The organism is Maricaulis sp. ABE4_448 (genome assembly GCF_056160825.1).
On sequence record NZ_JBSWXX010000001.1, the window covers coordinates 668,684 to 778,290 of the forward strand.

Below are 109,607 nucleotides of genomic sequence, written 5' to 3' on the forward strand. Positions count from 1 at the left end.
CAGCCGCATGGCGAAAAGGGCGCCCATGTCGAGCCGGGGCACTGGTGCGAATGGACGTGGCTGCTTGCCGAGTACGCCCGCCTTCTGGAGCGGGACGCGGACCCGGCCGGGCCGGTGCTCTACCGGCGTGCCATGGAACAGGGCCGCAGCGCCCCGACTGGCTTGCTGATGGCGGGCATGACGACAGAGGGCGTCGTCATCGACGCCCGTTCGCGCACCTGGATGCAGACCGAGTGGGTCCGGGCGGCCGCGGTCGCGGGCAGCCGCGCCGAACTCGACCAGGCTTGCAGTGCGCTCGTTCGCTGGCACCTTGAAGGTGTGGTTCCGGGCGGCTGGATCGACAAGCGGGGTGCAGACGGCGAGGATCTGGCATCGGGTATGCCGGCCTCGACACTCTATCACCTCGTGGGTGCTCTGGCGGAAGTTGAACGCCATCTCTGAGCGCGGTTCATATTATCTTGTGTGAGCGCTAACTCTACGGCCTCGAGCTGACCGAAAGACGGGATATTCATGGTGTTGACGTCCGACCTTGCCGCCCATGCCGAACGCCTCGGCAAAGTCCCTCTGCGCACACTTGCCGACAGTGGAGAGCCACGTTCGAGCCGACTGCTCGCCCGGGCCGCGGGCATCGAGTTCGACGCGTCGAAGCAGAGGCTGGACGAGGCGGCGTTCAACGCGCTTGTGAGGGCAGCGCGCGAAGCCGGGCTCGAAGCGAAGCGCGACAAGCTCTTGTCGGGCGGTGTGGTGAACCCGACCGAGGACCGGCCCGCCCTGCACATGGCCTACCGCCATGGCGCCAGGATATCCGGCACCCCCGAGGCGCAGCTTGTCGACCGGACCCAGGCCCAGACGCGCGCCTTTGCGGAGACAGTCCGGTCCGGAGATTATGCGCCTTCGGGCCGGCCGATCACCCGCGTCGTCAATATCGGTATCGGCGGATCGGATCTGGGCCCGCGGCTTGTGGCGGACGCCCTGTCGGACCTCGCCGGTGACGGGCCCGAGCTGCGCTTTGTGGCCTCGCTCGATCCGAGCGATCTGAAACAGGCTGTGTCGGGCGCCGAGCCGGAGGCGATCCTGTTCGTGGTGGCGTCGAAATCATTCTCGACCCAGGAAACGCTGATGTCGGCCGAGGCCGCCCGCGACTGGCTCGAAGGGCATGTCGGGCCCCAGCGCGCCGGTGCCCATTTCGTTGCCGCCTCGGCGGCCCCGGACAAGGCCCGGGCGTTTGGCATCGCACCGGAGCATGTGTTCGATTTTCCGGACTGGGTAGGTGGGCGCTATTCGGTCTGGAGTGCTGTCGGGCTCGCGCTGGAAATCGGGCTGGGTCCGGACCTGTTCGAGGACTTCCGGGCGGGGGCCCGCGACATGGATGCGCATTTTGCCGTCGCGCCGCTGGAAGAGAATATTCCGGTCCTAAAAGGACTGATTGATGCCTGGAACCGGGTGGCGCTGGGCTATCCCACCCGGTGTGTTGCGGCCTACTCGGCGCGCCTGGGCAAGCTGGCCGACTATTTCCAGCAGCTGGAAATGGAATCGCTCGGCAAGTCCGTGACGCTGGACAACCGCCCGGCCCCAACGCCCGGCGGGGCGCTCGTCTGGGGCGGAATTGGCACCGAAATCCAGCATTCCTTCTTCCAGTGGCTGCATCAGGGCAGGGATGTCGTGCCGGTCGACTTCATTGGCATTGCACGGCATTTCGCCAGTGATGATTCGCGCGAGCGGGCACTGGCGGCCAATATGGCGGCCCAGGGGGCGGCATTGCTGGATGGCCGGCAGGTCGATCCGAAGGATGAGCCCCTGCTGGCGGCGCACAAATCCATGCCGGGCGGGCGTCCATCGAACACGATTTTGCTCGACGACCTGTCCGCTCGCACGCTGGGGGCCCTTATCGCCTTGCAGGAGCACAAGGTTTTCGTCGAGAGCGTGATGTACGAGATCAATCCCTTTGACCAATGGGGCGTCGAGCTGGGAAAAGTTCTGACCAAGGGGATTTTGGACGGCGAGATATCCGAGTATGACGCCTCGACTCGTGCCCTTCTTGCCCGTACGGGTCTGATACAGGACTAATGCCGGCGGTCCCGCGCCGGTGTCCGACCGGCCGACCAGTGGAGATCGCCGCATGAAAGCACCGAACGGAACCTCGCTCACGGCGATGGCGAACGCCATCCGTGCCCTGTCCATGGATGCCGTCCAGGCTGCCAATTCGGGCCACCCCGGCATGCCGATGGGCATGGCTGACGTGGCGACTGTTCTTTGGTCGCGCCACATGAAGTTCGATCCGGCGGCGCCGGCCTGGGCTGATCGGGACCGTTTTGTGCTCTCCGCGGGCCACGGCTCGATGCTGATCTATTCGCTCCTCCACCTGACCGGGTTCGAGGACATGACGATGGATCAGATCAAACAGTTCCGGCAGCTCGACTCGCTGACGGCCGGCCACCCGGAATATGGCCACACGCCGGGTGTCGAGGCGACGACCGGGCCGCTGGGGCAGGGTATCTCCATGTCCGTCGGCATGGCTCTGGCCGAGCGTATGATGAATGCCCGCTATGGCGACGACCTCGTCGATCACCGCACCTGGGTGATCGCATCGGATGGCGATCTGCAGGAAGGCATCAGCCACGAGGCAATCTCGCTGGCCGGCCATCTCGGTCTGAATCGTCTTTGCGTCCTCTGGGACGACAACGAGATCTCGATCGACGGACCGACGCAGCTTTCGGAGTCGACCGATGTCCTCAAGCGCTTCGAGGCAGCCAACTGGGCCGTCTCGCGTATCGACGGGCACGATATGGAGGCGATTGACGCGGCGCTCGAGGCGGCGAAGACGAGCGACAAGCCGGTCCTGATCGCCTGTCGTACGACGATCGGCTATGGCGCGCCGACCAAGGCCGGCACCGCTGGCAGCCACGGTTCGCCGCTGGGTCCGGACGAGATCGCCGGCACGCGCAAGGCCCTGGGCTGGGATCACCCGGCTTTCGAAGTGCCGTCCGATATTGTCGATGCCTGGCGTTCGGCCGGATCGCCGGATGCGCATGCAGCCTGGCGTGATCGTCTGGCCGATCATGACAAGGCCGATGCTTTCGTGGCCCAGCTGTCCGGCGAGCCGGGCGAAGCAGAGTTGGCGGCGATGGCAGACTGGCGCCGCAAGATGGCCGAGGAGAAGCCGGCGCTGGCGACCCGGGCCTCGTCCGGTCAGGCTCTGGGCGCGATCATCGATACCTGGCCCGGTCTTGTCGGCGGTTCCGCCGACCTCACCGGATCCAACCTCACCAAGACGCCGGATGTCGGTGTGGTGAAAGCAGGCGATTATGCCGGCCAGTACATCCATTTCGGTGTGCGCGAACACGGCATGGCAGCGTGCGCGAACGGCATGTCACTGCATGGCGGCTTCCGTCCGCACGTGGCTACCTTCCTTGTGTTTTCCGATTATTGCCGCCCGTCGATCCGCATGTCGGCGCTGATGCAGCAACCGGTCATCTATGTGATGACCCACGATTCGATCGGTCTGGGTGAAGACGGGCCGACCCACCAGCCGGTGGAAACGCTGGCGGCTCTGCGCGCGATCCCCAATGTCGAGGTTTTCCGCCCCTGCGACGCGCTTGAGACCGCCGAAGCCTGGGAAGCCGCGCTGACGCGTCTCGATGGCCCGACCGTGCTTGCCCTGTCGCGCCAGAAACTGCCGCATCTGCGTTCTGACGATGGTGCCGAGAACCTGTCGGCGCGTGGCGCCTACACCCTGGTTGACAGCGATGGCGCACCTGACGTCCTGCTGATCGCGACGGGATCGGAAGTGTCGCTGGCCGTCGAGGCCGCTGGAACGCTCGCCGGCGAGGGTATCGCTGCACGTGTGGTGTCCGCGCCCTGTGTCGACCGTTTCCTCGCCCAGGATGCCGGCTATCAGGACGCAGTGCTGCCGCAGGGCGTTCCCTGCGTCGCCGCAGAAGCCGCGCTGCGCTATGGCTGGGATGCTGTCATCGGACGTGGCGGGGCGTTCGTCGGCATGAGCGGATTTGGTGCCAGTGCGCCGGCCGAGACGCTTTACGAGCACTTCGGTATCACCGCAGACGCGATTGCGGTGGCCGCGCGCGGTCTGGTGCGGGGCTAGATAACGGTTCTGCGACCCAATGGCGGTCAGTCGTCGAGCGATACCGGCGCGCCGGTATCGCCGGCGGCATCCGACTCGTCCGGAGAAAAGTGGATCAGGTGGCCGCGATCCGTCGTGCCGATCCAGAAGCTTCCATCTGGCGCCTGGGCCGTCTTGGACAGATAGCCAAGGCGCCCGTCGGGATCATGCCAGCTTTCCAGTGCCTCGCCGGTTTCCGGGTCGAGCGCAAGAATGAAGGCGCGTGGCGGGCCGCCTCCGGGCCGCAGCCATTCCGGCACTTTCATGAGCAGTTGCGTGATACGCGGATGGCGGTGCAGGAAGGAAAGCAATGGCACGCGCGGTGATGGCATTGTAACGATCACCCGGCCACGGCTGTCTGTTGCCAGCCCGTCCGGCATTCCGGGCAGATTATCGACGAATATCTCTTTGCTGCCCGCCTTGGGGCCGTCGATCCAGATTCTCACAATGCGGTATCGGAAAGTCTCGGTTACCAGCACGGACCGTCCGTCCGCAGCCAGTTCGATCCCGTTGGGGTAGTGAAGCCGGCTGCGGACGAGCCGGGTCTGGTGTGTGGCCGGATCCCAGACATAGAGCGCGCCGCTGGGCCGGTTTTCCAGCATGTCGTAGAAGTGGCCGTTGCGATTTCTGCTGTGGCCCCACCGGGTCGAGGAGTCGGTGAAGAAAATTTGGCCGCCCGGCGCAGCAGCAAGATCATTCACATAGCCGAACGGGTGTGCCGGCGCTCCGGAGCTGACGAGCGTGTTGTGGCCCGTCTCGATGTTGAGTGCGTGCAGGCCGGAGATTGCCGCGATACCCAAAACCTCCGGAGTGATCCATTCGAGGCCGAGTATCAGCGTCTCCGAGACATGTGCAACGTCCTCGATGACCGGTTCACGGCCGCCGTCCCGGGGCGAAAGCCGCATGATATGGCCGTCAGTGGTGCCGTAGTAGATTGTACCATTTGCCGATACAGCAACGCCCTCGGCGCTCCCCCGCGGGCCGGCATCAATGGTAATGGCGCTGGCCAAAGCGCCATTGGGTGCCAGAACGCCTGTCATCGCGGGCGCTTCAGGGGCGTCCCAGCGGGTCGGGCTTATCGGCGAGGGCCACATCCACCATAACAAGGTAAACGCGGCCAGGCAGCCGAGCAGGATGAGGGTCAGTCTAAGACGCATGCGCTCGCCGGTTCGTTACGGAAATTGCACGCCCCGACAGTCGCGGTCCGTGCGCTGGGCCCGCATGTAGAGTTAGAGCTGTATCCCCTGCAAGGCGAAAACAGGTACTGAATTATGACCTGAGGTGTCAGGTCGCGTCCGGGACGATCAGGCCGAAGGCGTGCAGCTTGCCCAGCGCATCGCGCGCCGCATCCGGATCAAGCCCGGTGAAGGTTTCCAGAGAAATCGTTCCGCCGTCCAGCAGGGTGTGCAGGCCCGGCTCGGCCGCCGCCGGGAAGCGTACCTCTCCGCCGGCGGTCACAATCACCACATCGTCACCATCGCTGGCCAGACGCCAGGGCACGAAAGCGCGAAGCCGGAAGTTGCGTCCCGGCTCGGACGGCGCGGCAAAGGCGGAAATCGTACCGCGAACATCCGGCATTCGGGACCGAATGAAGGTGTCGGCAAACAGGTCCATCGCATCGTCCAACCTGGCTTCGCTGGCGAGGGTTTCGGCCAGGCTGGCAAAGTGAGCCTGGGCATCGGTGCGATCAAAGTCCGGGCGCGCATAGCCGACGGGGAGGGAGCGACGGAAAGCGGGATGACGCAGCGCCACTTCGGACACCGCTTCCAGCATCAGGTCGGCCCAGGTTTTCACGATCAGTCCGAGCGTGATGTGCAGCGAGGGGGCGTCGCCATGGGTCGAGGCGTCGTGCATCAGGCCGCGCGGGACATAGGCGCATTCGCCGGCCTTCAGGACAAACTCCTCCACCGGTTCCCCGACCTTGTGGTCGTCCGGACGGAAGCCTTCGCCGCGATAGGGATTCTCGACGGGCGTGTCGTACAGGCGCCAATACTTCTCGCCGGATACCTGGAGGACGAAGACATCATGGTCGTCGTAATGCGTACGGAAGCCCTGATTGTGCGGCGGTGTGAGGTAGATATTGGTCTGCACCTGGCAGGAGAGCAGCGCCTCCATCGCCCGGCAGAACGTGCCGAGGACCGGATCGCTCATGTGGAGCTGCGGCAGAATGATCGTCGCGCCGCGGCGATACTGGTCGGCCACGCCGCCCGGATCGATAAAACCGGTCTCGAACGTGAAATCCTCCGGCCGCACCGGCGGCTCGGAACGCGCCATGTCCAGAGATCCGGCGCGCAGGTCGCGTGAGGCAATCAACGCATCGATACGCTCGATCGACAGCAGGCCTTCATAGCGCGCGGGCTCGTCGCGATGGACGATCAGCGCCTTGCGCTCATGATATTCACGAAAAAAGGTCTCGGCGTCGAACGGAGCAATGAGGCTGGCGATCGGGTCGTCCAGCCAGGCAGGTCGGGACATGGAGAAGGGCTCGCTGTCTGATGCGATCAAGGGCGCGGGTGTTTTCCGGGGCGGGTGTTTTCCGGGGACGTCGGGGTATCAGCAATACCGGCCATTGCCGACTGGGTCGGCATAGCTGCCTGTGTCGCTGTCGGTGCAGCCGGAATTGTAGCCGCCGCGGCCATTGCCCGGCGGATCGGCATACCGTCCCGAGTCGCTGTCCGTGATGCCCGAGCCATACCCGCCACGGCCCCGGCCGACCGGGTCGGCATAATTGCCGGTGTCACTGTCGGTCACGCCCGTGCTGCCGCGGCCGGCGCCCGGAGGGTCAGCATAGTTGCCGGTATCGCTGTCGGTAACGCCACCGCCACGGCCTCGCCCGACCGGGTCCGCATAGTTGCCGGTATCGCGGTCGGTAATGCCACCGCCGCGTCCCTGGCCAGCAGGGTCCGCGTATCGGCCTGTGTCACTGTCGGTGATGCCGCCGCCGCGATAGCCGCGGCCGCCACCAACGGGGTCATAGGGGTCGCTGTCGGTGTAACCGGTCGTCGCGCAGCCCGTGATCGTCCCGACAGCGCCGACGGAAACCGCAGCGCCGGCGACTCGGGTGAGGAAGGAGCGCCGGCTGAGTTTACCGCGCTTGGCCATGGTCTGCCTCCTTCCGGTCAGTAGCCGGGACGGCCACGGCCTACGGCGTCCGCGCAGGAGCCGGTGTCGCTGTCAGTCGTGCCGCCACGTACGGGGCCACGCCCGCGGCCGCCCGGGTCGGCGCAGGAACCGCTGTCGGAATCGGTGAAGCTGTTGCCGGACGAGCCGCGACCATTGCCGGCCGGGTCAGCGTAGCTGCCTGTATCGCTGTCGGTGACGCCTGATGTGCGCGAGCCGCCGCGGCCATAACCGGCGCGGTCGGCGTTGGAGCCGGTGTCGCTGTCTGTCATCCCAGTGCGGCCATAGCCGGCCCGGTCAGCATAACTGCCCGTGTCACTGTCGGTTCGACCCGTATAGTTCTGGGCTTGTGCGCCCCCCGTCACGATCGAGGCGGCGCCTGTCATTGCTGCAGCACCGGCAACGCGCGCCAGGAATGAACGGCGGCTCAGCTTTCCTTTTTTGGCCATATCGGCTCCCCTGCCTTTTGCGGTCCCTCCCCAGGGGCCGACTGTCCCTCTTCAATTCACGCCCCGGGCCGGAGCATGAAGGCCGACAGCAAGCTCCGGTGAAGTCACCAGTAGAGTTCTTGCCGTCTGCTCTCGGGTGTTGCAATCACCGTGCGGGGTGCCCTGCAAACGCCCTTAATTGTTGCAATCATCCCCCGCTGGCAGCGCAAGGTCAAACAAAAACAAGCAAATAATTTGCGTTTTAAATCAGTGTGATGCGGCCAATTTTGAGACGGGCTCGCAAAGTAAATGATAGTGATTTTCATTTGCCTCGGCGGATGCGTGTCAGTCGCAACGGGGCGGGCTTGCGTTCACGGCTTGTTCCGCTGGCCGGTAAGGTGCTAAGGCTGGAGCGAACAGGGGGCGGAATGTCTGCAGCGGTTACTATTCTCGGCATCGATCCCGGCCTGCGCCGGATGGGATGGGGCGTCATCCGTGCGGACGGTACGCGGTTGAGTGCGGTCGCGCACGGCGTCGTGACACCGCCGACCGAGGCGGCGCTTTCCGTTCGGCTCGACCACATCTTCCAGGCCGTGACAGATCTTGTCGCCGAGTACCGCCCGGACGAGTCGGCGATCGAGGAAGCCTTCATGGCGGCGAATGCGGCGTCAGCACTGAAGCTTGGTCATGCGCGGGCTGCGGCACTGCTCGCGCCGGCTCGCGCAGGTCTGCCGGTCAGCGAGTATGCGGCGCGCCTCGTCAAAAAGAGCGTCGTCGGTACTGGCGGGGCCGGCAAGGATCAGGTGGCGGCGATGGTAGGCGTGCTCCTGCCGGGCACGAAGGCGAAGGCCGATGCGGCCGACGCGCTGGCGATCGCCATCTGTCACGCCCATCATCGCAAGGCCGCCAGCATCGGGAGTGCAGCATGATCGGCATGCTCAAGGGTATCGTCGAGGCCGTCGGCGCCGACGAGGCGGTGATCGACGTCAACGGCGTGGGCTATCTCGTCGGCTGCGCCTCGCGCACGCTCGCCCGTCTGGAACCGGGCCAGTCCGTCACGCTGCATATCGAAACCCATGTTCGCGAGGACGCCTTTCGCCTGTTCGGCTTCCTCGAGGATATCGAGCGGGCCTGGTTCGTGCATCTGCAGAACATCCAGGGCGTGGGCGCCAAGGCGGCCTTCGCCATTCTCGACACCGTTCCGGTCTCCGAGATCGCCAATGCGGCTGCGCTGGGGGACACGTCGACCTTCGCCCGCGCCAAGGGTGTCGGGCCGAAACTGGCGACGCGTATCGCAACCGAGCTGAAGGACAAGGCACCGCCGCAGGGGCGCAGCTTCACGATCGGACTGGCGCCGCACGCACCGGAAACGGGGGCAACAGGCGGGTCCGCGCCGGACAAGCCGGTGAAGCCGGTCAATGGCGCCTCGCGCGAAGACGCGGTCTCGGCCCTGACCAATCTGGGCTATCATGAGAGCCTCGCCCGCCAGGCGGTTGCCACCGTTCTGCGGGACAAGGGAGAAGAGGCATCGTTGAATGACGTCATCCGCCTGTCGCTGAAGGAGCTGGCACCGTGATGCGGGCGGCTGCCTCCGGCGCGCGGATCGCTCTGGACCCGGTCTCATGAGCGAGATGTCCGGCAGCGATGATGACGCGCGCCTGGTCGACCAGGGCCCGCAGGCTGGCGATGGACGGGACCGTGCGCTGCGCCCGCTCAGCTTTTCCGACTTCGTGGGCCAGAAGGCGGCGATCGCCAATCTCAAGGTCTTCGTCGAAGCGGCCCGCCGCCGCGAGGAGGCGCTGGACCATGTCCTGCTGTCCGGACCGCCCGGTCTCGGCAAGACCACGCTGGCCCAGATCGTGGCGCGGGAAATGGGGGTCGGCTTCCGGGCGACTTCCGGGCCCGTCATCGCGAAGGCCGGCGATCTGGCCGCCATCCTGACCAATCTGGAACCGCGCGACGTTCTCTTCATCGACGAAATCCACCGGCTTGCCCCCGCCGTCGAGGAAATCCTCTATCCCGCGATGGAGGATTTCTGCCTTGATCTCGTGATCGGCGAGGGGCCCTCAGCCCGCACGGTCCGGATCGAGCTTCCCCCCTTCACCCTCGTCGGCGCGACCACACGGGCCGGCCTCCTGGCAACACCGCTGCGTGACCGGTTTGGCGTGCCCGTGAGGCTGGAATTCTATGACGAGGCCGAGCTCGGCTTCATCGTCTCCCGTGCGGCCAGCAAGTTCGGCATTGACGCGACGCCCGACGGGGCCCGCGAAATCGCGCGCCGGGCCCGCGGCACGCCGCGCGTGGCCGGCCGTCTCTTGCGGCGGGTCCGCGACTTTGCCGAAGCCGAGGGCGCGACCGAAATATCCGCACCCGTTGCCGATCGCGCCCTGGGACGTCTGGAAGTCGATGCGCTGGGGCTGGACAGTCTGGACCGCCGGTATCTCAGGGCGCTGACCGAGAGTTTTGGCGGCGGACCCGTCGGGGTCGAAACGCTCGCCGCGGCGCTCGCTGAAGCGCGCGACGCGCTCGAGGATGTGGTCGAACCTTTCCTCATCCAGCAGGGCTTTATCCAGCGCACGCCGCGCGGGCGTCTGGCAGCCGCGCGTGCATGGGAGCATCTGGGGCTGGCGCCGCCGCAGAGCGGCAGCGGTGGTCAAAGCGGCCTGTTCGGCAAATAGGCCTTCGCCCGTGTCAGGCGCTGTGCCTGAACTCAGCCGGCGAGCCGGCATCACGTGTATGCCGGCCAAGGGCTTCCAGCAGGGCTTCCCGCGAGACCGGTTTCGCGATGACGCCGGTCATTCCAGCGGCCACATACTCGTTGATATGAGTTTGCATTACATTGGCCGTCACCGCATAGACCGGCACGGCGGAGCGTCCTGCGGCCGCTTCCCGTTCGCGCAGCTGCCGGGTCGCGGTGATCCCGTCGAGAACGGGCATCTGGGAGTCCATCAGGACCAGATCGAAATCCCCGCTTGCGAGTGCGTCGAGCGCCTGCTGGCCGTCCTCCACCATGACGAGAGCCTCGGTGACATCGGCCAGCAAGGCCTTGAGCACCATGCGATTGGTCAGATTGTCGTCCGCTGCGAGCACGCGCAGACGCTGGCCGTGCAGGGCGGTGTCGCACAGGACCGACTGGCAGCCGCAATCCAGCATGGGCGCGGTGACATCGGCCGGATCCACACGCAGGCGGACGCGGAAAGTCGAACCGGTGCCCGGCGTGCTGTCGACGCCGATCTCGCCAGCCATCAGTTCGCACAGGCGCCGGCAGATCGCCAGTCCCAGCCCCGTGCCGCCAAAGGTGCGGGCCGTTCCGGGGCCGGCCTGGGTGAAGGGCTGGAAGAGGCGTCCGATTTCCGGCGCTGCGATGCCGATCCCGGTATCGCGGACGGTGATCAGGACGTCCCGTCCAGATGAGCTGGCGGCGTGCTGACAGTCGATTTCGACGCGAACTTCGCCCTCGGCGGTAAACTTGATGGCATTGGACACCAGATTGTTCAGGATCTGGCTGATCCGGACCGGGTCACCGATCAGGTCCTCCCGGGCCCCCTCGCTCAGCGCGATGGAGAAACAGACCCCTTTTTGCCGGGCCGCAGGGCCGTAGAGCGCGTCCACCGTTCCGGCGACGTCGGCGAGATTGAAGCGCGTGGCCTCGATCGCCAGCTTGCCGGCTTCGATCTTCGACAGATCCAGCACATCATTGACCAGGCGCAGCAACAGCCGGCCGGACCGGGCAAGTGTCTCGGCCTGCCGTTTGTGGGCTTCGGGAATGTCCGCCTGTTCCAGCGCCTGTGCCATGCCGAGCACGGCGTTCATGGGCGTACGGATTTCGTGGCTCATGCCGGCCAGAAAATCAGATTTGGCGCGGTTTGCGGCGTCGGCGTTCTGGCGGGCTCTGTCGAGCGCCCGGCCGGCGCCTTCCAGCTCATGCTGGATGACGGATGCAGCGATCCCCACGCCCAGCGTCAGGATAACCAGAACCACAGTTATCCATCCTACCTGATAGGCAGAAATGTCATTCTCGAAGGGATTCTCGATCAAGCTGCCCGTTCCCCCGGCTGCATAGAGGGCCAGAATTGTCAGGCTGCACAGCAGCGCGGCGGCAAAGCCGGATCTGTGTCCGATCAGAAAAGCGGCCGGTACGGGAAGTCCGACCAGATAGATAGCTGCGGGATGGGACATGCCGCCGACTGTGCTGATCAGGCCGGTCACGAGTAGGTACAGGGCAATGCACAGTGCGACGGCCGCCGGTTTTACAAGCCGGGGGAAGCGCGCAATGAAGGGGATCGACAATGCACTTACAGGAACGATCAATCCGGCGCAGGATTGAATGGGGTATGTGTCGATGTTCTCGGCGAAATTCAGGGCCCCGGCAAAGCCCCCAAATCCCGCCACGGTGATCGCCACTATATTGAGCATCCGCTCGCGCGCTGCGCGCAAGACATCACCGTCGCGAACCGGTGGCCAAACGAGTTCCCTCAGCATTCCCACGGCACCCGGCTCCCCCACCGACTTCCCTGTGTCCTCGTGTTGCGCATTATGGCGGCAGGACGCTGCAAATGGATTAACGATGACAGACTTGATGCCCGCTTCCGGCACCTTTGGGCCGGATCGAATTCACCGTTTGCCGGTACGTGTCTATTATGAGGACACCGACTTTTCCGGCATCGTCTACCATGCGCGCTACCTGCACTTCTTCGAGCGCGGGCGAACGGAAAGCCTGCGCGCCATCGGCATTCACCACTCCGAACTGGCCGCTGCCGATGAGCCGCTCGCCTTCGCGGTCCGCCGGATGAATGTCGAATTCGAGCGGGCGGCCCGGGTCGATGACATCCTGATTGTTGAAACGCTGTACCGGCCGCAAAAAGGCGCGCGTCTGATGATCGATCAGCGCATTCGCCGCGAAGCCGAAACAATCGCGTCTGCTGCAGTCCAGGCTGTGTGCATCGATCCGTCCGGGCGGGCGAAGCGGCCGCCGCGATCTATGGCCGAACTTTGGGCCGGCTATGTTCTGCCCGAGGCGGCTCCCTGGCCAGCACACTGAATTCCTAAATTCGGGCAGGGGCTTGCCGCATAGCAGCAATGACCGTTAAGGTTGCGCAAAAGGGAGCCCCGGTTGGACGAAGGACAAGACAAACAGACAGACAAGTCTGGTCGCCCGCCCAATTTCGGCTTTTCCGTCACCCGTGTTCTGCAGGACGGGCCGGATACTTTCGTGAAAGCCGTTCATGAGCCTGAAGGCGGTGCCGATGCGTGGCTGACGATGAGCCTGATCCGCACCGATGACAGCGGTCTGATGTCGGTGCGCCGGCAGATTTCCGTAAGTCTGGTCTGTGAGGAGCGGATTGTTTCGGCGATGGCAGCTTATGCCATTCCGAACGGGCCGCAGGAAAACACCGAGACCAGCCGGACCCAGGTGCGCGGGTTTATCGACGCCGTAATGGCCGGTGCGGACCGGGCAGCGCTCGAGCCCTTTATTGATCGCGTCGCCTTCGATCTCCCGCGGACCGGGCCGAGCGGCGATCGGGAAAGGCTGGACCAGCTCATTGCCCGGCGTGGGCCGCGCGGTGCGGTGCGTTATCACGGGATCGATGATTTGATCGCGGAAGGGGATTTCGTCGCAGTCTTCTCGTGTTTCGACGATGCGGGTCAGAATTTCAGGGCTTGCGACCTGTTCCGTCTGGCCGGCGGGATGATTGTGGAACACTGGGACGCGATCCAGCCTGTCGCCTCGCACACGGTGGCCCATAACGACGAGTCCTGATCGCTGTTCAGATGTGCTATTCCTCCCGAAATTCGCCTTAATCGCTGTGCATAGCGGGCCGGACCGCAGGACCGGGTAGCCGTCAGGCACTCAATATGCATGGTGTCATACCGGTTTAGTCTCGCCGCGTCGGAACGGAGCGGCCGATCCAGAGGGTAGGTTCATGGAATCGAGTGTCGTCGAGGTTGCGCATGCCGTCGAAGGGTTCAGCTTCTATGCGCTCTTCATGCGCGCCGACTGGGTAGTCAAAAGCGTGATGGGCATTCTCGCCTTCATGTCTGTCTGGTCCTGGGCCATTGCCATCGACAAAGCCTTTTACCTGCGCGGCCTGCACGCCAAGGCCCGCCATTTCGAGCGCGAATTCTGGGCTGGCCGCTCGCTCGACGCGCTGACCGACCAGTTTGCAAAGAACCCCAAGGAACCTTTCTCGCGTGTTTTCGCGGCTGGGCTGCGCGAATGGAATGGCGACAATGCCGGTGGCCGTGTCTCGAAGGCAGCCGGAGCCGAAGCCGGCCGGCAGATGACGAATACCGAGGGCGGGCTGGGCATTCTGGCGACGATCGCCTCGGCAGCGCCCTTCATCGGCCTGTTCGGTACGGTCTGGGGCATCATGAATGCTTTCCGCTCGATCGCCGCATCGCAGGACACCAATCTTGCCGTCGTCGCGCCCGGTATCGCCGAGGCCCTGTTCGCGACCGCGCTCGGCCTTCTGGCGGCTGTGCCCGCCGTGATCTTCTTCAACGCCCTGTCCGCCAATCTGGCCAAATATGGCGCCCGGCTGGACGGTTTCGTCGACGAGCTGTCGGCGCTGGCCGAGCGGGATGGGGACTAGTCGATGGCCGTCTCTCTCGACAGCGGCGGATCCGGTCGCGGCCGCGCCCGCTGGAAGCCCAAGGCGGAAATCAACGTCACGCCCTTCGTCGATGTGATGCTGGTGCTGCTGATCGTCTTCATGATCACGGCGCCTCTGCTGACCGTCGGTGTGCCGGTGGACCTGCCCGAAACCGAAGCGCGCAACCTCCCGTCCGGCGAGGAGCCGTTGACCATCACCATCACGGCCGAGGGCGGGATTTTCCTGCAGGAAACCGAAGTCGAGCTCGCAGAGCTGGCGCCGCGCCTGCGCGCCATTGCGGGCACCGGCTATGAAAGCCGCATCTTCATCCGGGCGGACAATGGTGCGGCCTATGGCGAAGTGGCGCGTGTGATGGCCAATATCAACGCCGCGGGCTTCACCAATCTGGGCCTGGTGACGGATCCGATCGAGCGGTAGCGGAGCCATCCGTGCGAGGTCTTGTTCTCTCCCTCTTCGTACATGCCGGCATTCTGGCGGCGGGGCTGGTCTATTTGCCCCGGGCCGCTCAGGTGTTCGAGAACACGCCGATCGTGCCGATCGAACTGGTTACGGTTTCCGACGTGACCAATGTGCGCGCGGCGGCTCCGGAGCCGGAACCGGTTGAGGAAGAGCCGGCGGAAGAAGAGACCGTCGAGGACGCGATCGAGACCCCGCCGCCTGCACCCGAGCCGGAACCGGAGCCCGAACCCGAGCCGGAACCCATCGCTCCGGAACCCGAAGCCGAACCAGAGCCCGAGCCGGAACCGGTTGAGGAAGAACCCGAGCCGGAGCCCGAGCCGCAGCCCGAGCCGCAGCCCGAGCCGCAGCCCGAGCCGGAACCCGTGCGCCGCGAACCGCCGCGCCCGGCTGAGCCGTCGCTGGAGGACATGCTGGGCAATATCGAGCGCCAGGTCGCCCAAAGCCGCGACCAGGGCACGCCCGACACCGGCGAGCGCCGCCGCTCCGCCGGCGACGGGGAGCAGATGACGGCGACGTTGCAGGACATGCTGCAGAGCCATCTGGCGCGCTGCTGGCGCAATTCGCTCGACGCGCCCGACCCGGACGAACTGGCCGTGCGCATCGTGTTCAGCCTGGACCGCAATGGCGAGCTGACGAGCCCGCCGCGCCTGGTCGATCAGGCGCGCGTGCTCAACTCGCCCAACCCCTATCTCCGCGTCGCGGGCGAACGGGCCTTGCGGGCCGCGAGCCAATGTGCGCCCTATCCCTTGCCTCCGGAGCATTATTCGCAATGGCGTCAAATTGAGGTCAATTTCGCGCCGTCCTTATACAGCCGCTGATCGATCAGACTGGAGTTTTGCCGCATGAGCCGACTAATCGCCGTCTTCACCGCCGCTCTGGCCAGCCTGGCGTTCGCGGGACTGGCCATGGCCCAGGAGCCGCTGCGCGTCGATGTGACCCGCGGCAATCTCGACCCCCTGCCGATCGCGCTGCCGGACTTTGTCGGCTCGAGCGATGAGGCGGCCGCGCGCGGCGCGGATATCACCCGGGTCGTCACCAATGACCTGGCCTCTTCAGGCCTGTTCGCGCCGGTCGATCAGGCGGCCTATATCGAGGATATCGAGAATATCGATCTGCGCCCGCGCTTTTCCGACTGGCGGGTGATCGACGCCTCGGCGCTTCTGGTCGGCAGTGTGACGATCCAGGAGGATGGCCGGCTCGTTGTCGCCTTCCGTCTCTGGGACACGCGTCTGGAAGAACAGCTTCTGGGCCTGCAATACCGCACGGCACCGGAAAACTGGCGCCGCGTCGCGCACCGTGTCGCCGACGAGGTCTATGAGCGCCTGACCGGTGAAGAAGGCTATTTCAACACGCGCATTGTCTATGTGTCCGAAGGCCGCGGGTCCGATGGTGAGCCGCTGCGTCAGCTCGCCTGGATGGACCAGGACGGCGCCAACCCGTCCTTCCTGACAGACCGCTCCTACATGGCGCTGCTGCCGAACTATTCCCCGAACTCGCAGGAAATCACCTATGTGTCCTTCCTGAACGGCCAGGCCACCACCTATCTCTACGATCTGGAGACCGGTCGCCAGGAAGCGCTCTTCTCCTCGGCCATGCGCCAGGCGGGTATCAATCCGGACGGCCAGAGCCTGTCGGCGCGTTTCTCGCCGGACGGCGAACGGCTCGCCGTGTCGATCCAGGGGCGGTCGGGCCATGATGTCCACCTGTTCGACCTGCGCACGCGCAATCTGACCCAGCTGACCCAGCACCCGGCCGACGATGTGGAACCCTCCTTTGCGCCGGATGGCGAGCGGATCGTGTTCTCCTCGTCGCGCGGCGGCGGGTCCCAGCTCTACACCATGAATGTCAACGGCACGGACGTGCAGCGCATCACTTTCGGTGACGGCATCTACACGACACCTGTCTGGTCGCCGCGGGGTGATCTGATCGCCTTCACCAAGCAGAGCGGCGGGACCTTCTCGCTGGGTGTTGTACGCGCCGACGGTTCGGGCATCGAGCGCATCCTGTTCGAGGGTTATTTCGTCGATACGCCGGCCTGGTCGCCGAACGGACGTGTCCTGCTGTTCACGCGCGGGGAACCGCGCTCGGACGGTACGCGTTACGAAATCTGGAGTATCGATCTGGCGGGATTCAATCTGCGGCGGCTGGCAACGGGCGGAATGGCCTCCGACCCAGCGTGGTCGCCCTTGATCGAGTAATCGGTTTCCGCTTAACGTCTTCGCCGAGCGGCGCCAGTTGGGGGAGCCGCAGGCGCAACCGTGTCACGCGTGTCGTGAACAGAGTAGGCCAGTGCTCATTTCGGGGCTGGTCGGATGAGGGTGTAACATCATGAAAATCAAACTGCTTGCCATTGCAGCGCTCGGCGCTTTCGCGACCGCTTGCGCATCGACCCCGCCGGCGGAAGATACCACGCCGGTCGAGCCGCCGCGCTCGGTCGAGCCGGCCGATACCGGTTCCAGCCAGCCTGCCGGCCCGATTCCGGGCACGACGGCGCATTTCGTCCAGACCGCGGGCGACCGCGTCTTCTTCGACCTGGACCGCAATGATCTCACGGCTGAAGGCCGCGAGACCCTGCGCCGCCAGGCCGCCTGGCTCGCCAGCTATCCGGATGCCCGCATCCTGATCGCCGGCAATTGTGACGAGCGCGGCACGCGCGAGTACAACCTGGCTCTTGGCGCCCGTCGCGCCAATGCCGCCCGGTCCTATCTGGTCAGCCAGGGCGTCGATCCGTCGCGGATCTCCACGACGTCCTACGGCAAGGAACGTCCGAGCTGCACGCAGTCGGGCGAACGCTGCTGGGCGATCAACCGCAATGCGACCACGTCGATCGTCGGCAGCGGCTACACCAACTAGGTGACGCGCTGACCGCAAGCATTCCGGCGCCCGCGGCAGGACCTGTCGCGGGCGTCTGCTTGTCCGGGGGCGCAGACCGTCCCGGACGCCGTAATTTTGCCGCGCTCGTCACTATGGTGCCTTCCATGATCAAGACACTCTGCCTGTCCGCCCTGTCTGCCGCCCTTCTGGTTGCGGCGCCCGCCCATTCCCAGTCCCGCCGCGAACTGGCCGAACGGCTCGATGCCGTGGAAGCCCGGATCGCCGATGTCGAGACCTCGTCGATGGCCGGCGACCCCGTCGCCGAAACCCTGCTGCGCCGGCTCGACGAGCTGGACTACCAGATGCGCGAGCTGACCAGCGAAACCGAGCGGCTGAACTTCGAGAACCGCCAGCTGCGCAGCCAGGTCGAAGCGCTGCAGGCCCAGCTCGACCGTCGCGGCCGCGCGCCCGGCGGGTATGACGGCATGGATGGCGGTCCTGACGCTGCGGGCGCCGAGGGCGTCGACCGCGGCGATCTCGACGAAGACGCTGTCGCCTGGATGAGCGAAGGCCTGGACGAGGCCGGTCAAAGCGGCCGCGACATTGCCGTGGTTGATCCCGATGATCCCTATGCCGAGGCGCGTGCTGAAGCGACGGGCGTGCTGGGGGCGCCGTCGGGCCGCCCGGCCGGCGCGCTGTCCGGCGATGCGCGCGCGCCTTCCGCGCCGGATCCGGAAACCCTCTATGGCGCTGCCCGCGACAAGTTGCTGGAAGGCGATTTCGGCGGCGCCCAGGTCGATTTCGAGCAGTTCGTGAACGCCTATCCCGATCACGCCCGCACCGGCGAGGCCTGGTACTGGCTGGGCGAGACCTTCTTCGTGCGCTCCGACTTCACCGGCGCGGCCGACGCCTATATCGCGGCGCTGCGGACCGAGCCGAATGGCGAAAAGGCGCCCGATGCCCTGGTGCGTCTGGCCGCCTCGCTGAACGGAATGGGCCGGCGGGCGGATGCCTGCGGCACGCTGCAGCGGTTCGACAGCCAATTCCCCGACGCATCTGCGGCCTCGCGCGCCCGGGCCTCCCGCGAGGCGGTTCGCGCCGGCTGCTGATCCCGCATGGCGGGCGATCCGGCGGCGGCTGTCGGCGACTGGCTCGACCGGCATGCGCCGCCCGGGCCGCTGGCGATCGCGTGTTCCGGCGGCAGTGACTCGCTGGCCCTCCTGCTGGCGGCGAGCCGCTGGGCGGGACGGGCCGGCCGCACGCTTCACGTCCTGACGGTCGATCATGGCCTGCGCCGCGAAAGCACCGGCGAGGCCGCCTTCGTCATCCGCCGCGCCGAAGCGCTGGGGCATGACGCGCAATGTCTCGTCTGGACCGGCCCCAAACCGGCCAGCGGTCTCCAGCAAGCTGCACGCCAGGCCCGCCATCATCTTCTGGTCCGGGCCGGCAGGGAGGCCGGGGCGAGGGGGCTCCTTCTCGCCCATACACGCGACGACCAGGCCGAAACCCTCGCCATGCGGCTCGCGGCCGGCGGCGGCTGGCGCGGGGCTGCCGCCATGCGCCCGGTCGTGCCGTCCCCGGTCTGGCCAGACGGTCGGAATATCATTCTGTGCCGCCCGCTGCTCACGATGCGCCGGCAGGCGCTGAGGGATTGGCTGACCGGGCAGGGCGAGCGCTGGGTCGAGGACCCCTCTAATGCCGACACCCATTACACGCGCGTACGCATCCGCCAGCATCTCGCGGCTCTGGAAGCGGCCGGTCTCGATATTTCCCGGCTGTCTCAGCTCGCGGGCGACCTTGCAGGCCTGCGCGACGCCGAACTGCGAACGGCGGCCCGTCTCGCGGCGCAAGCCTGCGCGCTTCTGCCCTGGGGCGGGATGAGGATCGATCCCGATCCTCTCAACGCGGCGGCACCGGTGATCCGCCGCGCCGTGCTGGAAGCCGCCGTGCTGGCCGTGTCCGGGCGGGAAAGCCTGCCGGGCCGGCGCGCGATCGACCGGCTTTCCGCGGCCGTGAGTACGGGAAGACGGGTGACAGCAGGCGGGGTCATGCTGGCGCCCTGGCAGGACCGCACCTGGCTGGTGCGCGATCCGGGTGCCGTTACCGGCCGGGTCGACCGGCCGGGCATTGGCAGTCTCGATACCGACGATGTCTGGGATGGCCGTTTCGCTGTCAAAGGCCTTAGCGCCGGCTTGAATGCCGGACCGCTGGGCCGGACATATGATGGCCTTGATCGGCGTGATATACTCGACCCAATTCCCGGCTTTGCCCGGCCGGGCCTTCTGGCCGTGCGCGAAGGCGGACGTGAAGAAGGTAACGTCGTCGCGCTGGCGGGCGTGCCGGGCAGCCAGGACAGCCGAGTGCAGATCGAACCGCTCCAGGCGCACAGATTTTGCACCCGGCTTCTATCGGCCGCTCCGGCGGTATGGTTTGATACAGATTGACGCAGCGGCGTGTTACCCGGCCCTCAGGCGCCGGACCGGTCGCGGCTTTATACCGCGGCACCGGCTGGAAAGATGGCTCCGCAATGCCCATATATCGGTCGTGTACGGCCGAAACTTGAACGGAACTGACGCATGCAAATGAGAAATCTCGCGATCTGGGCCCTGGTCTTCGTGCTGCTGCTGGCGCTGTTCCAGCTGCTGCAGAATTCCTCCGACCCCGCGACGCCTTCCAGCGAGGTCACCTATTCGCAATTCCTCAACCGAGTGGAGCGCGACGAGATTTCCCAGGCGACCATCCAGGGCGATACGATCCGGGCGCAGACCGCGACCGGCCAGACGATCATTGCCACCCTGCCGCCGCAGGATAATGACACCGTCCGCATCCTGCGCGAGAACGATGTCGATATCCGCGTGCAGGAAGCGAACCAGGACGGCAATTTCCTGGTGACGATGCTGATCAACTGGTTCCCCTTCCTGCTGCTGATCGGGGTGTGGATCTTCTTCATGCGCCAGATGCAGGGCGGCGGACGCGGCGGTGCCATGGGTTTCGGAAAGTCCAAGGCGCGTCTCCTGACCGAGCATCACGGCCGCAAGACCTTTGACGATGTCGCCGGTGTCGACGAGGCGAAGGACGAGCTGCAGGAAGTCGTCGAATACCTCAAGGATCCGTCGAAATTCCAGCGCCTGGGCGGCAAGATTCCCAAAGGCGCGCTGCTGGTCGGTCCTCCGGGTACCGGTAAGACGCTGCTCGCCCGTGCTGTCGCCGGCGAAGCGAATGTGCCCTTCTTCACCATTTCCGGTTCCGACTTCGTGGAAATGTTCGTCGGTGTCGGTGCGTCCCGCGTGCGCGACATGTTCGAGCAGGCCAAGAAGAACGCGCCCTGCATCATCTTCATCGACGAGATCGACGCCGTCGGCCGTTCGCGCGGCGCCGGCCTGGGCGGCGGCAATGACGAGCGCGAGCAGACGCTGAACCAGCTCCTGGTCGAGATGGACGGGTTTGAGTCGAATGAGGGCATCATCCTGATCGCCGCAACCAACCGTCCCGACGTGCTGGATCCGGCGCTGCTGCGACCGGGCCGTTTCGACCGCCAGGTCGTGGTGCCCAATCCGGACATCACCGGCCGCGAGAAGATCGTGAAAGTCCACATGCGCGACGTGCCGCTGGCCTCCGATGTGGATCCCAAGGTTATCGCGCGCGGTACGCCGGGCTTTTCCGGCGCCGACCTCGCCAATCTGGTGAACGAGGCTGCGCTGCTGGCTGCGCGCCGCAACAAGCGACTTGTCTCCATGCAGGAGTTCGAGGACGCCAAGGACAAGGTCATGATGGGGCCGGAACGCCGCTCCATGGTCATGTCCGAGAAGGAAAAGCAGCTCACCGCCTATCACGAGTCCGGTCACGCCATCGTGGCGCTGAACGTGCCGTCGGCCGATCCGGTCCACAAGGCGACGATCATCCCGCGCGGCCGCGCGCTGGGCATGGTCATGCAGCTGCCGGAAGGCGACAAGATGTCGATGACGCACGAGGAAATGACCTCGCGTCTGGCCATCATGATGGGCGGCCGCGTTGCCGAGGAAATGAAGTTCGGCAAGGAAAAGGTGACGTCCGGTGCGGCGTCCGACATCCAGCAGGCGACCCGTCTGGCCAAGGCGATGGTCACCCAGTGGGGCTTCTCCGACGAGCTGGGTCCGATCGACTATGCCGACAATCAGGGCGAGGTCTTCCTGGGTCAGCAATTGGTGCAGAGCAAGTCTGTCTCGGGCACCACGGCCCGCAAGATCGAGGAAGAGGTTCGCGGTCTTGTCCAGGCCGGCATGGATGAGGCGCGCCGCATCCTGACCGAGAAGCGCAAGGACTGGGAAACCCTGTCTGAAGGGCTGCTGGAATACGAGACCCTTTCCGGTGCCGAGATCAACGACCTGCTCAACGGCAAGCCGCCGAGCCGTCCGGAAGACGATCCCACCCCGCCGCCGAGCGCGCCGACCAGCGCCGTGCCGACGACGGATGAAGGTCCGGAAACCGGACCGGAACCGCAGGGCGCCTGATCGCGCCTCTGTGTGAACGAAAAACGGAAAGCCCGGACCCGCAAGGTTCCGGGCTTTTTCTTTCCGGCACTATCCGCGACTGTGTGCAAGCCAACGGCTCCGCACGCGCCGGGCGCCGGAGGTTCGGGCATTGCAGACGACCCGCCGGGGGTATCTGGTACTTAATATGGGCACGCGAAGTCCCGGAGGATCGTCTGCAACCCGGTGAAGCGGATTAAGCCGCGGGACGATCGCTTCCCGCGTCAGCGCCACCCGGTCCTGCGCGCCTGTGCACCGGCGTCACCGGACCGTGGAGGCAGTATAGGCGAGGCTGAGGGGGCGGGGATAAGTCGCCGGATATCCCCGGGGTGCCGGGTTCCGGCTTTTTGAGCGGTCGCATTTTCGAACCGCAGAACCGGTTCCCACTATTGCTGAAAATGGGGGTTCTTGGCGGGCGCATTTTCGAACCGCAAAACCGGTTCCCACTTTTGCTGAAAATGCTTCAGGCCAGGCGGTCGAGGATCGGACAATCCGGCCGGTCGTCGCCGCGGCAGGCCGTGACCAGATGCGCCAGCTCGTCACGCAGGGCGGCCAGCTGGCGCTGCTTTTCCTCGATCTCTTCAAGGTGCGCCGCCGCAATGGCGCGGACATCGGCGCTCGACCGGCTCTTGTCCTCGTAGAGGCTCAGCAATCCGCGGCATTCCTCGATGGAGAAGCCGAAATCACGGGCGCGGCGCACGAAGGCCAGCTTGCGGACCGCCGCTTCGTCATAGCGCCGATAGCCCGTTTCCGTCCGGTCCGGCGCTTCGACCAGGCCGATATCGGCATAATAGCGCACGGTTTTTACGGGCAGTCCGGCGGCCCTGGCAGCGCTTCCGATATTCATGCGGCGATGCCCTTGACTCTCCAGCTACAGGAAAGATTAGGTCGTGCGGCAGTTGATGTAAACCGGAGACCATCATCATGACTGCGACCTCCCTTGCCCGGCCGGGCTTCTGGCAGCGTGCCCCTCTGTGGGGCCGGGCCTCGAAGAATACCGCCTGGTGTCTGCTGGGCTGTTCCATCGGCGATTTCGGCACGATCGCCTTCTTCCAGGCTACGGGCATTCCCTGGCCGACCATGGCGATCATGAGCCTGGCCATCGTCAACGGTCTGCTCACCTCCATCGCGCTGGAGACTTTCATCCTGTCGCGTCAGATGGTCCTGAAGACCGCCTTCCGGACCGCCATCGGCATGTCCTTCATCTCCATGATCGCCATGGAGGCCGTGATGAATACGGTGGATGTGCTGCTGACGGGCGGTGCCAAGCTGACCTGGTGGGTGCTGCCCATCATGCTGCTGGCCGGCTTTCTGGCGCCCTTGCCCTATAATTACTGGCGCCTCGCCGCGCTGGGGAAGAGCTGCCACTAATCGCGGCTAGAGCGGTTCCTTCGCCAGACCGTGCCCGCCCGCGGGCGCGGTCTCGGCGATCCGCTCCATGCCCGCGATCAACGGCCGGCCGCGGGCGATCGCCTGCTGAACCGAGGGCAGGTCCAGCGAGGCGCGGTGGCTCTCCGCATTGTCCCACACCTCGGTGATCCAGATCGTGCTGGCCTCCTGCGGATCGCGTGCGACGACATAGCTGAAACAGCCCGGCATGCTGGCCATGCCCTCCAGCAGGATATCGACCAGCGCATCGCGCTGCCCCTCCGCCGCAATGAATTTACCGATCAGCCCGTACATGTGCGTGTCCCCTTTGCGCTGAAAGCACGCTAGCAAGGTTAAGGGGGACGGTCCAAACACCTTCTCCCTGGGGAGAAGGTGCCCGAAGGGCGGATGAGGGGGAAATCCCGGTCCTGGCGCTCGGAACGCCGGGGCTGGTGTCTTCCCCCTCTCCCTCGATCCCTCTCCCCAGGGAGAGGGAGGATGTTGTACCGCTGTCGGCGCGCGTCCTTAGATCGCCACCTCGCCGGCCGGATCGCGCATGTTGTAGCTGGACGCCATGACGCGGCCATAGGCGCCGCCATTGGCGATCAGCATGACATCGCCTTCCTGCGTTTCCGGCATCAGGCGCTGGGCGCCCAGACGGTCGGCGGTTTCGCAGATCGGACCGACAATATCGGCGATCCAGGCGGCGTCTTCGTCGAGCCGGGTGAGATTGACGATCTCGTGCCGCGCGCCGTAGAGCGCCGGCCGGATCAGCGAGTTCATACCGGTATTCAGGCCGATAAAGCGCGCATCCGGGGTCTGTTTGAGCTGGGTCACCCGGGCGAGCAGCACGCCGGCTTCCGCCGAGATATAGCGGCCCGGCTCGATCCACAGCTGGTATTGCGGATGGGCGGTCTTGAGATCACCCAGCACCGCGTCCAGCGCGGCCATGTCGATGCGGCGCACGCCCGAGGCTTCGTCGACCGACAGGCCGCCGCCCAGATCGAGGATTTCCACGTCCGGCATCGAGCGTGCCGTCTCCACCAGGAAGAGGCCGACCCGCCGCCAGTGATCCGGGTCGGAAATGCCCGAACCGGAATGCACGTGCAGGCCGTTGACGATCGCGCCAGCCTGGGCGGCGAGGGTGCGCGCCTCGTCCAGCTCGTCGGCATGCAGGCCGAACTTGGCTTCCGGCCCGGCGGTGCGGACATGCTTGTGATGGCCTTCCGGGCGCTGGGGATTGATCCGCAGCGTGATCTTGCGGCCCTTGAAGATCTCCGGCCAGGCGCGCAGCGGGTGCAGCCCGTCCAGCGTGACGTGCACGCCCAGTTCCAGCGCCTCGGCATATTCCGCTTTCGGCGCGAAGTTCGGCGTGAACAGGATGCGGTCGGCCTCTAGGCCCGGCACCGCCTCACGGGCCGCGCGGACCTCGTTGATCGAGACGCATTCCACGCCCAGGCCCGCGGCCACGGCCGTGCGGATCATGTCCGGATGGCCGTTCGCCTTCATCGCATACCAGCCGCGATCGAGATGCTTCAGCCCGGACACCGCTTCGGCGCGCGTGCGCACGGTTTCCAGGTCGTAGACATAGACCGCCCCGTCGGCCGGGCAGAGATCGAGCAGCGCCTGGCGCTTGGTGCGCCACCAGGTGCCGGCACCGGCCGGAGCCGCCCCGGTCAGGTTCTCGCCGATTTCCCGCCAGGACGGACCAAAAGTCTTGTCGCGCGGTTTCGGCTGGATCAGCTGGTCGTGCAGGCGGCGGCAGAGCGGCCGGCCCTGATCGCCATCCACCACGACAGTGAGGTTGAGATCATTGGCGGCCTGGGAGACCAGCCGCACCGGATAGTGGGCAAAGGCTTCCATCGCCGGGCCCATCTGGGCGAGCAGGGCGCGCACGCCGCGGCCGACCATCGAGACGGCAGCACAATCCTCGATCAGTTTGACGCTGGCGATCTGCGACAGCTCGTCCTCCAGTGCACCGAGCACGTCCGGCGTCAGGCCCGGATCATCGTCCAGCGACACCGTGACCGAGGTCTCCGAGGTGGAGACGAGGTCGATCGACACGCCATGGCGCGAGAAGGGCTCGAAGGCCCGCGCCAGGAAGCCGGAAGCGCGCCACATGCCGTCGGTCTCCAGCGTGATCAGACGCACACCGTGCTTCACCGACACCGCCTTCATGCGCGGCGTGTCTTCGGACGGGGTGGCCGAGATCGTCGTGCCGGTCATCTCCGGCCGGTGCGTGCACAGCACCTGCATCTCGATACCGGCGCGGCGCACCGGGCCGATGGCGCGCGGGTGCAGCACGCCGGCACCCATCGAGGCCAGTTCCTGCGCTTCCTCATAGGCGAGCGAGCGGATCTGGCGGGCGGCGCCCGTCAGACGCGGATCGGCCGAGAAGAAGCCGGGTACGTCGGTCCAGATCTCGATACGCTCGGCGCCCAGCTTGGCGGCGAAATAGCTCGCCGAGGTGTCCGAGCCGCCGCGGCCCAGAAGGGCCGTGTCGCCATCCTCGCGCCGGGCGATGAAGCCCTGGGTGATAATCACCGGCGGCAGGTCCGCCAGCGTGCGCTGCAGATGCGCGTCGGCATCGAAGGGACAATCGCAGGCCAGATAGCCGCGGGCCCCGGGGGCGTGGGCGGCGGTCAGATGGTCGCGCGCATCCAGCCAGGCCGAGGCCACGCCTTCACGCGCCAGCCAGGCCTGGCCCAGCGTCGTCGCCATCAGCTCGCCCTGGGCCATGATGCGCGCCTTCAGGCGCGGTGACACATCGCCGGTCAGCGACAGGCCGGCGCGCAGCCGGTCCAGCGCCTCGAAATACGGCGCAAGCAGAACCTCGCCCTCGACCCCCAGCTCGCTCGCCAGCGCCAGATGGCGCGCCTTGATCGCGTCGAGCTCGGCCTCGCCTTCACCGGCGACCGCACGGGTCACCAGCGTGTCGAGCAGGTCGGAGATCGTCGCGACGGCCGAATGGACGACGAAGACCCGTTTGCCTTCCGCCTGCACATCGGCGATCCGTTTGGAGATAACACGCCAGTCCGCCAGCGATTTGACGCTGGTGCCGCCGAATTTCAGTACGACCCAGTTCTGCGTGTTGCTCATAGTTGTCTCCATTGCACGTGCGGAGACGCGCGGCCTCCGCGACCGGCGTGCATACAGCTCCTGTTGCAGTGCAACAACAGATAATTGCGCAAAAACCCCATTCCGGCGGTGTGCAGCGCATGCTGCGTGCCGGCTACCCCCGGAAGTGTGGCGCGCGCTTGTCCAGATTGGCCATTACGGCCTCGACCTGGTTCGGCTGGCCGATGATCGCCTGCTGCAGGCGGGACTCGGCGGCCAGGATCTCGCCGGCATTGGCGTCGTCCAGTCCGTTGAGAAGCACTTTGCAGGCGCGGATGGCCGAGGGGCTGCGATTGGCGATCTGCTGCGCGATCTCCAGGGCGCGGGCCTGCGGATCGGGATGCACCTCGGTGACAAGACCGGCCTCGCTGGCCCGGGTGCCGTCGATGCGTTCGGCGGTGTAGGTCAGCTGGCGCAGGACATCGTCGCGCACCAGGCGGCGCACGCGGGCCATGCCCGACATGTCCGGCACCAGACCCCACTGGGTCTCGGCGATGGCAATCTTGGCGTCGGGCGTGGCGATGCGGATATCGCCGCCCAGCGCGATCTGCAGCCCGCCGCCCAGCGCGCCGCCCTGGATCGCCACGATCACGGGCACCGGCGCCTCATGCCAGGCCCAGGCGGCGTATTGCGGCGTGTTGCACAGGCCGTGCGTGCGCGGCTCCAGCGAGGCCGGCGCTGTCCCGTCCTCGCCCGCCATTGCGGCGAAACTGCCGAAATCCAGCCCGGCACAGAACATCCGGCCCCGGCCGGACAGGATCGCCACCCGCGCCTCGCGCTGCTCGCGCAGCCAGGCTGCCGCCTCGATCAGCGCGTCGAACATCGCCGGGTCGAGCGCGTTCAGCTTGTCCTCGCGGATCATCTCGATCCGGGCAATGTGATCGCCGAGCGAAACCGCAACGCGGTCGTGGAAGGTCCGGGGCTGCGTCATGACGCCATCCTTTTGTGTCAGGCGTCCGTGCTTAAAGCCATTGGCGGCGTCCGCCAACGCCCTGCGGTTCGGTTTAATCGCGGCGGCGCTGGGTGTGAACGACGACAGGCTGGCCTGAACTGGCGCCGACAATCACGGGCCAGCTGATCCCCGCCAGCACGCTGCGGCAGGGGGCATCGGCGTGACAGGCAGCGGCGAATTCGGCCGAGTTTTCCATGGTCTCCGGCGTCAGGTCCGCCATGCCGAGACGGTCGGCGATGCGGCCAGGCACATCGATGCCATAGCGGTTGTGCACCTCCCGCGCAGCCTCGGCCAGCGTGTCGGTATCGGCACCGCATTGCCGGTCGCCCTGCACGCATTCGGCGTGGAAGGCGAGCCAGTCGCCCTCGTCCTGCGCGGCCTCGATGTAGCGGTCGAACAGGTCGGCCGGGCTGATGCGGTAGTTCGTGATCTCGATGGAGTCCGCTGCGCGGCGCGCCCGCTCGCCGAAACGGTAGCTGGGGCGCTGGTCAAGACTGGCCTCGTCCGTCACGGCCCGGATCGCCGGCGGCAGGATGGGGCGGAAGGTGACGCACGCGTCGCGGCACACCGGATAGGGATAGATCGCGTCCAGGCTTTCCACCCACAGCACATTGCGCGGCGATCCGAATTCCACGGCATTGGTGCGCATGTTGTGGCCGATCACCATGACGCAAACGGCCATGGCCAGGCCCGCGATGCCCAGCAGTGTCGCCAGCATCATCTGCTTCTTCATCAACGCGAAAAAGAAGCCGGCCACGAGGAGGACCAGGCCGGCAACGAGATACCAGCCGCTCGATGTGGCCAGATAGATGAGCGTTTGCAGGAACCAGAACGGAAAGACGATGAAAATCATCGCGAGGATGAGCAGCTGTACCAGGGTCAGGACCGCATTGCTCAGATCCTTGAAGTTGAAAACCAGAAACATTGACGCCCCCGTGCTTGTTCCAGCCTCCACGATGAAACGCCAGAGCTGAACGCTTTGTGAATAACTTCGCCTGCAAGGCGAGCCGGCCCGATGCCCGGACCCGGCGCGCTGTCGCCGATATTTCGTGATCCGGGAGATTTACCCCCCGCAAGAATTGGGGCATGAGGTGCGCGATGACAGTCTTTACGGTTGCGAACAGCCCCGAGGAAGCGGTGGAGCAGCTCGATGCGCTCTACCAGGCTTCCGTTGAACGTCTCCAGACAGCCCTGAGAACCTTCCTGACCGGCGGAAAACCGCCATCGGACCAGGACCGCAAGTCCGGAGCCTTTGTTTATCCCGAGCTGCGGGTCACCTATCTGCCGGACGGCCCGCCGCCACCGGTCAGCCGCGCTTTCGGCAAATTCACCGATACCGGCGTCTACGCGTCGACGATCACGCATCCGATGCTCTACCGCGCCTATCTGATCGAACAGCTCACCCTGCTGGCCGACCAGTACGAGATCACGATCGAGACCGGCCCCTCGCAGGTGGAGATTCCTTTTTCCTACGTGCTCGACGGCGCCGACGATCTGGACATGAATGCGGTGACGCCGGCCGAGCTGGTGCGTCACTTCCCCTATGCCGACCTCTCGCGGATCGATGACGACCTGCCCAATGGCCACCGCCCCTCGGTGCCGGGCGAGGTGAAACCGCTCTCGCTGTTCGAGGCGCCACGGGTCGATTATTCCCTGCAGCGGCTGCGCCACTATACCGGCACGCCCTACGAGGACACCCAGCAGTTCATCCTGTTCACCAATTACCATCGCTATGTCGATGTCTTCACCGCCTGGGCCATCCGCCAGCTGAAGGAAGACAATCATTACGAGGCCTTCTCGGCGGCCGGTCATGTGCGTGTCGATGCCGGCACGCCCAATGCTCATGCCCTGGTGGAAGGCGCGCCCTGGCGCCGTTTCCAGATGCCGGCCTATCACCTGATCGCGCCGGGCGGCCGCGGCATCACCCTGGTGAATATCGGTGTCGGCCCTTCGAATGCGAAGAATATCACCGACCACCTGGCCGTGCTGCGCCCGCAATGCTGGCTGATGATCGGCCATTGCGCGGGCCTGCGTCATTCCCAGCGCCTGGGTGATTACGTCCTGGCGCACGCCTATCTGCGCTATGACGCCGTGCTGGACGAGGCGCTGCCGATCGAGATCCCCATCCCGCCGATCGCGGAAATCCAGATCGCCCTGGAAGAGGCCGTGGCCAATGTCAGCGGCGACAGCGGCGACGCCCTCAAGGCGCGCCTGCGCACCGGCACCGTGGCCACCTATGCCGACCGCAACTGGGAACTCACCTATGCCGCCCAGTCGCGCCGCATCAACCAGTCGCGCGCCATCGCGCTGGACATGGAATCCGCCACCATCGCCGCCAACGGTCTGCGCATGCGGGTGCCCTATGGCACGCTGCTCTGCGTCTCCGACAAGCCGTTGCATGGCGAGCTGAAACTGCCCGGCGCCGCCAATCTCTTCTACCAGCGCTCGGTCTCCGAACACCTCGCCGCCGGTCTCGAGACGATCGGGATCCTCAAGCGCGACGAGGGCGCGGCCCTGCATTCACGCAAGCTGCGCAGTTTCGACGAGCCGCCTTTCCGCTGAGGAGAGGGACATGTACCTGCGGTACGTGTCCCGGTAAAAGAGACGGCAGCGCGGACATGTATCCAAGGCACATGTCTGCAGGTTTGTGAGGGGGCGCTCCATGTCGAAGACTTCTTCCGCCCGGGCCTGGCTCGGCCGCGCCGTTGTCGAGGCCGCGCTCATCGTGTTCGCGGTGGTGCTCGGTTTTGTCGTCAATGAATGGCGCGAGGACGTCTCCGACCGGCGTGCGGCGGAGGCGGCGATGGGCCGCGTGGTCGCCGAGATCGAGACCAATATCGCCCAGCTCGAAGCGGTGGTAGACTACCATGAGGGCGTCGTCGAACGCATTGGTGAGCGCCTCGTTGAGATCGAGGCGTCCGGCGGGCCGGTTCGCGGTATCGCTTTTGACGAGTTTGACGCGCTCATGCCGCGCGGCGTCAACGCGCCGGGCCTGTCGAGTTTTGCCTGGCAACATGCCCAGCAGCATGGCCGGCTGGACGTGCTGCCCTATGCCGTCGTGGCCGGGACGGCGCGCGTCTACGGTATGCAGGCCAGCGGCGTGGAGGCCACCTGGCGGCAGATCGTTGAACTCCTGTTCGCCGGGCCGCAGATCATGCGTGAACAGGATCTCGAGGCCAGCCTGCGCTTCACCCAGATCGGTTTTAACGAGCTGGCTTCGCAGGAACGGTTCCTGATCGACCAGTACCGCCGCCTGCTCGAAGAGCTGCACGAGGCGGGGCTGGACTAGGTATCTGCAGCGGCGGGACAGGCCGGCGCGCTTCGCTTCGGGACGTTCGATATGCTGAGTGACTACGCGCCGCCGGAAATGTCCGCACTCTTTTTCCTGCAGATCGTGATCGGCGCGATGACGGCAGCCATTGCGGGTTTCGCGGCCCTGCTTTTGCTGTTCCGGGACCGTGAAGCCCGGATGAGGGCTCTGGGGCTGGCGATCTTCTTCCTCGCGACGGCCATTTCGGAGCTCGACGAGCTGTACATGCATGCGGGCGGCTATGACCTCTATCCCTGGAGCATTGCCCTGGCCTGGCCGCTTATCGTGATCATCGGACCGGCCATCCTGCTCTATGTCCGCGACATGACCGCCGCCGAGCGGCCGCCGATGACGCCGGCGCGTTTTACCCGCTACGCCTGGCCGGTTCCGGCCGGTTACCTGATCGCGCTGCCCTTCTTCCTGCGCCCGGGCGAGGAGAAGCTGGCCATCCTGGCCGGAGACGGCACACCGGCGATGGTCGCGTCGGCGGTTCCGGCCATTCTTGGCGTCCTCTTCCTGGTGATCGCGCTGGCCTCGCTGGTGCTCGCCTTCCGGGGCCTCCTGGCGCACATGCGCAGCCTGCGGAACCTGTTCGCCAATATTGAGGACAAGTCGCTGAACTGGGTGCGGGCGGTCCTGCTGGTCCTGTCGGCAGCCTGGATCTGGGGGGCGGCCAGCACGCTCTGGCGGCTCGACGACCAGGTGCCGCAATGGCAGGGGCCGCTGGCCAGTATTCTGGAAATGGGATGGGTGTTTGCCTTCGCCTTCTTCGGCATCCGCCAGGGCGAGATCTTTCCCGCTCGCACGGCGCCGGCTCCGGCAGAGCCCGCCAAATATACCCGCTCGGCACTGGACGCCGGGCGCATGGACCGGATTGCCGCCCGGATCGAAACGGCCATGCGCGAGCAGCATCTCTATCGCAATCCGGCGCTTTCGCTGCGGCAATTGTCCGACAGGATACGGGTGTCCCAGAACTATATCTCCCAGACGCTCAACGACCGGCTGGGGCGCAATTTCTTCGATTATGTAAATGCCTGGCGGATTGCCGATGCCTGCCGGCGTCTGGGCGAGGGCGCTCGTGTGCTGGACGTGGCGCACGAGACCGGGTTCAACTCCCGCTCCACCTTCAATGCCGCCTTCCGCAAGCACACCGGCACCACGCCCAGCGCCTGGCGCCGCCAGCCCGCCGCCGACTGGCCGGACGGGTTGCCGCGGATCGAGGCTTCACCGGCAGAATAGGTCTGCCGGCCATGTCCGGGCGTGAGCGTCCGGACATTTCCGCGTCCCGGCGTGACCGTCCGGACGACCCGGCCGCGACGGCGCGGCACAAGACGGGCGGCCCGCCGCACCGTCCAGCTCCCAATTCCCCAGCCTGGTGCAGCGGGCCACCCCCCGAACTGTATAAGGTGTATCCGATCATGAAATCCGCTTGCTTCCCGGCCATGGCCCTCGCGGCCGGACTGGCTGTCTCTTGCCTGACCGCTGCCGCCTCCGCCCAGGACGCCGAACCCCGCTGGACTGCCGGCCTGGGCGTTGTTGTTGAGTCCAATCCCTATCTGGGCGCCAGCAGCGACACCGAAGTCACGGCCTTTCCCTACATCGCGTACGAAAACGACTGGTTGTCCGTAAGTCCGGAGGGGGCCGCGGTAACGCTCTATCGGCGTGAGGGCATTCGTCTGGAGGCACTGGTCGCGCCGCGATGGGAATTTGCCGACCCGGGTAAGGTCGCCGGACTTGAAGGGGTGGAGCGCGACATCGCAGTTGACGGGGGGGCCCGGGTATCGGCCGTTCAGGGGCCGGTGACTATATCCCTAGCCTACCTTACAGACCTTTCCGGCAAGCATGAGGGGCAGGAGCTTGCCCTGTCGGTGGAAGCGGAGACAGCGCTCACCTCCCGCTTCGCGATCTCGACCGAGGCCGGCGCCTATTGGCGCGACAGCGATCTGGGCACCTATATGTACGGCATCTATGCCGATGAAGTCCGGCCCGGCCGTTCGGCCTACACCGCCGATGACAGTGTTGCGCCTTTCATGGCGGCCATGGGCCGCTATGCCCTGACCGAGCGCGTCGCGATTGTCGGCGCGATCGAGGTCGAGGCCATTCCTGATACCGGCCGCGACAGCCCGATCATCGATGCGGATGCCCGCTATGGCGCCTTTCTGGGACTGATGGTCCGCTTCTGATCCGCCGGGGCGGGGCCGGTCTGCGACCGCCCCGCGCCGCTGGAGCAGGATCGTTTCCTGCGGAAACGCCCTGCTCCAGAATCCTGACTGGTCGCGTGATCGAACCGGCGAACCGGTCCCCACTTCACCTGATCACGCTCAACTTGAGCGGTCGCGTGATCGAACCGGTGAACCGGTTCCCACTTCACCTGGTCACGCTCTGTTCACCGGAGAAACAAATGTCCGGACGTCCCCGCCGCTATGCGCTGATGCTCGTTTTTCTTTCGGCGCTGGCCGTGTGCGCCGTGTCGATGCGCTACTTCACGGTTTCGGCCGATGCCTACCCGTTCGAGGAGCAGAGCGCTGTCTTTGCCGCCAACCGGGTGGTGCTTCTGGTACATGTGGCGGGCGGCATGCTGGCGCTGCTGGCCGGTCCGGTCCAGTTCCTGCGCGGTCCGCGTGAAAGCCGGCCCGTCCTGCATCGCATCAATGGCTGGGTCTATGCGCTCGCCGTTGGCGGCGCGTCTGCGAGCGGATTGGCGCTGTCCGGTCATGCTTTCGGCCCCCCATCCAACAAGGCGGCTTTCGCGATGCTCGCAGTATTGTGGTTCGTTGCGACCGCTGCGGGAATCCGGGCCGTCATCGCCGGTGATCTCCTGCAGCACCGCCGCTGGATGATCCGCTCCTATGCGCTGACCTTCTCAGGCGTGACGCTTCGCGCAGAGACACTTTTGCTGGCTGTCGCGGCAGATATGGAATTTGCCGCGGCCTACGGCATTGCCGCCTGGCTGTGCTGGGTCGGCAATCTCCTGGTCGCGGAATGGCTGATCCTGCGCTGGCCGCCGGCCCGGCGCGCCCGGCCGGCCTGACGCTCCCCTTGCCGCGGCGGTGCGGATTGCGTACCTCCATGGCATGACACGGATTACATCGCTTGAAGGCGTCCATAACTTCCGCCACTTCCACGGCTATGATGCAGCCGATGGCGCGAAAGTGCGCGAGGGGCTTTACCGGTCCGGCCATCACAGCCGCGCCACCGCGGCCGATCTGGAAATCATGCGCAAGCTGGGTATCCGCGTCGTCGCTGACCTGCGCAAGGCACGCGAACGCACGAATGAGCCCTCCGCCTGGCCGGAAGACATGGCCGTCCGTGTGATCGCCTCGGATCTGGGCGATGCCGGCGAGCCGCCGCATCTCGCCTTCATGCGCAAGGGCGTCCACACGCCCGAGGCCGTGCGCGACTACATGCTGTCGGCCTATCGCCGTATTCCGATGGAGGCGTGCAATCAGGAAGTTTACCGCGAAGGCTATCGGGCGCTGGCGTCCGGCGAAGCGGATGGCGGTTTCCTGGTTCACTGCGCTGCCGGCAAGGACCGGACGGGGATATTCTGCGCCCTGATCCTGGAGGAACTCGGCGTGGACCGGGATACCGTGATGGCAGACTATCTGCTGACCAATGAGGCGGTGGATTTCGACAGCCTGATCCCGCTCATCCAGCAACGCGCGACGGCCCAGTACGGTCAGGCGATGCCGGCGGAGGTCATGCAGGTCTTTCTGGGCGTGGACGCCGATTATCTCGCCGAGGCTTTCCGCACCATGGGCGATACGGACAGTTATGTGACCGGCCAGCTCGGGATTACCGAAGCCGAGCGCCAGGCGCTGTGCGAGCGCTGGCTGACGTCCTGAGACCGGCCATGGCGCGCATGACATGACGGGCCAATCGATCGATCTGCCCTGGCGGGACCCGCTGGCGGCCTTTGCGCCGCTGACCGGCGAGCCGCATGCTTTGCTGCTGCACGACGGCCGCAATGGCCGCGCGCGGATCTTTGCGTTTCCGGACGACGTCTTCGATGGCGAGGGCCGGGCCGGGTTCGACGCGCTGGCCGACTCCGCGCGAAAGAGAGGCGGGCTTCACGCCGGCCTTCTCGGCTATGATCTCGCCGCCGCCTTCGAACGCCTGCCCCATCTCGATCCGCGCTGGCCGATGCTGGCCATGGCCCGCTATCCCGCCTGGGCCGAGTTTGACCGGGAAGCCGTGACCTGCCGGGTCCGGGGCGAAACCGCCGACGCGGTGGACCGCCTTGCGGGCGCGCTGGGGGAGGGCGAACCCGTCCCGGTTCTCCCCGCCACGGCCGCCCGGCTTGAACCGCGCTGGAGCCGTGAGCGCTATCTCGACGCCGCCCGCCGGGCCCGCGACTACGTCCATGCCGGCGATGTGTTCCAGGTCAATCTGTCCCAGGCTTTCGATATCGATCTGGCGGAAGAGGACACGCCCTGGGCGGTCTTTTGCCGGCTGTGCGCGGACAGCCCGGCACCGCATGCGGCGTTTCTGCGGGTCGATGCGGACCGGGTGGTTCTGACCAATTCGCCGGAGCGCTTCATGAAGGTCCGGGACCGCCGGGTCGAGGCGCGGCCGATCAAGGGCACCCGCCGCCGCGCGGCCGATCCGGACGCCGATGCGGCGCTCGCCGCCGAACTGTCCGCGAGTGCCAAGGACCGCGCCGAAAATCTGATGATTGTGGATCTGATGCGTAACGATATGTCACGCGTATGTCGGTCGGGCAGTGTACGTGTGCCGCACTTATGTGACCTGGAAAGCTACGCAAATGTGCACCATCTGGTCTCCGTCGTCGAAGGCGAGCTGGCCGCGGGTCACGATGTCTTCGATCTTCTCGCCGCGAGCTTTCCGCCGGGCTCGATCACGGGCGCACCCAAGGTCCGGGCGATGGAAATCATTTCCGAACTCGAGGGCGAACCGCGCGGTCCCTATTGCGGGGCACTCGGCTGGATCGACGGGGCTGCGGCGCTCGATCTGAATGTGATGATCCGCACCGCAGCGCTGCGATGTGTCGACGGACGCTGGCGGGCGAGCGTGCGCTCGGGCGGCGGCATTGTGGCCGACAGCGATCCGCAGGCAGAATACGAGGAAACCCTGACCAAGGCCTCGGCCCTGCGCCGGGCGTTCGGCGTGGAGGCGGAATGAGCGGTATCGCATTCAAGGATGGCGACTGGATCGAGGAGACCCGCAAGGCTTGGGCGCTCAACGACCGCGGCGTACTGCTGGGCGACGGGCTGATCGAGACCATGCGCGTTGTGCGCGGGCAAGTGCTGCGCTTTGACCGTCACATGGAAAGACTGTCGCGCAGCTGCGCCGATCTCGGCCTGCCCGGTCCGAAGGACCCGGAAGGCATTGCGGGCCTTATCGCCGAGCTCGTGGCTGAAAATGCGCTGAAGGATGCGGTGGTGCGCCTGACCTTGACCGCCGGGCCGGGGCCGCGTGGTCTCGACCGGCCAGACGGGATCATCCCGTCGCTGGCCTTGTCTGCGGCGCCTTTCACGCCTCCGCCTGCGCAATACCACCTGGCGCTGAGCGAGATCCGGCGGTCACCGGCGAGTATTGCGGCTCGCTACAAGACGCTCAGCTATATGGACAATCTGCAGGCGCGGCGGCAGGCCCGCGGCGCCGGCGCCGACATGGCGCTTCTGCTCGACACGCGGGGCAATCTTTCCGGCGGCGATTGTGCCAACCTGTTCTGGACGCGCGGGGAGGATGTCTTCACGCCGGATCTGCGGTGCGGCGTGCTGGCCGGAACCGTGCGGGCCGAGATTCTCGACTCCATTCCCGTCGAGGCGGGAAACTACGAGCCGGGAGAGCTGGTGCAGGCCGATGCCGTCTTCGTCACCAATGCCGCCATTGGCGCAGTGCCGGTGGTCTCGCTAGACGGGGTGCCGCTGGGCAGCGGTGAATTGCCGCCCCGGATCGCCGCGCTATTCGCGTGACACGACGAGCGAGCGGCGCGGCCGCAGATAGAAGGCTTCATTCAGGTTGAAGCGTGACATGCCGAGCTCGCTGAACAGCGTCTCGTGCTCGTAACTCACTTCGACCATGATGATGGAGCGGTTCGGCTGCAGGATGCCGCCGGGGACCGCCACACCGGCGCCTTCCGAATAGGGCGACATACCTCGCGCGTCCGACCATTGCACCTCGACGTCTCCGCCATTGTCCATCATCACGCTGGACACGCGGATCTGCATGGGGGTCGGGTCGAACGGCGCAAGAATGACGGTGCCTGCATTGAGAATTTCAATCATCTCGTCATCGGTGATGATGTCGTCCTGGGCGACGAGGTCGGCGAGGGCACTGGCCGCGCTCGTGACCTTCCGGTCAATCGACAGGACGAGGCTGAGATCGACGGCGCCGAGATAGAGCAGGATCATCACCGGTGCGATCAGCGCAAACTCGACGGCGGAGAGACCGCGGCAGTCACGCCAGAAGCGGTGCAGGCGGGTGATCGGCGAACTAGTCATCGAAAGGCTCGTTGCGGAAAACGGTGGCCGCCGTGATCAGGTGCTGGTTGCCGCTCATATTGGCCAGGGCCCCGGAAAAGCCCGGCGTCAGCAGCTGCCAGCGATAAAAGACGCGGACCAGCACGATGTCGCCGGCATCGCCGGGATCGAAACCGAAATCATCCGTATTGATGGCGCCGTCCTCAACCGGGCTGGACTGGTCGACATTGTCGAAGTCTTCGAAGACCCGAACATCAATCTCGACATTGTCGCAGGTGCCCAGCACCACAATGCGGTCGCATACGGCGGTACGGAACGCGGCCTGTGACATGCCGGAAGACTGGGCGCGGCCGGTGCGGATATCCCGGGCGGTTTCCAGTACCGCATTCTCAAGGACCGAGCCGAGAAAGAACACGACCGCAATCTCGATCATCGCGAACAGCAGAAAAAAGAATGGGGCGGCAATCAACGCGAACTCGACCGCTGCAACGCCGGAGCGATTTCGTGCAAACCGGCGCAGCAATGCGCGCGTGCGTCGTGCTGCAAAGCCAGAACACCTCATGCTTTGCCTCCGTTCCGAAGTGTCACTATTGCGACTGACCGCCGCTGTCGCTCAGCCCGGCCTCGGCCGTTCTGAGGCGGGCTTGCTGAGCACTGGTCAGCTGGCTGAAGCGTTCGTCAGCGTCACCGACGCGCGGGACGTCTTCACAAACATCGCCGCAGGAGAGCGTCTGGCGATCAGTGCCGCGGAAATACGCAACCTGCCCCTCGACAGGATTGCTTACCACGATCTCGCGCGAGTAAATGATGCGTCCGACGCGATCCAGGGCGATGACGTTCGTGCGGCCCTGCAGACGACCGGTCACGACCAGGGTCCGGCCATCGTGAACCAGGGCGTCCGCAATCGACGGGTTGCCGATCACAATGGCAGACGCTTCGCCGGGAAGGCGTACGACTTGTGCATGCTCGACGGCGACGGAGAGCTCGCTGGCGGCGGCCGGTATCGTGCAGGCGATGGCCAAGGTGAATGCGGCGGCGGTCCTGTAGAACATGATGGGCACTCCGTCCCGGTCAGCTGAACATGACACCCAGTCTCGCGCGCGCGTCTGAATCTTTTCTAAACGGCACTGCGCGTATTTGCTTTCTAGATCTGCCTGTATTGTTATTTGGATGTTAACTATAGCGAAGATTGGTGTTCGTACAGATTTTGTTAATCACGTATTTTTACTGAACTGAAAGCGTTCTCGTGTTTGATGGGTCTCGTTCAGGAGGGGTCGGGACGGATCGGCTCCTGATGGTGAGGTACCTACACGGGAGTAGAAAAATGAAACTCGTTTCTCGCTTTTTCAAAGACGAATCTGGCGCCACCGCGATCGAGTACGGCCTGATTGCCGCCCTTATCGCCGTCGTTATCATCGGCGCCGTGACCACGCTCGGTACGGGCATCAACACCGGCTTCACGACGGTGTCGGACGCGGTCAACTAAGCCGCACACCAAAAACTGCTTTGAGCAGTGGAAGGGCCGCCCCGAAAGGGCGGCCCTTTTCTTTTGTGCTTGTCTCCATCTGACTTGTGCAGATGTCTCAAGATGCCAACCCGATATTAAGGCCTTTGCGGCAGTATCGGCCTCGTCCAGGAGGGAAATCATGCTGACCGATATCCTGCTGCTTGCCTTTGCCGGCCTCATGGTGGCTGCCGCGTTTTCCGACGCGGTGCGCTTTACAATTCCCAATTGGCTATGCGGCCTCATCGCCGCCGGATTTCCGCTGGTTGCCGTGGCAGCCGGGCTGGGATGGGCCGATGCCGGCCTGCATGTCCTCGCTGGATTTGTCGCCCTTGTCTTCGGGTTCGCGCTTTTTGCGCCGGGCTGGATCGGCGGCGGCGATGCCAAGTTGATTGCCGCGGCCGCGCTCTGGATGGGTTGGGCGGATCTGGCGGCCTTTGCTTTCCACACCGCGCTTGCTGGCGGTGTCCTAGTCCTGTTGCTGATCGGCATTCGCCGGATGGTTCCCGTTTTCGACCTTCCGGCAGGATGGGTCGCACGGACCGCGATCGCGGAAGGTGCTCCGGTTCCCTATGGAATCGCAATCGCTGCAGGCGCGTTGTGGACATTGCCGGACAGCGCGCTGTTTGCGGCCGTCTGAGCGTTGTGGTCGGCGCCTGATAAAGGTCGCCGTGCAAGCGGGTGAGTCGGAATTATCGGCAAATGCTGAAAAATCCGGAGTTCAAACGGATTGTCCGGATAGCATTAACGCGACTTTGAGGAATTCGGCTTCTCCTGTGGGGCGTATTCGTGCGCCCAAGAGGTTCGAAGCGTCCCATGAACGCTGTCCGTATTGCCATTCTTGCCGCCGCCGCGATCGCAGCGATCGCCGTGGCCTTCTTTGTAAAGCAGGCCATGTCGGGGGGCGATGCTCCGCAGGTCGTGCAGGTCCAGGAAGAGCGTCCTGCGGTTCGCATCCTCGCAGCGCGCAACGACCTCGCGACGGGCGCCCGTGTGGGTGCTGCTGATTTCTACTGGCAGGCCTGGCCCGAGGAGGCCATTTCCAACGGTTACATCGTTGAAGGCCAAGGCCAGGGTATCGAGGATTTTGCCGGTTCCGTCGTTCGCGCACCCATTGCCCAGGGTGAACCCATATCCGGGCGCCGTCTGGTGCAGCCCGGCGATGCCGGTTTCATGGCTGCGGTCCTGTCGCCCGGAATGCGCGCCGTGGCGGTCCCGATCTCGGCCGAGCGTGGTGCCGGCGGTTTTATTCTGCCCAATGACCGCGTCGATGTCATCGTCTCCTTCGAGGATGACGGGGAGGGCGCCCGCGGCGGCCGCCGGGCCATTGTCGCCCGCACGATCGTGGAGAATGCGCGCGTTCTGGCCATCGATGAATTGTTCGGTGATGGCGAGGGCGAGGAGAATGTCGTCGGCGATACCGCCACCCTGGAGCTGACCCCGGACCAGGCCCGCGCCGTGGCTGTTGCGGTTGCCCGCGGTGAGGTGACCCTCGTTCTGCGCAGCCTGACAGACAATGAAGGCGGCCCTGTTCTTGTGACCGGCGGCGAAGTGGCTGACGCCGGGGGAATGACTGAAAGCCTGTCGCCGCGCACGAACCAGGTGACGCTGATCCGTTACGGCCATGCCCAGCAAGTCGCGCTGGCCGGAGACGAGTGAGGACTGACGCGATGATCCGCTCCCTGATCCTTCTCGCCGCGATGGCCATTGCCGCTCCGGTCCAGGCCCAGGCGCCCGGTACCGAACGTGGCAACACCATGCAGGTCTACATCCGAGAGCCTGGCAATGGTCCGGTATCGCAAAATCTGGATCTGCCGCTGTCCAAGGCTGCAGTCGTCCATCTGCCGGTCGATGTTGCCGATGTGCTCGTGACCAATCCTGATGTCGTCGACGCTGTCGTGCGTACGCCCCGCCGGGCCTATCTGATGGGCATGGGGATCGGCCAGACGAACGCCTTCTTCTTCGATGCTGACGGTCAGCTGATCCTTGATCTCGACTTGCGCGTCGAACGCGATCTTGCGCCGCTGCAGGACGCGCTGGAGCGCTTCCTGCCGAATGCGCGCGTCCAGGCCGAGGCGATGAATGATCACATCGTGTTGTCCGGCTCTGTGCCGAGCGCTTCGGACGCCGATGCCGCCCTGCGCATCGCCCAGCGCTGGGTCGACGATCCGGAAAACATCCTGTCCATGATCTCGGTCCAGGCGCGCGAGCAGGTGATGCTGAAAGTGCGCATTGTCGAGATGCGACGGACCATCGTGCGCCAGCTGGGCGTCAATCTGACTGCGGGCGGCAATACCGGTGAATTCGGTTTCCAGGTCGAGACGGAGCCGCAATTCTCGCAAGTCGGGTCGTTCCTGGGCGGAATGGGTGCCCTGCTGGAATGGACCAGCGGGAACCCCACCGGAGTAACCGATGTCTCGACCCTCCTGCAGGCGATGGAGCGGGTCGGTCTGGTCCGTACGCTGGCCGAACCCAATCTGACGGCGATCACGGGAGAATCGGCCAACTTCCTGGCGGGCGGTGAATTCCCGGTCCCGGTCGGCCGCGACCGCGATGGCAACGTCATTATCGAATTCAAACCGTTTGGCGTGGGACTGGGCTTTACGCCTGTGGTCCTTTCGGAAGGGCGCATCAGTCTGCGCATTTCGACGGAGGTCTCTGAACTGACGACCCAGGGCGCGCTGACGGCACAGGAAAGCGTGGTCTTGAACGATGCCGGTGAGGTGATCGGCACCGTGCCCGGTCTGACCATCCCCGCACTGAATGTGAACCGTGCCGAAACGACGGTGGAGCTTCCCTCCGGCGGCAGCCTGGTGCTGGCAGGCCTGATCCAGGAAGAGACCCGTCAGAATCTCGACGGTGTGCCGGGTGTTCGCAACCTGCCGGTTCTGGGCACGCTGTTCCGCTCGCGCGATTTCGAGAATCAGGAAACCGAGCTGGTCGTGCTGGTCACGCCCTATCTGGTCGATCCGGCCAATCCGAACCAGCTCAACACCCCGGCTGATGGCTATCGCACGCCGCACGAAGCGACAGCCTTCCTCTTCAACCGGATCAACCAGGTTTATTCCGTGCCCGGCTCGGATACCGGAGACCAGTCCTGGTCCGGTCCGGTCGGCTATCTGTTCGAGTAGGTGGAGTTGGTCATGACGGCGTTCCGTACAAGTTTCGCAGCCCTGGCTTCGCTTGCCGCTCTGACGGCCTGCGCTTCGACCCCGAGTGCCGATGTCGGCCTGCCGCGCGCAACCGCCGTTGCGGAGACATTCCGCAGCGAGATGATGATCGACCCGCGCGACAATGGCCTGACCTGGCAGCAGCGCAGCCAGCTGGCGGCGATCGCCACCGAGTACAAGGCGCGTGGCCACGGTCCGCTCGTGATCAGCTATCCGCAGGGCGGCCGCAGCCAGGACGCCGCGATCGGCGCCATCGCCGAGGCGCGGACCTTCCTGTACGAGCAGGGCATTGACTGGCGCCAGATCGCCGGCGGTGCGTATGAGGCCCGGGGCGGTATGGACGGACAGGTGATCTTTTCGTTCCGCCGCTATGCAGCGGTCGCGCCTGAATGCGGAACCAGCTGGGACAATCTCGCTGTCGAACGCGACAACCAGGGGCACAGCAATTTTGGTTGCGCCATGGCCGCCAATCTCGCCGCCATGATCGCCGATCCGCGGGATCTGGTGGCGCCGAGAACCATGGGGGTGGCTGATACGGGCCGGCGGCAGACCGTGCTTGATGCGTATCGGGCCGGGGAATCGACTGCGAGTGAGCGATCCGATTACGAGAGCGGCGCGGTCTCGGAAGTCAGCGAAAACTAGGGGGCGAAAGGCGCGAATGATGAACGACGCAAACAGAGCCCTGAAGGCTGATCCGATGCTGGATGACGGGGATGATCCGTTCCTGGAGGCCGAGGACGTTGAGCGCATGCTGCTGGGCGAAGCGGCTCCGGCGCGCCCGGCTCCGGCTATGAACGCGCCGCAGGGCGGGTTTGGTGCGGCCTATGAGGATGACAGCGACGAAGACCCGTTCCTGGAAGACGAGGGCGAGTTCGACGATGGTGGCTATCCGGCTGCCACGGCTGCGCCGCGCGCGCCGTTCGATCCGAGCACGGCCGAGTATGACGGCATGCACGATGTCTCGCCTGTCGCGGCGAGCGGCGCCTTCTATGGCGAGGTCGATGGCGAGGTCTCCGACCAGCCTGTGCCGCGCATCACCGTTGCCGCCTTCTGTGAGCGCCCGGAAACCGGCGCCCTGGTGCACAATGCCTCCAATGATCGCCGTCTCGCGAAAGCACATGTGACGGTCGAGCTTGGGGGGCTGCCTGCCGCGATCGAGCGCTATCACGACGAATCGACGCCGAACCTGCTGATTGTCGAAAGCGGTATGCGCGGGCGGGGCCTGTTCGATCAGCTCGAGGAGCTGGCTGGTGTCTGCGATGCGGACACCAAGGTTATCATCGTGGGGGCCGCCAACGATATCGGTCTCTATCGCGAACTGATGAAGCGGGGTGTGAGCGAGTATCTGGTGCCGCCGATGACGCCGCTGCACCTGATCCGCACGATCTCCGAGCTCTTTCTTGATCCCGAGCAGCCCTTCGCCGGAAAGTCGATCGCCTTTATCGGATCGAAGGGCGGTGTGGGCTCGTCGACCGTTGCGCATAATTGTGCCTGGGCCCTGACTGAAGGCATCCAGACCGATGCTGTTCTGGTCGACCTTGACCTGTCGTTCGGAACGGCAGGTCTCGACTTCAACCAGGATCCGGCTCAGACGCTGGGCGATGCCCTGGCCGAGCCTGACCGTCTGGACGACGCCCTGCTTGATCGTCTGCTGGTACGCTGTACGGAACGGCTCAGCCTGTTCTCGGCGCCGGCGACGCTGGACAAGGACTGGGAATTTTCGCCGGCCGAATACGAACTCGTGCTCGACAAGGTCCGCCGCCAGGCCCCCTTCATGGCGCTCGACCTGCCACACATCTGGATGCCCTGGGTCAAGCAGACATTGCTCAGCGCCGATCAGGTCGTGGTCACGGTGGCGCCGGACCTGGCATCCCTGCGCAATGCGAAGAACCTGTTTGATCTGATCACCAGTGCGCGTCCGAATGACGAACCGCCGAAAGTCGTGATCAACATGGCCGGCATGCCCAAGCGTCCGGAGATCCCGGTCAAGGACTTCGCTGAAGCGCTGGGCACCCAGCCGGCCCTCGTCCTGCCGTTCGAGCCGCAATTGTTCGGCAAGGCGGCGAATAACGGCCAGATGATCACCGAGCTCGATGCCAAGTCAAAGGCGGCGGAAGGCTTCACCCACCTGGCCGGTCTGGTCAGTGGCAGGGTCAGCGCGCCGCAGCGTTCGCGTTCCCTGTTCGGAAAGATGTTCGGAGGCTAGTCAGCCATGTTCGGCAAGCGCGCCGGAGGTCCCACCGCCCGACCGACAACACCGACCCCGCCGCCGGCGGAGGTCAAGGAGGCGCCTCGCAGCGATGCGGGCGCCGAACGTCGTCGTGCGCCTGCCCCCGCGTCCAAGCCCGCAGCCAAGGCAGCGCCGAAACCGTCTGTTCAGACCTTCCAGGCCCCCAAGCCCTCCAGGCCGGCGGCTGTGACCGCTGCAGCGGCCCGGGCGCGGCCACCCGCCGACAATGGCCGGTCGGAAGAGTATTATGCGATCAAGACGACAATCTTCAACGCGCTGATCGACACGATCGATCTGGGCCAGCTGGCCCGTCTCGACAATGAAACTGCCGCCGAAGAAATCCGCGACATCGTCACCGAGATCATCTCGATCAAGAATGTCGCCATGTCGATCGCGGAGCAGGAAAACCTGCTCCAGGACATCTGCAATGACGTGCTGGGCTTCGGTCCGCTGGAGCCCCTGCTGGCGCGCGACGATATTGCCGACATCATGGTCAATGGCGCCGATGACGTCTTTATCGAGGTGAACGGCAAGGTCGAGCGGACCAATATCCGCTTCCGTGACAATGCCCAGCTGATGAATATCTGTCAGCGGATCGTCAGCCAGGTCGGCCGCCGGGTCGATGAAAGCTCGCCGATCTGTGATGCGCGCCTGATGGATGGCTCGCGTGTCAACGTCATCGCACCGCCGCTGGCGCTGGATGGTCCCACGCTGACCATTCGTAAGTTCAAAAAAGACAAGCTGACGATGAAGAACCTGGTGGAGTTCGCCTCCATCACGCCGGAAGGCGCCAAGGTTCTTGAGATCATCGGCGCCAGCCGCTGCAACGTGCTGATCTCCGGCGGTACCGGTTCGGGCAAGACGACACTCCTGAACTGCATGACCGGCTTCATCGAAGAAGATGAGCGTGTGGTGACCTGCGAGGACGCCGCGGAACTGCAGTTGCAGCAGCCCCACGTCGTGCGCCTGGAAACGCGCCCGCCGAACCTGGAAGGCCAGGGACAGGTGACGATGCGCGATCTGGTGAAGAACTGTCTGCGTATGCGCCCGGAACGAATCATCGTCGGCGAGGTGCGTGGCCCGGAAGCCTTTGACCTCCTGCAGGCGATGAATACCGGCCATGACGGTTCCATGGGCACGCTGCACGCCAACTCGCCGCGCGAAGCGCTGTCGCGCATCGAGTCGATGATCACGATGGGCGGTTACAGCCTGCCGACGCGAACGATCCGCGAGATGATCGTTGGATCGATCGATGTCGTTGTGCAGGCGGCCCGTCTTCGCGACGGCTCGCGGAAGATCACCCACATCACCGAAGTGGTCGGCATGGAAGGCGATGTCATCGTCACCCAGGACCTCTTCCTGTACGAGATCCAGGGTGAGGACGAGCACGGCCAGATCATCGGCCAGCACGCCTCGACCGGTATCGCGCGACCGAAATTCTGGGATCGCGCCCGCTATTTCGGTCTGGAGCGCGAACTCGCCAACGCACTCGATGCAGCGGAGGCCTGACGCATGAATCCGGACATGGCCTTTTTGCTTGCAGCTGTTGCGGCCTTTGTCGCTGTCGGCGGTGTCGGCTGGGTGGCCGTCGGTTCGATGGGCGACGCCCAGTCGAAAAAGCGCATTACCCGGGCGGTGGGCGATGGCCAGCTCGTTCGGGGCAAGCGCCAGACCGCAGCGCTCGATCAGGCGGCCCAGCGTAAACGCCAGGTCCAGGAATCCCTGAAGGACATGGAGCAGCGTCAGCGCGACCAGCGCAAGAAATCGCTGACCATCAAGGCGCGTATCCGCCAGGCCGGCATGTCGTTCTCGCCGAGCGTCTTCTGGATGATCTCGGCCGGAGCCGCGCTCACGGGCGCGCTGGTTGCCTTCATCACGGGTCAGAATCTGCTGGTTCTCGCAGCTATCACGCTGATCAGCGGCTTCGGTCTTCCACGCTGGTGGCTGGGCTTCCTGTGTGGCCGGCGCCAGAAGAAATTCACGGCGGAGTTTGCCAACTCGCTCGACGTAATCACGCGTGGCGTGAAGTCGGGTCTGCCGCTGAACGAGTGTTTGAAGATCCTGGCGACCGAATCGCCGGAACCCGTCCGCACGGAGTTCGAGAAACTGGTCGAGGGGACCGCCGTCGGCGTGACACTGGCGGATGGGCTCGACCGGATGTGCGAACGCATGCCGCTGCCCGAAGTGAATTTCTTTCGCACAGTGCTGGTGATCCAGCAGAAGACCGGCGGCAATCTCGCCGAAACCCTGGGCAATCTCGCCACCGTGCTGCGGTCGCGCAAGATGATGCGCGAGAAGATCAGTGCGCTGTCGTCTGAAGCCAAGTCGTCGGCTTTTATTATCGGGTCGCTGCCGCCGGGCGTGCTGGGCATCGTCTATGCGACGACACCGTCCTATATGAGCCAGATGTTCCAGCATCCCACGGGCCAGCTGATGCTGCTGGGCGGTGCATTCTGGATGTTCCTCGGCATCATGGTCATGCGCGGCATGATCAATTTCAAGATCTGAGGGCGGCATGTTCGGGCTCGACTTCGCCGATATCCGTGACTTCCTGGTCTCGCCGGAAAATCTGCTGATGATGATCTCGGCTGCGCTCGTGTTTGCGACGATTGTCACGCTGGCCGCGCCGGCCATGAACACGAACTCCCTCGACAAGCGGATCAAGGGCGTGCGCAACCGCCGTGAGGAATTGCGCCGCAAGAGCCGTGAGGCGATGGAGCAGTCCGGCCGCAACAGTTCGATCCGGGGTGCCGAAGCCAAGGGCCTGATGCGCAAGGTCGTGGATGCGCTGAACCTGCAGAAGGCCTTCGAGGATCCCGACCTGCAGGACAAGCTGCAGCAGGCCGGTCTGCGCGGCAACAAGCCGGCCGTCGCCTTCTACTTCTTCCGCCTGGCCTCGCCGATCATCCTGTTCGCGGGCACGGCGACCTACGTCTTCATGATCAATGATTTCGGTCTTCCCACGATCACTCGCTGGTGTCTGGCCTTTGGTCTGGGCCTGCTGGGCTATTACGCGCCGAACGTCTATCTCAGGAACGCCGCCCAAAAGCGGCAGCAATCAATCATGGGTGCGTTCCCGGACGCGCTCGACCTGCTTCTGATCTGTGTAGAATCGGGGATGTCGATCGAGGCCGCCTTTCACAAGGTTTCGACCGAGGTTGGGTCCCAGTCCATCGAGCTCGCCGAGGAATTGTCTCTGACGACAGCCGAGTTGTCCTATCTCCAGGACCGGCGGTCCGCCTATGAGAACCTCGGCAAGCGCACCAATCACCCCGGTGTGCGCGCTGTGTGTACCTCCCTGATTCAGGCCGAACGATATGGTACACCGCTCGGACAGGCCCTGCGGGTCATGGCGAAGGAAAATCGCGATATGCGTCTGGCGACGGCCGAAAAGAAAGCCGCCTCGCTGCCGGCCAAGCTGACCGTGCCGATGATTGTGTTCTTCCTGCCGGTTCTGTTCGTTGTCATTCTCGGACCGGCAATTATCCGCTTTAACAGCCTGTAAAAGTTCGTTTTGGCGCGCTATCTGATAGACTCGCCGTACGCTGCACAGGTGGACACAGCCCATGTTTTCGGGCCGCAAGACGGAAGAAGCCATCCGCGAGGATATCCGCGCCGCCGACCGCGCCGTTGGCGAGGCCATGCAGGCCCTGTCGGCTGACGATGTCCCGTCTGCCCGCAAGGCGTTGTCAGCCGCGCCGAAGACCCACTATGCCGATATGGGCTGGAAGGTCGGTCTGGCGACCGCGATGATCGAGCTGAAAGCCGGCAAGCGCCGTGCGGGGCTGCAGCGCCTGGTCACGATATGCGGCCGTCTCGACGACACATCCCTGTCGCGAGACGACAAGAATTATCTCAAGCTCTATGCGCTCTATCGCGGGACCGAAGCGTCGAAGACCGGCCGGGCTCCGACAGAGCTGCGCGACATGGTGGAAGACTTCCGCTTCGATCACACCCTGGTGTCACCCATTCTGCGCAAGGACTTTCCTCTCAAACATGTCGAGGACAATGAGGACGGGCCGCCGCCACCCCCTCCACCGCCGCCTCTGGGCGTTGGCTGACTATCGCGGCAGAAGGCAAGAAAGGCTTTCATCATGGCGCTCGCCGGGGCCGGCACATGAGCCGGGAACACGCCTACACCGCCCGTATCGTCTGGACCGGTGACCGGGGTGAGGGAACGCGGACCTATAAGGGCTATGACCGGACCTGGAATGTGGAGACGCCCGGCAAGCCGGTCGTCCATTGTTCCAACGATCCGCTGCTGGGTGGCGACCCAGGCCTTCCCAACCCGGAAGACATGCTCCTCAGTGCGCTGTCGGCGTGCCACATGCTCTGGTATCTGCACCTCGCCAGTTCGGCGGGGATTGTGGTGACCGGGTATGAGGACAATCCGCACGGGGTGGGCGAAACCCAGCCCGACGGGGCGGGCCGTTTCCTGAGAGCAACGCTGCGGCCGCGAATTTCGGTTGAGCCTGGAACCGATACGGCAAAAGCCGACGCGCTGCACAAGGAGGTGCATCGGTTCTGCTTTATCGCCCGGTCAGTGAACTTCCCGATCGAGTATGACGCTGAATATGTCGAGGGCTGAGGCCTAGTCGGCGCGCACGGCGTCGTAGCGCCGGCGCGATGTCAGCATGGACCGGATATAGGCCATGTTGGCCTCGGCCATTTGCGGCGAGACATCCACGCGTGCCATCGTTTCGGCTTCCTCGAAACGGCCTTGCAGGGCCATGACGAGGGCGAGGTTCTGGCGGATCGTCGGATCGGCGCCCGGGCGGATCATGGCTTCACGCAGCATCCGCTCTGCGGTCTCGGTCTCGCCGGCCGCCATGTAGGACAGCGCGATATTCGACAGGATGGACGGGTTCCCCGGCTCCAGCTCAAGCGCGGCCTGGAAACTGGCCCGCGCGGGGCCGGCCTGGCCGGCCTGTTCCTGAGCAACGCCGAGCGCGTTGAGATATCGCCAATTGCCGGGGTCGATCTGCGTCGTCCGGCGCAGGACTTCCAGACCACCGGCACCGCGTCCGGCGGCAGCCATAGCGCTGCCATAGGCGAACAAGAGCGGTGCGTTATCGGGGTAGAGCGCGAGTGATTGCTGGGCCACTTCGGCTGCTCGGCGGTGATTTCCCAGCTGGCGCAGCGTGCTGGAAAGCTCGGTCGCGGCTTCCAGGTCAGACGGGTTCAGCTCGTGGGCTTCGGCCCAGAATGCGGCCTGGGTCAGGAGGTCCTGGCTGCGGATTGCTTCACGTTCGGTCTGTGAGGCCGGCACAATGGTGTTGGCGTTCATCGTGTCGATGACGGCCTGTTCCTGTTCGGTCGGTGCCGTGGTGGTGGCACAGGCCGAAACGGCAAGGAAGACGAGCGGGGCAAGGGCGTAAATCGGTCGCATGAGACGAATCGGTCAACTGTGGGCGTCTCTTGAATCTGCGCCTGCCCGGTCAAGAATGGGTTAATCGCAGTTCGGCTGCTTGGCGGCATACGGGAAAGGTTGATCATGGCTTCGATATTCGCGTCCGGCGGGACGGCGCTCACCCTGCGGCTCGTAACGGCGGAGGCCAGTGCAGACAGGGTCGCAGCCTTGCCGGAGACGCTGCGTCCCCTGGCGGCCGGTTTCGAAGGCAAGCCCGGCCAGGTCGTGCGCTTTCCTTCCGGCAGTGACAGCGACGCCTGGCTGGGTATCGGTCCCGGCAAGGATGTTTTCGCGATCGGCGCCGCTGCGAAAGCGCTGGCCGGTGGCGATTGGCAGATCGAGGCCTTGCCCGAGGGCTGGGATCCGACCCTGACAGCGACCGCCTGGGCGCTTGGCGGCTACAGTTTCACACTCTACAAGCCCGCAGATCGCGAACCCGCGCGGCTGGTACTGCCCGAGGGCGCCGACGCCGAGGAAGCCGAGGCCGTGGTGCGCGCGGTCACGCTGACACGCGACCTGGTCAACACACCGGCTGACCGGATGGGACCGGAAGGCCTGGAGAATGCATTCCGTTCTCTGGCCGAGCGCTTCGAAGCGACCGTGCGGGTTGTGCGCGGCGACGACCTTCTCGCCCAAAACTATCCGATGATCCATGCGGTCGGACGGGCCGCCGGCGAGGCGCCCCGCCTGCTTGAGCTGGAATGGGGGGAGGAGAGCCATCCGCGCGTTGCCATTGTCGGCAAGGGCGTTTGCTTCGACAGCGGCGGTCTGGATCTCAAGGCAGCCCGGTTCATGCGCCTGATGAAGAAGGATATGGGCGGCGCGGCCAATGCAATGGGACTGGCCAGCATGATCATGGCGGCCGGCCTGCCGGTCCGGCTGCACCTTCTGGTGCCGGCCGTCGAGAATGCTGTCAGTGCCGGCGCCTTCCGTCCGGGCGACATTCTCACATCGCGCAAGGGCATCACCGTCGAGGTGGACAATACCGATGCAGAAGGCCGGCTTGTGCTCGCCGATGCGCTGACGCGGGCGACCGAGGAGGAGGTGGATCTACTGCTCGACTTCGCGACGCTGACCGGTGCGGCGCGCGTTGCGCTGGGCCCGGAAGTGGCGCCCTTCTATACCGATCAGGACGATCTGGCCGCCGATCTCGCCGGGGCCGCGGTGAAAGTGTTCGACCCGGTCTGGCGCATGCCGCTGTGGGATGGCTATGAAGGCGATATCGAGGGCGAGATCTCCGACATCGTGAACTCGACCGTCATGCCGATGGCGGGATCGATCACGGCCGGTCTCTTTCTGCGCCGGTTCGTCGGCGATGCAGCCTGGATGCATTTTGACATCTTTGCCTGGAATCCCAAGGAGCGTCCGGGACGGCCCAAGGGCGGCGACATGCATGCCGCACGCGCCGTTTACCAAATGCTCAAGGAGCGCTTTCAGAGTTAGCCGCGGCCCCTTCGGGGCGATTCGCAGGCTGAACGGGAGCGTGCCAGATGGCATCCCAGGCGATGACATCGCTTGAAATGATGCGCCGTGTGTCGGCGGACGCGTTGCAAGGCGAAACGGCGGACCTCACGGCCCGCCAGTTTGCGCTGCTGCTGTCGATCTTCATGCAGCCGGGCCCCCATGCTGTGCGGGACCTGTCGCGCTCCCTCGGCCTGCCGAAACCGGCCGTGACACGGGCTCTGGACGTGCTCGAGCGCCAGGGTTTTGTGCGCCGCAAGCGCGACCGTGATGACAAGCGCGACGTCTCGGTGCATCGCACTGTCAAAGGCGCCGTCTTCCTGTACGATTATGGTGAACGTGTTGCCGTCCGTGCCGAGGAAACCCGCACATGTCCCACCTGGATCCCCGCCTCACGCCCGCCAGGCCCGATCTCGCGGCCGCCCATCTGAAGGGGCAGGTCGAAGCGGCGCGCTTCGTGGAGCCGACTGACCATCAAGCCGTGATCGCTGCCGCGCCGGTCCGCCGGGCGCCCGCGCCGGACGGCGCCATGGACGATCAGGTGCTGGCCGGCGAAGTTTTCGCGGTTCTGGATGCGCGCGATGGCTGGGGGTGGGGCTTCTCCCGCGCCGGTGGCTATGTCGGATGGGTCGACCTTGCCGGCTTTTCCACAACGGTTCATCAGCCAGACCGGCGTATCACCGCATTGCGCACCTATGCCTTTTCCAAGCCGGACATCAAATCGGCCCCGCGCCACCTGCTCAGCCTGAACGCGCTGGTTTCGACGGGCGCGCGTGAGGGCCGCTTCGTCGAGGCCGAGGGGCTGGGCTGGGTCGTCGAGGCCCATACCGGCGCTCCGGACGATCATGCCGGTGATTTCGTGGCGGTGGCCGAGAGCTTTCTTGCAGCACCCTATCTCTGGGGTGGCAAGGAGAGCCTGGGGTTGGACTGTTCCGGTCTCGTGCAGATGGCGCTCCGCGCTGCGGGCATCGATGTGCCGCGGGATGCGGATCAGCAGGAAGCCGCGCTGAAGGCCGCCTGGCCGGACGTCACCGGTGATGAGACACGCGCGCGCGGTGATATCGTCTTCTGGCCGGGCCATGTCGGGATCATGGTCGACTCGGAACACCTGTTGCACGCCAATGCCGGTTTCATGGATGTGACGCTGGAGCTTTTCTCGGAAGCCGAAGCGCGGATCCGGGAGAAGGAAAACCCGGTCCGCACGATCGTCCGTCCTGTCTGATACCTGGCGGGAGAGACAGCCGGCACAAAAAAAAGGCCCGGGTCAGATGACCCGGGCCTTCTTTGTTCGTGTCGGAGGTGGGCCTAGTGGCCGCCCTCCTGGGGTTCTTCACCGGCAGCAGCCTCATCGTCTCCGGCCGGTGCGGGGTCTTCACCTTCAGGTGCCATCTCTGCAGCCTGCTCGCCGGCCTCTTCAGCCATGTCGCCCATGGCTTCGCCGGCCTGTTCGGCCATATCGGAGACGTCTTCCGTCAGTTCGCTCTCTTCCGGCAGCGGGTCCGGGAAGGGCAGCGGGTTGTCCGACAGGCTGTGCAGATAGGCGATCAGGTCGAAGCGCTGGGCTTCGTCGCTGAGACCACGGAAGGACATCGCCGTACCCGGAGCATAGGAGGCCGGGCTCTCGATGAAGTGGTTCAACGCCTCATAGGTCCACTCACCTTCCAGGGCTTCAAGAGCGCCGGAGTAGGAGAAGCCGGCATGGGCCGCGATATCGGCGCCCACAACACCCCAGAGATTCGGGCCGACGCCGTTGGAGCCGCCTTGCTCGAAGGTGTGGCAAGCGGCACAGCGGCGCGCGACGCGTTCACCGTTGGAGATATCCGCATTGGCCAGCAGGAGGCCGTAATCGGTGGGGCCTTCCTCGACCGGTTCGGCTTCACCGCCGCCCGATTCGATTGCAGCCCAGTCAACCGGATACGAGGTGTTCTCGTCGGTCAGTTCGTGCGCGCCGTGCGAGGGAACCAGCAGGTGCCCAAGCTCGGTAATGGCCATCACAGCCAGCACTGCGCCGATCAGGACACCGGCCACCTTGTTCCAGAAGAGATCGCCCATGGACGCCCCCAAAATTAGTCAGGTCGAAAATCGTGGCCGTGTTTGGCATGCGCTGCGCGGACAGGCAACAGTCCAGCGCGTTCTTGTGCATGCGTTAACACGACGCATGACCGCAGGCTTGCAGGATTTTCATGTAACGGAAAGACCAAAAATCGCAGTTCGCGCGTTGGTACAGGGCGAGCCGGGTGCAGCCGGGAATGCCTGACAGGCGGATCATGACGGGGAGGGCATGGTGCCGGTCAGACGGTCTGCAGACGGACGGCTTGAAACCCCTGAAGCCCGTTCCCAGCTGTGGGACGGGCTGGGACCCCGCAACTGGCGCAACGACGCCATGTATAGAGTAAGGTTGATAAAAATGCTGCGTACCCTTTCCCTCGCCTCCCTTTCCATCCTTGCGCTCACGGCCGGTGCAACGGCCCAGCAGGGTGAGTTCCGCCTCGGCGGCGGTTATGAGCGCTTCGACTTCGACGATATCGATGTGGACACGGCCGTTGTTCGCGGTGGCTATGATTTCAATCGCTTCTTCGGCGTTGAGGGCCAAGCCAATATCGGCATCAACGATGAGTCGGTGACGGTGGCCGGCCTGACCGGCGATGTCGGTCTCGACTATTCGCTCGGCGCGTTCGGCGTCGTGCGCCCCTGGTCGAACGAGCAGGCCAGTGTCTTCCTGCGCGGCGGTTACACCACCACCGAGTTCGATGCCGATATTGCCGGTCTGAACTATGACGGCAGCGATGAGGCTTGGGCGTTCGGCGTCGGTGGCGAGTGGTTCTTCGCCGGCGACAACGGTGTGCGCCTCGACTACACGCGCTACGATTATGATGATGGCGGCGAGGCCGACACCTATGGTGTTTCCTACGTCCGTCGTTTCGGCGGCTAATTCACGCCGGGAACTGCATCGAAAGCAAAAAAGGCCGCGCCCGCCGGGTGCGGCCTTTTTCTTTCATTGCGGACACGTAATCGAGATGAACGCCGCGTTCAGCCCGGGCTCACGCACCCGGCGGCAATTTCCACGTGCGAGGGCATCAAATGCGAGGAAATACAAAATGTTCAGAGTGCTGAGTGCGTGCGTGCTGGCATGGGCGGGTCTGGCTGCGGCCGGTCACGCGCAATCCGCTGACAATGGCTTCAATCTGTCGGCGGGCTATAGCCGTATCGATCTCGAGAATTTCGATCTCGGCGCAGCAACGATTCGCGGCGGCTATGATTTCAACCGCTATCTCGGCGTCGAGGCCCAGCTCGATATCGGCATCAATGGCGATGATACCAATGCCTGCCCTGTGGATGCTGTGTGCATCGCCGCGATTTCGAAGCTGGACCTGGAATACTCCGTCGGTGCGTTTGCAGTCGGACGTTTTCCGGTCACCGACAGTTTCAGCGTTTTCGGCCGTCTGGGTTATGTGACGACCGAGTTCGACGCCAATTTTGCCTATGGCGGTTCCACGGATGACCAGGCCATCGCCTGGGGTGTCGGTGCCCAGTATGAGCTGTGGGAAAATGGCGCGGTCCGGTTCGATTATACCCGGACCGATTATGACGATTTCGGTGAGGCCGACAGTTTCGGCCTGTCCTATGTCCATCGTTTCGGCGGCTGATAGCCGGCTCCGGAACGCTGCGAAAATGAACGGGAGCTGCGATGCGGCTCCCGTTTTCTTTTGACCGGTCTTCGAGGGCGGAGACGGCGGTCCCGTTCGGGTGTGATGTGGTTGTGGTATTGCGCCATAAGGGCTGCATATGTGCCCCCTATATGCCGCAAGCATGTGACGCCGCGTCCCTTTTTGCCGGATGCCTCAGATCTTCCCGTCGACCCAGAGCTCGGCGAGGCGCCGGGCGATCGCGATCGAGGGCGGCATCGCGACCTCGGGATGTGTCCCGGCCAGCATGTCGCGGACATCGTCCCGCGAGAACCAGCGCGCGTCCTCCAGCTCGTGGGCATCGATGCTCAGCGTGGCGTCGAGCACAGGCGCGACCAGGCCCACCATCAGCGAAGAGGGAAAGGGCCAGGGCTGGGCCATGACATAGCGGGTGGCGGCGATGTCGGCGGTCACGCCGGATTCTTCCTTCAGTTCGCGCGCGCAGGCCTCTTCCAGCGTCTCGGCCGGTTCGACAAAACCGGCGAGGGCCGACCACATCCCCTCCGGCCAGCTGGCCTGCCGTCCCAGGAGGCAGCGCTCGCCGTCTGTGGCCAGCATGATCACGACGGGGTCGACACGCGGGAAGTGTTCCGCGCCGCAGCTGTCGCAACTGCGGCGATTGCCACCCGAGCGCATGCGGGTCGGCTGGCCGCAATTGGCGCAGAAACCGTGCCGGTCGTGCCAGGCCAGGATGGATTTGGCATAGCCGTAGATTGTGGCCTCGTCGGACGAGAGGCCCATGGCAGCGCGCCGGGCGTCCAGGCGCATCGTGCCCTCCGGCTCCGGGGCATCGGTCTCCAGCTGGGCGGCAAAACAGGGCGAGCCGCGATAATGGCCCAGGAAGACGCGCGGTCCCGTTGTCGCCAGGGCGGGCAGCTCGTCCGGCCGGAACCAGAAAATGGCGCCCTCCGGCGACAGCAGCGGATCGCCCGCCTGCAGCACCATCCACCAGCCCTCATCGCCCTCCATCAGCGCGTCCAGCCTTGCCTCGTCGCGTCTGAGAACTTCACCGCGGTCCAGCGGAGCGCCGGCGAAAACGAGCGGGGCAGTGTCGGCGAGCAGGGTTCTGTCATTCATCGGGAGATGTCCGGTCAGCGGCTTTGCAGGCTTAGCCGCATGCGGCGCAGGCATCAATCGGACAGTGCGGGCATCCGGACGGCTCACGGGGCCGTGCATTGCAGGGCACGGCCCATTTGTTGCTTGCATTTGCGAATGAGTCGCAATTATGGTCGGGGAGGAGGTGTCGAAATGGATCCAAAATCGCAACGATCGTCAGCCGTGTGTGCCCATCATGCCCAGATGGCTGTGCGCGACTGGCTGGAGACCCAGGCGCGGGTGACGGGATACTGGCGTGACGTCCTGCTGTCCTCGGGCGGCAGCGAGGAACTCATCGCCGTGCTCGATCATCATGCCGACGTGCTCGCGGCGGCGGCCCGGCTGGACAGTGCCGACCCCGTCTTCGCGCACTAGCCCGGGCTTGCCGGCACTGAGGGGAACCGCCGGGCCGCTGCAACGTTCCAACGGGAACAAGGCAGAGGCGCGCTGCTCAAGGCGGCGTTCGGTGGTGTGGGAACAGTCAGGCGGATACTTGTTTTTGCGGCAATCCTGACCGCCGCCCTCGCGGTGATGGTGGCGGGCGGATTGTGGTTCCTCTCGTCGCCGGATCGGGTCACCGGCCTTGTCGAGGCACGTCTGACAGCCCTGACGGGGCGCTCGGTGCGGCTGGAGCAAGCCTGGGTCAGTCCCGGTCTGAAGCCGGTGCTCCATCTGCGCCAGCTCGAGATCGAACAAGCGGGATCGGCGGAAACCCTTGATCTCCATCTCGACCCGGCCGGGATCTTTCCGGGACGGCAATTGCTAGCCTTTGTCAGTATTGACGAGGCCGCCTTCACCTATCGCATGCGGGGGCGTGACGGGTCTGGTGGTGGCCTGCCGGGCTATCTCTCCACTGTGCGCGATGTGGACATCACGCAATTGCGGCTGCGCATACAGCGGCCGGGGCGCGATCCGGCCCTGCTGATTGTCACCGAGGCGCGGGGCAATCTCGCCAGCGGCGACTTCCGGCTCACCGCGGCTGGCGGGCGGTCGGTGCTGCATCTCAACGGGTCGGCCGAAGGCCTGTCGCTGGACGGGTTTTCCGGCGAGATGGAGATGCACGGGCGCAACTTCGCCGAGCTGGCGGCGATTTTCGGCCTGTCGGCACCGGATACGCCGCCCTTCTCGCTGTATGGAGACGTCGCCCACGAAGAGGGTATCTGGACGTTCAGCCCCTTCAACGGTCTGGTCGGCGATTCCGATCTGGCCGGCACCATGTCGGCGGACTTCGGACGGCCGCGCCCGCGGCTGACGGCGGACCTCACTTCCGACAATCTCGATTTTGACGATCTGGGCGTGGTGATCGGCGCGCCCTCGGACATTGAGCGGACAACTGCCAATGACGAACAGGAAGCGGCGAACCGGGCCTATGCGTCCAGCGGACGCCTGATTCCGAATGCGCGTCTGGATACCACGCGCGTGCGCACTGCCGATGCCCGGGTGCACTTTACTGCCCGCAATGTGCAGGCCGGTGCCGTACCGCTGAGCGCGATGGAGATCGTTTTCGAACTGGACAATGGCGTGATGACCTTCGAGCCGCTGGCCTTCCGGACGGAAGACCGGGGGCGTTTGACCGCCTATGCAACGATCGACGCCCGCACAGACACGGTGCGCACAGAGGCCGAAGGCGAGCTGGACGGGTTCGATCTGGCCTCGATCGGCAATGGAGAACTGGCCCGGGGCCAGATGCATGTTGCCTTCGCGCTGGCCATGACGGGGGCGGACCTGCGAACTGCCTTTGCCTCGGCCGATGGCGAGATTACCGCGCAGGTGGCGCCGGGAGCCCGGATCCGTCATCTCGCGGTCGAGGGCGCCGGCCTCGATGTCGGCGAGATCCTGCTGCTGCGGCTGTCGGAAGACGAGGCCGATCCCGGCTTCATTCCCGTGAACTGCGCCGGCGGCGTGTTCCGCGCCCGCAACGGCCGGCTTCAGGCGGAAACCGTCCTCGTCGACACCGATGACAGTGTCGTCGCGCTCGATGGCGAGGTCTCGCTGGCGACTGAGCGGCTGGCGCTCGCTGTCGCCGCGGAGGCGAAGGATGTCTCCTGGGGCAATCTGCTGGGCGGTGTTGCCGTGAACGGAACCCTGCGCAATCCCGAAATCGATGTCGATGCGGCGCCCTCGGTGTTGCAGGGCGTGCTGGCGGGGCTTCTGGGCAGTGCGGCGGGTCCGCTGGCGGTGCTTCCCTTCACCGAACTCGGCCTGGGCGAGGCGGTATCCTGCGACAGCCTGCCGGGGCCGCCGGCCGGGTGAGGGCAAGGCGAAAAAGGCTGCAGGCCGCGGCTTGCATGACGCTGTCCGGCGGGCGATATAGGGGGCGGAAGGCCGGCGGTGGACGGGCACCTCGCCAACCCGGTCAGGTCCGGAAGGAAGCAGCCGTAACGAGTTTCGTCCGGGTCGCTGTCCGGTCTTCCACGCGCAATCGCGCCGCCCGGCTCGGGGGACGCCCCCGGGACAGGGTCTGTCAGCCGCAGCCAGAAGAGCCCTCATGGACGATACGCCGCTCCCAGCTGACGACACCGCAGCGGGCGAAGCGTTGATGCCGGGTCTCGACTTGCCGCAGACGGTGCCGGACCCGGGCTACCAGGTCCTCGCCCGCAAATACCGCCCGTCGAAATTCGAGGATCTGATTGGCCAGGACGCCATGGTGCGCACCCTGACCAATGCTTTCGCGGCCGGCCGGATCGCCCATGCCTACATGCTCACCGGCGTGCGCGGCATCGGCAAGACGACGACGGCACGCCTGATTGCCCGCGCGCTCAATTATGAAACCGATACGGCCGACGGACCGGCGATGACGCTGTCCGAACCGGGCCGCCATTGCGAGGCCATTGCGCGGTCCGCGCATGTCGACGTGATGGAGATGGACGCCGCCTCGCGCACCGGCGTCAATGATATCCGCGAGATCCTCGACGGTGTGCGCTATGCGCCGGTCTCCGCGCGCTACAAGGTCTACATCATCGACGAGGTCCACATGCTGTCGACCTCGGCCTTCAATGCGCTTTTGAAGACGCTCGAGGAACCGCCCGAGCACGCCAAATTCATTTTCGCGACGACCGAGATCCGCAAGGTGCCGGTGACGGTGCTGTCGCGCTGCCAGCGTTTCGATCTCAAGCGGATCGACCGCGAGGTTCTGACCGATCATCTGACACGCATTTGCGGCCTGGAAAACGCGTCCGTCGATCGCGAGGGTCTGTCCCTGATCGCGCGTGCCGCCGAGGGCTCTGTGCGCGATGCGCTGTCCCTGCTGGACCAGGCGATCGTGCAGGGCAGCGAGGAGACCGGCCCGGTCACCGCGCCTCAGGTGCGCGACATGCTGGGCCTGGCCGACCGGGCCCGCGTGCTCGACCTGCTCGAACAGGCCCTGTCGGGCAAGACGGCGGATGCGCTGGAAGAGATCGGCGCGCTCTACGATGCCGGCGGCGATCCGGTGGTGATCACGCGCGACCTGCTCGACTATGTCCATGCCCTTTCGCGGGTGAAGGCGGCCGGTCCCGGCGCCGATCTGGGCGAAGCGGCCGACACGGTCCAGCGCATTGCCGGACTGGCGGAAAAACAGTCCCTTGCCCAGCTGACCCGGCTCTGGAAAATCCTGCTGACGGGGCTCGATGATGTGCGCAATGCGCCGGACGCGCTGGCCGCGGCCGAGATGACGGTGCTGCGCCTGGCGGCCGCGGCCTCGCTGCCGCCGCCCGAAGAGGCCGCGCGCATCCTGGCCGGGCATCCGCCCGCCGCGCGCAGCGAAACGCCAGCCGCCCCGCCCGCTTCTCCGGCCGGGGAGGCGCCGGGAAAGCCTGAGCCGGCGTCACAAGCGCCGGCGCATGCTGCCCGCCCTGCCACGCCGGTCGCGCCTGCCGAGGCCGAAAGCGAACTGCCAGGCCCCCGGACGTTCGAGGCCCTGATCGCGCTGCTGCGCGAGAAGCGTGACATCGCCCTGCAGTCGGATGTCGAGCGCTATGTGCGGCCCGGTGCCTTCCGGCCGGGCTCCTTCACCTTCCAGCCGGTCGAGGATTATCCGCCGGATCTGGCCCAGCGGCTGGCCAAGCGGCTGCAGGAATGGACCGGCGCGCGCTGGGCGATCCTGGCCGATCATGAAGTGCGGGGCGGGGAAACCTGGGCGGAACGCCGCCGGCGCGAGGCCGAGGAAAAGCTGGAGCGCGCCCGCCAGGATCCCGCTGTGGCGGAGGCCTTGCGTCTCTTCCCGGGCGCAGAGATTGTCGCCGTGCGCGAGGCGCCGGCCGCCGACGGCGATGCAGACGAGAAGACAACGGAGAGACGGGCATGAAAGACCTGATGGGCCTGATGAAACAGGCGCAGGCCATGCAGCAGAAAATGGCCGAAGCCCAAGCCAGGCTCGACGAGGCCGAGGTGACCGGTGAGGCCGGTGCCGGTCTGATCGCGATGACGATGACCGCCAAGGGCGATCTCAAGCGCGTCTCCATCGACAAGAGCCTGATCGATCCGGACGAGCCGGAAATCCTGGAAGACCTGATCCTGGCGGCCCATGCCGATGCCCGGCGCAAGGCCGAGGTGCGCCAGCAGGAAGTCCTCAAGGAAGCGGCCGGCGGCCTGGACCTGCCGCCCGGCATGAATCTGCCGTTTTAGGCATGGGAGGCGGGACACGTGCCCCGGGTGCGCGTCCCTCAGACAGATCGAGACCTTCTGATGCGCACCGCTTCTGCCGGCCCGGAAATCGAGCGACTGATCACCCTGCTGGCCAAGCTGCCGGGGCTGGGGCCGCGTTCGGCCCGGCGCGCCGCACTGCACCTGCTGGGCAAGCGCGATGGCGTGATGCGCCCGCTGGCGGATGCGCTGGCCGATGCCGCCGACAAGATCCGCGCCTGCTCGACCTGCGGCAATCTCGATGTGACCGACCCGTGTGCGGTCTGCGCCGCGCCGAACCGCGCGGAGAAGGAAATCTGCGTCGTGGAGACGGTCGGCGATCTGTGGGCGCTGGAACGGGCCGGGGCCTTCAAGGGGCGCTATCATGTTCTCGGTGGTGTGCTGTCGGCCCTCGACGGCGTGCGCCCGGACGATCTCAATATTGCCAAGCTGATCGAGCGGGCGAGCGACGAGGCGGTGACGGAAATCGTTCTGGCGCTCAACGCCACGGTCGACGGGCAGACCACGGCCCACTATCTGGCCGACAAGCTGGAGCCCTGCGGTGTGTCGGTCACCTCGCTGGCGCGCGGTGTGCCGGTGGGTGGTGAGCTCGACTATCTCGACGACGGCACGCTGGCGGCGGCCTTCCGCAGCCGGTCTTCCGTCTGATTGCATTTTGCAACGGCGCAAATCGGCCTATCTCCGAAGTCGTGATCTTCGAGGAGGCGGTAGTTTGATCCAGGATGAGGCACGGCTGACGCGGAAGGGCTTCGTGCTCTTCTTTTGCTCTGGCCTGTTCATGATGTCGCTGGTCATCGCAGCGCTGACAGCGATCAAGGTACATGAAGTCGCTCTGGGCCCGTTCAGCGTACTGGTGCCCGCGGGGACGCTGGCCTTCTGTCTGACCTATCTGGCGACCGATGTGATCAGCGAGGTCTGGGGGCGTGGCTATGCCCTGGCCGTCGTGCTGAGCGGCGTTGTCCTGCGCGTGGTGATGACGCTGCTGATCCTCTACGCCATCTATCTGGAGGATATGGTCGGCTTTGTCAGTAATGCCGCCAGCTGGACCGCGGATCGCGAAGCGGCCTTTGTGGCGCTTTATTCCTCGGCGAACCGGATCAATCTGGCGGGGTTGGCGGCGTTTGGCGTGAGTGCCTTGGCCGATGTGCTGATCTTCCACCATTTCCGCCGGCGCGATGCCGGGCGCAACCGGCTCTGGTTGCGCAACAATTTGTCGACCATGGTCTCGCAAGTGCTCAATTCGACCATCTTCATCACGGCAGCCTTTGGCGGCTTGATGCCCTGGCCGGCCATCGCAAGCCTGATCCTGGGGCAGGTACTGGTGAAAATCGCCATGGCCGCGTTCGACACGCCGCTGGTCTATCTGTTGCGCAATATCGCGGAAGGCCGCTCGCTGACCGATATGCGGGGCTAGCCGCAGCGGCGGCCGCCCGGTCAGGGGATGACCGGATCCAACCGCAGCACGCTGCCTTCCAGATCATCCGTCAGCAGGTAAAGATGCCCGTCCGGACCGGACTGTACGTCGCGGATCCGGTCGCCGCGCTCTGTCAGAAGCTGCTCCTCGGAAATGATCCGGTCACCTTCGACCTCGTAGCGCACCAGCATCGAGCCGGCGAGGGCGCCGACAAACAGATCGCCCTGCCATTCGGGAAACTCCGTGCCCTCATAGAAGGCCATGCCCGAGGGGGCGATCGAGGGTACCCAGTACCACAGCGGCTGTTCCATGCCCTCGGCCGCCCGGGCGTCGGAGACCGGCGTGCCATTGTAGTTGATGCCGTAGGTGATGGCCGGCCAGCCATAATTCAGGCCGGGGCGGATATCATTGATCTCGTCGCCGCCGCGGGGCCCGTGCTCATGCGCCCAGATGGCGCCGGTCTGCGGGTTGCGGGCAATGCCCTGCACATTGCGGTGGCCATAGCTCCAGATTTCCGGCTGGGCGCCATTGGCGCTGACATAGGGATTGTCGAAGGGGACCGTGCCGTCATCATTCAGGCGCACGATCGTGCCCAGATGATTGTCCAGATTCTGGGCTTCCTCGAAATACTGGGCGCCTTCGCCCAGGGTGAGCAGCAGGGTGCCGTCGTCGAGGAACAGGATGCGGCCGCCGAAATGATAGCCGCGCTGCTTGTCGAAATTGACGCGGAACAGGGGTTCCACCTCGTCCAGCCTGCTTCCATCCTCGCTCAGCTGGCCGCGGGCGAGTGCGGTGTGATTGGCGCGGGATGTGCCTTCAGCATAAGCGAAATAGACCCAGCGGTTCTCCGCGAATTCCGGGTGCAGGGCCAGTCCGAGAAGCCCGCCCTGATTGTCGACCAGGATGTCCGGCAGACCCTCGACCGGCGCTTCGCGCAGCGTGCCGTCATCAATATAGCGCAGACCGCCCTCGCGTTCGGTGACCAGCATGTCGCCGTCCGGCAGGAAGGCCAGGGACCAGGGGAATTCCAGGCCGGTCGCGACGGTCTCGACGCGGAAATCGGCCTGTTCGGTCTCGTGGATCGTGTCTTGCGCCATTGCCGGTCCCGACAGGACGGCAAGGGCGAGCCCGGCGGCAGCAACGCGCATGCTCATCTCCCTTATTGCCGGACCAATCTAGGGCGATGCGGAGCATGAATGAAGAGGCGGGTGCGGCTAGAGCGAGATCGATCCGGCAAAGCTGGCCAGACGGGGGGCGAGGCGCGGCTGGAAGGCGCTGACCTGGGACCAGCGGCGGCGCAGGCGTGCCGGCATCTCGGCAAGGGCACCCGGCATCAGGCCGGCTGCCTTCTCGGCAATCTCCCAGCTGCGGATCGCGGTCGAGGCGAGGCCGGGCACCAGGACGCGGCCCTGATCCAGCGGCACTTCATAGCTGGCATAGTATTTCTTGTAGTGCAGGCCGCCGCGGCCCAGATCGAGGCGCTCGACGCCATGTTCCGCCGCCTGTTCGAACAGGCCGTGCAGCAGGAGGAGGCCCGGCGAATAGCGGGCCAGTTCCGGATCATAGGCCGGGAACCAGGAATGATAGACGCCGCCGGCGCTGAGGCCGAACTCGACGGCGGCCAGCCGGTCGCCGAACCAGAGCGAGGCGGTCAGCCCCGAGAAGTCCGCCGTATCGAGCGTGCGCAGATCGTTCAGGGTCTCGCGCACCCAGCCAATGCCGAACACATTCAGCTTGCCGGTCGTCTCGTACTGGGTCTGCTTCCAGGCATCCAGCTGGGCAAAGGCGCTGCCATCGGCATCGCCGATCACGACGCGCGCCGGGCCGATATCGCGCTCGGCCGCGCGCTGGCGCCGGGCGGTCTTGCGGAAATGGTCGCGGTATTCGGCGCGTCGGGCGGCAAAATAGGCATCGGAACCGCCGGCCAGATCGACCATCACCGATCCGTCGCGGCTACGGCGGGCGCGGTCGCAGCCGCCCCGGGCGCAATGCCAGTTGTCGAACACCATGGCAGAGCCGCCGCAGGCGCGCACGATCCGCTCGAGCGGGATCTGCACGTCCGGCCGGGCGATCACGCCCTGGTAATCGCTCATCGGTGCCCCGACCGGGCGGATGACGCCGTCATGGGCGACATGGTGCGGGAAGAAGCCGGCGATCTCGCCATCCTGTTCCACAATCGCAATGCGGACGTCGGAACGCGCGCGGGCAATCGCGGCGGTGAACTCGTAATGAAAATAGGGGCTGATCAGGCGCCCCTGCGGGGCCGCCCAGGCGTTCCATTTCGCGACCAGCTCGCCGGTCATGTCTCCGATTGAAACGATACGCACGCGCATGCACGCTCTCCCACATCCCTTGCCCGTCAGGATGCAGGATCGGGGCCGTTTTCCCCTCCTGCGCGAACAGGGCTGCCGTCTGGCGGGTGACAGCTTCTGTCGTGGCGGGCCGGCGTTGTGGCGGGACATGACCGACTCACGCAGAATGAGCTGCAAAGACAAGGCGACCCCATGATGCTGACCGAAATCGCTCCGGAAACCTGGCTCCTGCTTGGCGGGCTGGCGCTCGTCATCCTGCTGCTGGCCGTATTGCTCTTCCGGCGGCCGAAGGCGCAAGACGGGTTTGCCGCCGACCAGGCCGAAACCCTGCGGGCCGAGCGCGATCAATGGCGCGAAACCGCGGAGCAGCGCGCGACCGAAGCCGTCGAGGCACGCGAGAAGCTGGCGCGTCTGGAAAGCGTGCGCGAGGAGCGCGACCGCCTGCTCAAACAGTCCGAGGAATTGCGGGCCGAGCGGGACCGGCTGGCGTCCGACTTTGCCAGTCTGAAATCCGAGCACGACGCCACGCAGCGCCATCACGGCGAAAAGCTCGCCGAGCTCGACAAGGCGCGCGAGCGGCTGAGCGAACAATTCAAGCTTACCGCAAACGAGATCCTCAAGGCGTCGGGTGCCGAGCTGAACAAGCAGAGCACGGAAAACCTGCAGACCCTGCTCAACCCGCTGCGCGAGCAGTTGAAGGATTTCCGCGAGAAGGTCGAGAAAGACGCGACCGAGCGCTCCGGTCATGCCGGCGAGATCAAGCAATTGATGGAAACGGTGCGCAAGGACGCGCATCAGATGTCCGAGGACGCCAAGAACCTGGCCAATGCGCTGCGCTCTTCGTCCAAGGTGCAGGGCGATTGGGGCGAGATGGTGCTGGCCACCATCCTGGAACGCGCCGGGCTGCGGGAGAACGAGCACTATTTCACCCAGCAGACCGAGCGGAATGATGACGGCGCGCTGCTGCGGCCGGACGTAATCGTGGAAATGCCGGGCGAACACCGGCTGGTGATCGACTCCAAGGTCTCTCTGGTCGCCTTCGAACGCTGCGTCAATGAAGAGGACGAGACCGCGCGCAAGACGGCGCTGAAACAGCACATCGCCTCTGTGCGCGCCCATATCAAGGCGCTGGGCGAGAAGGATTACGCAAGTCTCTACCCGGGGGTGAACTTCACCCTCATGTTCGTGCCGCTCGAGGGCGCGGCCTCGCTGGCGCTGCAGAACGATCCGGAACTGTCCAGCTATGCCTGGGACCGCAATGTGATGATCGCCACGCCGACCACGCTGATGATGGCCATGCGCACGGTGGGCAATCTGTGGACGATCGACCGGCAGAACCGCCACGCCATCGATATCGCCGACCGCGCCGGCGCGCTTTACGACAAGTTCGAGGGCTTCGTGTCGGACCTGGAAACCGTCGGCAAGCGGATCGATGGTGCAAAGGATGCCTGGTCGGCCGCCAAGGGCAAGCTGGTCGAGGGGCGGGGCAATCTGGTACGCCAGGCCGAGATGCTCAAGACGCTGGGGGCGAATGCCCGCAAGGCCCTGCCGAGCGAGTATCTCGACGCCGCCGGGCTGGACGAGGATGACGCGTCCGGCGAGGCGCCTGCCTTGGCTGCGCCGGAAACGGCGTCAGAAGCGGCGAATTCTTGAACCGTTAAGCCGCTGCGACTATTTTAGGGGCATGGCTATACGTGACATTCTTACCGTCCCGGACCCGCGTCTGAAGGAAGTCTCCCAACCGGTCGACCGGGTGGATGACGAGCTCCGTGCGTTGATGGACGACATGCTGGACTCGATGTACGCGGCCGACGGCATCGGTCTCGCCGCGATCCAGATCGGTGTGCCCAAGCGCGTGATCGTGATGGATCTGGCCGGTTCCGACGAGGAGCCGCAGCCGCGCTATTTCGTCAATCCGGTCCTGTCCGACCCGTCCGACACGCTACGTCCCTATGAGGAAGGCTGCCTGTCGGTGCCGGCCGTGTTCGACGAGGTCGAGCGTCCCGACCGCATCCGCGTGCAATATCTCGACTATGACGGGAATGAGCGCGACGAGATCGCCGAGGGCATGTTCGCCGTGTGCATCCAGCACGAAATGGACCACCTGGAAGGCATTCTCTTCATCGACTACCTCTCGCGCCTGAAGCGGCAGCGGGCGGTGCAGAAGGTGAAGAAAGCCGAAAAAGACAAGTCCCGCGACGCGGCTTAGGGGCTGGTTCTTTTCCGCTCAGATCGGTGTTTTCCCCCGCTCCCCGGCCCTCTCCCCAAGGAGAGGGGGGGTGTTTTGCGTCGCCATCGGCAAACCCCTTCTCCCGAGGGGAGAAGGTGCCCGAAGGGCGGATGAGGGGGGAATCGCGCCGTCGGCGTTTATCCGGCGCGCTCCTATCCCCGCCCGTGCGGCCGTTCCAGATCCAGCGCCGGGCCCACCGGGACGATGCCGGTCGGGTTTACGCTTTCATGGCTGGCATAGTAGTGCGCCTTGGCATGGTCGAAATTGCAGGTGCCGGCGATGCCGGGCCATTGGTAGAGTTCGCGCATGTATCCGGACAGGTTGGGATAGTCCTCGATCCGCCGGATATTGCACTTGAAATGCCCGTGATAGACGAGGTCGAAGCGCAACAGGGTGGGCAATAGACGCCAGTCGGCCTCGGTCGGTGTGTCGCCGGTCAGGAAGCGTTTTTCCGCCAGAATGCCCTCGAGCCAGTCCAGGCTCTCAAAGAGCGGGCGCACGGCCTCTTCATAGGCGTCCTGCGAGGTCGCAAAACCGGATTTGTAGACGCCGTTATTCACCGTCTCGTAGATGCGGTCGTTCAGCGCGTCGATTTCGTCGTGCTTGTCTTGCGGATACCAGTCGCCCGGTTTCGCACCGGCTTCATCGAAAGCCGAGTTGAGCATACGGATGATCTCGGCGCTCTCGTTCGAGACAATGCGCCCCGTCTGCTTGTCCCACAGCACGGGCACGGTGACGCGGCCGGAATAGTCCGGCTCGCTTTCCAGATAGACTTGGTAGAGGAAGTCCTTGCCGAAGAGATCGTCGCCGACAATGCCGTCGCCGCGATCCTTGAAGGTCCAGCCATTCCCGCCCATGAACCAGTCGACGACCGAGACCGAGATCATGTCTTCCAGGCCCTTCAGCGCGCGGTAGATCAGCGTGCGGTGCGCCCAGGGGCAGGCATAGGAGACATAGAGGTGATAGCGCCCGGGCTCGGCCTTGAAACCGCCGCGGCCGGAGGGGCCGGGCTCGCCGTCGGGCGTCACCCAGTTGCGCAGTTTCGAGGCGGAGCGTTCGAAACGTCCGCCGGTCTTGTCCGTATCATACCAGCGGTCCTGCCACTGGCCGTCGACGAGGAGGCCCATCGGCTTCTCCTTTCCTGGTGTTTTGTGTGTGCCGGGGTGCCGGACCCGCCGCTGATGCGACGGGTCCGGCCGGTCTCGGTTCCGCCTAGAAGCGGCCTGCCTGGAAGTCGCGCACCGCCTGGTGCAGCTCGGCTTCGGTATTCATCACGAAGGGACCGTAGCGCGCGACGGGCTCATTGATCGGCTTTCCAGCCACCAGCAGCAGGCTGGCGCCTTCCGGCCCGGCGGTCAGCTCGATCGTGTCGCCGTCTTCCAGCACGCCCAGATCGGGATCGCTCACCCGGCCCTCGCCGGACGAAACCATGCCCTTGTAGACCGCGATGAAGGCGGTGTGGTCGGCATCGATGCTTTCACGCAGCGTGGCACCCGGCTGCAGCACGATGTCGATCAGGGTCGGCTGGATCGAGACCGATTTCGCCGGGCCTTCCACACCGCTGGCACTCTTGCCGGCGAGCACGCGCAGGGTCGCGCCGCCGCGGGTTTCCACCGGGATCTCGTCTCTGGCGAACTCCTGATAACCCGGATCGGTCATCTTCATGTGCGAGGGCAGGTTCACCCACAGCTGGAAGCCCCACAGGCGGCCATCCTCCTGCTCGGGAATCTCCGAGTGCACGATGCCGCGGCCGGCCGTCATCCACTGGATGCCGCCTCCCTCGATCACGCCGGAATGGCCCTTGTTGTCGCCATGGCGCATCTTGCCGTCCAGCATGATGGTCACGGTCTCGAAGCCGCGGTGGGGATGGTTCGGGAAGCCGGCCATATAGTCCGCGCTATCGTCGGAGCGGATCTGGTCGAGCATCAGGAAAGGGTCGAGATCCATCAGCCCGCGATGGCCCAGCATGCGGGTGAGTTTCACGCCGGCCCCGTCGGAGGTCGGCAGGCCGCGCGAGACCTTGGTGATCTTGCGCGGGCGGGTCACGGTATCGGTCGCAGTCATGGCGATGCGCTCCTTGTCTTTAAGGCCGCCGGGGTCTTGCAGTCCGCCCGGGCCTTGGCTTGATCCCAAGATAGGCATGACCGGCCGCGCGACCCACCGCAGCGGACGAAAAGGATTGTTTCCACTGCGGCAAGGATCGGGCAGGGTAATCCGCGATTGGGGAGAGAGATTGCCAATGAAACACCTGATGACCGGCCTTGTGCCGCTGGCCCTGGTGGCCTGTTCACAGCCTGCAGAACAGGCCGACCTGTTCGACCGTCTTGGCGCCTATTGCGGCCAGGCGTTCGAAGGGCATGTCGCCAGCGACGATCCGCGCGATGCCGACTGGGCGTCGCAGCGTCTCGTCATGCATGTGCGGGAGTGTTCGGACACGGAAATCCGCATTCCGCTGCATGTTGGGGAGGACCGGTCACGGACCTGGGTGATCACGCGCATGGGCGACGGGCATCTGCGTCTCAAGCACGATCACCGCCATGAGGATGGCAGCGAGGATGTGCTGACCCAGTATGGTGGCGACACGGTCGAACCGCCGTCGGACAGCCGGGCCGAGTTTCCCGCCGACGACTTCTCGCGCGAATTGTTCGAGCGCGAGGGTATTCCGGCCTCGATGGAGAATGTCTGGTCGATCACGCTGACGGAGGACAGCTTCACCTATGCGCTGGACCGTCCGGAGCGGCATTTCGCGGCCGCGTTCGATCTGACCCGGCCCGTCGACGCCCCGCCCCCGCCCTGGGGTTTCGAATAGGGCTCAAAAACAAGCCCGAAAACAAGACGGGCCGGTCGTTGGGAAACCGGCCCGTCAGGTTCTCGATGCGGAGAGACGCCCGGGGCAGGATCGTTTCCTGCCCCGGATTGCTGAGTGGTCGCGTGGTCGAACCGGTGAACCGGTTCCCACTTCACCTGACCACGCTCTAGTTCTGCGGCTCTTCGTCGGTGTGGCATTCGCCAGAGGCGGCCACGTCCACGCCGGCGAGGTCGGCTTCGCAGGCATTGCCGTAGGTTTCGCCGTCGGAACCGCACACCGGAGCATAGTCCTGGGTGCAGACCGCGTCGGCTTCCACCGCTTCGGCCGGGGTTTCAGCATCGACCGTTGCGTCGGTCGGCATGGGGTCCGTACCGGTGTCCTCGACGACCGTTTCGGCCGGGGTTTCGGTGACGGTTTCGCTCACGACAGACGTGTCTTCCTGAGCAGCGTCCTGGGCTGCGGAGACGTCCTCGGAAGCCGTGCAGGCCATCAGAAGCGCGCCGCCCAGAAGAGCAGCGGAAATTTGCATGCGCATGTATGGTGTCCTTGACCCTGGTGCCATGATTGGCACGCGGGTGCGATCTACCATTATGCCTGTTATTGGGGTAGCGGGACGTTGATCGCCGGCCATCACGAATTATTGCGTGGCTGAAGCAAATCCCGTCCCGCCGTGAACGCTATTCCGCGCGGCATTCGCCTTCGTGGACAATGCTGACACCGGCCGAGGCCGCGGTGCAGGCATTGCCATAGGTCTGGCCGTCACAGCCGCAGACCGGGCGGTATTCCCGGGTGCACATCTGCGGCCGCGGCTGGCAGGTGCCGGGCGCGTCGGCGGCACCGCACATGGCGGCCTGTTCATAGCGGCAGTAATTGGCCTCCGGCGCACCGCCGCAGATCCGCTGGGGACGCGTATTGCCGCCGCACATCTCGCCGATGCCGACGACAATCGGGTCCGGTCCGCCATGGCCGGGCGGCGGGGTGTCGGTGGCGGCGCAGGCGGCGAGCAGGGTCAGGGGCAGGACAAGCCAGGCGAGTTTCATGGGTGACGCTTCCTCTTGGCGTTTCATTGCCGGGGACGATATCACACCCCAAGCCCAACCTCAGATGAATGTTGATCGACAATGACACTGCGCCTCGCCTTCATGGGAACGCCCGACTTCGCCGCCCGCTCGCTGGCCGAGATCGCCGCCGCCGGCCACGAGGTCGCCCGGGTCTACACCCAGCCGCCCCGCCGGCGCGGCCGTGGCCAGGCCGAGCAGAAGACCCCGGTCCACCAGCTCGCCGAAGTGCTGGGCATTCCGGTCTCGACGCCGGAGAGTTTTCGCGACCCGCAGGTGATCGAGGAATTTGCATCGCTCGATCTCGATGTGGCCGCCGTGGTCGCTTATGGCCAGATCCTGCCGCAGGCGGCCCTGGACGCACCACGCCTGGGCTGTCTCAACCTGCATGCCTCCCTGTTGCCACGCTGGCGCGGGGCCGCACCGATCCAGCGCGCCATCATGGCGGGCGATGCGACGACCGGCGTGCAGATCCAGCAGATGGAGGCGGGGCTGGATACCGGCCCGATCCTGCTGTCGGAAACCGTCGCCATCGCCCCCACCGATACCGCGGCCAGCCTGCACGACAAGCTGATGGAGACCGGCGCGCTGATGTGGCCGCGCGCCCTGTCGGCGCTCGAACGCGACAGCCTGGAAGCGGTGCCGCAATCGGAAGAGGGCGTCACCTATGCCAGGAAGATCTCCTCCGAGGAAGCACGGATCGACTGGACACGCCCGGCCGGTGAACTGGCCAATCATGTGCGCGGTCTTGCGCCCTTTCCGGGCGCCTGGTTCGAACTGGATACCGGCAAGGAGGCTGTGCGGGTGAAGGTGCTGATGGCGAAGGCCGAGACGGGCTCCGGCGCGCCGGGCGAAGCGCTCGACGGCAATCTCCTGATCGCCTGCGGTGAGGGCGCGCTGCGCCTGGTCCGCCTGCAGCGGGCTGGCAAGGGCGCCATGGACGCCACCGATTTCCTGCGCGGCAACAGCGTCGAGCCCGGCACGGTGCTCGCCTGATGCCGCGCTACAAGATCACCATCGAGTATGACGGGACGCCCTTTGCAGGCTGGCAGCGTCAGGACAATGCCCCCTCAGTCCAGGCCGCGCTCGAACGGGCCGCGGAACGGCTGGATGGCGCGCCGGTCCTGGTCTATGGCGCGGGGCGGACCGATAGCGGCGTGCATGCGCTGGGACAGGTCGCGCATCTCGATCTTGTCAAGGATCTGGCCGCCGACAAGGTGCGCGATGCGCTGAATTATCACCTCAAGCCCGACCCGGTGGCGGTGCTGGAAGCCGAGCGTGTCGACGATGAATTCCATGCCCGCTTCTCGGCGACGACCCGGCATTATCTCTACCGCATGATCGACCGCCGCCCGCCGCTCACCCTCGATCGCGGCCAGGTCTGGCGGGTGCCGAAACGGCTCGACGCCGATGCGATGCACCACGCCGCCCAGGCGCTGCTCGGCCAGCATGATTTCACGACGTTTCGCGATGCCCAGTGCCAGGCGGAAAGCCCGGTGAAGACGCTCGATGCGGTGCAGGTCTCCCGCTATGGCGAGGAAGTGCAGCTGACCTGTTCGGCGCGCTCCTTCCTGCACCGCCAGGTGCGCTCCATGGTGGGCTCGCTGGTCGAGGTCGGCACGGGCAAGTGGAGCCCGAAGGACTTCAAGGCGGCGCTGGACGCTGCCGATCGCAGCCGCTGCGGGCCGGTTGCGCCGCCGGACGGTCTCTACCTCGTGGCGGTCGATTACCCGCCGGACGCCTGAGGGACGACCACGCTGGTGAAATAGACCCTCACCGCGATTTCCGTCGCCAGAATGGGAACGGCGGCTGCGAGCGCGGACGTAATGGTCGGCAGGCCCAGCGAGACATAGGCGATGCGCCAGTGCGCGAGCACGCGCAGATAGGGATAGATGAAAATCCCGATGCTCATCAGCTCGACCGGCAGGATGCCCGCGGTGAATAGCGTCCACAGCACGAAAAGATAGGCATAGAGCCAGAGCACCGCCCAGTTGTGGACGATGATCCAGCGGACGAAGCCGGCGCGGGCACCGGTCACCTGCGCCGCGATGGCGGCCGCGATCGGGAACAGCGTCCAGGACAGGCCCTGGATCAGGACCTCGTCCGTCCAGCTGAGCGTGCGGCCGACGGCCTCGCCCGAGATGTGGATCATCGCGATCATCGGCACGGCGAACAGGATGGCGCCGAAGGAGCGCCAGAACCCGCCCATCGATACATCGAAGCCGGACTGCCAGTCCGGCCGGAAGGTGAAGATACGCCAGCTGGCCCGGACCGCGACCCAGGCTTCGGCAATGAGGCGCATCATTCCGGCGTATCCCTGAAATAGCGATCCAGGATGCGCGTATAGATCCGCGTCAGGCTTTCGATATCGCTGACGGGCACACGCTCATTGACCTGGTGCATGGTCGCGCCGACCAGGCCGAACTCGGCCACGGGCGCATAGGCCTGGATGAAGCGGGCGTCAGAGGTTCCGCCGCCGGTGGTGAGGGCGGGGCGGCGCCCGGTTTCCGCTTCCACGCAATCCTGCAGCAGGCTGGTAAAACCGCCGGCCGGTGTCAGGAAAGCTTCGCCGGTGACATGGATATCGGTCTTCACCTGCCCGTCGAAATGAAGGTTCACACCGGCCGCCTCATCCTCGATCCAGCGGGTCAGGTCGGCGCCGGTATGGGCGATGTTGAAGCGGATGTTGAAGCGGGCCCGGGCGGTGGCGGGGATGACATTGGTGGTCGGATTGCCGACATCCACGGTGGTGATTTCCAGATTGGACGGCTGGAAATGCGGCACACCGCTGTCCAGCGTCCGCGCACGCAGTCGCGCCAGCAGGTCGAGCAAGGGCGGGATCGGGTTTTCCGCCCGTTCCGGATAGGCCACATGCCCCTGACGGCCGGTGATTGTGATCTCGCAATTCAGCGATCCGCGCCGGCCAGATTTGATCGTGTCGCCCAGCGCATTGGGATTGGTCGGCTCGCCGACCAGGCAGTGGTCGAAGGTTTCGCCTTCCGCTTCCAGCGCCTTGAGCACCGCCTTTGTGCCATTGATCGCCGGACCTTCCTCATCGCCCGTGATCAGGAAGGCGATCGAGCCGTCCGGCGTGCCGGCCGTGTCGAGATGGCGGCGCACGGCAGCGACCATGGCGGCAATCGCGCCCTTCATGTCGGCGGCGCCGCGTCCCCACAGAACGCCGTCGGCTTCCTCGGCCGCAAATGGTGCGCGCTGCCAGCCGGCCTCGTCGCCGGGCGGCACGACATCGGTATGTCCGGCAAACAGGAAGCAGGGCGAGGCCGTGCCGAGGCGGGCATAAAGATTGTCCACCTCGCCGAACGGATAACGCCGGCAGTCAAACCCCATCGCCTCCAGCATGCCCTGCAGCACGTCCAGCGCACCGGCATCGGCCGGGGTGATCGACGGCCGGCGGATCAGCGCCTGGGCGATCGGAACTGGGTTGGCGAGATCTGAAAGCGTATCCATATGGGAAACATAGCCCGTTCGTGCGGGCGCGCCAGATCGGGGGCACAGCCATGGTGAAATTTGCGATCGAGGATATCGAGGAGACGACGGGGACGGGCTACCCGGCCGAGTATGCCGGCGTCGTTAAGGGGCGCCACGCGCGGCGGCTCGGGATGACGGCGGGGCTGACGGGCTTCGGTGTCAATCTCGTGCGCCTGGAGCCGGGGGCCTGGTCGTCCCAGCGTCACTGGCACACGCATGAGGACGAGTTCGTCATGATGATGGAAGGCGAGGCGGTTCTGGTCACCGACGAGGGCGAGACCGTGTTGCGCGCCGGCGATTGTGCGGGCTTTCCGGCCGGCGTTGAGAACGGGCACTGCCTGCAAAACCGCTCCGGCGCAGACTGCGTCTTCCTGGTCGCGGGCGGCCGTTCGGACGCAGACGCGGCCTTCTATCCCGATATCGATCTGGAGGCGAAGCCGGGCCGCTATTCCGACCCGGATTGCTTTCGCCGCAAGGACGGGTCGCGCTTCTAGCCTTTGAGGGGCTTTCCCATCGCGAACCGGTCGAGCCGTTCCCCGCGCACCTCGACCGTCTCGGGCTGTGTGATCTCGAACCCCATTGCAGAGAAGGCCGGTTGCGCCATCAGGCTGGCATGGACGGTCAGGCGGGTCTGGCCTGTCTCGATCGCCAGTTCCTCGATGGCCGTGTAGAGCCGCCGGAACAGGCCCGAGCCCTGAAAGCCGGGCCGGATATAGGCGAAGTCGATATAGTCCGGCGGTGCCAGTGACATGAAGCCGGCGGCGTGACCGTCCTGTTCGGCGATGAAGATCACCTGTCCGGACAGGCGCGTATTCCAGTCGTCGCCGCGGCGCGGTTCCGGTACCCAGGCCTGGCGCTGTTGCGGCGTGTAGCGGCTGGGGGCGTTGTGGACGGCGTCGAACATGATCTCGCCCAATACCGCGAAGTCCGCCGGGGCGGCCCGGCGGATCGTGACAATGTCGCTCATGGCATTGACCTGCAGGCTAGTGCGAGCGCCCGTGCGTCTCGCGATAGCGTTCCATCGAGACCGAGATCTTGAAGGTTTCGCGGTATTTCGGCGAGCCGACCGGACGGGGCGGGTGTTGCGAGGTGAGGGCGAGGATGCGTTCCAGCGTGTCGTGTGCCGCGCCGGACTGGCCTGCGCCGATATAGGCGTGCAGCTCTACCAGCGCGTCGGACAGCGGGTCGCCGCCACGGATGATGAAATAGGGCTCGTCCTTGCCCAGCTTGTTCAGCACGTCAAATTCCGACGGATTATTGGCGGACCCGTAGGGTGCTGCCGGGTCGGCCACCGCCGGACGGTCTGTCTTGGTTTCGTCGCTCATGACGTGCCTCTTCCTGTTCGAACCGGTCCATCCCATCAGATTCGAGCCGCAACGGGTAGCGGCACGTCAGCGCAGGGGCTGATATAAACGGGGCAGCAGATCAGGGAGGCGCCGTCATGATCGGTGCGGCAAGGCTGGCAGGATTGGCAATGGCGATGGTGGTGACGACAGCGGCAGCAGGCGCCCAGACGCGCGGCGAGGATCAGGTCCGCGCCCGCGAGATCGGTATTGCGCCGGGCGTGCTGGCGCCCGGCCCGCTCAATGCGATCACCGATGTGGCGGGCGTGCGTGTCGGCCAGGTAACGCTGACCGACGCCGAAGCCGCGATCCGCACCGGCGTCACGGCGATCCTGCCGCATGGCGGTGATCTTTATGCCGACAAGGTTCCGGCGGCTCTCGCTGTCGGCAATGGCTATGGCAAGCTGATGGGGGCGACGCAGATCCGCGAGCTGGGCGAGATCGAAACGCCCATCGTGCTCACCAACACGCTGGCCGTGCCGCGGGCGGCGGACGGGATACTCGACTGGTCGCTGGCGCGGCCGGGGCATGAGGGCATCCGTTCGCTCAACATGGTGGTCGGCGAGACCAATGACAGCCGGCTTAACGATATCCGCGCCCGGATTGTCATGCCGGAGCATGCAGTTGAGGCGATCGAGAGCGCTTCGGACGGGCCCGTCGCTGAAGGCAGTGTCGGCGCCGGCAATGGCACGGTGACCTTTGGCTGGAAGGGCGGGATCGGTACGTCCTCGCGCCGCCTGCCCGAAGCTCTGGGCGGCTGGACGCTGGGCATTCTGGTGCAGACGAATTATGGCGGCATCCTGCAGATGGACGGCCTGCCCGTCGGCGAGGAACTGGGGCAATTCTATCTCTCGGACCACGTCGCAGATGATCGCGCTGATGGCTCCATCATGATCGTGCTTGCCACCGATGCGCCCCTGTCCGACCGTAATCTGGAACGTCTCGCCCGGCGCACCTTCGCCGGCCTGGCGCGTACCGGTGCGTCGATCACCAACGGTTCGGGCGATTACGCCCTTGCCTTCTCCACCCATCCCGATGTCCGCCGCACGCCGGAGCGCCGCTCGGATGTTGCGATGATGGCCGACCTGCCGAACGGCCAGATGTCGCCGCTCTTCCAGGCCGCGATCGAGGCGACCGAGGAAGCCATTTATAACGCCCTCCTGATGGCCGAGGACATCGAGTATCCGGTCGTCGGCTCGGACGCCGTGGTGCACGCCCTGCCGGTCGAACGGGTGCGGGCGATGGTCGCGGCGCGGGACGCGCGCTAGGACAGGCCATGACCACCGCGAAGCGTATTGCCATCATCGGAGCCGGGCCGGCCGGTCTGATCGCTGCGGAGTATCTGTCCGCGGCGGGGTTCGGCGTGGATATCTTCGAGAAAATGCCGACGCCGGGACGCAAATTCCTGATGGCGGGGCGCGGCGGTCTCAACCTTACCCATTCCGAACCCCTGCCGGCTTTTCTGGGCCGGTATCGCGAAGCGGCGGACTGGCTGGGGCCGGTCATTCTCAAGCATGATCCGGCGGCGCTGCGGGCCTGGTGCGAAGGGCTGGGCCAGGCGGTGTTTACCGGCTCGTCGGGCCGGGTATTTCCCGAGGCGATGAAGGCGTCGCCGCTGCTGAGAGCCTGGCGGAAACGGTTGGACGATCAGGGTGTTACCCTGCATGTGAGACATTGCTGGACCGGCTGGGACGAAGAGGGTGCGCTGGTGTTCGATACGCCGGACGGACCGGTCACGCACCGCGCCGACGCAACGCTTCTGGCGCTGGGCGGGGCGAGCTGGCCACGGCTGGGATCGGACGGATATTGGGCGGACATACTGTCACGCGAGGGCATCACAACGGCCCCGTTCATGCCCTCCAACTGCGGCATAGAGGTGACATTCAGTGACATTACCAGGGAGCGTTTCGCCGGCACGCCGCTGAAGACGATCGCGCTCACCCTGGGCGAGGAGCGGGTCGCCGGCGAGGCGGTGATCGCCCGCTACGGGCTGGAAGGCGGGGCGGTCTATGCGCTCGCCGCGCCGGTCCGTGACGCGCTGGCGCAAGGACCGGTGACGCTGTATCTCGACCTGCGTCCCAACCAGACCGCCGAGGCGCTTGCGGCGATCCTGGCGCGGGCGAAAAAGGGCCAATCCCTGTCCAACCGCCTGCGCAAGGCCGGCCTTACGCCGGCTGCCATCTCCCTCCTGCGCGATGCGGTGGCGGATCTGCCGTCAGATCCCGCCGCGCTCGCGGCGCTGATCAAGGCTGTGCCGCTGACCGTCACCGCCCAGCGCGGCCTCGAGCGCGCCATCTCCTCGGTCGGGGGTATAACACGCGCGGCAGTGGGTGAGGATTTCATGCTGACGGCAAAGCCCGGCGTTTTCGCCGCCGGCGAGATGCTGGACTGGGATGCCCCGACCGGCGGTTACCTCCTGCAGGCCAGCTTCGCAACGGGGATAGCCGCCGCGAAAGGCGTGGAGGCCTGGCTGGCGGGGTGAGCCATTTTCCTCCCCACGTCGTGGGGAGGGGGACCCGCGAAGCGGGGGAGGGCCCGCCGCGCGAGCGGCGGTATGGTCGGGCGAGGCCGAACAATGATCGCGGCTTGCAGCCGCGACCCCTTCGACCCGATGCTGCGCATCGGCCCACTTCCCCACGATGTGGGGAAGAAAGAAATGCCCCCTACCGCAACAGCTCGTTGATCGCGGTCTTCGCCCGCGTCTGGGCGTCGACGCGTTTGACGATGACGGCGCAGGCGAGGGAGGGGCCGCCCTTGGGGTCGGGCAGGGTGCCGGGCACGACGACGGCGTATTCGGGCACTTCGCCGCGGGTGATCTCGCCGGTCGCGCGGTCGACGATCTTGGTCGACTGGCCCAGGAAGACGCCCATGGAGATCACGGCGCCGGTGCGCACGATCACGCCCTCGGCCACTTCCGAGCGTGCGCCGATGAAGACATCATCCTCGATGATCACCGGGCCTGCCTGCAGCGGTTCCAGCACGCCGCCAATCCCGACACCGCCGGAAATGTGGACATTCTTGCCGATCTGGGCGCAGGAGCCGACCGTCGACCAGGTGTCGACCATCGTGCCCTCGTCCACATATGCCCCGATATTCACATAGGACGGCATCAGCACCGTGCCTGGTGCGATATAGGCGCCGCGGCGCACGGCACAGGGCGGCACGGCGCGGAAGCCGGCGGCCTTGAACGCCGCCTCGTCCCAGCCCTCGAACTTGGAGGGCACCTTGTCCCACCATTTCGAGCCGGCGACACCGCCCTCGACCAGACCCATCGGATTGAGCCGGAAGCCCAGCAGCACGGCCTTCTTGAGCCATTGGTTGACCTGCCAGTCCTTGTTTGAATTGGCGCCATTGCCCGCGCGTTCGGCCACCCGCGCCTTACCGGCATCGAGCAGGCCGATCGCCGTCTCCACCGCCTCGCGCACCTCGCCCTTCGTATCGGCGGACACGCTGTCGCGATTGTCCCAGGCGGTCTCGATGGCGGATTGCAGGGCGTCGGTCATGGCTCGCTCGTCAGGCTGATACGGAGAATGAGCGCGACTTAGCACCGGTGCGGGAGAGGGGGAAGGGCGCCGGTGCTTCCCCTCTTCCTTGTCATCCCGGCCGGATGGCCCGCGAAAGCGGGCCGCAGAGCCGGGATCTATACGCGCCAATGTCGGCCGAAAGCAGGTCCGATAGTGGAGACAGCGGGATGTGCACCGGGATTATGGGTCCCGGATCTACGCCCTCCCGGCCTTGAGCCGGGATCAAGGCCGGGCATGCGTCCGGGATGACAAGGAGCGGGTAGTCGCGGCGCTAGCTGCGCTTCACCCGCACATCCCCCAAAAACGTGCTCAGGCAATCCACCGCATAGTGCACATGTTCGGGATGTTCGCCCGGGGCCGCGCTTTCCTCGTCCCGCGGGCCGTCCTTCGCCCTCACCAGTACAGTGGTGAAGCCCATTTCGTGGGCGGTCTTGAGGTTGCGCACCGAGTCCTCGAAGAAGACGGATTGTGCGGCGGGGATGTCGAAGCGGGCGGTGAAGCGGTCGAAACCCGCGCGATGGGGTTTGGGCGTGAAGCCGGCGGCCTCGACATCGAAAATATCGTCGAACAGATGGGTGAGGCCGAGACGGCCGAGAATATTCTCGGCATGGCGGCGCGAGCCGTTCGTGTAGACGAGGCGGGTGCCGGGCAGGGCGGCGATGCGGCCGGCCAGGGTGTGGTCGGGATCGATCACGCTGGCATCGATATCGTGCACGAAGTCGAGAAAGGCGCTGCGGTCGATCTCGTGATTGGCCATCAGCCCGTTCAGCGTGGTGCCATAGGTGCGCCAGTAGTGCTTCTGGACCTGGTAGGCCTCGTCCTCGGGCAGGGCGAGGAGCTGGGCGACGAATTGCGTCATGCGGCGGTCGACCTGGCTCATCACCGGCGCGCTGGAAGGGTAGAGCGTATTGTCCAGGTCAAACACCCAGTGGGTGGCATGGGTGAGGTCAGCGCCCTGCGTTTCGCTCATTGCCGCAATCCCTGGAAATCGGCCTCGGTGAGGGTGATGCGCACGCCGCCGTCTTCCGGCTGCGGCACACGGCGGAAGCCGGCGGCGGTATAGCCGCGCTCGGCGCACTCGGTGCGGCCTTCCGAGACAAAGCGGGCCGGGGCGAGGCAGAAGCGCTCCTCGCCGCCGCTCATCGGCCGGCGGCCCTGGCCCGAAATGCGTTCGGCATAGACAAAGGCGTTATTACTCTCCAGCCGGCTGGCGAGCAGGCGGGCGCATTCGCCCGCATGGATGCGCCACCAACCGCGCGACTGCCAGATTTCGCCGGCCCGGTGGCCGATCGCCGTGGCAATATCGCCGTCGGCCTCGTTGCACACGATCAGGCCGGAACCGGCATTGCGCTCCAGCGCCCGCGCCTCGAGCGCGTCGATCAGGGCGGCATCGCCGGGACTGCCGGAAATACCGGCCTCGGACTGGAAACGGGTCAGGGCGCGGCGCGTGGAGCGGCCGTCGTAACCGTCGACACCGGTGACGGCATGGCCGGCCGATTGCAGCAGGCGCTGGATACCGGCGATCTGGGCGCGGCGGCCGAAATCCGACGGTTCGACCAGCACGGTGCGCTCGCGCTCATCGCCCTCGCGCATGAAGAAGTCGCGCGAGGCGAGGCCCAGTGCGGCGCAGCGCGTATTGGCGACAACCTGGAAATCCGTCTCGTCGACGCACAGCGGCACCGTGCCGCGCCATTCGCGCACGCCGCCGAGATAGGCCGCGGTGGATTTGGCGTAGAAGAAAAGGGGCTGGGTGTTGGCCTCCAGATCGACTTCCTGCGCCACCTCGGCGCATTCGCCCGGGCGCACGCGGGTCCAGCCCTCGATGGCGACCCCGCCCTCGACCGCCCAGGCGGCGGCGATATGCGTGATATAGCTGGTCTGATTGCAGATCTCGGCCGCCCCGGCGCGCGGTGCCGCAAACGCGGCAAGGCCGAGGAGGGCCAGGCAGGCGGCGATCCGGACCGGCAGGCGCATCATCGCATCAGAACTCCGGCAGGAGGGCGGCGATCTCCGCCCGCAGCACATCGATCCCGTCGCCCTTGGCGCTGGTGGTGGCGACGACACGCGGGAAGGCGGCCGGGCGTTTCATGATCGCCTGCAGCGTTTCCTCGGTGATACGCTTCACCGCCGGCGGCTTGATCTTGTCGGTCTTGGTCAGAACGATCTGATAGCTCACGGCGGCCTCGTCGAACACATCCATGATCTTCTCGTCGACGGTCTTGAGGCCGTGACGGCTGTCGATCAGGAGGTAGACGCGCTTGAGATTGACCCGGCCGCGCAGGAAGTTGCGCGTCAGCCTGGTCCACTTCTCCACCACGTCCTTGGGCGCCTTGGCATAGCCATAGCCCGGCAGGTCGACGATGCGCAGGTTCGTGTCATCGACATCGAAGAAGTTCAGCTCGCGCGTACGGCCGGGCTCGCCGGAAGCGCGCGCGAGATTGTTCTGCCGCGTCAGCGCATTGATCAGCGAGGACTTGCCGACATTGGAGCGTCCGGCAAAGGCGATCTCGGTGCGGTCGGGCTCGGGCAGCTGCTGCAGGCTGACCGCGCCCATGATGAAGGTGCAGGGCCGCGAGAAAAGCCGCCGCCCCGCTGCCAGATCGAGATCGTCATCGCCCGTCAGGACTGGTCTCCCGAAGCCTTGCCCTGCAGCCGCTTGATCAGCTTGTCCAGCTGGGTCTCATTCCCGTGGCGGCGCATGATGATGTATTGCTGGGCGACCGAGAGGAAGTTGTTCCAGGCCCAGTAGATCACCAGGCCGGCCGCGAACGGCGCCAGCACGAAGGTGAAGACGATCGGCAGCATGGCGAAAATGCGCGCCTGCATCGGGTCCGGCGGCGGCGGGTTGAGCGCCTGCTGGGCGGCCATGGTGATGCCCATGATGATCGGCCAGGCGCCGATGCCCAGAACCCCGCCGATCAGCCAGATATTGGACGGATCGTAGGGGATGAGGCCAAACAGGTTCCACACATTGGTCGGGTCCGGCGCGGAAAGGTCGCGGATCCAGCCGAAGAAGGGCGCGTGGCGCATCTCGATGGCGTTGAACAGGGTCTGGTAGAGCGCGAAGAAGATCGGGATTTGCGGCAGGATCGGCAGACAGCCGGCCAGCGGATTGATCTTCTCCTTCTTGTACAGCTCCATCAGCGCCTGTTGCTGCTTCTGGGTATCGGCAGCGTAGCGTTCCTTGAGTTCCTGCATTTTCGGCTGCACCGCTTTCATCTTCGCCATCGAGGCGTAGGCGCGGTTGGCCAGCGGGAACATCACCAGCTTGATGATCAGGGTGAGGGCGAGAATGGCGAGGCCGAAATGACCGGTCACGCCTTCCAGAAGATGCAGCAGCCAGACGAAGGGCCGGGTGAGGAACCACAGCCAGCCCCAGTTGATCGCCATGTCGAAGCGCTCAATGCCGTAATCATCCTCGACCGCGTCGAGCACGTCCAGCTCCTTGGCGCCGGCGAAGACATAGGCCGTCGAGGTCATCGAGGCGCCCGGCGCAAGCTCGCGCGTCGCTTCGATATAGGTCGCCTCATAGGCGTCGACGGCGCCGCGCTCGCGGATGCGGAAATTGGCGGTGAAGGCAACGTCCTGGTCGGGAATGGCGGCGGCCATCCAGTAGCGCTGGGTAATGCCGACCCAGCCGCCCGTGCCGGAGACTTCTTCCTCGCCCTCGCCCTTTTCGAGGCGCTGGAAGCTGGAGCGTGTCAGGGCGCCGTCGACAACCGCCAGCGGGCCTTCGAACACGGCGATATTCTTCACCAGGTCTTCGGGAATGCCTTCATGGCGCACCAGGCCGTAGCGGGCCAGGTCGACCGGCTGGCCGGAATTGTTCGTCACCGTGTCGGCGATCGTGAACATGTAGTTCTCGTCCAGCGAGACGGTGCGCTCGAAGCGCAGGCCCGAGGCGGTCTCGTGGACCAGCATGACGGGCGTTTCCGGCGTCAGGCGGCTGCCCGAGGCCAGCGTCCATTGCGCGGCATTGCCCGGCAGGTCGGAAAAGCCCGGCGTGGCCGACTGCCAGCCGTCGCGGGCGTAGAATGTGTGTTCCGTGCCGATCGGGTTGAGCAGGGCGATCGGGGCGTCATTGTCGACGGTGACCGTGTGACGGCGCAGGCGGATATCGTCAAAGCGCGACCCGGTCAGCGAGAGCGAACCCAGCACGGCCGGGCCTTCGATCTCCACGCGCTGCACATCGCCCAGCGCGTCGTCGCGCGTTTCATAGGCGGGCCCGGCGTCGGTATCGGGCAATTGCAGGTCGGGATCAGCCTCGGCCAGCTCGCCGGCCGCTTCCAGGGCTTCCTGGCGCTCCGCTTCGCGGGCTTCCTGGGCCGGGCGCAGGAAGAAGAACTCATAGCCCAGCATGATGGCCAGGATCAGACCCAGCGCGATAAACAGATTGCGTTGTTCTTCGCCCATGAAAACTCGGCCTTTCAGGCTGTTTGTCCCTTGCCACCCGGAGCCCCGTCTTCGGCGAGGCTCACCAGTGCGCTTTTGACATCCCCCATCAGACGCGGCCAGTCCCTTGCGGACGTGGACGCACGCGCGATGAATACATAGTCAAAGCCGGGCTGTCCGTGGAGGGGGAGTAGCAGCCTTGCGGCCTCGCGCAAACGGCGTTTGCAGCGATTGCGGACAACTGCGCCGCCGATCTTGCGCGTGGCGGTAAAACCCGCACCGACCGTCTGGTACAAACAAGAAGAGCCGCCCCGTCTTCGCGCCTGGATAACGACGCTGGACCGGACGGCTTTCTTGCCTTGGGCGACGAACAAGAATTCGCGCCGCTTTTTCAGCCGATTAACGGCTAGCGGCTGCGTGTCCATCGTATTTAGGCGGACAGGCGCTTGCGGCCCTTGGCACGGCGGCGAGCCAGGACCTGGCGGCCGTTTTTCGTCGCCATGCGCGCACGGAAGCCGTGCCGGCGCTTGCGGACGAGCTTGGACGGTTGAAATGTGCGTTTCACGGTCGCGCTCCATCGGCGTTCAATTCGAGAGCGGCGGCTAATACGCGGCCCATCCGGCCACGTCAAGGGCGGGTGCCGCAGATTGCGCAGGCAAAAGCGCTGTTCGCCCGATGGACCGGGCAAGCCCGCCGCTCATCGTCTCGTGCTTGCCGCACCCGGACGCCTAGGCTATTCGGCCTGCCAGCTCATGGTCAACGATCCGGACACCGATTCTTCCCGCGCGCACGAGGAAGGCCAGCCGCCGCCCCGCCGGGGTGCCGGTTCGTTGATCGACAGCCTGCCCGGACAATTGCTGATGGTCACGCTGGGCCTGATCGCGGCCGGCGTGGCGCTGATCTATTTTCCGGCTGCTGCCGGCTTCCGCATGCAATGGATGAGCGATCGCGCCGAAGCGGCGCACCTGGCCGCGCTGGCGGCCGATGTGGCACCGGGCGGCGCGCTGGGCGAGGACGAGGTGCGGGCGCTGCTGATGGGTGCTGACGCCGTCGCCGTGTCCCGGGTGCGCAATGGCATGAACGAGCTGGTGCTCTATTCCGGTCCGATCGGCGAGGGGCTGGTGGAGACCGATCTGCGCAAGGCCGGCTGGTTTACCCATCTTCGCGACACGGTCGATGTGCTGTTTGCCCCGCCGGGCCGGCTGCTGCGCATCCGCGCCGAGCCGATGGGGGCGCCGGGCGAGACGATCGACGTGATTGTGCGCGAAACGCCGCTGCGGGCGGAATTGCATACCTTCTCGCGCTGGCTGCTGGTGTGGGCGGGGATCGGTGCGGCGATCGCCGGGGCGGTGATCTATGCCGCGCTCTTCTATCTCTTTGTCCGCCCGATGCGGCGGCTGGCGGCGGCGATGACGCATTTCAGCGCCGACCCGTCCGATCCGGCGCGTGCGATCCGGCCTTCAGGCGCGCGCACCGAGATCGGCCAGGCCGAAGCGGAGCTGGCGCGCATGCAGGCGGATATCCGCCTGGCGCTGCACCAGCGCGAACGCTTGGCCGCGCTCGGCGGCGCTGTCGCCAAGATCAATCACGATCTGCGCAATGTGCTGGCCAGCGCCCAGCTGGTCTCCGACCGCCTGGCGACCGAGAGCGACGGGCGGGTCCGCAAGATGGGCGAGCGGCTGGTGCGCGCCGTCGATCGCGGTATCCGCCTGTGCGAGGCGACGCTGCAATACGGCCGGGCCGAGGAAACACCGCCGGTGCGGGCCGCCGTGCCGGCGCGGGCTCTGCTGGACGAGGTGGTTGCTGATGCTGGTCTCGCAGGCTCCGGCGTCAGCTGGGATAACCAGGTCGCGGACACGCTGCTGCTGGATGCCGATCCGGACCAGGCGCACCGCCTGTTTCTCAATCTGTGCCGCAATGCCATCCAGGCGATGCAGGAGCAGGCCGGTGAGCGCGCGCTTGCCGCCACGTCAAGCCTCGTTGAAGGCCAGGCCCTCGTCGAGATCCGCGATACCGGTCCCGGCCTGCCGCCCAAGGCGCGCGAGCGCCTGTTCGAGGCCTTCTCCGGATCGGTGCGCAAGGGCGGTACCGGCCTCGGCCTCTCCATCGCCCGCGAACTCGCCCGCGCCCATGGCGGCGATGTCGAGCTCGTCGGGAGCGACGAGGCGGGAACAGTCTTCGCGGTGCGGCTGCCGGTGGTTTAGGGGGGCGGTGCTCACCTTCTCCCTGGGGAGAAGGTGCCCGAAGGGCGGATGAGGGGGAAACCCCGCTCAGGGATTGAAGGGCGAAACACGGTGTCTTCCCCCTCTCCCTCGATCCCTCTCCCAAGGGAGAGGGAGGTCTACGGCGCCCTAAACCCGCTCGCTGACCTTGATCGCGATCCTGCACCCCGCCTGGATGGCGCGGGAAAGGAGGGCGTAGCCGGGGGCCTGCCTGGCGCCTTCCTCGACGGCGAGGTCGCGGTGCTCGATCTCTTCCAGGCGGAATTTTTCGAACAGCTCGGCCAGCTCGTCCTCGCCCATCGCCTTCAGCTCGGCGACCTGGCCGGCATAATGGCGTTCGATGACGGTCTCGACGGCTTCGGTGCAGGCATGGGCGGCTTTCTCGCCCATCAGCGCGGTAACGGCACCCAGCGCGTGACCGGCAACGTCCCAGACGGGTGCCAGCGCGGTGGGGCGGGCGTCATGTTCGAAGATCAGCCGGTCGAACGTGTCGAGATGGTGCTGTTCGTCAGCCTCCATCTCCTCCAGCTGGGCGGCGATGCGGGCCTTGTGCGGCAATTGTGCGAAGACGGCGCGCTGGCCCTGATAGATGGCCACGGCGCCATATTCGCCGGCATGGTCGACGCGGACCATCTGCTCGATCCGCGTCCGGTCGCGGCGGCGGCCGGGCAAAGGCGGGCGGGGTGCGCGTTGCGCCGTCATGATTTCAGCCCCCGGATACCCATGGCGATCGACAGTCCGGCCATCGCCGCGGAGATCAGCGCGTTATAGCCTGCCATGGAAATACCCAGCAGCGTCCAGGCCGCCTCGTCGCACATCACGACAGGCCGCTGGCCATCCAGCGCGGCCAGCACATCGGAGACCGACACGCTGCCGCTGCCTGAGGCGGTGCAGGTTTCCGGACCATCCCACCACTTGTACTCGATGCCGGCATGCCAGGCGGAGAAGCCGGCCGAGAACAGCAGCACGGCCGCGACGGCAAAGATCATGAAAGGGGCGAAACGGGCGAGGCCCGGCCGTGCGATCATCAGCCCGCCGAAAGCCAGGCCCAGCGCGATCACGGCCATGTGGATATGGCGCTGGTCGTAGCACAGGGCACAGGGGTCGTAATGGCCGATATACTGGAAGCCCCAGGCGCCCAGAAGCAGAAGAAGCGAGCCGCCCGCCATCAGCAAGGGCCAGCGCGAGAGCGGGAACTGGGTCAGAACAGGTGTCATGGCGTCCATTGTTGCAAGTACCGGGCAATCTAGCGGCCGGGCCCGAAACATGTACCGCGACCAATTCGCACAGACCTTCCGGTCCGCTAAACCAGGGACCGCAGGAAGTCCTTGGCTATATCAATCATGGCATAGCCGAAAACCAACAAAAGCGTGATCCACACCACACCCAGGATCAGGCCGGCGATAATCAGCAGCCCGTCGCGGGTGAGCAGGCCCAGCGCGGCGATTGCCAGCGCGATGCCCGGCGTGGTGTTGGTGGCCGGAAGCGGCACCAGGATCGAGGCGCAGAACACCATGAAGATGACGCCGATCGCGCGCTCGGCCGACGGGCCGGAGAGAAAGCGCAGACGCGGCCGGGCGAGCGCTTCCAGCCAGCCGAACCATTTGCGGCCGCTGCGCGCCATGCGGTCCAGTCCGGCCTTGGACAGGCGCCGCGCCTTGAAGCGTGCCGGCAGCCAGGGCTCGTCGCGGCCCATCGCCATCTGGGCGGCCAGCGCCATCATCGGCAGGGACATGACTTGCGGCACGCCATAGAGGAAGGGAATGGAGACAGGCAGGGCCATGGCAAACAGGATGATCCCGAAGGCGCGCTCGCCGAGGGCGTCGACAAATTCGCCCAGCGTACAACCCTCTTCGCCCGTGTCTGCGGCAATAGCCTCCAGGGCCGACAGGAGGCCCCGGTTTTCGGCTGCATCGGTCATGCGGATCCTGTCCTGACAAACAGTGTCGAGATGTGCGGACACTAGCCAGCGCAGCCCGTCACGTCGAGCGCAATGGCTTGTTGACTTGGCGGGGGTTCGCGGTCAGCTTGCGGCGCGCTCGGGCGGCGGCTTTCGCCCCGCCCCGAATGCCCCTGTGGCGGAATTGGTAGACGCGACGGATTCAAAATCCGTTTCCGCAAGGAGTGTCAGTTCGAGTCTGACCAGGGGCACCACCCTTCGCCCTTCGGGCTTCGGGTGGCGAGCCACCCGCAGCGCGAATGCGAGCGATGCGAGCGGGCGAAGGCGGACTGTTCCTCTCAAGCCATCCGCCACACCATCCCCGCCAACGGCAGCTCGCTCCGTCACGCCACCAGTTGCAACTTTTGATCGGCAGGCGCGTTCGCGGCCTCGTCAGATGCGGTCCGGAGTGCTAGCGTCGGCGCCGGCCAGCTGGACGGGGTGAGTTTGAGGAGGCGGGCCTTGCTGTCACCGGGTAGTGCGTTGATTTTCGCGCGTTTTGCGCTGGCGCTGACATTTTTGTGGTTCGGCGCCATGGATTTCACAAGTGTGGGCACGGCGATCACGGCTGGCTGGCTGGACGGCCATGCCATGCTCGCGGACGTGTCCGACCAGGCGTCCTCCGCGGCGCGGGCGATCGGTGTCTACCAGATCGTCATGGCGGTGCTGATCGGCCTGCCTATCCCCTCTGGCGGTTTCCGGCGCATCGGCTTTGCCATGCTGGGCCTGTTCTGCGCCGGCGCGCTGACGCTGATGGCGACGAATCCGGTTTGGATCGCGGCCGAGGGCGGTTTCCCGGCGATCGGCGCAGGTCAGGACATCATCAAGTATCTCGCCATTCTCGGTCTCGCCCTGTGGTGCGGCTCCTTCGACAATACGCGCATGTTTTCCAACCGCTATTCCCAGATGCGCGTGTGGGCACAGCTGGTGATGTGGGCCGGACTGGTGCTGGTGCTCGGCTGGATCGGCGCGATGAAATTCACCGCCACCGAGGCGGCCGGTATCGAACCGCTGGTGCGCTCGCACCTCTTCTTCTACTGGATGCCCGGCCAGATCGGTCTTCAGGGCACCTCCTATGTGATCGGCGCGATCGAGCTGTTCACGGTTGCCGCACTGGCCGGCTACTGGTTCTCGACGCGCGCCTACCAGATCGGTCTCGTCCTGGCTGCGGCGACCTTCTGTGTGACTTTGTCCTTCCTCATCACCTTCTCCGGATCCTGGGAGGGAGAGCTGGGCGGTTTCCCGGCGCTGGCTTCGGCGGGGCATTTCATCCTGAAGGACCTGCCTCTGCTGGCGGTTTGCCTTGCCCTGGCTGCGGAAACCGGCCGTGAGGGGACGCGGTACCGGCGGTGATCCGCCGGTTGACGCGGAAAATCCCGGACATGTTCTGAAACACGTTTCACACTTGCCGCCGCAGTCATCCTGTTGTGCTTGACCGGGTGGGGCCCCTACCTAGTCTGCTGGGCAAAACGGGAGGAAATCGATGGGCGTTTTCGGCGCGATCAAGCGCGAGTTCGACTATGTGTCGGGCATGCTTCGTGTGCTGCGCGAGATCCGCAAGGTGGGGCCGGGTTCGGGCCTGCGCGTGCCGGACAAGATCGAGGCGACCGTTGATCGCTTTCCCGACCGGCCCATGGCCCTGCTCGAGGATGGCGAGATCACCTACCGCCAGTTCGATGCCTATGCGAACCGGGTCGCCCACTGGGCGCTCGACCAGGGCCTGAAGCCCGGCGACACGGTCGCCCTGTTCATGAACAATCGCTGGGAATACATCGCGATCTGGTTCGGCCTGTCCAAGGCCGGTGTCGTGATCTCCCTGATCAACAATCAGCTCTCCGGACAGTCGCTCGCCCATTGCCTGAATATCGGCGAGACGAAACACGCCATCATCGAAGGCGAGCTGACAGCGGCCTATGAAAGCGCCCGTGCCTGCGGTGTCGGCGATATCGGCGCCTGGGTGTTTGACGGCACGATGGACGGTGCGCAGTCCTTCGATACGGCGCTGGCCGGACAGTCCTCGGAGCGGCCGGACCGCATCGTGCGCGATACGGTGAAGCCGGAAGATCCAGTGCTGAAAATGTTCACCAGCGGCACGACCGGCCTGCCCAAGGCTGCGCTGATGACGCATATCCGCGCGCTCTACTATCTCAATGTGTTCGCCATTGCCGCCAGGGCCAGCGAGACCGACCGGATGATGATGGTGCTGCCGCTCTATCACGCGACCGGTGGCTTGTGCGGGGTGGGCTGTGCCATCAGTTTCGGGGGCGCGCTGATCATCCGGCCGCGTTTTTCGGCAACGAATTTCTGGCCCGACGCCCGGCGGTTCCGCGCCACCATGTTCATGTATGTCGGAGAGCTTTGCCGCTTCCTTGTCAACTCGCCGGAGACGCCGGAGGAAAAGGACCACACACTGCGCATCGCCATCGGCAATGGCATGCGCCGCGAGGTGTGGGAGGAGTTCCAGGCGCGGTTCGATGTGCCGCAGATCATCGAGTTCTACGGGTCGACCGAGGGCAATGTCGGCCTTGTGAATACCGACAACACGCCTGGAGCCGTCGGCCGGGTGCCGGGCTATCTGAAATCCCGCTTCAATATCGACCTCGTCCGCTTCGACATGGAAGCGGAAAAGCCGATGCGCGGCGAGGACGGGTTCTGTATCCAGTGCGCGCCGGGTGAGGTCGGCGAGGCGATCGGCCGGATTGACCCGGAGGACTCGCGTTTCCGCTTTGACGGTTATGGCAGCAAGGAAGACACCGAGAAGAAGATCCTGCGCAATGTCTATGAAGAGGGCGATGCCTGGTTCCGCACCGGCGACCTGATGACGCGCGACAAGCTGGGTTATTACTATTTCGTCGACCGGGTCGGCGACACCTTCCGCTGGAAGTCGGAAAACGTGGCGACCGGCGAGGTGGCCGAGGCGCTGAGTGTCGACGGTATCGAGCAGGCCAATGTCTATGGCGTCGAGGTGGAGGGCCATTCCGGACGCGCCGGCATGGCTGCGCTGGTGCTGGCGGGCGACGGGGTCGATTTCGACGCGCTGCACGCCCATGTCGAGGATCAGCTGCCGGCCTATGCCCGGCCGCTCTTCCTGCGCCTGCAGCGGCAGACCGACACGACCGGCACATTCAAATTCCGCAAGGTCGATCTGGTGAAGGAAGGCTTTGATCCGGCCGCGATTTCGGACACGATCCTGTTCGATCATCCCGGCGAGGGGCGCTATGTCACCCTGACCCCGGAGCTGTACGAGCAGATCCAGTCCGGAGCCCTTCGCGTATGAGCCTTTCCGATCCGACGCCGCAGGACATGATCGATTTCTGGTTCGAAGAGGCCGGGCCGGCGAAATGGTATGCCGTCTCTGCCGCCTTCGACGCCGTGCTGCGCCGGCGCTTCGGCAAGACGATCGAGCGCGAGGCCGCGCGCTATCGCACCGGCGGCCATCCCTGGCTGGACGATGCCGAAGGCGCGCTGGCGCTGATCCTGCTGTTCGACCAGTTTCCGCGCAATGTCTGGCGTGGCTCGGGCAAGGCCTTCCAGTTCGATCCGTTCGCCCGCGAGATCGCCGACACCATGATCGACCGCGGGTTCGACTGGGCCATCGCCGAGGATCGCCGCGCCTTCGTCTATATGCCCTTCATGCATTCCGAAGCCCTGGCCGACCAGGATCGCTGCGTCGCGCTGGCGCAGGAGCGGTTGGAGGGTCCGGGCACGCTGGATCATGCCCGCAAGCATCGCGCGGTGATCGAGCGCTTCGGGCGCTTCCCCTATCGCAATGAGGCGCTGGGGCGGCGCTCGACCGCGGAAGAAATCGCCTATCTCGATGGCGGCGGTTATGCACCCGGTCGGAACGACTCGGCAAAATCGTCCGGAGGGCAGGGCTGACCCCCGCCCGGTCCCGGCGGTGATGGGCTAACTATCAGATATTATTATTGTTAATCGGGGTGCTGATGTGGCCCCGCCCTTGCTCCTGTGTCTGGCAGACCCGTCCACAGGAGCCCTTTGCATGACCCCGCGCGTCCACATCACCGTCGAAGATATCCGCCAGATCGCCTGGACCATGGTCGACCTGCACGGCCCCCAGGCGATCGGCTATGCCGACGAGGCGGTGACGGATCTGGACGAGCAGGGACAGCCCGAGGGCGCCGATGCCTGGCGTGCCCTGCGCTCGGTGATGGAAGACGCGCTGGCCGGACGGCTCGAGCGCGAAGGCGATATCACGGTCCACTAGGTATTTGCGGCAGCCCGTCACGCCGCAGTTGCGCTGTCGCGGGCCTGTGCTAACTGCTCAATTATGGACACGACCCAATGGCCCGAGGCCCTCGTCAAATTCGGTATTGAAGATCCGTTCGAGCCGGCACGGACGGCGCCGCGCATGCGTCAGGCGCTGCGCAATGCCACGCCGCACATGGATGTGAAGGCGCCGGATCTCGAAGCGGTCGAGGATTTCGCCATTCCCGGCCCGGCAGGCGATATTCCCGCGCGCCTCTACATTCCGTTCGGATCGGCGGGACCGGCACCGCTGACGCTCTACATGCATGGCGGCGGCTATGTGATTGGCGATCTGGATACGCATGACCGCGAATGCCGGCGGCTGGCCGCGCACAGCGGTGCCCGCCTGGTGGCGATCGATTATCGCCTGGCGCCGGAACATCCTTTCCCGGCCGCGATCGAGGACACGCTGGCGGCCTTTGACTGGCTGGTCTCGGATGAGGGTCAGGCCCGCGCCGGGGCCGATCCGCAGCGCATCGCCGTGGCCGGTGACAGTGCCGGCGGCGGACTGGCCGCCATGCTCACCCAGGCACGGCGCGAGCAGATCCGCTTCCAGCTGCTGATCTATCCGCTCCTGCAGCTCGTTGAACGGCGCAAGCCGCGGCTGAAGGCGCTGGAAGGCCACCTGCTGGCCGCTTTCACGCTGGAGAAGATCGCGCTGGCCTATCTGCCCGATCCGGAGCTGGCGAAGGATCCGCGGGTCTCGCCCCTGTTCGAGAGCGATCTGGCCGGCCTGCCCAAGACGCATATCTTCGCGGCAGAGCTCGATCCCTTGCTGGATGAGGGCAAGGCCTATCGCGACCGGCTGATCGCGCTGGGCCTGCCGGTCGACTACACGCTGGGCAAGGGATTGCCGCACGGCTATTTCAATCTCACCGCCGTTCTGCCGGGCGCCAAGGCACTGGTGGACGCGGCGGCCGTGGCGCTGGGTGACGGTCTGCGCGGCTGATCCGTTTGCATTCGGGCGGGCAAGCGCCTAGCTCGGTAGCATGACCGTTTCCGCGACCTACCGCCCCGATCCGCGCTTTGCGGCCCTGGGCGATGATTTCTCCGACCCGGTGCGCCCGGCCGATTTCCCCGAGGCGCATCTGCGCTTCTGGAATGACCGCTGGGCCGGACCCGTCGGCCTGGACACGCTGGATGCCGCCGAGCGCGCCGCGCATTTCCACCGTTTCCAGGCCCTGCCGGACAACCAGCCGCAACCGCGCGCCATGCGCTATCACGGCCATCAGTTCCGCACCTATAATCCCGATCTCGGCGACGGGCGCGGCTTCCTGTTTGCCCAATTGCGCGACGATCGGGACCGCCTGCTGGACCTGGCGACCAAGGGTTCGGGCACGACACCCTGGTCGCGCGCCGGCGACGGGCGGCTGACGCTGAAAGGCGCCATGCGCGAAGTGCTGGCGGCAGAGATGCTGGAAGCGCTGGGCGTCTACACCTCCAAGGCCTTTGCCGTGTTCGAGACCGGCGAGGCCCTGCAGCGCAATGACGAGCCCTCGCCGACGCGCTCGGCCGTGCTCACCCGGCTGGGGCATTCCCATGTCCGTCTCGGCACCTTCCAGCGCCATGCCTATGAAGGCGAGCCCGAGCGCATCGAGGCCCTGATCGGGCATGTGATCGAGACCTATTATCCCGGTTTCGCGGAGGCAGAAGACCGGCCCGCCGCGCTGCTGGAGGCGGTGATCGCGGCCAATGCCCGCATGGCCGCGGGATGGATGGCGGCCGGCTTCGTGCACGGCGTGCTCAATACCGACAATATCAATGTCACCGGCGAAAGCTTCGATTACGGCCCCTGGCGCTTCCTGCCGCACTATGAACCCGGCTTCACCGCCGCCTATTTCGACCATTCCGGGCTCTACTGTTTCGCGCGCCAGCCGGAGGCCGTGTACTGGGCGCTGCAGCAATTCGCCGGCGCGCTGTCGCTGGTGGGCGACCGGTCGAGCCTGGAGACCGCCCTGGCCGGCTTCCCCGCCGTCTACCGCACCGCCCTGCTCGACGCTTTCCTGGCCCGCTTCGGCCTGGCATCTGCGGGAGAGGCGGCCGACGAGGCACTGGTGCGGGCGTTTCTGGCCTTCATGGAGGGCGCGCAACTGCCCTGGGAGGGCGTGATCTTCGACTGGTTCTGCGGTGAAGCCTCGACAGAGCGGGCGATGTCGGGGCCGCGGGCACCGGCCTATACCGGCGAAAAGCTCGACGCCTGGCGCACGGCGATGGCGGCGCATGACCCGGTGCGTCCGGAACGCCTCGGCCATGCCGTGTTCGGGAAGAGCGAGCCTGTCGCCATGACGATCGAGGTGGTCGAGGAAACCTGGGCAGCGATCAACGCGGCCGATGACTGGTCGCGCTTCGAACAGCGCATCGTGGATATCCGGGCCGTTGGCGAGGGTTATGATCTGGGCCGGGGACGGCTAGGATTTCGTCCATGACGCTCGATCTGATTCGCATGCCGGTGCTCGACCGGCCCGGCATCGTCCACGCCTTCACCACGCGCACGGGCGGTGTCAGCGAGGGGCCTTATACCGCGCTCAACCTCACCCGGTCGCGCGGCGACGATCCCGCGCATATCGCGGAAAACCGTGACCGCGTGCGCGCGGCGCTGGGGCTGGATCATCTGGTCTTTGCCGTGCAGGTGCATGGCCGCGATGTCGTTACTGTCGAGGGTTGGCCGAAGGGCGATCAGCCGGCGGGCGAGGGCGATGCGCTGATCACCGACCGGCCGGGCCTGGGCCTGGTCTGCCAGACGGCCGATTGTACGCCCATCCTGCTGTTCGATCCCGTGCAGCGTGCGGTCGCGGCGATCCATTCCGGCTGGCGCGGCACCGTCGTCAATGTCGCCGCCGCGACGATCGAGGCCATGACTGCGCGCTATGGCACGCGCCCCGCCGATCTGCTGGCCGCCATCGGTCCGTCCATCTCGCCGGCGAATTATCGCGTCGGACCGGAAGTCGTCGCTGAATTCGAGGCGGCGTTCGAAAATACCGGCGGCATTGTCTCGCCGCGCGATCCGGAAGGCGGGGCGCAGCTCGATGTCGCCGAGGCCTGCCGCCGCCAGCTGGTGCTGGCGGGTGTGCCGGAGAGCGCGATCGAACGCTCCCCCCTGTGCACCTATGCCCAAGAGGCCCGCCTGTTTTCCGCCCGCCGCGCCCACCATCGCGGCGAGAGCGGGCAGTTCGGCGGCCAGGCGGGCATTATCGCCCTGACCGGGGCTTGAACCCTCAGGCGTTCTGGACGGCCCGCGGTTTCGGGAGCAGACGGCAGGCCAGATCGCCCGAGGCCGAGCTCCACACCCGCAGCGCCCATTCCAGCGGCCCCTGTTTCGACACGGACAGCCACAGCCGGGCGAAGACGATCAGCGCGACAGCCCCGATCAGGGCGGCAGCCGTGATGCCGTAACGGTCGAACGGACCCAGCGCCAGGCCGGCACCGGTGAAGGCGAAGAGCGCGATCGCCGTGCCGCCCAGATAGAGCGTCAGGGCCAGGCGGCCGACCGGCGCCAGCGTCGCCATCAGCGCGGGACGCAGGGCCGGGGCCCGCATCGCCAGCATGATCAGCGCGGCATGGCCGAGCACGACGAAGGGCTTGCCCAGCGTGGTCAGCGGATGGGTCTTCACCACGATCTCGAACCCGCCGGCTGCTGCCATGGCCGCCAGGCCGCCGCACAGGGCAAAGCCGATACCATAGCCCGCGGCCAGCAGGGCTGTCAGGCGTCCGGCCGGCCAACCGGTGAAGGCCCCCATGCGGAACAGGCCCAGGCCCAGCAGCATGTAGCTGCCCGCTTCCAGACACTTCCAGACAATGCCCGTCGACAGGCTCCAGGACTGGAATTGCACCAGGGAGAGGCGGACATGATCGAGATAGGAACCGGCATGATAGGCGGCCGCATCGGCCAGGCCGGCCTCAGTCACCGGTGTGGTGGTGAGTTCATTGGTAAATTCGTGCAGCGCGAGCAGGCCGAACCCGCCCAGACCGCCCAGTACCAGAAGGCGCGGATCCAACCGCGACAGGGCCAGGGCAATGACACCGGCCAGCGCATACACGTGCAGGATGTCGGAGGCCTCGGCGAGCAGGATCACGTGGAAGACCAGACCGAAGGCGAACAGGCCGGCCGTGCGGGCCAGGTAGCGGGTATAGGTCTCGGCCAGGGCTACGCCTTCGCGCGGCCGCGTCATCATCCACAGCGAGACACCGAAAAGCAGCGCGAACAGGCCGCGCATCGCATCGTCGACCAAGACCGAATTGAGGAACCAGATCACCTGTTCCCCGATGGACCAGCCGAGAATATCCGGGTGTTCGATTGCGAGAATCGAACCGCCCTTCGCCGGGAAGCGCGCAAACAGCAGACCGATCACGGCCAGACCGCGCAGGACATCGAGATGATCAAGCCGTTCGCGCTTGGCGATGTGTTCGGCAGCGATGGATTGGGTCATGGCGCGCTGTCTCCTCCCGGGATTTCCCCTGCGAGGCGAGCAAGAAGAGTGCCAGTGGGGAGTGCGCAGGCCCGCTGCATGAAGATGCAGTTCTGGGGGTGCAAATGAGAACGGTTTGCATTATCAGCACGCTCATCATTCCCGCGCCATACGGCACGACCGAACAGGGACAGACATGACACTTCGTATGCTCGCAAACGGCCTGCTGGCCGGTGCCGCCATCACCGCATTCACAAACGCACACGCTCAGGACGCTGTGCATGACAATGAGGGCGCGGAGCGCGATGTGGTTGTCGTGGTCGGATCGACCACCAATTTTGACATCTCCGCCGATGACCTCCAACGCTTCCAGGCCAATGATCTCGCCGACATTTTCCGGACGGTCCCGTCTGTTACCGTCGGCGGCTCGGTCGGCATCGCCCAGAAAATCTATCTTCGCGGTCTTGAAGACACGCTGCTCAATGTCACCGTCGATGGCGCGCCGCAGACCGGTACGCTCTTCCACCATATTGGCCGGGTGAGTATCGACCCGTCCCTGCTCGAAGAGGTCGAGGTTCAGGCCGGTGCCGGTGAAGCCACGGCCGGGTTCGGCGCGGTCGGCGGTGCGCTGCGCTTCCGCACCCGCGATGCCGACGACCTCCTCACACCCGACCAGCAGTTCGGCGGCATGGCCCGCGCCGGCTATTTCAGCAATGAAGGTTATTCGCTGTCGGCCACGGCCTATAGCCGGCTGGGCGAGAACTGGAATGCGCTTGCCTCCTTCACCCATGTCGACCGGGAAAACATGGAAGACGGGGACGGCGAGGAAATCTTCGGCAGCGGCGCCGAGCAGAACCTGGCTTTCTTCAAAGTGAGCGGTGACCTCACCGACCGCCAATCGGTCTCGGTGAGCTATGAGCGCCGCGACGAGGAGGGCGAGTTGGGGCAGCGGCCGAACTGGCGCGTGCTGGAAAGCGACATCCTTTATCCGATCGAGGCGCAGCGCGACACGGTGACGGCGAATTACCGCTATACGGACGGTGGTCTCGTCGATCTCGAACTGACGGCCTACGCCACGGCTTCGGAATTCCTGCAGGATGTCTACAATCGCTGGGGCGAGTATCGCGGCGAAGTGGAAAGCATCGGCTTCGACCTGCGCAATACCAGCGGTCTTGGCCGCCACACCGTGACCTATGGTGCGGAGTATCGCGCTGACGAGTCCTTCAGCGAGTACATCACCAACCCGCAATGGGGCAGCTATACCGAGACCGGCGACGTCTTCGGCCTCTATGTCCAGGACCATTTCCAGGCAACGGATGCGCTGCTGCTTTCCTTCGGGGGCCGCTTCGACAGCTATGAGCTGGACATGGAGCATAACGGCCAGTCGACCAGCAGTGACGGGTTTTCCGGCAATGCCGGTCTGCGCTACGAGCTCACGCCCGACCTGACCCTCTCGGCCGGCTGGGCCCAGGCCATGCGGGGCAAGGAAGTCGGGGACAGTTTCACCCTGGAAGCCTCCTCGATCGATCCCGATCTCGATCCGGAACGGGTCAATAATCACGAAATCGGCCTGGTCTATGACAATGGCACCTGGTCGGCCGGTGCCACCTACTACGCCATGACGATCGACGATGTGATCCAGGACCAGCTGGGCCAGGGCACGTATTACGAGAATATCGGCGAGTTCGAGTCCGACGGTATCGAGTTGCAGCTGGGATACCGGACGGACGCCTTTGGCGCCGACCTGTTCTTCACCAGCTATGATGCTGAGCTGAACGGCCATCCGGTGGAAGGCTATGAGCAGATCGGCCTCGCCAACAGTTCCGGCGGCCGGCTGAGCCTCAATCTCTACTACATGCCGGCGCCGTCCATCGAGCTGGGCTGGCACGTGCTGCATGTTGCGGATCTCGACGATATCGAGGTGTTGCAGCGTAGCGCCGCCATCGGCTGGATCGGCAGCACGCAGACGATCGACAAGCCCGGCTTCACCGTGCACGACGTCTACCTCGCCTGGACGCCGCCGGCGGCCGAGAATATCGAGGTGAATCTCGCCGTGACCAACCTGTTCGACGAAGTCTATCGTGAACACTCCACGGTCGGTGATTACAGCGGCATTCCCGGCTGGGAGATGGTTGTCGGCCCGAACGAAGCCGGCCGCGATATCCGGTTGTCCGTCTCCGCGCGTTTCTGATCGGGTAGACACACATGGCTGCAGGACCGAAACGACCGAAGAAGGGCGCGCTGTCCGTGCGATCGGTCCTGCAGTTCTGGCACCGCAGGTTCGGCCTTTTGGCTGCGGTGTGGATACTGGCGCTGTCGCTCACCGGCAGCGCCATCGTCTTTTATGACGAGCTGGAATCCTGGCTCAATCCGGAGATCTGGCATGCGGAAGGCAGCGGCGATCCCCTGCCGCCGGGCGTGCTGGTGGAGGCGGCCCAGGCCCACGCGCCGGGGGCTTATGTCCGGCTCATCAACCTGCCGGACGAGAAAAGCCGCATCTCCAGTGCTGTGGCGCTGATGGCCCCGCGCTCGGGCGAGCCTGCACCGCCGCCGGGCGGGCTGCAGGTGTATCTCAACCCCTATACGGCCGAGGTGCTCGGCACCCGGGAGCCGCACGTCGTCAGCCTGGACCGGCGGCACATCATGGGCTTCATCTACGAGCTCCACATCGATCTGATGGCCGGCGGGGCCATGGTCTGGTTCCTCGGCCTCGTCGCCGTGCTCTGGATCGTCGATCACTTCCTGTCGACGATCTACACCTTCCAGATCGTCCGCAACTGGGTGAATGCCTTCCGGGTGCGGTTTCGCGGCAGTGCCAACCGCCAGGTCTTCGACTGGCACCGAGCGCTGGGGGTGTGGCTGCTCCCCGTGACGCTGATGCTGGCGGTCTCGGGCGTGTATTTCAACTGGTATGGCGTGTTTACCGGGGTGGTGGACCGGTTCTCGCCGCTCACCGCGCCGCCGACAGCGCAGCTGGAGCGCCTGGATGCGCCGGCCTATCCCACGGCGGTCTCGGTCGCGACGGCCATCGAGGCGGCGCGCACGGTGACCCCGGCGCAAATCGATATCATCTCCACCTATCCCACACTCGGTGTGCATCGCCTGCGGGTCTTCGATCCGCGCGACATGGACCCGTATGGCCGCCGGTCGCTGACCATCGATATGCAGAGCGGCGAGATCATCGGCGATTACCATCCGGCCTCCGGCAGCGCCGGCGATGTTTTCGTCGCCTGGCAATACCCCCTCCACTCAGGCAGCGCGCTGGGCCTGCCCGGGCGGATCGTGATCTTCCTGGCCGGGATCGGTGCGAGCGTCGTGACGGGAACCGGCATCGCCCTGTGGATCAACCGCATCCTCGCCCGGCGGCGCGCCCGCAAGGCCAGGGCGTGACCCGCCGTCAGGGGTGCCGGCGACGCGGACTGCCGTGAGATCGCCGGGCCGGAGGTCCGCAAGCGCGACCGCGCGTCGGGCGGAATTCGGAAAGTGGCAGCCCGCCCCTTCGGAGGCGTCCGCGAAGCGGACTACCGTGAGATCAAAGAACTGGTGACCCCGACTGGATTCGAACCAGTGGCCTACGGATTAGGAATCCGTTGCTCTATCCTGCTGAGCTACGGGGCCGCCAGACAGGCGTCTTAGCGGGTTTTTCCCGATGGCTGAAGCCTGTGATGCGGGGCATGAGCTATGGGCACAAAAAAACGGCGAGCTGGGCCCGCCGCTTCTTTGCTCCCGGCCTGGCGAACGCCTAGCCGATGGTCTGGCGCAGCGTGTTGAGCTGCTGGGCGACTTCCTGGGTTGCCTGGGTCATCTGGTCGACGGCGACCTTGCCGCGGGCGACCGACTGGCCGGAACCGCGCACACCATCGAGGATTTCCTTCACTTCGGTGTCCAGGGCGGCGATGCGCGAGGCGATATCTTCGGTCGCCTTGGCGGTCTGGCCGGCCAGCGCCTTCACTTCACCGGCAACAACCGCAAAGCCGCGGCCGGCTTCACCGGCGCGGGCGGCCTCGATCGTGGCGTTGAGGGCGAGGAGGTTGGTCTGGCTGGCGATCGCCTCGATGGTCGACAGGATCGCATTGATGCGCTGGGACGCGTCGGTCAGCGCCTCGACACGGCGTTCGAGAACCTGGCTGGACTCTTCCACCTGGTTCATGGCGTCGCGGGCGATCTGGGCTGCCTCGGCGCCCTGGGAGGCGCGGGCGGCCGTCTCGCCGACCGCTTCGGCGACCGCGCGGGAATTGCTTTCGGACGCGCCGGCCGGATGGGTCATCGCGTCGTCGGAATAGGCATAAGCGTTCATCGTGGGGGCGTCCCTGATTGTTGTCTGCCCGGATCATTACGCGCAGATGGTAAACGGATTGGTAAACGACCGGCGGAAAAGTCGCGCTTGCAGCACAATTACAAGTGGTATAGGCATGGGGTGAACGGAAAGCCGGAAAGCGATGCGCGCGACCATGTCCCTCCTGTTTCTGATGGCCCTGGCGGCCTGCTCTTTCGGTGCCGACCCGTTCACGCCGGGCGAGACCGGACAAGTCACGGAAGTTTCGGGCGCATTGACGCTCACCTTGGATACTGGCGGGGGCGAGCTGGAGGTGCGTCTGGCCGAGCTGGATGCGCCGGACGAGGCCCTGAGCCGGGCTTTGCTGGAGGCCGAGGCGGCGGGCCATGCGGTGCGTCTTGCCTATGCCGGTCAGGAGCGTGATCGCTATGGCCGCGCGCTGGCGCAGGTGCATGTGCAGGATGAGCCGGGCGGAGAAACCTGGCTGCAGGCGCGGCTCGTCGAATCCGGCGCCGCCCGGGTGCTCAGCCATGCGGACAACCGGGCGGCCGCGCGAGACCTGCTGGTTCTGGAAGGTTTTGCCCGGGCCGGGGGGCGGGGGCTGTGGTCGGATCCGGCCTATGCCGTGCGCGACACCCATCCCGATGCGCTGGCCCAGGACATAGGATCAGTGCAGCTGGTCGAGGGCCGGGTGCTGGAGGCGACGCAATTGCGCTCCGGCCGCATCTATCTGAATTTCGGAGCCGACTACCGGACCGACTTCACCATCATGATCGAAGCGGAGGACGCGCCGGCCTTTCTCGAAGCCGGTCTGGGCCCGGATGCGCTGGAAACGCGCCGCATCCGGGTGCGGGGCTGGATCGAGGACGAGAACGGTCCGATGATCCGCATCGATCACCCCGAACGGATCGAGCTTCTGGTTGATTGAGCCGGGCGGCCGTAAGCGGCCTACGAAAGACCAGCTAGCCGCCTGCCGTCTCCGGCAGGCGCTACCGGGATCAAATTCCGGATCAGTTCGGGATCAGGCCGCAGGCGGCCGGATCGCCATGACGCTCGGTCAGGGCGTGGCGGATCTTGTCCAGTGCCACAGTCTCGATCTGGCGGACGCGTTCCTTGGAAATGCCCAGGCGGTCGCCGAGCATTTCCAGGGTCGAGCCTTCTTCACTGAGACGGCGTTCGCGGATGATCAGCTGTTCGCGCGGGTTCAACGTGTCGATGGCCTGGCCCAGCCACGCCTTGCGGCGTTCGCTGTCGGTCCGGTCCATCACCTCGTCCTCCGGCGCACACGTCTCGTCCACCAGCAGGTCCTGCCACTGCATCTGGTCCTCTTCGCCGACCGGCGCGTTGAGCGAGCGGTCGACGGCGCTGAGGCGCGAGGCCATCATGTCCACATCCTCCTCGCGCACCTTCAGCTCCTCGGCAATCAGGCGGCGGTTCTCCGGCGTCAACCCGCCGCCATCGACATCGCCCGTGCGGGCGCGGATGCGGCGCAGGTTGAAGAAGAGGGATTTCTGGGCCGAGGTCGTGCCGGTGCGCACGATCGACCAGTTGCGCAGCACATAGTCCTGGATGCAGGAGCGCACCCACCAGGTCACATAGGTGGAGAAACGGACGTCGCGGGAGGGATCGAACCGCTCCGCCGCTTTCATCAGGCCGATATTGCCTTCCTGGATCAGGTCGGAAAAGGGCAGGCCATAGCGCCGGAAGCGCGCCGCCGTGGCGACGACGAGGCGCATATGAGCCTCGGTCAGGCGGTGCAGCGCGGCCTCGTCACGGTGTTCGGACCAGCGGCGGGCGAGGTCCTGTTCCTCCTCGCGCGACAAGAGCGGAACCGCCATGGCGGTTTTGACAAAGCGCTGTTCGCCGGCATCGCGCTGGCGCGGCGCGGCGGTTGTCTCGGGGGCAGTCCGGGTTGCAGGCATCCTTACATCCTCCTTGCTGCCTCTTACGGCGGGCAGGGCGGAGCGGATCACCGGGCCGGCAGGTGTCGGGCGGCTCTGCAGCCGCGGAGGCACAAACAAATGCCGGTGCACAAAGAAAAACGCCCGGCCGGAGCCGGGCGTCTGTCTGGGCGTTGCAATGCGTGACGGATCAGGCGGCTTTCTTGGCCAGCGAGACCGACAGCATTTCACGGGCCTTGTCGTGCTCGATATTCTCGACGGCAGCCAGTTCGCGGACCATGCGGTCCAGCGCGGATTCATAGAGCTGACGTTCCGAATAGGACTGCTCGGGCTGGTCTTCTGCACGGTGCAGGTCGCGAACGACTTCGGCGATCATGATCAGGTCGCCCGAATTGATCTTCGCTTCGTATTCCTGTGCCCGGCGGCTCCACATGGTGCGCTTCACCTTGGCCTTGCCCTTCAGCGTCTTCATCGCATCCTTCACGATACGATCGCTGGACAGCGGGCGCATGCCCGACGCGTCGGCCTTGGCGGTCGGCACGCGCAGCGTCATTTTATCCTGTTCGAACGTGACGACGTAGACTTCGATGTCGAAACCCGCGACCGTATCCTTCTCAACGCCCGTGACCTGGCCGACACCGTGGGCCGGGTACACGATAAAGTCGCCTTGCTTGAAAGACTTGTTGTCGTTGGCGGTTTTTTTTGTCATGGATGCTCTCTGGTTGGGCCTTCCTTGCCGGTGGGACCCAATAGCGCGCAGATCGCTCCCGAAGTTGTTCCGGCACCCACCCGGCTCCGAGATCGACTAATCCTGCGTGCAAGCCACCGCACAGAAAAGCGGGCAGCGCCACATGCACTGCCCATCAATCCGCGGAACATATCACAAACTACGGAAATTTCCAAACGGTAGCGTTTGGTTAACCCGGCGCGGCTAGTCGCCCGATCCGGGTTTTTCGGAGAAATACTTCTCGTACTTGCCCTCTTCCTCGGCCATGGCATCGGCGTCGGCGGGCGGGTCCTTGCGCACCGTGATGTTCGGCCAGACCTCGGCGAATTTCGAGTTCACGGCCAGCCACTTGCCATCCGGATCGTCCTCGGTGTCCGGCTTGATCGCCTCGACCGGGCATTCCGGTTCGCAGACGCCGCAATCGATGCACTCATCCGGATGGATGACGAGGAAATTCTCGCCCTCGTAGAAGCAGTCGACGGGGCAGACTTCGACACAATCGGTGTATTTGCAGCGCACGCAGGCGTCAGTGACGATATAGGTCATGGCAGCAGGATTTCTTGGACGGGGCAGGTATGCCGGCGGGACATGGGCCGCAGGCGCGGGTTTGTCAACGGGGCCGCATGTGCGCTTCTGCACGCGAGCGGGCGAAGACGCGCTCCCGGTCGCCGACGGCGAGCAGGGGCGTGATGCGCCGGATGAAGGCGTCCTCGAAGGGCGATTTCTCGCCATCGGCCAGTGCGACGCGCCACAACTGTTCCACCAGCGCGACGCGTTCCTGCTTGTCCAGACAGGCCTTCACCACCTTGGTGAAGCTGTGATGATCGACCGCGGTTTCGGCCAGGCTCTCGGCCTGTTCGAGCACCCGCGCGGCCTTGTCGTCCGGCATTGAGAAGGCGGCGGACAGAATGGCCAGGATCTGGTCCTGTTCGCAGTCGGCATAGATGCCGTCAGCCAGGGCCGCCTCGACGAGCAAAGCCGTCGCCGCAACGTGCGGATCGAGTTCGGGATGGGATTCGCCCGTTTCGGTGGTGAAGAGACGCTTGATGGATTCGAACATGGCCGGGTCCTCTAAGGTCCGGGTTTATCGGCATATTTACGCGGCGGTCTCGGCCGGCTCCCCGGCTTCGTCGAGCCGGCGATAGAGCAGGCGGGCTTCCGCCGCCGGGCCGCGCCGTTCGCCCAGGCCCAGAACTTCGAGCCGAACAATCTGATTATTCAGGGGGAGCGTCAATGTGTCGCCCTCACGAACCAGGGCCGAAGCCTTGGTGATCCGGCGCGTTGTGCCGGCGGTCTCGACGCGGATCTGCCCCTTCGTCACGATACGGGTGGCCAGAGTGCGGGTCTTGAACAGGCGGGCATGCCACAGCCAGACATCCACCCGCTGTCCGCTACCCGCCTCGCTCACGGCTTGGAGGCCTTGCGGCTGCGCTTGCGGCCCGGCTTGCGGGTGTTCGCGGCACCCGTGCCGGCGACATTCAGCGCGGCCAGAGCGGCAAACGGGCTGTCGGCGGGCGGCGGGGTCGCGGCAGCCGGCTTGGGCCGCGGGCGAGCCTGGGGACGCCGCTTGCGACGATCCCAGCGTTCGCCTTCGGCCTTTTCCGGATCGGGGCCCTTCTGGATGCGCTTGTAGCCGAGCGTGGTCAGCGTTCCGCGAAGATCCTCGACCGAGCAGCCCAGCAGTGCCGTCATGTCGGCGGTCAGCGGAAAGCCCGCTTCCTGATCCACCGCACGGGCATCGCGCAGCGTATCGGCCAGGCGTTCGAGCATGTCGAAGCGCACGGCGCGCGGGCCGCAGGGATAGAAGCCGACGGTCGCATAATCGGCGCGCGAGCGGTCGCGGTCATTGGCGATCGAGGTCAGGCCGGGGGCCGGCAGCCAGCTGATATCGGTCGATCCGGCGGCGATCGCCTGCAGCAGGGCGTTCAGCCGCGCCGGGGCGGGTTTCACAAGCTCGGGCACATAGACCATGTGCTCGCCGATCCGCACGCCGACGGCGCGCAGGGCGCGGCGCTCGTCCTGGGTCAGGGCGCGCACTTCCTCGGAGATGGTCAGGCGGGCGAGGGCGCCGCCGGCCTCGTGCAGGCGCCAGGCGACACCGCGGGCCGGGCCGGGCAGATCGTCGGACTGGCCGGCTTCGCGCAGCTTGAACAGAGGCGCCAGAACCGTCTCGATATGTTCGCGCACGCGCGCTTCCAGCGTCGACTGGGCTGCCGCCTGGGCTTCCATCGTTCCCAGATCGCCGCCGATCAGCTTGATGGCCGGTTTCAGCGGGCCGGGGCCGGGGATCAGCTGGGCCACGGTCTCGCCGTTCCAGATGATCTGGCCATCATCGGTGAAGGTCAGGTCTGTCATGTCTGTCCTAGCCAGGGCGCCGAGGCGCCGGTTGATTTCAGGTCGCAACGCTCTCAGCGCCGCGGACTTCAGGGTGCGGGCGGCCAGCTCGCGGCCTTCTGCATCGGGCCTGAACGTCAGTCCGTCAAGACGTCCGACGAAATGACCCTCTACCGTCACCTCGCCGGTGTGCGATACGCCGGCCAGCAGGTCGCGCTCGTCGCGCAGGCCTTTTACCAGCGCACTGGTGCGGCGATCGACGAAGCGTTGCATCAGCCGTTCATGCAGGGCGTCGGACAGCGCGTCCTCGATCTGCCGTGTGCGGCCGCGCCAGTGATCGGGGTCCTGCGTCCAGTCGGCGCGGTGCGCGGCATACGCCCAGGTGCGCACATAGGCCAGCCGTGAAGCCAGCGCGTCGACATCACCGGAGGTCTTGTTCAGCCGTTCCAGATGACCGGCCAGCCAGTCGTCGGGCAGGCGATTGCCGGGGCCGGTCAGGTGCAGGTAGATCGATTTGACCAGCCGGGCATGGGCGTCCAGCGTTGCCTTGCGGAAATCGGGCAGGCGGCAGGCATCCCACAGCCGGCTCACCCCGTCGCGGCCGGTCGCGCGGTCGCGCACTTCGCGATCGGCAGCCAGCACGCCCAGGGCGCGCTCGTCCATCGCTTCGCCGACCCGTTCCAGCGCCGGGTGGCGCGAGGGTTTGCCGAGCGAGAATTGCAGCGCGTCCAGAGAGCTTTCGTCGAGATCGGGATTGCGCCAGCGCAGGCGTTCCACGGGCGCAAAGCTGTGCGCCTCCACGGCTTCGACGACATCCGGTTCGAAAGGCCGGCAATCGGCCGTCTCGCCGAACGTACCGTCGGACCGGAAGCGGCCGGCCCGGCCGGCAATCTGGCCCAGCTCGGCCGGGGTCAGCCGGCGCCGGCGGCGGCCGTCGAACTTGCGGCTCTCGGCAAAGGCGACATGGTCGATATCCATGTTCAGCCCCATGCCGATGGCATCGGTGGCAACAAGGAAGTCCACTTCGCCGGATTGATAGAGCTCGACCTGGGCGTTGCGGGTGCGCGGTGAAAGCCCACCCATCACAACCGCCGCCCCGCCCCGCCGCCGGCGCAGGAGTTCCGCGATGGCGTAGACCGCCTCGGCCGAGAAGGCGACGACGGCCGAACGGCGCGGCAGACGGGTCAGCTTGGCAGGGCCGGAATAGCTCAGCTGGGAAAAGCGCTCGCGATGCTCGGTATCGGCGCGCGGCACGAGTTCGCGGATCAGCCGGGTCATCGTGCCCGAGCCGAGGATCATGGTCTCTTCGGTACCACGGGCGCGCAGGAGGCGGTCGGTGAAGACGTGACCGCGTTCCGGATCCGCGGCCAGTTGCACCTCGTCGATGGCAACGAAGGCGACGCGCTTTTCCACCGGCATGGCTTCGGCGGTACAGATGAAATAGCGCGCCGAGGCCGGCACGATCTTTTCCTCGCCGGTAATCAGCGCGACGGCGGCCGCACCCTTGGTTTTCACCACCCGGTCATAGACTTCGCGCGCGAGCAGGCGCAGGGGCAGACCGATCATCCCGGAGGACCGGCCCAGCATCCGCTCGACGGCGAGGTGTGTCTTTCCGGTATTGGTCGGTCCGAGCGCGGCCGTTATCTGGCCGGGACCGTCATTGCGCGCCAACATGACGCCCCCTCCTTAGGCCGGAGGCCGGGGGCAGCGCAAGGCTGCTCACCGGCACCCGGCATGCAGGATCAGTTTTCCTGGATCGAGCGGGCGGTGATTGTCACCCCGCCAAAGCCGGCATTTGTCCGGATGCGCACGGGGACATAGAGATCGCCGTCATGCACCGGCGCCATCCAGAAGGTGATCGGATGGGAGATGGTGTCATCGTCGGGAAACTCATCGGCCTCATAGCCCGAGATGGGCTCGTAATAGGCGTGGCAGATCTGGGCATTGCCCGACCAGGCCCGGGTGCGGACCCGTTCGGTGCCGCCATCCTCGAAACGCAGATTATAGCGCGCCCGGCCGTCGAATACGGGCAGCTGGCCGTCACACAGCGAATCGCTGCTGGAGGCGGCGCCCAGCCCGATGGCCAAAAGGGTGGAAAGCGGGTCGGAGGCCCCGGCTCGTTCTTCCGGTGTTGCCGGCGGTTCACCCATATTGCCGAAGGGTGGTTCGATATTCGGCGTTGCGATCCCGTCGGGGAAGTCGATGCCGACCGTGCGATTCTTCGAGCTGGCATGATTATAGTGGCTGTAGCGCCAGGGCTGCAGCCGGGGGCCGTAGCGATAGCCGGACACGCCGGCCTCGATGTCCGCATCGGAGAACAATGCCGCCAGGCCGGCCGTAGTCAGCCGCGCCGAGGCGCTGTAGTCGTCGTTGGCGAACTGGCCGTTCACGACGATATCGGCGACCTGGAAGATCATGACCGAGCCGGAATATTGCACCGTGACGCCTCGCACGCCGGCGCCTGCCGCACTGTCTGCTGCATCGTCAGCCGCCAGGACTGGCACGCCGCCGGTCAGGCCCAGCGCCATGGCTCCGATAACCCACGCGTTTTTCACTCGAAACTCTCCTCGGCTATGCACCGCCGCCAGCTTGACCCCGGTATATCAACTGCAATAACCGAACAAAACCGGCTGCAAGATGAACGGTGCAAGCTTGACGCCGTCGCGCCGCTCCGTTATCTCGCCCGCTCTCGCGCCGCTCGCAAGATCGGTGCGCACGGATTATTCTATGTGAAAGGTGCGACTATGGCGCGTCGCTGCGAACTGACCGGTACGGGCGTGATGACGGGGAACAATGTGTCCCACGCTCAGAACAAGTCCCGCCGCCGTTTCCTGCCGAACCTGTGCGATGTCACACTGGCTTCGGAAAAGCTGGGTCGTAACTTCAAGCTGCGCATCGCTGCGAAGGCGCTGCGGTCTGTCGACCATGTCGGCGGCCTGGATGCTTTCCTCCTCAAGGCTCGCGACGAGAAACTCTCGGACCGCGCCCTGAAGATCAAGCGCGACCTGAAGAAGGCTCTGGCAGCCTAAGCGCTTCCGGACCTGACCGAATTCGATCAACGCCTGCTGCGCCTGCAGCGGGCGTTGTCGTATGCGCGGCATGCCGCTAGCTTCCTCGCGGGTTTCGGACGTGAAGATCCGGGGGAGGCCGTCATGACAAACAGGATTTCCGCAATCGCCGCCGCGTTCGGCGCGCTGGCACTGGCCGCCTGCGGCAGTGGCGAGCCCGCCGCCGAGGCGCCGGCCACACCGCGCCCGGCCGAACCGGCACCGGATGATGGCGGCATTCCTGCTGCCGACATGGTCTTCTTCGGCGGTCCCATCTACACCGCCGATGATACCCGTCCCATGGTCGAGGCTGTTGCCGTGCAGGACGGGCGTATCGTCTTCGCCGGACCCCGGGCAGGCGCGAATATCTGGGTCGGACAGGCCACGCGCCTCGTCGATCTGGAGGGCGCGGCGATGTATCCGGGTTTCACCGACAGTCATATCCACGTGCTCGGCGTCGGTCAGCGCGAACGCCTGCTTAATCTGGATGATGTGGTCTCGGTCGCCGAACTGGTCGAACGCGTCTCCGGCGCCGTCGAAGCGGCCCGGCCGGGCGATGTGGTCTTCGGACGCGGCTGGATCGAGACCCACTGGCCGGAAGGCCGTTTCCCCACGCGGGACGATCTGGATGCCGTGTCGCCGGACAATCCGGTCGTGCTGGTCCGGGCCGACGGTCACGCGCTGGTCGTCAACTCCGTTGCGCTGGAAGCCGCCGGGATTGATCGCGACTCGGTGGCGCCGGAGGGCGGGGAGATCCTGTTCGACGAGGCCGGTGAGCCGACCGGCATGCTGATCGATACCGCCATGGGGCCGGCTCACGCGCTCGTCGCCCAGCCGTCCGGAGCCGAGCGCGCCGACACCTATGCGGAGGGCGCAGACCGTCTTGCCAGCCTGGGCTGGACGGGCGCCCACGACATGTCCGTGCCCTGGTCGGATGTGGCGATGATCGAGGGCCTGGCCGAAGCCGACCGCCTGCCGATCCGTGTCTATGTCTCGATCAATCCGGGCGGCTATGCCGATCTGGCGGCCGGCGAGGTGCCGCGCATGGCCGATGATGGCCGGGTCATCACCCGGGCCGTGAAACTCTATATGGACGGCGCCCTGGGCTCGCGCGGTGCGGCACTGCTGGAGCCCTATTCCGATCGGCCCGACACGTCCGGTCTGCGGATCGCCGAAGCCGACGAGACGACGGGCATGATGACCCAGGCCCTGCGTGACGGCATCCAGATGAATGTCCACGCCATCGGCGACCGCGGCAATCGCTCGCTGCTCGACTGGGTGGGCGAGGCGCTGGACCAGGTGCCCGCAGAGGACCGCGCCCTGGCCGAACATCGCTGGCGCGATGAGCACAGCCAGATCGTCCATCCAGACGACATCCCCCGCTTTGCCGAACTGGGTGTGATCGCGTCCATGCAGCCCTCCCACGCCATCGGCGACCTGCACTTCGCACCCGACCGGCTGGGCGATGCCCGGCTGGAGGGCG

The 109,607-nt window shown here is 65.6% G+C and carries 113 protein-coding genes, 2 tRNA genes, 1 other RNA gene and 1 pseudogene (2 of these 117 running past the window's edge); 71 read left to right on the forward strand and 46 right to left on the reverse strand.

Translation table 11 applies throughout. The annotated features are described in order from the left end of the window. The 3 genes from ACXAJV_RS03180 to tkt all read left to right on the forward strand — a co-directional run. Positions 1–441: the 3' end of an AGE family epimerase/isomerase gene (locus tag ACXAJV_RS03180; protein WP_475081845.1), read on the forward strand. It extends 663 nt beyond the left edge of the window; the window shows 441 of its 1,104 coding nt (coding positions 664–1,104); its start codon lies off the left edge, out of view; its stop codon occupies positions 439–441. Between the two features lie 69 nt (positions 442–510). After that, positions 511–2,067 carry a glucose-6-phosphate isomerase gene (gene pgi, locus ACXAJV_RS03185; protein WP_475081846.1) on the forward strand — a complete coding sequence of 519 codons (1,557 nt, stop codon included), beginning with the start codon at positions 511–513 and terminating at the stop codon, positions 2,065–2,067. A 52-nt stretch (positions 2,068–2,119) separates the two neighbouring features. After that, on the forward strand, positions 2,120–4,102 hold the full coding sequence (tkt, locus tag ACXAJV_RS03190; protein WP_475081848.1) for a transketolase: 1,983 nt from the start codon (positions 2,120–2,122) through the stop codon (positions 4,100–4,102). Positions 4,103–4,128: 26 nt separating this feature from the next. Here the strand turns inward: tkt and ACXAJV_RS03195 are convergent, their stop codons facing one another. The 4 genes from ACXAJV_RS03195 to ACXAJV_RS03210 all read right to left on the reverse strand — a co-directional run bounded on the left by ACXAJV_RS03195 (position 4,129) and on the right by ACXAJV_RS03210 (position 7,689). Beyond that, a complete protein-coding gene (locus tag ACXAJV_RS03195) occupies positions 4,129–5,277 on the reverse strand; it encodes an SMP-30/gluconolactonase/LRE family protein (protein WP_475081851.1) in 1,149 nt (382 codons plus the stop codon). Between the two features lie 127 nt (positions 5,278–5,404). After that, positions 5,405–6,595 carry a cupin domain-containing protein gene (locus tag ACXAJV_RS03200; RefSeq protein WP_475081853.1) on the reverse strand — a complete coding sequence of 397 codons (1,191 nt, stop codon included), beginning with the start codon at positions 6,593–6,595 and terminating at the stop codon, positions 5,405–5,407. A 78-nt stretch (positions 6,596–6,673) separates the two neighbouring features. Continuing rightward, positions 6,674–7,222 (reverse strand): hypothetical protein, encoded by a 549-nt coding sequence (locus ACXAJV_RS03205; protein WP_475081855.1) that lies wholly within the window; start codon positions 7,220–7,222, stop codon positions 6,674–6,676. A gap of 17 nt (positions 7,223–7,239) precedes the next feature. Beyond that, complete coding sequence (locus ACXAJV_RS03210) at positions 7,240–7,689, reverse strand: hypothetical protein (protein ID WP_475081857.1); 450 nt, start codon at positions 7,687–7,689, stop codon at positions 7,240–7,242. 407 nt (positions 7,690–8,096) lie between these two features. Between ACXAJV_RS03210 and ruvC the strand changes: the two genes are divergently transcribed. The 3 genes from ruvC to ruvB are packed head-to-tail and all read left to right on the forward strand — an operon-like array spanning position 8,097 to position 10,346. Further along, on the forward strand, positions 8,097–8,597 hold the full coding sequence (gene ruvC / locus ACXAJV_RS03215) for a crossover junction endodeoxyribonuclease RuvC (RefSeq protein ID WP_475081859.1): 501 nt from the start codon (positions 8,097–8,099) through the stop codon (positions 8,595–8,597). After that, complete coding sequence (gene ruvA, locus ACXAJV_RS03220; RefSeq protein ID WP_475081861.1) at positions 8,594–9,244, forward strand: Holliday junction branch migration protein RuvA; 651 nt, start codon at positions 8,594–8,596, stop codon at positions 9,242–9,244. The genes ruvC and ruvA overlap by 4 nt, the downstream gene beginning before the upstream one ends. A gap of 46 nt (positions 9,245–9,290) precedes the next feature. Next, on the forward strand, positions 9,291–10,346 hold the full coding sequence (gene ruvB, locus ACXAJV_RS03225) for a Holliday junction branch migration DNA helicase RuvB (RefSeq protein ID WP_475081864.1): 1,056 nt from the start codon (positions 9,291–9,293) through the stop codon (positions 10,344–10,346). 13 nt (positions 10,347–10,359) lie between these two features. Here ruvB and ACXAJV_RS03230 read toward each other — a convergent pair whose 3' ends face one another. Next, entirely contained in the window at positions 10,360–12,105 is a 1,746-nt protein-coding gene (locus tag ACXAJV_RS03230) for an ATP-binding protein (protein WP_475081866.1), read from the reverse strand. Positions 12,106–12,289: 184 nt separating this feature from the next. On the opposite strand from ACXAJV_RS03230, the gene ybgC reads away from it, so the two are divergent. The 10 genes from ybgC to ftsH all read left to right on the forward strand — a co-directional run bounded on the left by ybgC (position 12,290) and on the right by ftsH (position 22,045). Beyond that, positions 12,290–12,709, forward strand: coding sequence for a tol-pal system-associated acyl-CoA thioesterase (gene ybgC, locus ACXAJV_RS03235; protein ID WP_475081868.1), 420 nt, complete (start codon positions 12,290–12,292; stop codon positions 12,707–12,709). A gap of 171 nt (positions 12,710–12,880) precedes the next feature. After that, on the forward strand, positions 12,881–13,429 hold the full coding sequence (locus tag ACXAJV_RS03240) for a nuclear transport factor 2 family protein (RefSeq protein ID WP_475081870.1): 549 nt from the start codon (positions 12,881–12,883) through the stop codon (positions 13,427–13,429). 163 nt (positions 13,430–13,592) lie between these two features. After that, positions 13,593–14,261 (forward strand): protein TolQ, encoded by a 669-nt coding sequence (gene tolQ / locus ACXAJV_RS03245; protein WP_475081872.1) that lies wholly within the window; start codon positions 13,593–13,595, stop codon positions 14,259–14,261. Positions 14,262–14,264: 3 nt separating this feature from the next. After that, positions 14,265–14,699 carry an ExbD/TolR family protein gene (locus ACXAJV_RS03250; protein ID WP_475081874.1) on the forward strand — a complete coding sequence of 145 codons (435 nt, stop codon included), beginning with the start codon at positions 14,265–14,267 and terminating at the stop codon, positions 14,697–14,699. A gap of 11 nt (positions 14,700–14,710) precedes the next feature. Continuing rightward, on the forward strand, positions 14,711–15,559 hold the full coding sequence (locus tag ACXAJV_RS03255; protein WP_475081876.1) for a hypothetical protein: 849 nt from the start codon (positions 14,711–14,713) through the stop codon (positions 15,557–15,559). Positions 15,560–15,583: 24 nt separating this feature from the next. After that, positions 15,584–16,939, forward strand: a complete 1,356-nt coding sequence (gene tolB / locus ACXAJV_RS03260) for a Tol-Pal system beta propeller repeat protein TolB (RefSeq protein WP_475081877.1) — start codon at positions 15,584–15,586, stop codon at positions 16,937–16,939. A gap of 130 nt (positions 16,940–17,069) precedes the next feature. Further along, positions 17,070–17,594 carry a peptidoglycan-associated lipoprotein Pal gene (gene pal, locus ACXAJV_RS03265; RefSeq protein WP_475081880.1) on the forward strand — a complete coding sequence of 175 codons (525 nt, stop codon included), beginning with the start codon at positions 17,070–17,072 and terminating at the stop codon, positions 17,592–17,594. Positions 17,595–17,719: 125 nt separating this feature from the next. After that, complete coding sequence (gene ybgF / locus ACXAJV_RS03270; protein WP_475081882.1) at positions 17,720–18,664, forward strand: tol-pal system protein YbgF; 945 nt, start codon at positions 17,720–17,722, stop codon at positions 18,662–18,664. A 6-nt stretch (positions 18,665–18,670) separates the two neighbouring features. Next, on the forward strand, positions 18,671–19,999 hold the full coding sequence (tilS, locus tag ACXAJV_RS03275; protein WP_475081885.1) for a tRNA lysidine(34) synthetase TilS: 1,329 nt from the start codon (positions 18,671–18,673) through the stop codon (positions 19,997–19,999). 132 nt (positions 20,000–20,131) lie between these two features. Beyond that, a complete protein-coding gene (gene ftsH, locus ACXAJV_RS03280; protein WP_475081888.1) occupies positions 20,132–22,045 on the forward strand; it encodes an ATP-dependent zinc metalloprotease FtsH in 1,914 nt (637 codons plus the stop codon). A 481-nt stretch (positions 22,046–22,526) separates the two neighbouring features. Here ftsH and cueR read toward each other — a convergent pair whose 3' ends face one another. Then, a complete protein-coding gene (gene cueR / locus ACXAJV_RS03285; protein WP_475081891.1) occupies positions 22,527–22,910 on the reverse strand; it encodes a Cu(I)-responsive transcriptional regulator in 384 nt (127 codons plus the stop codon). A gap of 77 nt (positions 22,911–22,987) precedes the next feature. Between cueR and ACXAJV_RS03290 the strand changes: the two genes are divergently transcribed. Next, positions 22,988–23,434: a DUF4396 domain-containing protein gene (locus ACXAJV_RS03290; protein WP_475081893.1), complete on the forward strand. Its 447-nt coding sequence runs from the start codon at positions 22,988–22,990 to the stop codon at positions 23,432–23,434. Between the two features lie 6 nt (positions 23,435–23,440). On the opposite strand, the gene ACXAJV_RS03295 is transcribed toward ACXAJV_RS03290, so the two are convergent. The 4 genes from ACXAJV_RS03295 to ACXAJV_RS03310 form a co-directional block, all read right to left on the reverse strand. Further along, positions 23,441–23,746: a putative quinol monooxygenase gene (locus tag ACXAJV_RS03295; RefSeq protein ID WP_475081894.1), complete on the reverse strand. Its 306-nt coding sequence runs from the start codon at positions 23,744–23,746 to the stop codon at positions 23,441–23,443. A 210-nt stretch (positions 23,747–23,956) separates the two neighbouring features. Then, positions 23,957–26,530 carry a bifunctional aspartate kinase/diaminopimelate decarboxylase gene (locus ACXAJV_RS03300; protein ID WP_475081897.1) on the reverse strand — a complete coding sequence of 858 codons (2,574 nt, stop codon included), beginning with the start codon at positions 26,528–26,530 and terminating at the stop codon, positions 23,957–23,959. 133 nt (positions 26,531–26,663) lie between these two features. Continuing rightward, positions 26,664–27,479 carry a crotonase/enoyl-CoA hydratase family protein gene (locus tag ACXAJV_RS03305; protein WP_475081899.1) on the reverse strand — a complete coding sequence of 272 codons (816 nt, stop codon included), beginning with the start codon at positions 27,477–27,479 and terminating at the stop codon, positions 26,664–26,666. Between the two features lie 73 nt (positions 27,480–27,552). Continuing rightward, the gene (locus ACXAJV_RS03310) at positions 27,553–28,425 is read right to left on the reverse strand and encodes a DUF308 domain-containing protein (protein ID WP_475081900.1); all 873 of its coding nucleotides are present in this window, start codon (positions 28,423–28,425) and stop codon (positions 27,553–27,555) included. A gap of 173 nt (positions 28,426–28,598) precedes the next feature. Between ACXAJV_RS03310 and ACXAJV_RS03315 the strand changes: the two genes are divergently transcribed. From ACXAJV_RS03315 to ACXAJV_RS03350, 8 genes are all read left to right on the forward strand, one after another. Then, entirely contained in the window at positions 28,599–30,062 is a 1,464-nt protein-coding gene (locus ACXAJV_RS03315) for an AMP nucleosidase (protein WP_475081902.1), read from the forward strand. 100 nt (positions 30,063–30,162) lie between these two features. Further along, complete coding sequence (locus tag ACXAJV_RS03320; protein WP_475081903.1) at positions 30,163–30,789, forward strand: hypothetical protein; 627 nt, start codon at positions 30,163–30,165, stop codon at positions 30,787–30,789. Between the two features lie 51 nt (positions 30,790–30,840). Further along, a complete protein-coding gene (locus ACXAJV_RS03325; protein ID WP_475081905.1) occupies positions 30,841–32,049 on the forward strand; it encodes a helix-turn-helix domain-containing protein in 1,209 nt (402 codons plus the stop codon). Positions 32,050–32,228: 179 nt separating this feature from the next. Continuing rightward, positions 32,229–32,993 carry a MipA/OmpV family protein gene (locus tag ACXAJV_RS03330; protein WP_475081906.1) on the forward strand — a complete coding sequence of 255 codons (765 nt, stop codon included), beginning with the start codon at positions 32,229–32,231 and terminating at the stop codon, positions 32,991–32,993. Positions 32,994–33,211: 218 nt separating this feature from the next. Continuing rightward, a complete protein-coding gene (locus ACXAJV_RS03335) occupies positions 33,212–33,841 on the forward strand; it encodes a DUF2306 domain-containing protein (RefSeq protein ID WP_475081908.1) in 630 nt (209 codons plus the stop codon). A gap of 43 nt (positions 33,842–33,884) precedes the next feature. After that, entirely contained in the window at positions 33,885–34,655 is a 771-nt protein-coding gene (locus ACXAJV_RS03340; protein ID WP_475081910.1) for a tyrosine-protein phosphatase, read from the forward strand. A 22-nt stretch (positions 34,656–34,677) separates the two neighbouring features. Then, a complete protein-coding gene (gene pabB, locus ACXAJV_RS03345) occupies positions 34,678–35,952 on the forward strand; it encodes an aminodeoxychorismate synthase component I (RefSeq protein WP_475081912.1) in 1,275 nt (424 codons plus the stop codon). Next, on the forward strand, positions 35,949–36,749 hold the full coding sequence (locus tag ACXAJV_RS03350) for an aminotransferase class IV (protein WP_475081914.1): 801 nt from the start codon (positions 35,949–35,951) through the stop codon (positions 36,747–36,749). The genes pabB and ACXAJV_RS03350 overlap by 4 nt, the downstream gene beginning before the upstream one ends. Here the strand turns inward: ACXAJV_RS03350 and ACXAJV_RS03355 are convergent. From ACXAJV_RS03355 to ACXAJV_RS03365, 3 genes are read right to left on the reverse strand one after another with little or no spacing between them, the layout of a single operon-like run. Beyond that, positions 36,738–37,277: a TadE/TadG family type IV pilus assembly protein gene (locus tag ACXAJV_RS03355; RefSeq protein WP_475081916.1), complete on the reverse strand. Its 540-nt coding sequence runs from the start codon at positions 37,275–37,277 to the stop codon at positions 36,738–36,740. The two genes, ACXAJV_RS03350 and ACXAJV_RS03355, sit on opposite strands and share 12 nt — an antisense overlap. Then, positions 37,270–37,818 (reverse strand): TadE/TadG family type IV pilus assembly protein, encoded by a 549-nt coding sequence (locus ACXAJV_RS03360; RefSeq protein ID WP_475081918.1) that lies wholly within the window; start codon positions 37,816–37,818, stop codon positions 37,270–37,272. Before ACXAJV_RS03360 ends, ACXAJV_RS03355 begins: the two co-directional genes overlap by 8 nt. 25 nt (positions 37,819–37,843) lie before the next feature. Continuing rightward, a complete protein-coding gene (locus ACXAJV_RS03365) occupies positions 37,844–38,308 on the reverse strand; it encodes a pilus assembly protein N-terminal domain-containing protein (protein WP_475081920.1) in 465 nt (154 codons plus the stop codon). 272 nt (positions 38,309–38,580) lie between these two features. Here ACXAJV_RS03365 and ACXAJV_RS03370 point away from each other — a divergent pair, with 272 nt between their 5' ends. The 11 genes and pseudogenes from ACXAJV_RS03370 to ACXAJV_RS03420 all read left to right on the forward strand — a co-directional run bounded on the left by ACXAJV_RS03370 (position 38,581) and on the right by ACXAJV_RS03420 (position 48,748). Beyond that, positions 38,581–38,742 carry a Flp family type IVb pilin gene (locus tag ACXAJV_RS03370; RefSeq protein WP_271186343.1) on the forward strand — a complete coding sequence of 54 codons (162 nt, stop codon included), beginning with the start codon at positions 38,581–38,583 and terminating at the stop codon, positions 38,740–38,742. Between the two features lie 160 nt (positions 38,743–38,902). Beyond that, complete coding sequence (locus tag ACXAJV_RS03375; RefSeq protein WP_475081922.1) at positions 38,903–39,400, forward strand: A24 family peptidase; 498 nt, start codon at positions 38,903–38,905, stop codon at positions 39,398–39,400. A 176-nt stretch (positions 39,401–39,576) separates the two neighbouring features. Continuing rightward, complete coding sequence (gene cpaB, locus ACXAJV_RS03380; protein WP_475081924.1) at positions 39,577–40,419, forward strand: Flp pilus assembly protein CpaB; 843 nt, start codon at positions 39,577–39,579, stop codon at positions 40,417–40,419. An 11-nt stretch (positions 40,420–40,430) separates the two neighbouring features. Continuing rightward, entirely contained in the window at positions 40,431–41,891 is a 1,461-nt protein-coding gene (locus tag ACXAJV_RS03385) for a type II and III secretion system protein family protein (protein ID WP_475081925.1), read from the forward strand. 12 nt (positions 41,892–41,903) lie between these two features. Next, a complete protein-coding gene (locus ACXAJV_RS03390) occupies positions 41,904–42,572 on the forward strand; it encodes a CpaD family pilus assembly protein (protein WP_475081927.1) in 669 nt (222 codons plus the stop codon). Positions 42,573–43,287: 715 nt separating this feature from the next. Beyond that, positions 43,288–43,791 (forward strand): annotated as a pseudogene (locus ACXAJV_RS03395) (CpaE/TadZ family protein); the annotation flags it as partial. Positions 43,792–44,142: 351 nt separating this feature from the next. Further along, positions 44,143–45,669 carry a CpaF family protein gene (locus tag ACXAJV_RS03400; RefSeq protein ID WP_475081929.1) on the forward strand — a complete coding sequence of 509 codons (1,527 nt, stop codon included), beginning with the start codon at positions 44,143–44,145 and terminating at the stop codon, positions 45,667–45,669. Positions 45,670–45,672: 3 nt separating this feature from the next. Continuing rightward, entirely contained in the window at positions 45,673–46,668 is a 996-nt protein-coding gene (locus ACXAJV_RS03405) for a type II secretion system F family protein (protein WP_475081932.1), read from the forward strand. Between the two features lie 7 nt (positions 46,669–46,675). Then, entirely contained in the window at positions 46,676–47,665 is a 990-nt protein-coding gene (locus tag ACXAJV_RS03410) for a type II secretion system F family protein (RefSeq protein WP_475081934.1), read from the forward strand. A 61-nt stretch (positions 47,666–47,726) separates the two neighbouring features. After that, positions 47,727–48,221 (forward strand): hypothetical protein, encoded by a 495-nt coding sequence (locus tag ACXAJV_RS03415; RefSeq protein ID WP_475081936.1) that lies wholly within the window; start codon positions 47,727–47,729, stop codon positions 48,219–48,221. A 56-nt stretch (positions 48,222–48,277) separates the two neighbouring features. Then, the gene (locus tag ACXAJV_RS03420; protein ID WP_475081938.1) at positions 48,278–48,748 is read left to right on the forward strand and encodes an OsmC family protein; all 471 of its coding nucleotides are present in this window, start codon (positions 48,278–48,280) and stop codon (positions 48,746–48,748) included. Between the two features lie 3 nt (positions 48,749–48,751). On the opposite strand, the gene ACXAJV_RS03425 is transcribed toward ACXAJV_RS03420, so the two are convergent. Beyond that, positions 48,752–49,549: a tetratricopeptide repeat protein gene (locus ACXAJV_RS03425; RefSeq protein ID WP_475081940.1), complete on the reverse strand. Its 798-nt coding sequence runs from the start codon at positions 49,547–49,549 to the stop codon at positions 48,752–48,754. Positions 49,550–49,654: 105 nt separating this feature from the next. On the opposite strand from ACXAJV_RS03425, the gene ACXAJV_RS03430 reads away from it, so the two are divergent. Genes ACXAJV_RS03430 through ACXAJV_RS03440 form a run of 3 tightly spaced genes read left to right on the forward strand, consistent with a single transcriptional unit; the run spans position 49,655 to position 52,253 of the window. Next, complete coding sequence (locus ACXAJV_RS03430; protein ID WP_475081942.1) at positions 49,655–51,013, forward strand: leucyl aminopeptidase family protein; 1,359 nt, start codon at positions 49,655–49,657, stop codon at positions 51,011–51,013. A gap of 47 nt (positions 51,014–51,060) precedes the next feature. Continuing rightward, positions 51,061–51,462 (forward strand): MarR family transcriptional regulator, encoded by a 402-nt coding sequence (locus tag ACXAJV_RS03435; protein WP_475081944.1) that lies wholly within the window; start codon positions 51,061–51,063, stop codon positions 51,460–51,462. Continuing rightward, positions 51,402–52,253, forward strand: a complete 852-nt coding sequence (locus ACXAJV_RS03440) for a C40 family peptidase (protein WP_475081946.1) — start codon at positions 51,402–51,404, stop codon at positions 52,251–52,253. Before ACXAJV_RS03435 ends, ACXAJV_RS03440 begins: the two co-directional genes overlap by 61 nt. Before the next feature lie 83 nt (positions 52,254–52,336). On the opposite strand, the gene ACXAJV_RS03445 is transcribed toward ACXAJV_RS03440, so the two are convergent. After that, positions 52,337–53,083, reverse strand: coding sequence for a c-type cytochrome (locus tag ACXAJV_RS03445; protein WP_475081949.1), 747 nt, complete (start codon positions 53,081–53,083; stop codon positions 52,337–52,339). On the opposite strand from ACXAJV_RS03445, the gene ACXAJV_RS03450 reads away from it, so the two are divergent. The 3 genes from ACXAJV_RS03450 to ACXAJV_RS03460 all read left to right on the forward strand — a co-directional run bounded on the left by ACXAJV_RS03450 (position 53,082) and on the right by ACXAJV_RS03460 (position 54,678). Next, the gene (locus tag ACXAJV_RS03450) at positions 53,082–53,288 is read left to right on the forward strand and encodes a hypothetical protein (protein WP_475081951.1); all 207 of its coding nucleotides are present in this window, start codon (positions 53,082–53,084) and stop codon (positions 53,286–53,288) included. The two genes, ACXAJV_RS03445 and ACXAJV_RS03450, sit on opposite strands and share 2 nt — an antisense overlap. Before the next feature lie 150 nt (positions 53,289–53,438). Then, positions 53,439–53,963, forward strand: a complete 525-nt coding sequence (locus tag ACXAJV_RS03455; RefSeq protein WP_475081953.1) for a porin family protein — start codon at positions 53,439–53,441, stop codon at positions 53,961–53,963. Between the two features lie 166 nt (positions 53,964–54,129). Next, complete coding sequence (locus tag ACXAJV_RS03460; protein WP_475081955.1) at positions 54,130–54,678, forward strand: porin family protein; 549 nt, start codon at positions 54,130–54,132, stop codon at positions 54,676–54,678. A gap of 195 nt (positions 54,679–54,873) precedes the next feature. Here ACXAJV_RS03460 and nudC read toward each other — a convergent pair whose 3' ends face one another. After that, a complete protein-coding gene (nudC, locus tag ACXAJV_RS03465) occupies positions 54,874–55,794 on the reverse strand; it encodes an NAD(+) diphosphatase (protein ID WP_475081957.1) in 921 nt (306 codons plus the stop codon). 171 nt (positions 55,795–55,965) lie between these two features. Between nudC and ACXAJV_RS03470 the strand changes: the two genes are divergently transcribed. The 7 genes from ACXAJV_RS03470 to ACXAJV_RS03500 all read left to right on the forward strand — a co-directional run bounded on the left by ACXAJV_RS03470 (position 55,966) and on the right by ACXAJV_RS03500 (position 61,849). Then, the gene (locus ACXAJV_RS03470) at positions 55,966–56,187 is read left to right on the forward strand and encodes a hypothetical protein (RefSeq protein ID WP_475081959.1); all 222 of its coding nucleotides are present in this window, start codon (positions 55,966–55,968) and stop codon (positions 56,185–56,187) included. 96 nt (positions 56,188–56,283) lie between these two features. Further along, positions 56,284–58,065, forward strand: a complete 1,782-nt coding sequence (locus ACXAJV_RS03475; protein WP_475081962.1) for an AsmA family protein — start codon at positions 56,284–56,286, stop codon at positions 58,063–58,065. A gap of 67 nt (positions 58,066–58,132) precedes the next feature. Continuing rightward, positions 58,133–58,228: signal recognition particle sRNA small type (gene ffs / locus ACXAJV_RS03480), an RNA gene on the forward strand. 72 nt (positions 58,229–58,300) lie between these two features. Then, the gene (locus ACXAJV_RS03485) at positions 58,301–60,097 is read left to right on the forward strand and encodes a DNA polymerase III subunit gamma/tau (RefSeq protein ID WP_475081964.1); all 1,797 of its coding nucleotides are present in this window, start codon (positions 58,301–58,303) and stop codon (positions 60,095–60,097) included. Continuing rightward, the gene (locus ACXAJV_RS03490) at positions 60,094–60,417 is read left to right on the forward strand and encodes a YbaB/EbfC family nucleoid-associated protein (RefSeq protein ID WP_291884709.1); all 324 of its coding nucleotides are present in this window, start codon (positions 60,094–60,096) and stop codon (positions 60,415–60,417) included. Before ACXAJV_RS03485 ends, ACXAJV_RS03490 begins: the two co-directional genes overlap by 4 nt. 60 nt (positions 60,418–60,477) lie before the next feature. Continuing rightward, positions 60,478–61,083, forward strand: coding sequence for a recombination mediator RecR (recR, locus tag ACXAJV_RS03495; RefSeq protein ID WP_475081968.1), 606 nt, complete (start codon positions 60,478–60,480; stop codon positions 61,081–61,083). A 64-nt stretch (positions 61,084–61,147) separates the two neighbouring features. Continuing rightward, positions 61,148–61,849 (forward strand): queuosine precursor transporter, encoded by a 702-nt coding sequence (locus ACXAJV_RS03500; protein ID WP_475081970.1) that lies wholly within the window; start codon positions 61,148–61,150, stop codon positions 61,847–61,849. Positions 61,850–61,869: 20 nt separating this feature from the next. Here the strand turns inward: ACXAJV_RS03500 and ACXAJV_RS03505 are convergent, their stop codons facing one another. Together ACXAJV_RS03505 and ACXAJV_RS03510 are read right to left on the reverse strand one after the other, a co-directional pair. After that, positions 61,870–62,997, reverse strand: a complete 1,128-nt coding sequence (locus ACXAJV_RS03505) for a PQQ-dependent sugar dehydrogenase (RefSeq protein ID WP_475081972.1) — start codon at positions 62,995–62,997, stop codon at positions 61,870–61,872. A gap of 66 nt (positions 62,998–63,063) precedes the next feature. Beyond that, positions 63,064–64,182 carry a GNAT family N-acetyltransferase gene (locus ACXAJV_RS03510; protein ID WP_475081974.1) on the reverse strand — a complete coding sequence of 373 codons (1,119 nt, stop codon included), beginning with the start codon at positions 64,180–64,182 and terminating at the stop codon, positions 63,064–63,066. 171 nt (positions 64,183–64,353) lie between these two features. Here ACXAJV_RS03510 and ACXAJV_RS03515 point away from each other — a divergent pair, with 171 nt between their 5' ends. Together ACXAJV_RS03515 and def are read left to right on the forward strand one after the other, a co-directional pair. After that, the gene (locus ACXAJV_RS03515) at positions 64,354–65,814 is read left to right on the forward strand and encodes a DNA recombination protein RmuC (protein ID WP_475081976.1); all 1,461 of its coding nucleotides are present in this window, start codon (positions 64,354–64,356) and stop codon (positions 65,812–65,814) included. Positions 65,815–65,845: 31 nt separating this feature from the next. Next, a complete protein-coding gene (def, locus tag ACXAJV_RS03520; RefSeq protein WP_348509316.1) occupies positions 65,846–66,370 on the forward strand; it encodes a peptide deformylase in 525 nt (174 codons plus the stop codon). Positions 66,371–66,543: 173 nt separating this feature from the next. Here def and ACXAJV_RS03525 read toward each other — a convergent pair whose 3' ends face one another. Next, complete coding sequence (locus ACXAJV_RS03525) at positions 66,544–67,518, reverse strand: glutathione S-transferase family protein (protein ID WP_475081980.1); 975 nt, start codon at positions 67,516–67,518, stop codon at positions 66,544–66,546. A gap of 85 nt (positions 67,519–67,603) precedes the next feature. Then, a complete protein-coding gene (locus ACXAJV_RS03530) occupies positions 67,604–68,455 on the reverse strand; it encodes a pirin family protein (RefSeq protein ID WP_475081983.1) in 852 nt (283 codons plus the stop codon). A 175-nt stretch (positions 68,456–68,630) separates the two neighbouring features. Here ACXAJV_RS03530 and ACXAJV_RS03535 point away from each other — a divergent pair, with 175 nt between their 5' ends. Beyond that, the gene (locus tag ACXAJV_RS03535) at positions 68,631–69,200 is read left to right on the forward strand and encodes a hypothetical protein (RefSeq protein WP_475081984.1); all 570 of its coding nucleotides are present in this window, start codon (positions 68,631–68,633) and stop codon (positions 69,198–69,200) included. A gap of 166 nt (positions 69,201–69,366) precedes the next feature. Here ACXAJV_RS03535 and ACXAJV_RS03540 read toward each other — a convergent pair whose 3' ends face one another. Together ACXAJV_RS03540 and ACXAJV_RS03545 are read right to left on the reverse strand one after the other, a co-directional pair. Next, positions 69,367–69,735 carry a Kazal-type serine protease inhibitor family protein gene (locus ACXAJV_RS03540; protein ID WP_475081986.1) on the reverse strand — a complete coding sequence of 123 codons (369 nt, stop codon included), beginning with the start codon at positions 69,733–69,735 and terminating at the stop codon, positions 69,367–69,369. A gap of 142 nt (positions 69,736–69,877) precedes the next feature. After that, a complete protein-coding gene (locus ACXAJV_RS03545; protein ID WP_475081988.1) occupies positions 69,878–70,240 on the reverse strand; it encodes a Kazal-type serine protease inhibitor family protein in 363 nt (120 codons plus the stop codon). A gap of 81 nt (positions 70,241–70,321) precedes the next feature. Here ACXAJV_RS03545 and fmt point away from each other — a divergent pair, with 81 nt between their 5' ends. Together fmt and truA are read left to right on the forward strand one after the other, a co-directional pair. Continuing rightward, positions 70,322–71,254, forward strand: a complete 933-nt coding sequence (gene fmt / locus ACXAJV_RS03550) for a methionyl-tRNA formyltransferase (RefSeq protein WP_475081991.1) — start codon at positions 70,322–70,324, stop codon at positions 71,252–71,254. Beyond that, positions 71,254–72,003 (forward strand): tRNA pseudouridine(38-40) synthase TruA, encoded by a 750-nt coding sequence (truA, locus tag ACXAJV_RS03555; RefSeq protein WP_475081993.1) that lies wholly within the window; start codon positions 71,254–71,256, stop codon positions 72,001–72,003. The genes fmt and truA overlap by 1 nt, the downstream gene beginning before the upstream one ends. Here the strand turns inward: truA and ACXAJV_RS03560 are convergent. Both ACXAJV_RS03560 and dapE read right to left on the reverse strand, forming a co-directional pair. Then, entirely contained in the window at positions 71,985–72,563 is a 579-nt protein-coding gene (locus ACXAJV_RS03560; RefSeq protein WP_475081996.1) for a hypothetical protein, read from the reverse strand. The two genes, truA and ACXAJV_RS03560, sit on opposite strands and share 19 nt — an antisense overlap. Beyond that, positions 72,560–73,726 (reverse strand): succinyl-diaminopimelate desuccinylase, encoded by a 1,167-nt coding sequence (dapE, locus tag ACXAJV_RS03565; RefSeq protein WP_475081998.1) that lies wholly within the window; start codon positions 73,724–73,726, stop codon positions 72,560–72,562. The genes ACXAJV_RS03560 and dapE overlap by 4 nt, the downstream gene beginning before the upstream one ends. Positions 73,727–73,776: 50 nt before the next feature. Between dapE and ACXAJV_RS03570 the strand changes: the two genes are divergently transcribed. Then, positions 73,777–74,241, forward strand: a complete 465-nt coding sequence (locus tag ACXAJV_RS03570; protein WP_475082001.1) for a cupin domain-containing protein — start codon at positions 73,777–73,779, stop codon at positions 74,239–74,241. Here ACXAJV_RS03570 and ACXAJV_RS03575 read toward each other — a convergent pair. Together ACXAJV_RS03575 and ACXAJV_RS03580 are read right to left on the reverse strand one after the other, a co-directional pair. Then, positions 74,238–74,714 carry an N-acetyltransferase family protein gene (locus ACXAJV_RS03575; protein ID WP_475082004.1) on the reverse strand — a complete coding sequence of 159 codons (477 nt, stop codon included), beginning with the start codon at positions 74,712–74,714 and terminating at the stop codon, positions 74,238–74,240. The two genes, ACXAJV_RS03570 and ACXAJV_RS03575, sit on opposite strands and share 4 nt — an antisense overlap. Before the next feature lie 16 nt (positions 74,715–74,730). Beyond that, a complete protein-coding gene (locus ACXAJV_RS03580; protein WP_271186389.1) occupies positions 74,731–75,072 on the reverse strand; it encodes an aspartate decarboxylase in 342 nt (113 codons plus the stop codon). A gap of 116 nt (positions 75,073–75,188) precedes the next feature. Between ACXAJV_RS03580 and ACXAJV_RS03585 the strand changes: the two genes are divergently transcribed. Then, entirely contained in the window at positions 75,189–76,358 is a 1,170-nt protein-coding gene (locus ACXAJV_RS03585) for a DmpA family aminopeptidase (RefSeq protein ID WP_475082007.1), read from the forward strand. 8 nt (positions 76,359–76,366) lie between these two features. Then, positions 76,367–77,572, forward strand: coding sequence for a TIGR03862 family flavoprotein (locus tag ACXAJV_RS03590; protein WP_475082010.1), 1,206 nt, complete (start codon positions 76,367–76,369; stop codon positions 77,570–77,572). Between the two features lie 181 nt (positions 77,573–77,753). Here ACXAJV_RS03590 and dapD read toward each other — a convergent pair whose 3' ends face one another. The 7 genes from dapD to rpmH form a co-directional block, all read right to left on the reverse strand. Further along, on the reverse strand, positions 77,754–78,593 hold the full coding sequence (gene dapD, locus ACXAJV_RS03595; RefSeq protein WP_475082013.1) for a 2,3,4,5-tetrahydropyridine-2,6-dicarboxylate N-succinyltransferase: 840 nt from the start codon (positions 78,591–78,593) through the stop codon (positions 77,754–77,756). Between the two features lie 292 nt (positions 78,594–78,885). Further along, a complete protein-coding gene (locus ACXAJV_RS03600; protein ID WP_475082016.1) occupies positions 78,886–79,584 on the reverse strand; it encodes a pyrimidine 5'-nucleotidase in 699 nt (232 codons plus the stop codon). Continuing rightward, on the reverse strand, positions 79,581–80,591 hold the full coding sequence (locus ACXAJV_RS03605) for a DUF1036 domain-containing protein (RefSeq protein ID WP_475082018.1): 1,011 nt from the start codon (positions 80,589–80,591) through the stop codon (positions 79,581–79,583). The genes ACXAJV_RS03600 and ACXAJV_RS03605 overlap by 4 nt, the downstream gene beginning before the upstream one ends. A 4-nt stretch (positions 80,592–80,595) precedes the next feature. Then, entirely contained in the window at positions 80,596–81,168 is a 573-nt protein-coding gene (yihA, locus tag ACXAJV_RS03610) for a ribosome biogenesis GTP-binding protein YihA/YsxC (RefSeq protein WP_475082021.1), read from the reverse strand. A gap of 65 nt (positions 81,169–81,233) precedes the next feature. Beyond that, positions 81,234–83,027 carry a membrane protein insertase YidC gene (gene yidC, locus ACXAJV_RS03615; RefSeq protein WP_475082023.1) on the reverse strand — a complete coding sequence of 598 codons (1,794 nt, stop codon included), beginning with the start codon at positions 83,025–83,027 and terminating at the stop codon, positions 81,234–81,236. A gap of 14 nt (positions 83,028–83,041) precedes the next feature. After that, complete coding sequence (gene rnpA / locus ACXAJV_RS03620; protein WP_475082025.1) at positions 83,042–83,431, reverse strand: ribonuclease P protein component; 390 nt, start codon at positions 83,429–83,431, stop codon at positions 83,042–83,044. Between the two features lie 5 nt (positions 83,432–83,436). Continuing rightward, entirely contained in the window at positions 83,437–83,571 is a 135-nt protein-coding gene (gene rpmH / locus ACXAJV_RS03625) for a 50S ribosomal protein L34 (protein WP_271186404.1), read from the reverse strand. A 187-nt stretch (positions 83,572–83,758) separates the two neighbouring features. Between rpmH and ACXAJV_RS03630 the strand changes: the two genes are divergently transcribed. After that, positions 83,759–85,210: a sensor histidine kinase gene (locus tag ACXAJV_RS03630; protein ID WP_475082028.1), complete on the forward strand. Its 1,452-nt coding sequence runs from the start codon at positions 83,759–83,761 to the stop codon at positions 85,208–85,210. A gap of 147 nt (positions 85,211–85,357) precedes the next feature. Here ACXAJV_RS03630 and ACXAJV_RS03635 read toward each other — a convergent pair whose 3' ends face one another. The 3 genes from ACXAJV_RS03635 to ACXAJV_RS03645 all read right to left on the reverse strand — a co-directional run bounded on the left by ACXAJV_RS03635 (position 85,358) and on the right by ACXAJV_RS03645 (position 87,149). Next, positions 85,358–85,930, reverse strand: coding sequence for a demethoxyubiquinone hydroxylase family protein (locus ACXAJV_RS03635; protein WP_475082030.1), 573 nt, complete (start codon positions 85,928–85,930; stop codon positions 85,358–85,360). After that, complete coding sequence (locus ACXAJV_RS03640; RefSeq protein WP_475082033.1) at positions 85,927–86,445, reverse strand: disulfide bond formation protein B; 519 nt, start codon at positions 86,443–86,445, stop codon at positions 85,927–85,929. The genes ACXAJV_RS03635 and ACXAJV_RS03640 overlap by 4 nt, the downstream gene beginning before the upstream one ends. A gap of 86 nt (positions 86,446–86,531) precedes the next feature. Then, positions 86,532–87,149 carry an exopolysaccharide biosynthesis protein gene (locus ACXAJV_RS03645; protein ID WP_475082035.1) on the reverse strand — a complete coding sequence of 206 codons (618 nt, stop codon included), beginning with the start codon at positions 87,147–87,149 and terminating at the stop codon, positions 86,532–86,534. A 148-nt stretch (positions 87,150–87,297) separates the two neighbouring features. Here ACXAJV_RS03645 and ACXAJV_RS03650 point away from each other — a divergent pair. From ACXAJV_RS03650 to pgeF, 8 genes are all read left to right on the forward strand, one after another. Then, a tRNA-Leu gene (locus tag ACXAJV_RS03650) sits at positions 87,298–87,382 on the forward strand. Between the two features lie 247 nt (positions 87,383–87,629). Further along, the gene (locus ACXAJV_RS03655) at positions 87,630–88,520 is read left to right on the forward strand and encodes a DUF417 family protein (protein ID WP_475082037.1); all 891 of its coding nucleotides are present in this window, start codon (positions 87,630–87,632) and stop codon (positions 88,518–88,520) included. 130 nt (positions 88,521–88,650) lie between these two features. Further along, entirely contained in the window at positions 88,651–90,444 is a 1,794-nt protein-coding gene (locus ACXAJV_RS03660) for a long-chain-acyl-CoA synthetase (RefSeq protein WP_475082040.1), read from the forward strand. Next, a complete protein-coding gene (locus ACXAJV_RS03665) occupies positions 90,441–91,046 on the forward strand; it encodes a DUF924 family protein (RefSeq protein WP_475082042.1) in 606 nt (201 codons plus the stop codon). Before ACXAJV_RS03660 ends, ACXAJV_RS03665 begins: the two co-directional genes overlap by 4 nt. Positions 91,047–91,167: 121 nt before the next feature. Then, positions 91,168–91,392 carry a hypothetical protein gene (locus ACXAJV_RS03670; RefSeq protein ID WP_475082044.1) on the forward strand — a complete coding sequence of 75 codons (225 nt, stop codon included), beginning with the start codon at positions 91,168–91,170 and terminating at the stop codon, positions 91,390–91,392. Positions 91,393–91,455: 63 nt separating this feature from the next. Further along, the gene (locus ACXAJV_RS03675) at positions 91,456–92,382 is read left to right on the forward strand and encodes an alpha/beta hydrolase (protein ID WP_475082046.1); all 927 of its coding nucleotides are present in this window, start codon (positions 91,456–91,458) and stop codon (positions 92,380–92,382) included. A gap of 40 nt (positions 92,383–92,422) precedes the next feature. Further along, a complete protein-coding gene (locus tag ACXAJV_RS03680; protein WP_475082049.1) occupies positions 92,423–93,859 on the forward strand; it encodes a protein adenylyltransferase SelO family protein in 1,437 nt (478 codons plus the stop codon). Next, on the forward strand, positions 93,856–94,644 hold the full coding sequence (pgeF, locus tag ACXAJV_RS03685; RefSeq protein WP_475082050.1) for a peptidoglycan editing factor PgeF: 789 nt from the start codon (positions 93,856–93,858) through the stop codon (positions 94,642–94,644). The genes ACXAJV_RS03680 and pgeF overlap by 4 nt, the downstream gene beginning before the upstream one ends. A 4-nt stretch (positions 94,645–94,648) precedes the next feature. Here the strand turns inward: pgeF and ACXAJV_RS03690 are convergent, their stop codons facing one another. Then, complete coding sequence (locus ACXAJV_RS03690) at positions 94,649–95,860, reverse strand: DUF418 domain-containing protein (protein ID WP_475082053.1); 1,212 nt, start codon at positions 95,858–95,860, stop codon at positions 94,649–94,651. A 175-nt stretch (positions 95,861–96,035) separates the two neighbouring features. Between ACXAJV_RS03690 and ACXAJV_RS03695 the strand changes: the two genes are divergently transcribed. Beyond that, positions 96,036–98,030: a TonB-dependent receptor gene (locus tag ACXAJV_RS03695; RefSeq protein WP_475082054.1), complete on the forward strand. Its 1,995-nt coding sequence runs from the start codon at positions 96,036–96,038 to the stop codon at positions 98,028–98,030. Positions 98,031–98,044: 14 nt separating this feature from the next. Continuing rightward, a complete protein-coding gene (locus tag ACXAJV_RS03700) occupies positions 98,045–99,229 on the forward strand; it encodes a PepSY-associated TM helix domain-containing protein (protein WP_475082056.1) in 1,185 nt (394 codons plus the stop codon). Positions 99,230–99,380: 151 nt separating this feature from the next. Here the strand turns inward: ACXAJV_RS03700 and ACXAJV_RS03705 are convergent. Further along, positions 99,381–99,457 (reverse strand) — tRNA-Arg (locus ACXAJV_RS03705). A gap of 124 nt (positions 99,458–99,581) precedes the next feature. Continuing rightward, positions 99,582–100,136: a methyl-accepting chemotaxis protein gene (locus ACXAJV_RS03710; protein ID WP_348508735.1), complete on the reverse strand. Its 555-nt coding sequence runs from the start codon at positions 100,134–100,136 to the stop codon at positions 99,582–99,584. Between the two features lie 154 nt (positions 100,137–100,290). Here ACXAJV_RS03710 and ACXAJV_RS03715 point away from each other — a divergent pair, with 154 nt between their 5' ends. Then, on the forward strand, positions 100,291–101,043 hold the full coding sequence (locus tag ACXAJV_RS03715; RefSeq protein WP_475082058.1) for a thermonuclease family protein: 753 nt from the start codon (positions 100,291–100,293) through the stop codon (positions 101,041–101,043). 82 nt (positions 101,044–101,125) lie between these two features. Here the strand turns inward: ACXAJV_RS03715 and ACXAJV_RS03720 are convergent, their stop codons facing one another. The 7 genes from ACXAJV_RS03720 to ACXAJV_RS03750 all read right to left on the reverse strand — a co-directional run bounded on the left by ACXAJV_RS03720 (position 101,126) and on the right by ACXAJV_RS03750 (position 107,632). After that, complete coding sequence (locus tag ACXAJV_RS03720; protein WP_475082060.1) at positions 101,126–102,037, reverse strand: RNA polymerase factor sigma-32; 912 nt, start codon at positions 102,035–102,037, stop codon at positions 101,126–101,128. A 169-nt stretch (positions 102,038–102,206) separates the two neighbouring features. After that, positions 102,207–102,725 carry a CarD family transcriptional regulator gene (locus ACXAJV_RS03725; RefSeq protein WP_271186421.1) on the reverse strand — a complete coding sequence of 173 codons (519 nt, stop codon included), beginning with the start codon at positions 102,723–102,725 and terminating at the stop codon, positions 102,207–102,209. Positions 102,726–102,947: 222 nt separating this feature from the next. Further along, entirely contained in the window at positions 102,948–103,289 is a 342-nt protein-coding gene (gene fdxA, locus ACXAJV_RS03730) for a ferredoxin FdxA (protein WP_348508738.1), read from the reverse strand. 64 nt (positions 103,290–103,353) lie between these two features. Beyond that, a complete protein-coding gene (locus tag ACXAJV_RS03735; RefSeq protein WP_475082062.1) occupies positions 103,354–103,803 on the reverse strand; it encodes a tellurite resistance TerB family protein in 450 nt (149 codons plus the stop codon). A gap of 36 nt (positions 103,804–103,839) precedes the next feature. Beyond that, on the reverse strand, positions 103,840–104,151 hold the full coding sequence (locus ACXAJV_RS03740) for an RNA-binding S4 domain-containing protein (RefSeq protein WP_475082065.1): 312 nt from the start codon (positions 104,149–104,151) through the stop codon (positions 103,840–103,842). Next, the gene (locus tag ACXAJV_RS03745) at positions 104,148–106,751 is read right to left on the reverse strand and encodes a helicase-related protein (RefSeq protein WP_475082067.1); all 2,604 of its coding nucleotides are present in this window, start codon (positions 106,749–106,751) and stop codon (positions 104,148–104,150) included. The genes ACXAJV_RS03740 and ACXAJV_RS03745 overlap by 4 nt, the downstream gene beginning before the upstream one ends. A gap of 68 nt (positions 106,752–106,819) precedes the next feature. Beyond that, complete coding sequence (locus ACXAJV_RS03750) at positions 106,820–107,632, reverse strand: DUF3108 domain-containing protein (protein WP_475082069.1); 813 nt, start codon at positions 107,630–107,632, stop codon at positions 106,820–106,822. Positions 107,633–107,821: 189 nt separating this feature from the next. On the opposite strand from ACXAJV_RS03750, the gene rpmB reads away from it, so the two are divergent. Next, entirely contained in the window at positions 107,822–108,106 is a 285-nt protein-coding gene (gene rpmB, locus ACXAJV_RS03755) for a 50S ribosomal protein L28 (protein ID WP_475082072.1), read from the forward strand. Between the two features lie 123 nt (positions 108,107–108,229). Next, positions 108,230–109,607, forward strand: the 5' portion of a protein-coding gene (locus ACXAJV_RS03760; protein ID WP_475082073.1) for an amidohydrolase. It continues 371 nt past the right edge of the window; the window shows 1,378 of its 1,749 coding nt (coding positions 1–1,378); it begins with the start codon at positions 108,230–108,232; the stop codon falls past the right edge of the window.

Bases quoted from the DNA above. Each gene is read 5' to 3' on its own strand.
- ACXAJV_RS03420 (WP_475081938.1), top strand. From the start codon at position 48,278: ATGAGCCGGGAACACGCCTACACCGCCCGTATCGTCTGGACCGGTGAC.
- pabB (WP_475081912.1), top strand. From the start codon at position 34,678: ATGACGGGCCAATCGATCGATCTGCCCTGGCGGGACCCGCTGGCGGCC.
- ACXAJV_RS03515 (WP_475081976.1), top strand. From the start codon at position 64,354: ATGATGCTGACCGAAATCGCTCCGGAAACCTGGCTCCTGCTTGGCGGG.
- tolQ (WP_475081872.1), top strand. From the start codon at position 13,593: ATGGAATCGAGTGTCGTCGAGGTTGCGCATGCCGTCGAAGGGTTCAGC.
- ruvB (WP_475081864.1), top strand. From the start codon at position 9,291: ATGAGCGAGATGTCCGGCAGCGATGATGACGCGCGCCTGGTCGACCAG.
- ACXAJV_RS03305 (WP_475081899.1), bottom strand. From the start codon at position 27,479: ATGACGCAGCCCCGGACCTTCCACGACCGCGTTGCGGTTTCGCTCGGC.
- yidC (WP_475082023.1), bottom strand. From the start codon at position 83,027: ATGGGCGAAGAACAACGCAATCTGTTTATCGCGCTGGGTCTGATCCTG.
- dapE (WP_475081998.1), bottom strand. From the start codon at position 73,726: ATGGATACGCTTTCAGATCTCGCCAACCCAGTTCCGATCGCCCAGGCG.
- ACXAJV_RS03490 (WP_291884709.1), top strand. From the start codon at position 60,094: ATGAAAGACCTGATGGGCCTGATGAAACAGGCGCAGGCCATGCAGCAG.
- ACXAJV_RS03725 (WP_271186421.1), bottom strand. From the start codon at position 102,725: ATGACAAAAAAAACCGCCAACGACAACAAGTCTTTCAAGCAAGGCGAC.
- ACXAJV_RS03510 (WP_475081974.1), bottom strand. From the start codon at position 64,182: ATGCGCGTGCGTATCGTTTCAATCGGAGACATGACCGGCGAGCTGGTC.
- ACXAJV_RS03445 (WP_475081949.1), bottom strand. From the start codon at position 53,083: ATGGGCGATCTCTTCTGGAACAAGGTGGCCGGTGTCCTGATCGGCGCA.
- ACXAJV_RS03630 (WP_475082028.1), top strand. From the start codon at position 83,759: ATGGTCAACGATCCGGACACCGATTCTTCCCGCGCGCACGAGGAAGGC.
- ACXAJV_RS03195 (WP_475081851.1), bottom strand. From the start codon at position 5,277: ATGCGTCTTAGACTGACCCTCATCCTGCTCGGCTGCCTGGCCGCGTTT.
- ACXAJV_RS03690 (WP_475082053.1), bottom strand. From the start codon at position 95,860: ATGACCCAATCCATCGCTGCCGAACACATCGCCAAGCGCGAACGGCTT.
- ACXAJV_RS03365 (WP_475081920.1), bottom strand. From the start codon at position 38,308: ATGTTCTACAGGACCGCCGCCGCATTCACCTTGGCCATCGCCTGCACG.
- fdxA (WP_348508738.1), bottom strand. From the start codon at position 103,289: ATGACCTATATCGTCACTGACGCCTGCGTGCGCTGCAAATACACCGAT.
- ACXAJV_RS03675 (WP_475082046.1), top strand. From the start codon at position 91,456: ATGGACACGACCCAATGGCCCGAGGCCCTCGTCAAATTCGGTATTGAA.
- tolB (WP_475081877.1), top strand. From the start codon at position 15,584: ATGAGCCGACTAATCGCCGTCTTCACCGCCGCTCTGGCCAGCCTGGCG.
- ACXAJV_RS03530 (WP_475081983.1), bottom strand. From the start codon at position 68,455: ATGACTGCGACCGATACCGTGACCCGCCCGCGCAAGATCACCAAGGTC.
- ruvC (WP_475081859.1), top strand. From the start codon at position 8,097: ATGTCTGCAGCGGTTACTATTCTCGGCATCGATCCCGGCCTGCGCCGG.
- ACXAJV_RS03335 (WP_475081908.1), top strand. From the start codon at position 33,212: ATGTCCGGACGTCCCCGCCGCTATGCGCTGATGCTCGTTTTTCTTTCG.
- ftsH (WP_475081888.1), top strand. From the start codon at position 20,132: ATGCAAATGAGAAATCTCGCGATCTGGGCCCTGGTCTTCGTGCTGCTG.
- ACXAJV_RS03600 (WP_475082016.1), bottom strand. From the start codon at position 79,584: ATGAGCGAAACGCAGGGCGCTGACCTCACCCATGCCACCCACTGGGTG.
- cueR (WP_475081891.1), bottom strand. From the start codon at position 22,910: ATGAATATCGGAAGCGCTGCCAGGGCCGCCGGACTGCCCGTAAAAACC.
- ACXAJV_RS03545 (WP_475081988.1), bottom strand. From the start codon at position 70,240: ATGAAACTCGCCTGGCTTGTCCTGCCCCTGACCCTGCTCGCCGCCTGC.
- ACXAJV_RS03360 (WP_475081918.1), bottom strand. From the start codon at position 37,818: ATGAGGTGTTCTGGCTTTGCAGCACGACGCACGCGCGCATTGCTGCGC.
- tkt (WP_475081848.1), top strand. From the start codon at position 2,120: ATGAAAGCACCGAACGGAACCTCGCTCACGGCGATGGCGAACGCCATC.
- ACXAJV_RS03330 (WP_475081906.1), top strand. From the start codon at position 32,229: ATGAAATCCGCTTGCTTCCCGGCCATGGCCCTCGCGGCCGGACTGGCT.
- dapD (WP_475082013.1), bottom strand. From the start codon at position 78,593: ATGACCGACGCCCTGCAATCCGCCATCGAGACCGCCTGGGACAATCGC.
- ACXAJV_RS03435 (WP_475081944.1), top strand. From the start codon at position 51,061: ATGGCATCCCAGGCGATGACATCGCTTGAAATGATGCGCCGTGTGTCG.
- fmt (WP_475081991.1), top strand. From the start codon at position 70,322: ATGACACTGCGCCTCGCCTTCATGGGAACGCCCGACTTCGCCGCCCGC.
- ybgF (WP_475081882.1), top strand. From the start codon at position 17,720: ATGATCAAGACACTCTGCCTGTCCGCCCTGTCTGCCGCCCTTCTGGTT.
- cpaB (WP_475081924.1), top strand. From the start codon at position 39,577: ATGAACGCTGTCCGTATTGCCATTCTTGCCGCCGCCGCGATCGCAGCG.
- ACXAJV_RS03660 (WP_475082040.1), top strand. From the start codon at position 88,651: ATGGGCGTTTTCGGCGCGATCAAGCGCGAGTTCGACTATGTGTCGGGC.
- ACXAJV_RS03640 (WP_475082033.1), bottom strand. From the start codon at position 86,445: ATGACACCTGTTCTGACCCAGTTCCCGCTCTCGCGCTGGCCCTTGCTG.
- ACXAJV_RS03735 (WP_475082062.1), bottom strand. From the start codon at position 103,803: ATGTTCGAATCCATCAAGCGTCTCTTCACCACCGAAACGGGCGAATCC.
- ruvA (WP_475081861.1), top strand. From the start codon at position 8,594: ATGATCGGCATGCTCAAGGGTATCGTCGAGGCCGTCGGCGCCGACGAG.
- ACXAJV_RS03635 (WP_475082030.1), bottom strand. From the start codon at position 85,930: ATGACGGCGCAACGCGCACCCCGCCCGCCTTTGCCCGGCCGCCGCCGC.
- ACXAJV_RS03680 (WP_475082049.1), top strand. From the start codon at position 92,423: ATGACCGTTTCCGCGACCTACCGCCCCGATCCGCGCTTTGCGGCCCTG.
- ACXAJV_RS03560 (WP_475081996.1), bottom strand. From the start codon at position 72,563: ATGATGCGCCTCATTGCCGAAGCCTGGGTCGCGGTCCGGGCCAGCTGG.
- ACXAJV_RS03455 (WP_475081953.1), top strand. From the start codon at position 53,439: ATGCTGCGTACCCTTTCCCTCGCCTCCCTTTCCATCCTTGCGCTCACG.
- ACXAJV_RS03400 (WP_475081929.1), top strand. From the start codon at position 44,143: ATGTTCGGCAAGCGCGCCGGAGGTCCCACCGCCCGACCGACAACACCG.
- nudC (WP_475081957.1), bottom strand. From the start codon at position 55,794: ATGAATGACAGAACCCTGCTCGCCGACACTGCCCCGCTCGTTTTCGCC.
- pal (WP_475081880.1), top strand. From the start codon at position 17,070: ATGAAAATCAAACTGCTTGCCATTGCAGCGCTCGGCGCTTTCGCGACC.
- tilS (WP_475081885.1), top strand. From the start codon at position 18,671: ATGGCGGGCGATCCGGCGGCGGCTGTCGGCGACTGGCTCGACCGGCAT.
- ACXAJV_RS03745 (WP_475082067.1), bottom strand. From the start codon at position 106,751: ATGTTGGCGCGCAATGACGGTCCCGGCCAGATAACGGCCGCGCTCGGA.
- truA (WP_475081993.1), top strand. From the start codon at position 71,254: ATGCCGCGCTACAAGATCACCATCGAGTATGACGGGACGCCCTTTGCA.
- ACXAJV_RS03355 (WP_475081916.1), bottom strand. From the start codon at position 37,277: ATGACTAGTTCGCCGATCACCCGCCTGCACCGCTTCTGGCGTGACTGC.
- ACXAJV_RS03370 (WP_271186343.1), top strand. From the start codon at position 38,581: ATGAAACTCGTTTCTCGCTTTTTCAAAGACGAATCTGGCGCCACCGCG.
- ACXAJV_RS03250 (WP_475081874.1), top strand. From the start codon at position 14,265: ATGGCCGTCTCTCTCGACAGCGGCGGATCCGGTCGCGGCCGCGCCCGC.
- ACXAJV_RS03460 (WP_475081955.1), top strand. From the start codon at position 54,130: ATGTTCAGAGTGCTGAGTGCGTGCGTGCTGGCATGGGCGGGTCTGGCT.
- ACXAJV_RS03505 (WP_475081972.1), bottom strand. From the start codon at position 62,997: ATGCGCGTTGCTGCCGCCGGGCTCGCCCTTGCCGTCCTGTCGGGACCG.
- ACXAJV_RS03310 (WP_475081900.1), bottom strand. From the start codon at position 28,425: ATGTTTCTGGTTTTCAACTTCAAGGATCTGAGCAATGCGGTCCTGACC.
- def (WP_348509316.1), top strand. From the start codon at position 65,846: ATGGCTATACGTGACATTCTTACCGTCCCGGACCCGCGTCTGAAGGAA.
- ACXAJV_RS03385 (WP_475081925.1), top strand. From the start codon at position 40,431: ATGATCCGCTCCCTGATCCTTCTCGCCGCGATGGCCATTGCCGCTCCG.
- ACXAJV_RS03390 (WP_475081927.1), top strand. From the start codon at position 41,904: ATGACGGCGTTCCGTACAAGTTTCGCAGCCCTGGCTTCGCTTGCCGCT.
- ACXAJV_RS03325 (WP_475081905.1), top strand. From the start codon at position 30,841: ATGCTGAGTGACTACGCGCCGCCGGAAATGTCCGCACTCTTTTTCCTG.
- ACXAJV_RS03210 (WP_475081857.1), bottom strand. From the start codon at position 7,689: ATGGCCAAAAAAGGAAAGCTGAGCCGCCGTTCATTCCTGGCGCGCGTT.
- ACXAJV_RS03405 (WP_475081932.1), top strand. From the start codon at position 45,673: ATGAATCCGGACATGGCCTTTTTGCTTGCAGCTGTTGCGGCCTTTGTC.
- ACXAJV_RS03570 (WP_475082001.1), top strand. From the start codon at position 73,777: ATGGTGAAATTTGCGATCGAGGATATCGAGGAGACGACGGGGACGGGC.
- ACXAJV_RS03715 (WP_475082058.1), top strand. From the start codon at position 100,291: ATGTCCCTCCTGTTTCTGATGGCCCTGGCGGCCTGCTCTTTCGGTGCC.
- rnpA (WP_475082025.1), bottom strand. From the start codon at position 83,431: ATGGACACGCAGCCGCTAGCCGTTAATCGGCTGAAAAAGCGGCGCGAA.
- ACXAJV_RS03315 (WP_475081902.1), top strand. From the start codon at position 28,599: ATGACAGTCTTTACGGTTGCGAACAGCCCCGAGGAAGCGGTGGAGCAG.
- ACXAJV_RS03290 (WP_475081893.1), top strand. From the start codon at position 22,988: ATGACTGCGACCTCCCTTGCCCGGCCGGGCTTCTGGCAGCGTGCCCCT.
- ACXAJV_RS03295 (WP_475081894.1), bottom strand. From the start codon at position 23,746: ATGTACGGGCTGATCGGTAAATTCATTGCGGCGGAGGGGCAGCGCGAT.
- ACXAJV_RS03440 (WP_475081946.1), top strand. From the start codon at position 51,402: ATGTCCCACCTGGATCCCCGCCTCACGCCCGCCAGGCCCGATCTCGCG.
- ACXAJV_RS03470 (WP_475081959.1), top strand. From the start codon at position 55,966: ATGGATCCAAAATCGCAACGATCGTCAGCCGTGTGTGCCCATCATGCC.
- ACXAJV_RS03340 (WP_475081910.1), top strand. From the start codon at position 33,885: ATGACACGGATTACATCGCTTGAAGGCGTCCATAACTTCCGCCACTTC.
- ACXAJV_RS03720 (WP_475082060.1), bottom strand. From the start codon at position 102,037: ATGCCTGCAACCCGGACTGCCCCCGAGACAACCGCCGCGCCGCGCCAG.
- ACXAJV_RS03665 (WP_475082042.1), top strand. From the start codon at position 90,441: ATGAGCCTTTCCGATCCGACGCCGCAGGACATGATCGATTTCTGGTTC.
- ACXAJV_RS03710 (WP_348508735.1), bottom strand. From the start codon at position 100,136: ATGAACGCTTATGCCTATTCCGACGACGCGATGACCCATCCGGCCGGC.
- ACXAJV_RS03670 (WP_475082044.1), top strand. From the start codon at position 91,168: ATGACCCCGCGCGTCCACATCACCGTCGAAGATATCCGCCAGATCGCC.
- ACXAJV_RS03585 (WP_475082007.1), top strand. From the start codon at position 75,189: ATGATCGGTGCGGCAAGGCTGGCAGGATTGGCAATGGCGATGGTGGTG.
- ACXAJV_RS03450 (WP_475081951.1), top strand. From the start codon at position 53,082: ATGGACGCCCCCAAAATTAGTCAGGTCGAAAATCGTGGCCGTGTTTGG.
- pgeF (WP_475082050.1), top strand. From the start codon at position 93,856: ATGACGCTCGATCTGATTCGCATGCCGGTGCTCGACCGGCCCGGCATC.
- ACXAJV_RS03580 (WP_271186389.1), bottom strand. From the start codon at position 75,072: ATGAGCGACGAAACCAAGACAGACCGTCCGGCGGTGGCCGACCCGGCA.
- ACXAJV_RS03430 (WP_475081942.1), top strand. From the start codon at position 49,655: ATGGCTTCGATATTCGCGTCCGGCGGGACGGCGCTCACCCTGCGGCTC.
- ACXAJV_RS03700 (WP_475082056.1), top strand. From the start codon at position 98,045: ATGGCTGCAGGACCGAAACGACCGAAGAAGGGCGCGCTGTCCGTGCGA.
- pgi (WP_475081846.1), top strand. From the start codon at position 511: ATGGTGTTGACGTCCGACCTTGCCGCCCATGCCGAACGCCTCGGCAAA.
- ACXAJV_RS03525 (WP_475081980.1), bottom strand. From the start codon at position 67,518: ATGGGCCTCCTCGTCGACGGCCAGTGGCAGGACCGCTGGTATGATACG.
- ACXAJV_RS03425 (WP_475081940.1), bottom strand. From the start codon at position 49,549: ATGCGACCGATTTACGCCCTTGCCCCGCTCGTCTTCCTTGCCGTTTCG.
- ACXAJV_RS03415 (WP_475081936.1), top strand. From the start codon at position 47,727: ATGTTTTCGGGCCGCAAGACGGAAGAAGCCATCCGCGAGGATATCCGC.
- ACXAJV_RS03485 (WP_475081964.1), top strand. From the start codon at position 58,301: ATGGACGATACGCCGCTCCCAGCTGACGACACCGCAGCGGGCGAAGCG.
- ACXAJV_RS03375 (WP_475081922.1), top strand. From the start codon at position 38,903: ATGCTGACCGATATCCTGCTGCTTGCCTTTGCCGGCCTCATGGTGGCT.
- rpmB (WP_475082072.1), top strand. From the start codon at position 107,822: ATGGCGCGTCGCTGCGAACTGACCGGTACGGGCGTGATGACGGGGAAC.
- ACXAJV_RS03300 (WP_475081897.1), bottom strand. From the start codon at position 26,530: ATGAGCAACACGCAGAACTGGGTCGTACTGAAATTCGGCGGCACCAGC.
- ACXAJV_RS03350 (WP_475081914.1), top strand. From the start codon at position 35,949: ATGAGCGGTATCGCATTCAAGGATGGCGACTGGATCGAGGAGACCCGC.
- ACXAJV_RS03200 (WP_475081853.1), bottom strand. From the start codon at position 6,595: ATGTCCCGACCTGCCTGGCTGGACGACCCGATCGCCAGCCTCATTGCT.
- ACXAJV_RS03645 (WP_475082035.1), bottom strand. From the start codon at position 87,149: ATGACCGATGCAGCCGAAAACCGGGGCCTCCTGTCGGCCCTGGAGGCT.
- ACXAJV_RS03540 (WP_475081986.1), bottom strand. From the start codon at position 69,735: ATGCGCATGCAAATTTCCGCTGCTCTTCTGGGCGGCGCGCTTCTGATG.
- ACXAJV_RS03410 (WP_475081934.1), top strand. From the start codon at position 46,676: ATGTTCGGGCTCGACTTCGCCGATATCCGTGACTTCCTGGTCTCGCCG.
- ACXAJV_RS03590 (WP_475082010.1), top strand. From the start codon at position 76,367: ATGACCACCGCGAAGCGTATTGCCATCATCGGAGCCGGGCCGGCCGGT.
- ACXAJV_RS03320 (WP_475081903.1), top strand. From the start codon at position 30,163: ATGTCGAAGACTTCTTCCGCCCGGGCCTGGCTCGGCCGCGCCGTTGTC.
- ACXAJV_RS03205 (WP_475081855.1), bottom strand. From the start codon at position 7,222: ATGGCCAAGCGCGGTAAACTCAGCCGGCGCTCCTTCCTCACCCGAGTC.
- ACXAJV_RS03605 (WP_475082018.1), bottom strand. From the start codon at position 80,591: ATGATGCGCCTGCCGGTCCGGATCGCCGCCTGCCTGGCCCTCCTCGGC.
- recR (WP_475081968.1), top strand. From the start codon at position 60,478: ATGCGCACCGCTTCTGCCGGCCCGGAAATCGAGCGACTGATCACCCTG.
- ACXAJV_RS03695 (WP_475082054.1), top strand. From the start codon at position 96,036: ATGACACTTCGTATGCTCGCAAACGGCCTGCTGGCCGGTGCCGCCATC.
- ACXAJV_RS03535 (WP_475081984.1), top strand. From the start codon at position 68,631: ATGAAACACCTGATGACCGGCCTTGTGCCGCTGGCCCTGGTGGCCTGT.
- yihA (WP_475082021.1), bottom strand. From the start codon at position 81,168: ATGGGCGCGGTCAGCCTGCAGCAGCTGCCCGAGCCCGACCGCACCGAG.
- ACXAJV_RS03575 (WP_475082004.1), bottom strand. From the start codon at position 74,714: ATGAGCGACATTGTCACGATCCGCCGGGCCGCCCCGGCGGACTTCGCG.